Source organism: Nonomuraea sp. NPDC050310 (assembly GCF_040655795.1).
In the GTDB taxonomy this organism is placed as follows: Bacteria; Actinomycetota; Actinomycetes; order Streptosporangiales; family Streptosporangiaceae; genus Nonomuraea.
The window spans coordinates 1-115,343 of the sequence record NZ_JBFAKP010000003.1 but is presented as its reverse complement, the minus strand read 5'-3'; the positions used below and the strand labels follow the sequence as shown (position 1 = coordinate 115,343).

Below are 115,343 nucleotides of genomic sequence, written 5' to 3'. Positions count from 1 at the left end.
ACGTCACCCAGCCGCCCAAGAACGCCCAGATCGTCGACCCCGTCGTCGGCGCCGCCGCCGGCGTCGTCGCCGTCCCCCTCACCCAGCCGGGCCTCGGCCACGACATCGACGAGGCCCGCGTACGGAAACTGGCGGAACGCGCCTTCCGGGTGTGATCGCCTGCCGTACCCCCGGTCAGAGGCCTCCGCAGCCGTCGGTCAGGGGCTTGGGGGCGCTGGTCGGGCTGCTGCTCGGGCTGGCGGTGGGGGTGGCGGTGCGGGAGGGCTTGGGGGTGGAGGTCTGGCCGCCCATGGCGACGATGGGCTTGGGCGAGGTGGAGTCGCGCAGGGCCTTCGCGGTGACGGCGCGGATCTTGTCCCAGTCCGGCGCGTAGGTCTTGATCAACGGCGGGACGAACTGCACGCTGGTCACCTTGGCGTTCTTGACCTTGAGCGCGAGCGGCACCAAATGCTCCAGCCAGACCCGGGGGATGTCGGTGCGGATGAGCTGCTTGGTGGCCTTGGCGACCTCGCCGAAGCGGGTGAGCACGGTCTGCGGGTCGGCCTGGTCGAGCAGGGCGCCGATGACGCAGCGCTGGCGGCGCATCCGGGTGTAGTCGTCGCTGTTGGTGCGCGAACGGGCGTACCACATGGCGTCGGCGCCGCGCAGCTTGCGGGTGCCGGCCTTGACCAGGCCCTCGTTGTACTTGCCGAAGACGACGTCGGTCTCGACGGTGAGGGTGATGCCGCCGATGGCGTCGATGAGCCGGGCGAAGCCCCACATGTTGGCCAGGACGTACCAGTCGACCTCGAGGCCGAGGGTGTGGCCGATGGTCTCCATCAGCACCTGCGGGCCCATGTTGCGGCGCCCGCCGAAGATCTCCGGGTGCGCGTCGGAGTACTCCCACACGCTGTTGAGCAGGTCGCTGCGCCCACCGCCGGGGTCGGGCGGCAGCCGGAAGCCGTCGGGGAACTTCTGCGCCATCGGCGTGCCGGGCTTGAAGCGCACGTACTCCAGGTTGCGCGGCAGGCTGAGCAGCACGGTGTTGCCGGTCTTCACGTCGATGCTGGCCAGGTGCATGCTGTCGGTGCGCACGCCGGTGCGGTTGTCGTCGGCGTCACCGCCGAGGACCAGCAGGTTGACGCGCTCGCGTCCGGCCCACGGGTCCTCGCGGTGGGCGGGGCGCATCTTGTCGTCGGTCGGGGCGTCGAAGACGGCGTCGAGCGTGTCGTTGCCGATCCAGAGCGACTGCGCGGCGAGCCCGAAGGGGGCGATCACCGCGACGGCCAGCAGGCCGGCGAGCGAGCCGGCGACGATCTGCGGCACCTGCGGCAGCGAGCCCGGTTTGAGCACGATGAAGGAGTGCACGACCAGCGCGAACCAGCACAGCCCGAGTACGGCCGCGCCGCTGGTGATCGCGATGAGCAGGCCGGAGTCGGCGGCCACCGAGCCGGCGAGGTCGCCGCCCTGGATCAGCGCGACCGCCAGGAGGGCCAGCAGTCCGGCGAGGTAGAGACCGAGCAGGGTGAGCCCGGTCTTGCGCCAGCCGGCCCTCAGATGGGCCGCGCCGGGCACGACGACAGAGAGCAGGGTCCACCCCAGGACCGCTCCAGCGCTCAGTGCTCTCCGAACCACGCCATCCCTGCTTCCCCCAGCGCTCCACGTTAAGCCGACGGTATGCCGCCCAACCCCTTCCGACCAGGGAGCGTACGGACATACTGCCAAAAATGACCTAAGGGGAGAATTAACATCTGGCGAACGCCCGACGCCGCCCTATATTGAAGCGCCTCCCCCTCGAAGTTGCCCCGGGGTTCACCGAATACTGTTGGTCCATGTACGAGATCACGGTGCTGCCCATGCCTCCGGACTTCGAAGGTGATGTGGTCGCGACGCTGCTGGCCAGGCGCACGGGCTCGCGCAGAGCCGTGCTTTACGTGCACGGGTTCACCGACTACTTCTTCCAGGACCACCTGGCCGAGCACTACCTCGCCCAGGGCATCGACTTCTACGCCCTCGACCTGCGCAAGTACGGCCGCTCGCTGCTCCCGCACCAGACCCGCGGGCTGATCAGGAGCATCACCGACTACTTCCCGGAGCTCGACGAGGCGGTGCGGATCATCCGCGAGGACCACGACGAGGTGACGATCAACGCCCACTCCACCGGCGGCCTGACCGCCGCGCTGTGGGCCGACCGGGTGCGCGGGCGCGGGCTGGTGCAGGGGCTCGTGCTCAACAGCCCGTTCTTCGACCTCAACGTCCCCGCGCCGGTACGGCTGGCCGCCGACGTGCTGAAGGGCCCGCTGTCACGTTCGGCCCGCGCGCTCCCGGTGGGGGTCAGCATGGCCTACGGCCACAGCCTGCACCGCGACCACGGCGGCGAGTGGGACTACGACCTGCAGCTCAAGCCGCACGGCGGGTTCTCCGTGCACGCGATGTGGCTGGCCGCCATCCGCCGGGCCCAGCGGCGGCTGCACGGCGGGCTCGACGTGGACGTGCCCGTGCTGGTGCTGGCCTCCTCCAAGGGGCTGCGGGTGCGGGACTTCGTGCCCGAGGCGCGCAACGCCGACGTGGTGCTCGACCCGCGGCAGATCGCCCGCTGGTCCACCGCGGTCGGGCCGCACGTCACCTGCGTGCGCATCCCGGACGGCATGCACGACCTGATCCTGTCGGCCGAGCCGGTGCGCAAGCAGGTCTTCGCCGAGCTCGACCGCTGGATGGCCGCCTACCTCACCTGAGGGCCGGCCCCCAGGGGACGGCGAGCGGCTACCAGGGGAAGGCGAACAGGCCGTAGTAGGCGGCGGCGACCAGCAGCAGGCCGGTCCCGCCGAGCACACCCGCCACGGCCACGTGCTGCCAGCGCGTCGGCAGCAGCCCCTCGCGCAACGCGGTGATCACCGTCGCCACCGCGGTCACCTCCTGGAGCAGCATCAGGACGGCCAGCACCCGCACCACCAGCCAGCCGCCCAGCACCGCCGGCCACGCCCCGGCCTGGTTGACCGAGAACATCACCAGCAGCGTGATGAAGGCGACCACCGAGACCAGCAGGCCGAGGCCGGTCCAGGCCATCCGGCGCAGCCGCTTGCGGATCGGCGCCCACAGCGCGGCATGGGACTGCGCCGGGGGAGGGGGGCCGCCGCGGAGCCGTACCACCAGCTCGGCGACCGGGCCGGCCACGTAGCCGACGGCGGCCAGGCAGATCGTCAGGCCCAGCATGGTGCCCCCGGCGTACCAGGGGGCGGCGGGCACGTCCGCGGCCTGGAAACGCTGGACCGGCGTCGCGCCGGCCAGATGCAGCTCGGGCTTGCCGGTGCCGGGCAGGCCCTTGATCCAGTTGGCCAGCGTCTCCAGGTAGCCCGGCGCGAACGGCCCGCCGCCGACCCGCATCGCGTGGTCGGCCTGGTCGAGGAAGCGGATCGTGTACCGCTCGTTGCCGGCCTGCTCCAGCGCGGTGGTCAGCGCGCGGGTGCTCTCCACGAACGGGATCGACGGGTCCGTCGTGCCGTACAGCGCCAGCACCGGCTGGTGCACGCCGCGCAGCGCGGGCATGGCGTCGTGCCGCAGGAAGTCGAAGCCGAACACGCCCATCGCCCGGGTGAGCAGGTCACGCACGCCGGTCGGCGCCCGCAGCCGCAGGAGCTGCTCGTTCAGCGCCCAGGCGACCTGCCGCAGCGGTGAGACGTTCGGCGAGGAGACCAGCACCACGAAACCCACCGCCGAGCTGCGGGCGGCGGCGATCGGCACCACCCAGCCGCCCTCGCTGACGCCCCAGATGCCCACCGTCGCCGGATCCACGTCGGGCCGGGTGCGCAGGTAGTCGACCATCCGCAGCGCGTCGTCGGCCAGCAGCCCGAAGTCGCGGTCGCGGAAGTTGTAGCCCACGGTCCGCTTGTCGAAGGCCAGCGTCACCACACCCGCCGCGGCCAGGAACTCCGCCTGCGGCGTGAACTCCTCCTGCGAGCCGTTGCCCGAGCCGGAGATGAACACCATGGCCGGATGCCGCCCCGGCGTCGCCGGCGCCCGCACCGTCGCCTGGAGCTGCTGGCCCTGCGCCGGCATCGTGATCTTCTCCGTGCGGTACGGCGTAGCCGCCACGACCGGCTTCAGCTCCGCGGCCGGCTGCACGGGCAGAGCGCGGAAAGCCGCGTCCACCTGGAGCGGCGGCGGATCGAAAGCCGGGGGAAGGACGTATCCGAGGGCTGCCAGCGCCACCAGCACCAGGCCTGCGGCGACGCTCAAGGTGCCACGACCGGTGCGCATCGGCCTCCCCATGTGCGTTGGTTTGCCCGCTGATCTTCAAGGCTACTCCCGGCGCGTCGCCCACTGGGACGTCATTTGTCGGTGAGACCTGTTAGCTTCCTGGGACATGCGCGTCCTGCACACCTCCGACTGGCACCTCGGTCGCTCCTTCCACCGGGAAAGCCTGATCGAGGCGCAGGCGGCCTTCGTCGACCACCTGGTCGAGGTGGTCCGGGCGGAGCGGGTGGACGTGGTGGCAGTCTCCGGCGACGTCTACGACCGCGCGCTGCCCCCGGTCGACGCGGTCGCGTTGTGCAACGAGGCCCTCGCGCGGCTGGTCGCGGCCCGGGTGCGGGTCGTCATGATCAGCGGCAACCACGACTCCGCGCGGCGGCTCGGCTTCGGCGCCTCGCTCATCGACGCCGCCGGCGTGCACCTGCGCACCGACCCCGAGCTGGCCTGGGAGCCGGTGGTGATCGACGGGGTCGCCTTCTACGGCATCCCCTACCTGGAGCCCGAGCTGGTGCGCGGACCCTGGGAGCTCGACTCCCGCACCCACGGCGCGGCTCTGGGTCACGCCATGGACCGGATCCGGGCCGATCTCGCCCGGCGGGGCGGCCCGTCGGTCGTGCTGGCGCACGCCTTCGTCACCGGGGGAGAGGCCAGCGACAGCGAACGCGACATCAGCGTGGGCGGGGTGGCGCACGTGCCCGTGTCGGCCTTCGACGGGGTCACGTACGTGGCGCTGGGGCACCTGCACGGGCGGCAGCAGATGTCGGACACCGTGCGTTATTCCGGGTCACCTCTGGCGTATTCCTTCTCCGAGGCCGGGCACGTGAAAGGCTCCTGGCTCGTGGAGCTCTCCGACTCGGTGCAGCGGGCCGACTTCGTGCCCGCCCCCGTGCCCCGGCCCGTCGGCCGGTTGCGCGGGCTGCTCGACGACCTGCTCGACCGGCCCGACCTGGCGCGTTACGAGGATCACTGGCTGCAGATCGTGCTCACCGACCCCGTCCGGCCCAAGGCGGCGATGGACCGGCTGCGCGTCCGCTTCCCGCACACGCTCGCCCTCTCCTTCGACCCCGAGGGCGGCGCCGCCGCCGTGCCCGCCCCGCGGCTGGCCGGCCGGCCCGAGGCCGAGGTCGCCCTCGACTTCGTCCGCGAGGTGCGCGGCGAGGCCGCTTCGGGCGACGAGGAGGAGCTGCTGCGCGCGGCCATCGAGGCTTCCCGGCTCAAGGAGGCGCTGGCCTAGATGCGGCCCCACCTGCTCACCCTGACCGCCTTCGGCTCCTTCCCCGGCAGCGAGAGCGTCGACTTCGACGCGCTCACCGAAGCCGGCCTCTTCCTCGTCCACGGTCCCACCGGCGCGGGCAAGACGACCGTCCTCGACGGGCTCTGCTACGCCCTCTACGGCCAGGTCCCCGGCCAGCGCAACAGCGCCCGCTCCCTGCGCTGCGACCACGCCCCGCCCGGCGCCGGCCCCTCCGTCCGCCTGGAGGTCACCATCCGCGGGCGCCGCCTGCGTGTCGAACGTTCCCCCGCCTGGCAACGCCCCAAGCTCCGCGGCACCGGCTTCACCGAGGAGAAGGCCAAGGTCATCCTCTCCGAGCACACGGGGGGCGCCTGGACCGGCCTCACCACCCGCGCCGACGAGGCCGGCGACCTCATCGGCGGGCTGCTCGGGATGAACGCCGACCAGTTCTGCCAGGTCGCCATGCTCCCGCAGGGCGACTTCGCCCGCTTCCTGCGCGCTGACGGGGAGGACCGGCGCCGGCTGCTGGAGCGGCTGTTCACCGTCAAGGTCTTCACCCAGGCGGAGGCCTGGCTGGCCGAGGAACGCCGCACCCTGGGCCGGGCCCAGCAGGAGCTGCGCCAGCAGGTGGACTTCGCCGTCCAGCGCATCGACGAGGCCGCCGGCGAAGCCCTCCTCCGCTCCCTCACCACCGCCGCTTCCGACTCCCTCAGCCCCGTCCCGCCTCCCACCCTCCCCCCTGCCCCGCCCCACACCTCCGCCCCGTTCCACCCCACCGCCGCCCCTCCTTCCGGCCCGGTCCCCGCGGAAGGCCCGGCCCCTGCAGACGGCGCGGCTGGTTCGGATGGCTTGCCGGGTCCAGGTCCGGTGGGTGTAGCAGGTCCGGCGGGTGAAGCGGGGCTGGTCGGTGCAGCCGGAACCGGTCCCGGTGCCGAGGAACTGGCCCGTTCCGGAGCACTGCGGGTGGCGGCGGCTGCGGTCGCCGCTCAACTCGCCGACCGCTCCGCCGCTGCCACCCGAACCCTGCGTACGGCACGCGCCGCCCTCGACCAGGCCACCGCCCTGGCCGACCGGCAGCGCCGCCACGCCGACGCCCTGACCCTCCGCCGCACCCTGGACGAACGGGCCGACGAGCGGGCCGACCTGGCCGCCATCCTCGACGAGGCCGCACGGGCCGACCGCGTCATGCCCCTGCTCACCGCCGCCCGCCACCGCGCCGAGGCTCTGGCCAAGACCCGAACCCTCGCCACCGACGCCCTCACCCGCGCCCACCCCCTCCTCACCTCCGCCAGAGACGCTGTCGCCCCTGCCCACCCCCAGCTCACCTCCGAGCCCCCTCGCACTCCGCTGACCTCCCCCGCCGAGGGCGGCCGCTCCCCACTCACTTCCACCTCCGAGCCTGCCCGCTCCCCGCTCACCTCCGGCTCCGAGCCCACCCGCCCTCAAAGCGACGGAGCAAGCGAGATCGCCCGGCTGGCCGAGCTGGAGCGGGGCCGGAGGAGCGAGATCGCGCGGCTGTCGGAGTTGCTCACCGAGGAGGCCCGGCTGTCGGTGGTGCGGCGGGATCTGGCTAACGTCGAGGCCGAGCTGATCGCCCTGGCCCAGGCCGACGAGGCCACCGCCGCCCGCCTGGCCGCCCTCCCCGCCCAGCTCGCCACCGCCGAACAGGCGCTGGCCGCCGCCAGGCTCGACGCCGCCCGCATCCCGGCCGCAGAAGCGGCGGTGGCGGCGGCGCGCGACCTGATCGGTGTCGAACGCGAGCTGGCCACCCTGGACGACGAGCTCGAAACCCTGACCCAGCGCGAGGCCGAGGTCGCCGCACTGGAGGCCGACCTGCCGGCCCGGCACGGGGAGCTGAGCGCCCGCCTGGCCGAGATCCGGGCCGAGGCGGCAGCCGTACCCGCCGCCCGTGCCACGGCCGCCGCCGCAAGCGCGGCCCTCGACGCGGCCCACCGCCGGGACCAGTTGGCGGCGGACCTGCAGGCGGCCACCGCCACGCTGCAGGCACTCGTCGACCACGCCCAGGCCTCCCGCGAACGCTGGCTGGACATCCGGCAGGCCCGGCTGGAGGGCATGGCCGCCGAACTGGCCCGCGACCTGGCCGAGGGCGCCCCGTGCGCGGTCTGCGGGTCGGCCGACCACCCCAGTCCGGCGGCCCCCGCGCCCAGTGCTCCGTCCGCCGAGGACGAGCGCGCGGCGGAGGCGGCCCACGAGTCCGCCCTTGCTGAGCGGGAGGCGGCCGAGTTGCTGGTCGCCACCCTGGAATCCCGCCTCACCGACGCCACTGAGGCGGCCGGCGGTCTCGACCTGCCCGCTGCGGCCGCTGCCTTGGACGCGGCGCAGGAGGAGCTGGCCCGGCTCGAATCGGTGGCCGAACTGGAGCCGGGGCTGCAGTCGGAGCTCGACCGGGTCGAGGCTGCCCGGGAACGGGTGCGGGAGCAGGCGCGCGAGGTGGGCGAAGCCCTCGCCGCCCACCGCACCCACCGCACCCAGCTCCACGCCGAACGCACCCGCCTCCTCGCCCGCACCGCGTCCTCGGCGGTGAGCGAGCACTCCGAGGATTCCCAGGTGGCCCATGCGATGGGCGTGCGCCCCGGGGATCCCCACGCGGCCTCGATGGATGCGGGGGACTCGGCCGCCCAGCGGGTTGACGGGCTGGCCGCGGGCGACTTTCCCTCCCTGCCCCTGGGCGAGGGGCACGCCGGTCCGGACGCGCCGCACGCGGGTGGTTCCGCCGACGACGGGGCTGCCGAGTGGGCGGGGCGCGCTGGGCCCACGTCCCAGAGCGGATCCCATGGCGGGCCCGCGCCCCAAGACGGGCCCGCACCCCTCAACCGGCCCGTGTCCCAGGGAGAACCGTCCGACACCGGCCGCCCAGGAGACCCGCGGGCAGGGCTGCGGATGCTGGCGGCGGCGCAGGCCGAGGTGGCTGGGTTGCGGCGGTCGGCGGCGCGGGAGCAGGGGCTGGCCGCGGAGGTGGAGCGGTTGCGGGCGGAACGGGCGCAGGGCGAGGAGGAGTCCAAGCGCATCGCCGCCCGCCTGGCGGCCGGCCGTACGAGACGGGAAGAACTGGGCACGGACGCCGCCCGGCTGACCTCCCGGCTCGACGAGGCGAGAGGGGCGGACCCGACGCTGACCGCCCGGCTGTCCAGGCTGGCGGACGAGGCCGAGCTGCTCCACGAGGCCCTGGAAGCGACGACGGTGGCCGCGACCGCGGCGGAGGAGTACGGCAAAGCCGTACAAGCCGCCGAAGCCGCAGCCAGGAACGCCGGCTTCCCGAGCACGGAGGACGCCGAGGAAGCGGCCCGCACCCCGGCCGAGCGGGAGGCCAAGGCCGAACGGCTCCGCGAACTGGACGCACAGCACGCCGCGGTGACGCAGGCCCTGGCCGACCCGGAGCTGGTCGCCGCGGCGGCCCGACCGGCGCCGGACCTGGACGCGCTGGCCGAGTCCCTGGCCGAGGCGGAGGCCGAGCACACGGCCCTGGTCTCGGCCCACGACCAGGCGGTGGCCCGCGAACGCCGGCTGGCCCAGTTGCACGAGGAGCTGGCCGCCTGCCTGGCGAGGTGGCGTCCGGCGGCGGAGCGGCACCGGCTGGCCGAGCGGATGGCGGCCCTGGCCAGCGGCACCTCCAGCGACAACCAGTGGAGCATGAGCCTGTCGTCGTTCGTGCTCGGCGAGCGGCTGCGCCAGGTGGTCGACGCCGCCAACGAGCGGCTCGACCACATGTCCGGCGGGCGCTACCAGCTCCAGCACGACCTGCGGAAGACCGCCGGTGCGCGAAGCCGGGCGGGGGGCGGCCTGGGGCTGCGGGTGGCCGACGGCTGGACCGGCGTCGACCGCGACCCGGCGACGTTGTCCGGCGGCGAGAGCTTCATCACCTCGCTGGCGCTCGCGCTCGGCCTGGCCGACGTGGTCGCGGCGGAGTCGGGCGGGGCGGAGATCGGCACGCTGTTCGTGGACGAGGGTTTCGGCACGCTCGACGAGGACACCCTCGACGGCGTGCTCGACATCCTCGACGGCCTGCGCGACGGCGGCCGGGCGGTGGGCATCGTCAGCCACGTGGGCGAGCTGCGCAGCCGGATCCCGGCCCAGCTCAAGGTGGCGAAGACGCGCGCCGGTTCGACGCTTTCGGTGGCGGTGCCGTAGCCGCTCGCGCGATGCTCTGGGTGATGAGATCATCGCCGAGAGTGAGTGAGGGGTCGGTTGAAGCACGGCAGCAAGGTGGCGTTCGCGAGCCTGGCCGGGACCGCGATCGAGTTCTACGACTTCTTCCTGTACGGCACGGCCGCGGCGCTGGTGTTCGACGCCGTCTTCTTCCCCGGTCTCGATCCGCTGGCGGGAACCCTGGCGGCCTTCTCGACCTTCGCGGTGGCCTTCGTCGCGCGGCCGCTCGGCGCGGTGCTGTTCGGGCACTGGGGTGATCGGGTCGGGCGGAAGGCGACCTTGGTCGGGTCGTTGCTGCTGATGGGGTTGTCCACGGTGGCGATCGGCCTGCTGCCGGGGTATGCGTCGATCGGGGTGCTGGCGCCGCTGCTGCTGGTGGTGTTGCGGTTCGCGCAGGGGGTCGGCCTCGGCGGTGAGTGGGGCGGGGCGGCGTTGCTGGCGGTCGAGCACGCGCCAGCGCACCTTCGGGGGCGGTATGCGGTGTTTCCGCAGCTCGGGCCGTCCGTCGGGTTCGTGCTGGCGAACGGCGCGTTCCTGGTCGCGGGGGTGGAGAACTGGCGGTGGTTGTTCCTGGCGAGCATCGTGCTCGTGGTGGTAGGGCTGCACGTGCGGGTCGGGCTGGCCGAGACCCCGGCCTTCCGGGAGGTGCGGCAGGTGCACCGGGTCCCGGCCCGGGCGCTGCTGCGGGAGCAGGGGCGGACGGTGGCGCTCGGCGCCGGGGCGATGGTGATCGCCTACACGTTGTTCTATCTCGCGACGACGTACTGCCTGGCTTACGGGACCAAGGTGCTGGGCGTGCCGCGGCCGGTCATGCTCGGGTGGTCGATCGCGGGCGTGGTCGTCATGGGGGTCACCACGGTGCTCGGCGCGCTGGCGTCCGATCGGATCGGGCGGCGGCGGACCCTGGTGATCGGCACCGTCGCGGCGGCCGGGTGGGGGCCGGCGATGTTCTCCGGGCTCGACCTCGGGGTGGCGATGGTCGGGGCGTTGGCGATCATGGGGGTGGTTTACGGGCCGATGGGGGCGTATCTGCCGGAGTTGTTCCGGCCCGAGCACCGGTACAGCGGGGCGGCGCTGGCGTACAGCCTGGGCGGGGTGCTCGGCGGGGCCGTGCCGCCGATCGTGGCGACGCTCTTGCAGGGGGCTGGGCTCGGAGTAGGTGCGGTGGGCGGGTATGTCGGGGTGTCGGCGCTGCTCAGTCTCGGGTGCCTCCTCGCCCTCCCCGCCCGTCCCCAGCAGCGGGCCCTCCTCTCCCAGGGCGCCTGACCGGACAAGGGCGGGCCTAAGCGGTCTGGCCGGGGAAGAGCAGCGCCAGCTCGCGCGGATACGTCGCGATAAGTCGTAGCTCGTCGTCCGTCAGCGGCTTCCCGGTCATCGCATTGCAGAGCTGGACGAGCTGGAAAGCCAGCTCCTCCTCCACGACCTCCACCTCGAGCCCGTCCATGACATGCCGGAACCCCGCCTTCCCCCCGTACTCCCCGGTCAGCACCACCCGCCCCCGCTGCGCATGCCAATCGGAGGGGAACGGCCCGAGCGTGGCCTCGTCGAACAGCTCGTAGTTGCCGTGGTCCTTCAACGCCCCGTCCGCGTGAATGCCCGATTCGTGAGCGAACGCGTTCGCCCCCACGCCCACCTGGTGGTACGGCAGAGCCTGCCCGAAGGCGTAACTCGCCCAGAGCGCGAACCGCCTGGCCCAGGACAGGTCGAGCGCGTCCCCGATCTCCGCGCCGCCCTCCAGCCCGAACCCGTGCCGGAAGGCCAGGATCGTGGAGAGCAGGTCGGCGTTGCCCGCCCGTTCGCCGATGCCGTTGACGCAGGTGTTGATCCACGCGTCCTGCCCCGCGTCGAGGTCGCCGAGCGCGCCGGAGACCGAGTTCGCCACCGCCATGCCCAGGTCGTTGTGGCAGTGCGTCTCGATCGGCATCGCCGTCGCGGCGGCCAGCTTGGCGAAGCGCTCGCGGATGTGGTCGGGCGTCTCCCCGCCGATGGTGTCGCAGTAGCGCACCCGGTCCGCGCCCGCCTCCTTCGCGGCCAGGGCGAACTCCAGCAGGAAGCCGTCGTCGGTGCGGGAGCCGTCCTCGGCGTTGACCCCGACCGTCTCGGCCCCGCCCGAACGCGCGGCGCGGACGGCGGCGGTCATCTCCCTGATGATCGCCGCCCGGTCGAGGCGGCCCTTGAACTTGTTCTGGATCATGTAGTCGGAGGTCGAGATGGACAGGTTGTAGTGCTTCAACCCCAGAGGCAGCGCCTTCTCCACGTCCTGGGCCACCCCCCGGCACCAGCCGGACAGCCGCAGCTCGCCCAGCGCGCCCGCCTCGGCCAACGCCACCTGGGCGCGCACGTAGGGCGCCTCGTGGAAGAGGAAGGGGAAGCCGATCTCCGACTGCGCGACGCCCAGTCTGGCCAGGTAGAAGTTCACCATCGTCTTGCCGAACTTGGACAGGCCGGTGCGGGCGGTCTGGACGCCGTCGCGGTTGGTGACGTCGAGGAAATGGATTCGCGGCATGGATCCACCGTGGCACGGCTTCTCAACGTGGATCAATGTTGATTATAGTCAACTATCATGGAGTTGATCGACGCGGCGGCGGCCGCTGAGCGGCTGGGGATCAAGCAGGCGACGCTGTACGCGTACGTCAGCCGCGGGGTGCTGCGGCGGCGGCACGGGGAGGACGGGCGGCGGAGCCTGTTTGACGCCGCAGAGGTGGAGGAACTGGCCCGGAAGGGGCGTCCGCGGCGTCCGCCGGGCGCGTCCGAGCTGGTGATCGAGTCCAGGATCACTCGGCTCGGGGCGGACCGGCCGTACTACCGGGGCCGGGACGCGATCGAGCTCGCCCGGGAGGAGAGCTTCGAGACCGTCGCCGAATGGCTCTGGGGCGGCCTGCCCCCGCTTCCCGGCGAACCCGGGCAACCGGACGCGTGGGCCAGCGACCCCGACGGGGTCGCCGCAGCTCGCCGCGCCCTGCCCGGCGGCCTGTCGCCGCTGGAGAACCTCCAGGTGATCACCACCGTCCTCGGCGCGACCGACACCCTGCGCTTCCACCTCGACCCCGCCTCGGTCGCCGCCACCGGCGCCCGCCTCATCTCCGGCCTCGTCGACGCCCTCCCGCAAGCAGCCCCCGCCACGCCAGCCGGGGGCACGGTGGCCGAACGCCTGTGGTCCCGGCTCTGCCCGGCCGAACCCGAGCCCGCCCTGCTCAAAGCCCTGGAAACCGCCCTGGTCCTGCTGGCCGACCACGAACTGGCCGCCTCGACGCTGGCCGCCCGGGTGGCCGCATCCGCCAAGGCCGATCCGTACGCGGTGGTGCTCACCGGCCTCGGGGTGCTCAGCGGCCCGTTGCACGGCGGCGCCTCCTACGGCGCTGAACGCCTGCTCAACGAGATCCAGGATCCCGCCCAGGCATCCCGCCTGATCGCCGACCGGTTGCGGCGCGGCGAGCGGATCCCCGGCTACGGCCACACCGTCTACAAGCACGGCGACGCCCGCGGTGAGGCCCTGCTCGCCCTGGTCGAGGCGGCGGCCCCCGGCCATCCGCGCGTCGAGGCGGCGCTTGCCGTACGCAAGGAAACCGTCAGGAGACGCCTGCCCGCGGCGAACATCGACTTCGCGCTCGCCGCCCTCACCACCGTCGCCGGCATGATCCCCGCCGCCGGTGAGGCGATCTTCGCGGTCGCCCGGACCGCCGGCTGGCTCGCCCACGCCATGGAGGAGTACGGCAGGCGCACCCTGCTGCGCCCGCGCGCCGTCTACACCGGGCCCTGACCGGCGGCTCAGTAGCCGCGCGTCCGCCGCGAGGCCGGGCGGATGCGCCGGGCCAGGTCACGGCCGCGGAAGGCACGCAGCACCTCGCCGCCGAGGATGACCCCGGCGCCCAGGCTCAACGCGATGGACATGGCCTCGATCAGGTGCAACGTCCCGTTGGACAGCTCGCCCAGGCTCAGTTCCAGCATGCCGCGGTAGAGCACCGTCCCCGGCAGCAGCGGCCCGATCGCCGGGATGACGAACACCATCGCGGGCACGTTGACCAGCCGCGCGTACGCCGTGCCGATCAACCCGACCACTGCGGAGGCGATCGAGGTGGCCAGCAGCGCCGGGATCTCGGTCGAGCGGAGCAGCACGAAGACCGTCCAGATCAGCAGCCCGCCGAGCGCCCCGGCCAGCAGGTGCCGGGGCGGCACGAGCAACGCCACCGCGAAGGTGAGGCTGACCCCCAGCGCCCCGATGAGCTGCGGCGCGTTCAGGCTGAGCGGCGCGGTCGGCACGTTCTCCACGCTGATCTGCACGCCGAGCTTCACCGCGACGACCAGCGTGGTGCCGATCCCGGACACGACCGCGGTGACGATGAAGACGATCTCGGTCAGCCGCGCCGTCGCCGTGACGTACTCCCCGGCGATGCCGTCCTGCACGCACGCCACCAGGGGCCGGCCGGGCAGCAGGGCGATGACCGCGCCGACCACCACGGCCGAGGTGGTGACCCGGACGTCCTGCCAGATCAGCAGCACCGCCAGGATCGCGCCGAAGGAGGCGGCCAGGGCCAGGCCGAAGAACTCGGCCACCCCGCGCCGGGACAGCCACGCGCTGGCCAGGTCGCCGAGCACGGTCGCGACGAAGGCCGCCGCCGCGACCGTGACGCCGCCGCCGATGAGCACCGCCGCCGACGCCGCGATGAGCGCGAGCGCGCAGGTCACCACCCAGCCCGGATAGACCGGCACCCGCCGGGTGATCTCCCGCAGCCGCTCGGCGGTCTCGGCCAGGGTGAGCTCCTTGGCGGTGATGTCGCCCACCAGATCGTGCACCGCGATCAGCCGGTCGTAGTCGGGCTGCCGCCGCCGCACCCGCCGCTCGGCCGTGGTCGCCGGGCGGCCGTCCTCCGGCACCTGCGACAGGGTGAGCGCCGACAGGTTGACGTCCACCTCGACGTTGCGCAGGCCGTAGGCGTGCGTGATGAGGCGCATCGCGCCGCCCACCCGCTCGGTCGCCTCGCCGCTGCCCAGCAGCAGCTCGCCGACGCGCAGCGCGAGGGCGATGGCGCGGTGGCCCTCCGCCTCGGATACCTGCACCACCAAGATCTCCCCGGGCGGCGGCGCGGCTAATGTCAGCCTTGGTTAAGACCTCTCCACATACGCGGCCAAAGTCCGCACCCGCTCGGCGTGCTCGTCGTGACCGACGATCACCGGCGGCTCGTTGTACGGCATGGCGTCGCTGGAGCGGCGCAGCTTGATGTACTGGCCGCAGGCGTCGATCGCGTACGGCTCCATGTCGTCCTGGAGCGCGCCGATCACAGTGATCCCGTACGTCTCGCCGATCCGGCGGAACAGCGCGACCGCCTCCCGCCGGTGCTCCTTGCCGAGGTTGCGGCCCAGCTCGTCAAGCACCAGGCACAGGTGGCCGCCGCCGGAGGAGGCGATCGCCGCCGCGCAGACCAGCTTGACCGCCTTCTCGTCCATCAACGCGGTATTCGCGCGCCGGTTGTACGGCACGTAGCCCTGACCCTCGCCCCGCTTCCACTTCGGCGTCACCCGCCACTGCCAGCGCTGCTCCGGATCGGCCGGGGCGGGCGGCACCGGGAACTCCAGCGTCGCGCCGTAACCGCCGTAAGAGGTGTCGAGCTTCTCGAACTCCTCCGCCACGCGCACCAGCCTCGCCTTGATCGCCGCGGTGAGCGCCGCGCGGTGCACCGCGGTGGACTGCGCCGCCTCCTCGGCCCCCTTGGTCGCCGCCGCCAGGTCACGCTGCCGGCCGCTGACCTGGGACTCGATCTGGCGGCGCTGGTGCTTCTCGTACTCCTCCTGGCCGCGCAGGTAGGAGGCGAGCGAGCCGCAGACCGCCGCGAAGGTGGCCTGCTCGCGGCTGGAGCGGCCGGCCCGCTCGGCCATCAGGAAGCGCAGCTCCTCCGGGACGTCCTCCTCCTCCACGAAGGTGTCGCGGAAGGCCTGGTCGAAGTGGCGTTCGGCGATCCGCCACCACTCGTCGGAGCTGCGCGGGCGCTCCTCCTCGGGCAACGCGGCGATCCACTCGCGGGCGCCCTCGACCGAACCGCCCCAGTCCTGCACCAGCTCGGCCAGCTTGAGCGCCTCGCGTTCCCGGCTCACCTGGGCGGCCTGGTCGTGCGCCTGGCGCTTGTCGGCCTCGTGCCGCTGGCGGCGGCCGTCGAGGCGTTCGATCTCCATGTCGCGGGTCCGGGCGCGGAAGTCGAGCGTGCTCGCCTCCTGCTCGGCCGTCGCCACCTGGGGGGCCAGCTCGGTCAGGGCCTCGGTCAGCTCCGTCAGCCTGGCCCGGCGCTCGGCCAGCCGTCGCTCGATGTCGGCGAGCTGGACCCCGGCGTTGGCGCCCTCCAGACGGCGCTGGGCTTCGGCGACCGCCTCCTCCGCCTGCCGTACGGCCAGCGCCGCCTGTTCCTGGGCGTCCTTGGCGCGGTTGAGCCGGAGCTCGGCGGCCTTGATGCGGGCCTCTCGGCCGGTCGCCACCCCGCCGAACGCGCCGACCACGCTCACCCCGGCCGCACTCACCAGCACCGAACCCGGCAGATCGGCCAGGGCCTTGGCGGCCTGCTCCAGATCGGCGGCGTCCACGATCACCGCATGCTCGGTCGGCCAGCCCCGCAGCCCCTTGAGATCCAGCCCCCCACCGAGCGACGAGCCCCCACCCAGGGCCGCGCTCCCACCCGGGGCCGCACCTCCAGCCGGGGCCGCGCCGCCACTCAGGGCCGCACCTGCACCCGGGGCAGCCCCTCCACCCTGCCCCCCGCTTCCACCCACGTTCACGCCTCCACCCAGGGTCGCGGCGTTGGGGGCGGTGCCGGTGGACTCGTCGCGGGCGTGTTCGGCGACGTCGAGGGCGTCGAGCAGGCCGGTGGCCGGGAGACCGGCGGCGGTCAGGGCGCTGAGCTGGGCCGCGGCCGGACCGCCTTCGGCGTCGTCGAGAGCGGCCTGCGCCGAGGCGACCTCACGGTCGGCGACCCCCAGCCCCTTGAGCGACTCGTTCAGCCGCCGCCGCGCCTCACCCAGCTCCCGCTCGGCAGCCGGGACGTCACGGCCGTCCGACAGCCGCCGGGTCTCCTCCAGCCCCGGGATCCAGCCCCGCAACTCGTCCGCGGAGTTCTCCGCCACCGCCCGATCGGACTCCAGCTTGGCCGCCCGAGCCTGCAACGCCGCCAGCTCCCGCCGGGCGTCGACCAGCCGCCGGTCGAAGCTGTCGTCCTTGAGCGTGGCGATCTCCGCCTTGACCAGCGCGATCGCCTCGGCCGCCGACTCCTGGGCGGCCTCGTGCCGGGCCAGGTCGGCGGCGAGCTGCTCGTCCCGGTCGGCCGCGTCCGCCAGCCGCCGCGTCTGCCGTCCACGCCAGCAGCGCAACGCCTCGGCCAGCCGTACCCGAGCCTGGTCACGCCGGTCGAAGGTGGCCACCAGCGCCCGCGACTCGGCCTCGAACTCCGCCAGCCGGTCGGCCGCCTCGGCGGCCCGCACCCGCTTGGCGTGCTCGTCGCGCCGGGCCTCGCGCTCCAGCTCCAGCTCCGCGTCGAGGCCGGTGAGCGCCGCGATGGCCTCGAAGACCCGCTCGGGGGAGATCTCGTTGAGCGGCTGCGACAGCAGGTTCGTCGCCACCTTGCTCCGCACCGAGGTGGACAGGAACGACACGCAGCGCACGCGGTCGCCGTACAGCACCTTGGTCAGGTCGCGCGCGACCACGTCGCGGCGGCCCGCCGACTTCGGCAGCGACGCCCACAGCTCGTCGGCGCGCAGCACCCGCTCGGCCTCCGAGGCCGCCGACGCCAGGTGCACGCCGTCCTTCCAGCGGATCTCCAGGTGGGGCGCCTCCTGGTTGACCTTGAGCCAGACCGTCACCGTGTCGGACTGCGGCTGCTCGAACAGCGCGTCCTCGTCCTCGGCCGCCTGCTCCTCCCGCGTCCGCTCGGGCAGCGGCTGGGCGTGGCCGAAGACGCCGACGATGTAGCCGTGGTCGGCGCTCGCCCACTGCCGCGCCCCCGCGCCGCTGGCCAGCTCGGCGTTGAACAGCAGCTCGGAGACGGCCTTCGCGCCCGAGGCGAAGCGCCACTGCTCGTCGCCCAGCAACGCGGTGATCGCGGCGATGAAGGAGGACTTGCCCGCGCCGTTGGAGTCCTTCGGGCCCGCTCCCGCCACGACGATCAGCGTGCCGGGCACCGTCGGCACCGGATGGGTGGACAACCGGGAGATGTTGACCGCCTGCACCGCGATCAGCACCCGGTCACCGACGACGTTCTCCCCCTGCGACACGCTGCTCCCTCTGGTCGTGATGATCTTTGTGGCGGTTCCGGTGCCGGGCGTGGTGGTCACTCGGCCGTCCTTCGTGCTCGTACGGCTGCCGCCAGCGGCGTCTGCGGGCCGGCAGCCAGGATGAGCTCCTCCTGCAGCCGGCGGCGGGCGGCCGGGGTCAGCCGGTGGAACTGCGGACCCGGCACGTAGCCGCCCGCCTCCTCGCCCGCCTTCACCTGGGCTACCAGGCCCGCGTGGCGGAGCGTGCGCAGGGCGGACTCCAGCTCGCCGATCGGGACCTGGGTGTGGCGGCGCAGCTCCTCCACCGGGGTGGGGTGCGGGGACAACCACGTGTCCTCCGGCAGCACGCCCTCCGCGCGGGGGATGGCCACCGAGTGGATCAGCACCAGGGTCAGTACGGCCCGCTCGGCCTCGCCCAGCGTGGTGCCCGCCCGGCCGGCGGCCTCGTCGTCGTAGCCGGTGATCCAGCGTTCGCGGTGCTGGATCAGGACCCGGCCGCGGCGGGCCAGCATCTCGGTCAGGGCCCGGCGCAGGGCCGGGTCCCGCAGGGCGGCGAACCTGGCCTCGGGGACGGGTTCGGCGGCGTGCTCGACGGCCATGAACGCGGCCACCAGCTCGGCCCGGTGCCGCTCGTCGTAACTCTCCAGGAGGTCGTCGAACCCCGCCGACTCCCCACCCTCCACCCGCCCGGCGAGGACCTCCAGCCCGCCGTCCCCGGTGATGGGGGCGGGGATGGCCGAGGTGGGGCCGTCAGAGGGGGCGGGCTCGGCGGGAACCGGGTCGGCGGGGACGGGGTCGGCGGGAACCGAGCCGCTGCTGGGAGTGGGCCCACCGGCCGCGCTCGGGTCCCCAGGGAGGACGGGTTCGGCCGCCGAGGCGGAGCTACGGGCTGAGCCGGGCTCGGCGGGTGGCGCGGAGCTGTCGGAGAGGGCTGGCTGGGTGGCCGAGCTGGAGTCGGCGGGGACCGAGTCAACGGGGACCGCGCCGGTCCTGGGAATGGGCTCACCGGCCGCGCCGGGCTCCCCGGGGAGGACGGGGTCGGCCGCCGAGGTGGAGCTACGGGCTGAGCCGGGCTCGGTGGGTGGGCCGGGATCGCCGACGGGGACCGGGTCGCCGACGGGGTCCGGGTCTCCGAGGGGGTCCGGGTCTCCGACGGGGACCGGGTCGCCGGGAGGGGCCGGCTCGGTGGCCGAGGCGCGGGCGGAAGGAGCGGGCTGGGTGGCGGGGAGGGGCGAAGGCGGCGTCGGGGAGGAGGACGGGGAGGTGGGTGAAGTGGTGAGAGTGGAAGTGGGGGTGGGGTCTGGGGTCGGGGTGATGGGGAGGGTGGTGCGGGGTGGGTCGGGGAGACGACGGACGAGGTCCTTGAGCTGGGCGAAGGACTCGACGGGCCAGGTGGCGCAGCGCGGGCCCAACCGGACGAGGCCGTCGGTGAAGACGATCCACGCCGAGTCGTGCAGCCGCCGCAAGGCCCCCACGGCCCAGTTGCGCATGAGGTCGTCGGTACGCCCGATGAGGGCCCGGTAAGTGTCTAGGACGAGCTCGGCCGGGGCGGCGACACCGGGCCAGGGGTCGCCGGACAGGTCGGCCCAGCAACACTTCAGGCAGGCCGCCAGCACCCGCCGAGTCTCCCCGGCCCGCTCGACCGGCAGCGGCGGGATCTGGAACTCCTCCAGCATCGACGGCGTGGCCCCGTCGGGCCACACACTCAACGCCACCCCCGTCGTGTCGGCATACGACAGCCGCAGCGTCCCGGCCGGAGCGGGAGCCCCGGCGGCGAGCCGCAACGGGCCGGCGGAACGGATGGCGACATGTGCGGCACGGGCGGCATGGGCGGCATCCGCGGTATGAGCAAGGCGCGCGGCATCCGCGGCGTGAGCAAGGCGCGCGGCATCCGCGGTATGAGCAAGGCGCGCGTCGTCCGCGGCGTGAGCAAGGCGCGCGTCGTGCGCGCGGGCGGAGGTCATGAGGCCCGCTCCAGGAAGGCGTGGGTCAGCCAGGCGGGCTCCCGCCCGGCGTCGATGGTGAGGGTGTCGGTCCAGACCAGGCGGTAAGGCAGCTCGGGACGCAGGTCGATGGAGACCAGGTCCGCCAGCAGCCGCCGCACCGAAGCCCAGTCGCCCCCGGCCACATCGGCCAGGTCAACCCGCGAGGCGTCACCCAGCAGCGACTCGGCGACGGCGGCCAGCCGCTCGGCGCCCGGCGGCTCGGCCAGCTCGGAGGAGGGCCCGGGGTCGGGCAGCGTGGAGCGCGGGGGAGTGGGGTGGGCGGGCGCGGGCCGGGGCGACTCGTCGACCGCGCGGGCGATCGCCGCTGGATCGTGCCACGGCGCGGGCGCGTCGAAGACGAAGCCGTCGAGCACCCCGGCCAGGTCGGCGCGGGAGGCGGTCTGCGCGAAGGTCCGCCAGGTCTCGGTCGGCAGCAGGGTGAGGTTGCGCGTGGTGCCCGCCGAGTCGGCCAGCCGCCCGGCCGCGCGCCGGGAGGCGTCGCTGTAGGCGTAGATGGCCGCCCGCAGGTCGGTGCAGGTGCGGTCGAGCGCGGGCCAGCGGGTCAGGATGGTGCCGTGCAGGCGCTGGGCGCGCTGCGCGATCTCCTCGGTGCCCCACAGCTTGGGCGCCTGCTCGCGCAGTTCCTCGATGGTGCCGCCGGTCAGCGTGATCAGCTCCAGCGCCCACAGCCGGAAGGCGCGGGTGAGGTTGACGGCCGACTGGCGCGCCTCCTCCATGGTGGTGCGCGGGTCGGCGACGTTGAGGTCTTCCAGCGCCAGCAGCCGGTGCATCTCGGACTGGCCGCCGTCGTCCATCATGCGGCGGATGAACATCAGGCCGACGACGCTGGTGAAGGAGGCGCGGTAGCGGAGCTGGTTGGGCTTGGGGAAGACCTCGCGGACCGCGCCCAGGCCCCGGAGCACGCGCAGCCGGTTCTCGAACTGCTCGGCCGGATAGGCACGGCACACGTGCCGCATCTGCTCGTGGGTCAGCCACTCCTCGCCCGCCTCGGCGAAGGCGGCGAAGAGCGTCTCGGCGATGTCGACGAGCGCGGGGTCGTCGACCACCGCGCCGCTGTCTCGCGCGAGCGCGGCGAACATCCGGCGATAGGTCGACAGCACCGCCTCGTCGGACAGGGCGGAGTCGAGTGTCAGCAGCTCCTCGGGCACGCGCACTAAGGTACGGCTTCGCTCCGACAATCTTGGACGCGCTTGACCCGATCGGGAAGCCCGGCCGCGAGACTCGCACCCGGCGGACGCGCCTCCAGGCGATAGGGAAACCATAGCGGTCTGCCGTACAACTGCCGGACGGGATGAGAGCGCGCTAGGGTGTCCCCCGATAATCGGGGGATTTATCAGCATTAATGACGGGGTGAGGGACACATGGGGCTCGCCAGGCTCCAGAGTTTTTGGACAGGTGACAGAGCCACCGCCACGATCGCCACGGTCGTGGTCGCGGCGCTGGTCGGGGTGGCGGCGGTCGTCGGGGTGGGCGTCTCCAGCGCCAGCCCCAAGCTGGCCGACGTCGGCGCGTGGTTGTGGACCCAGGTCAGAGGCAAGGTCGTGCACGTCAACGGCCTGTCCGGCGAGGTGGACGGCTACCTCGACGTCAAGGGCGGCAAGGCCATGCGGGTGGTCCAGGAGGGCGGCAACGTGCTCCTGGTCGACGAGGCCACCGGCTTCGTCAGCCGCATCGAGCCGAGCCAGCTCGACGTCGCGCAGACGCGCAACTTCGGTGCGGCCGGGCTGCAGCTCGTGCTCGCCGGGCCGAACGCCTACGCCGTCGACCCGGCCGGACGGGTCCAGCAGATCGACCCGCTGACCCTCAACTCCGTCGGCGAGCCGCTGAGCCTGCCCGGCCCGCTCGGCGCCGCCCGCCTCGACGGCGGCGGCCGGCTGTGGGTCCCGGTCACCGCCAAGGGCGAGGTCCAGCCCGTCTCGGCCGGTACGGCGGAGCGTCCCGTCAAGGTCGGCGAGCCCGGCGACGAGATCTCCGTCACCATCGCCGGCGGCCTGCCGGTGATCGTCAACACCCGGGCGAGCAGCGCCGTCGTCATCGGTTCCGACGGCGGCGCGGGCGAGATCACCCTGCCGAAGGAGGTCGCCCGCACCGGCAAGGGCGGCGTGCTGACCCCGGCCGCCACCGAGGGCGGCCTGGTCCCCATCCTCGCGCCCGGCCCGGACGGCCTGCTGGTCGTCCTCGACACCCAGTCCAACGCGGTGCTCAGCACCAAGCTGGAGTCGGCCGACCCGGCCCGCCTCGGCGTCCCGCAGGTGCTCGGCAGCAAGGTCTACGTGCCGGACGCGAGCACCGGCGGCCTGATCGTCTGGGACAGCTCGGCGCAGGGCGCGCCCAGCCGGCTGCAGGTCGCCGAGCGGCCCGGCCCGCTGGAGGTCTTCGTCAAGGACGGCCTGCTCTGGGCCAACGACCAGCGCGGCGACCGCGCGATGGTGATCGACCCGGAGGGCCGCAAGCACCAGGTGGACAAGGACGACACCGACGTCCCCGGCCCGACGAACACCCCGAAGCCGACGCCCACCCCCAAGCCGGACCCCACGCGCGACAACCCGGACCCGGACCCGACCGGCCGGCCGGACCCGACGCGCGAGGACGACGACGGCGAGGAGGCGAAGCCGACCAAGAAGCCGAAGCGGCCGTCGCAGACGCCGACCTCCACGCCGACCGGCACGCCCACGCCGACCCCGACGCCGACTCCCACGCCGTCGCAGTCGCCCTCGCCGTCCCCGACGCCCACGCCCACCCCGCCCGGCAAGCCCGGCGCGGTGAGCGCCCGCTCGGGGCCGGGCCGGATCGACATCAGCTTCAGCCCCTCGACCGGCGGCAAGGTCACCAGGTACACCCTCAAGGGCGGCGACGGCCAGGCCACTCCGTCCGAGGTGGGCGCCGACGGGCCGTTCCAGTTCGAGGTCAAGGGCGGCGACTGCGCCAAGGAGTACAGCTTCACCGTCGTCGCGCACTGGGAGGGCGGCGAGATCGAGTCGGAGCCGAGCGCCGGGGCGCGGCCCTGCGTGGCGCCCGGGGCCCCGGCCGGTTTCCAGGCCAAGGCCAAGAACCGCGGCGCCGACCTGAGCTGGTCGGCCCCGGCCAACGCCGGGGAGAACGTCACCTACGTGCTGTCGGGCGCGGCGTCCAAGGAGCTGAAGGAGACCTCCTTCAGCGTCGGCGACCTGGCCAACAACAAGCAGTACGAGTTCAAGCTGAAGGCGAAGAACGAGGCGGGCGAGAGCCCCGACGCCGCCACCGCCACCGCCGACCTGGCCTACCCGCGCCAGTCCTACCGCAACGAGTACAACGACCAGACCGACACGCTGATCAACTCCTGCACCACCGGCAGCTGCAAGATCGGTGAGATCCCGAAGGGGCAGTACATCAACCTCACCGTCATCTGCCAGTCCAAGGGCCGGCGGGTCGACGAGACGCAGTCCGGGCGCAGCAGCGACATCTGGAACCGGATCGAGTGGAACGGCGGCATCGGCTACATCAGCGACACCCTCATCGGCACGCCCAAGGGCGGCTTCCCCGCGGCCCCGCTGTTCGAGTGCACGGATTAGGAGAGCTCAGGTGACCACCCAGTACGGCGAGCAGACCGCCCAGGTCTACCAGCAGCCCGACCCCGCCACCCTCGCCGGCCAGTTCGCCCAGCGCTTCCAGCTCCTGGCCCAGAACATCGAGCGCATCATCCGCGGCAAGCACGAGGCCGTCGAGCTGGCCCTGATCTGCCTGTTCGCCGAAGGCCACCTGCTGGTCGAGGACGTGCCGGGCACCGGCAAGACCACCCTGGCCAGGAGCCTCGCGGCCAGCGTGGACGCGCTCTACCGCCGCGTGCAGTTCACCCCCGACCTGCTGCCCAGCGACATCACCGGGGTGAGCATCTTCAACCAGGCGCACCAGAAGTTCGAGTTCCACCAGGGCCCGATCTTCGCCAACATCGTGCTCGGCGACGAGATCAACCGGGCCTCGCCCAAGACCCAGTCGGCGTTGCTGGAGGTCATGGAGGAGCGCCGGGTGACCGTCGACTCCGAGCCGCATCCGGTGCCGCGCCCGTTCCTGGTCGTGGCGACCCAGAACCCGGTCGACATGGACGGCACCTACCCGCTGCCCGAGGCGCAGCTCGACCGCTTCCTGATGAAGATCTCGGTCGGCTATCCCGACCACGTCAGCGAGGTCGAGGTGCTCAAGGGCATGCCGTCGGGCCCGCTGGTGGACCAGCTCCCGGTGGTCGCCCGGGCGAGCGACGTGGCCATGATGATCGACTTCGCCACGCGCATCTACGTCGCCGACCCGGTCTTCGACTACATCGTCGCCGTCGTCGCCTCGACCCGCGGCAACCCGAACCTGCGCCTGGGCGCCAGCCCGCGCGCCAGCCTCGCGTTGCTCCGCGCCTCGCGGGTGAAGGCCGCGGCGGCCGGACGGCACTACGTCATCCCGGAGGACGTCAAGGCGCTGGCCGTCCCGGTGCTCGCGCACCGGCTGATCCTCACCCCGGAGGCCGAGCTGCGCGACCGCACCGCCGCCGACGTGCTGGGCGAGATCCTCGCCGGGGTGCCGGTCCCGCAGGCGGCCTGATGCTCACCCCGCTCGGCTGGGGCACGCTCGCCGGGTCCGTGCTCCTCTACGGGCTCGGCGCGGCCCTCGGCCATCCCGAACCGATCGTGCTGGCCACCGGCGGCCTGCTGGCGCTGCTGTTCGCGCTCATCTGGACCGCGCCCGGCGCCAAGCTGGAGGTGCACCGCGAGGTCACCCCGCTCAAGGTGCCGCGCGGCGAGGCCGCGGTCGCCGTGCTGCAGATCCGCAACCTGGGCCGGTTCGGCCTGACCGGCCTGCGCGCCCGTGACCGGTTCGGCGACACCGAGCACACCGTCGACCTGCCGCGCCTGCCGCGCAACACGCTCAAGGCCGTCTCCTACCCGCTGCCCACCGACCGGCGCGGCGAGATCGTGGTCGGCCCGCTCCGGCTGGTCCGCGCCGACCCGCTCGGGCTGACCCGCCGGGTCCGCGAGTACGGCGAGGCGATCACCCTGCTCGTCCGGCCGCGCACCATCGCGCTGCCGGTGGCCCCGTCCGGCCGCGCTCACCACCTGGAGGGCCCGACCAGCGACAACGCGCCCGCCGGCACGGTGACCTTCCACACGCTTCGCGAGTACGTGGTCGGCGACGACCTGCGGCACGTCCACTGGCGCTCCAGCGCCCGCACCGGCACCCTCATGGTCCGCCAGCTCATCGACGCCAGCCTGCCGACCACCACGGTCGTGCTCGACACCCGCGAGCTCAGCGAGGAGGCCGTCGACGCCGCCGCCTCCGTGGCCCTCGCCGCCGCGCGCTCGGGCTTCCCGGTGCGGCTGCTCACCGCCGCCGGGCCGCTGGCCGAGACCAAGAACGACGCCGACCTCGTGCTCGACCGCCTCGCCGTGGTCGCCGCCACCCCGGGGGCCGACCTGCGGGTACGGCAGGCGCGCGGGGGCGGCTCGCTCGTGCTGGTCACCGGGGACGCCGCCGAGGCCGGGCGGCTGGCCGGGCTGCGGCGCAGCTTCGACCGGGTGATCTGCGTCTACACCGGACCGGGGCAGGTCAGCGCGCCCGGCGTCACGGTCATGCCGCTGCGCACGCTCGACGACCTGCCCGCCCAGTGGGGACGCCGATGAGCCGCCGAGCTGCTCCCACGCCCCCTGAGCGAGCGACGTGGCGCGTGGCCGCCGGCCTCGTGCTGGTCGCCGCGCTGGCCGGCACCGCCGGCTGGGCCTTCCACCGCGTCTTCCCGGCCGGGGGCCTCCTGCCGGTCGTGCTCCCGGCCGCGCTGGTCCCGCCCCTGCTGGCCGGGCTGACCGCGCGCCGCCCGCTGTGGCTGGCGCTGCTGGTGAGCGTCCTCGGCTGGTTCGGCGCCGCCGCGGCCGTCTACCGCGGGCTGCCCCTGGCCCTGCCGCGCGACCTGGCCGACTCCTGGCAGGCCCTGCTGACCACGCTCCTGCCCGCCCAGCCCGAGCCCCGGCTGCTCATCCTGGTGCACACGCTGGTCTGGCTGGCCGCCACCGCCGCCGCCGAACTCCAGCTCAGGACCCGCGCCCGGCTGGCTCCGGCGCTGCCGCCGCTGGCCGCCTTCTGCGCGGCCCTGCTGCTGGGCGTGGACGGCGACGGCTCGAACCTGCCCCTGGCCGCCGCGCTGGTGACGCTCGCCGCGACGCTGGCGCTGTCCAGGGACGAGCGGCCGGTGGGGTGGCTGCTCGCCGGGATGCCGGTGGCGGCCGTGCTCGCGCTGGTGGCCTACGCGGCGGGGCCGTTGCTGCCGCGGGCGGCTGAGCCGTACAACCCGAGGACGCACGCCGAGCTGCCGCCGCCGACGCGGGTGGACAGCGTCAGCCCGCTCGACCGGATCTCCGCCTGGCTGCAGATCCCCGACCGGCCGCTGTTCACCGTCCGATCCGGCAAGCCGCTCAACTGGCGGCTGGCCGTACTCGACCGCTACGACGGGGTGCGCTGGACCACGGGCGCGCGCTTCCAGCCGACCGGCGGCCGGATCCCGGCGGGGGAGTGGACCGGGGCGGGCGAGGAGGTCCGGCAGACGATCACCATGGACGGCCTGCCCGGCACCTGGCTCCCGGCGGCCGAACGGCCCGGCGAGGTGGACGGGGTGCCCGGCCTGGCCGCCGACCCGGAGAGCGGGTCGCTGCTGGCCGCCGCCCCGCCCGCCAAGGGGTTCCGCTACGAGGTGATCTCGCGGGTGGCCAAGCCCGGCCGCCAGGAGCTGCTCGACGCGGTCCCGGCCGCCGACCCGGCGCTGCTGGCCTTCCCGAAGGGGCCGCAGGAGCAGCTCTTCCGCAAGCTGGCCCAGCAGGCGACCAAGGGCGCCGACCTGCCGATCCGGCAGGCCTACCGGCTGCAGAAGTACCTGCGGGAGAACGCCCGCTACGACCTGACCGCGCCGCCCGGGCACTCGCTGAAGAGCCTGGAGTTCTTCCTGGAGACCACGCACCGGGGCACCTCCGAGCAGTTCGCCTCGGCCTTCGCGCTGATGGCGCGGACGCTCGGGCTGCCCGCGCGGGTCGTGGTCGGCTTCCGTCCCGGCCAGCCGGAGAACGGGGTCTACCGGGTCAAGTCCGGCGACGTCCTCGCCTGGGCGGAGATCAAGTTCGAGGGCCTCGGCTGGCGGCCGTTCTACCCCACGCCCGGCAAGAGCGGCGCGAAGGACGACCACGACGTGGTCTCCCAGGCGATCGAGGAGAGCCAGCGACTGGAGGGCGAGTTCACGCAGGGCACGGTCGACCGGCCGAAGGACGGCAGGCGCGGCGCGTCGCAGGCGGAGCCGGGCGGCTCGGGCGGGCCGCCGCTGTGGGTGCTCCTGCCCGCACTCGGCGCGGCGATCGTGCTGGTCTACCTGCTGGTCGCGATGCTCGTGCCGTGGTGGCGGCGCCGCCGGCGACGCGCGCCCGCGCCCGCCGCGCAACGGGTGCTCGGGGCGTGGCTGCAGACCTGCGACGACCTCGGTGTGCGCGCGGACCGGGCGCTGACCGCCGAGGAGGTGGTCGCGCGGCAGCCGGCCGACCTCTCGCAGCATCTCCGGCCGCTGGCCGACCTGTCCAACTTCGTGCGCTTCGCTCCGGACGAGGCCGCCGCAGGCGCCGCCGACCAGGCGTGGCGGCACAGCGACGCGGTCCACCGCGCGGTACGGCGGAGCACCCCGCTCAAGCACCGCCTGCGCCGCCGGCTCCTGCTGAGATGAGGCCCGGCTAGGTCGCCACGTCCGGATAGCCGTGCGCCGCCGACTCCCGCCGGAACCGCTCGACCAGCTCGGCCCGGCTGATCTCCGGCACCCACACCGCCTCGGTGAAGCTCCACAGCAGGTAGGGATGCGCCCCGAAGCCGTAGAGCGCGCCGAAGTCACGCCGCTGCAGTGCCGCCCGCTCCTCCGGCGTGAGCGGCGCCCCTGCCCATTCCGCCGCATACCCCCCGGGATCGGCGACGTAGGCCCGGTGCGCCGCGGCCGCCATGTTGATCTCCCGAAGGAAGGCGTTGATCCCGTACCTGCTCATGGCTCCCACTCGAAGAAGGGCGAGGTGGCGAAGCGGGACCGGGCGCCCTCGGCGTGCACGGCCGGCCTGCCGTCCGCCACCCCCATGGCGACCAGGAAGTTGAGGAACTGGTGGCTGACGTTCCCGGCCTCGCGCAGCCGGTCGTAGGTGAGCGCGGCGAGCGCCTCGTCCACCCGGCCCTCGGCCAGCCACGTCACCGCCCGCTCGTCGAAGCCGGGATCGGGCGAGCCGGCGAAGTGCCGCGGCCCGCCCACCTCGGTCGCCAGGTGCCCGCTGGCGATCACCGCCACCCGCCGCTCCAGCGGCGAGTCCTCGATCGCCTGCCGCAGCACCTGCCCGACCTGGAAGAAGCGCGCCGCGCCCGGCAGCGGCGGCGCCATGCAGTTGGTGAAGACCGGCACGACCGGGACGTCCAGCTCCGGCGTCAGGTACAGCAGCGGCAGCAGGACGCTGTGGTCGGCGCGGAAGGCGTCGGAGGCGGCGAAGTCCACCCCGCGCTCGATCCCGCCGCCCAGCAGGTCACGCGCCAGCGCCGCGTCCCCGGCCAGCTCCCGGTACGGCAGGCCGAACTCGCGTTCCTCGTTCCAGAACGTGGCCGGGATGTGCTCGGCCTTGCCGACCAGGAAGGCGGGCATGTTGTCGTAGAACCACTGCGTCAGATGGTCGGTCGCCACCACCACCAGCACGTCGGGCCGGGCCCGCGCCAGCCGGTCCCGGAGCCGGTCGAACCCGGCCCGGGTGCTGTCCAGGTCCTGCCCGCGCGCCCGCCACAGCAGGGGGTTGTGCGTGCTCCCGTAGACGCCGACGAGCTCAGCCAAGACCGAACAGCTCCCTGGCGTTGTCGAGCATGATCCGCTGCCGCGACTCGGCCTTGAAGCCGAGCTCCTCGAACTCCGCGATCCACCGGTCGGGGCCGAGCACGGGCCAGTCGGTGCCGAACAGCACCCGCCCGGTGATGATCGAGTTGGCGTAGTGCGTCACCTCGGCGGGCCAGTAGCGCGGCGCCCAGCCCGACAGGTCGATGTAGTAGTTGGCCTTGTGCCAGCAGGCGGCCAGGTTGTCCAGGTGCCAGGGCCAGGCCGGGTGCGCGGCGATCACCGTCAGCTCCGGGAAGTCGGCGGCGACGTCGTCGAGGTAGGGGATCGGCCGGGCGTGCTCCAGCTTGTAGCCCATGCCGCCGGGGGTGCCCGCGCCCGCGCCGAGGAAGCCGCCGTGGAACATGACCGGCATCCCGAGCTCGGCGCAGACCTCCCACAGCGGGTAGAGCCGCTCGTCGTTGGGGCGGAAGGCCTGGCGGCCGGGGTTCAGCTCGCCCACGCCGCGCGCGCCGTACTCGGCGTGGCAGCGGCGCACCTCGGCGATCGCGCCGGGCACGTCGTGCGGATCCACTCCGCAGAAGGCCAGGAAGACGTCGGGGTGGGCGGACTGGGCCCGGCCGAGCGCGTCGTTGAGCTCCGGAAGGCCCGCCGAGTTGACGATCACCGCCATCATGTCGCGCTCGCGGTAGAGGTCGGCCTGGGCGGCGAAGGAGACCGGCCGGCGCTCCTTGCCGAAGTGGCTGCCCATCTGGGCCCGCCGTTGCCCCATCGCGGCGAGGAACTCCTCGGTCTGCGGGTGGGTGTGCACGTCGACGGCCTTCACAGCCGCTCCTCCCTGGGCCGGGGCAGCCGCCCGTGGTGATCGCTGAAGCGGGTGCCGGGCCGCGTCGCCTGCTCGCCGATCAGGCCCAGGTGGTTGGCCTGCGGGTCCTGGACCAGGTCGGCGACGGTGTTGAGCGGTCCGTGCGGGATGTCGGCGGCGGCCAGGCGCTCGAACCACTCGTCGCGCGGGCGCTTGGCGAACTCGGCGCGCAGCGCCTCCTCCAGTTCGGCGTAGTGCCGGTGACGCAGCTCCCGGCTGGCGAAGCGCGGCTCCTCGGCCAGTTCCAGCACGCCGAGCAGCGCGGTCCAGAACTTCTCCGGCACCGACAGGTGCACCACGAACGGCAGCCCGTCGGAGCCGACCACGCCGAAGGCCTGCGCGCGGGCGGCCCGCGTGCCGGGCGCGGGCACCGAGCCGGTCGCCAGGTAGGTGCCGATCGCCTCGGTCAGGAAGTCGGTGACCGCGCCGAGCATCGACACCTCCACCCGCTGGCCCCGGCCGCTCGCGGTGCGCGCGTGCAGGGCGGCCAGGATGCCCTGGGTGGCGGACATGCCGGACAGCAGGTCGGAGAAGGCCGGGCCGATCGGCCGCGGGTCGGCCAGGTCGACCAGGTGGCCGTAGAGGCCGCCGACCGCCGAGATGATCGTGTCGTAGGCGGGGCGCCGGGCGTACGGGCCGCTCGGGCCGAAGCCGGTGATCGAGCAGTAGACGAGCTGCGGCTCGCGCTCCTTCAGCAACGCCCAGCCGAAGCCCAGCCGGTCGGCGACGCCGGGACGGAAGTTCTCGATCAGCACGTCCGCGCCCGCGACCAGCTCCAGGAGCTCCGCCAGCCCGGCCGGGTCCTTCAGGTCGAGCGTCACCAGGCGCTTGCGCCGGTTGTAGGCGGCGAACTGCGGGCTCATCGAGCCGGAGCCCTGCCAGCGGCGCATCGGGTCGCCGCCCGGCGGCTCGACCTTCACCACCTCCGCGCCCAGGTCGGCCAGGAGCTTGCCGGCGTACGGCGCGGAGATGTACTGGCCGGCCTCGACCACCCGCAGCCCGCCGAGCGGCGTGGCCTCCTTCATCGAACCTCCAGGATGATCTTGCCGAGGTGGTCGCGGCGACCGGCCATGGCGAAGGCCTCGCCGACCTCGGCCAGCGGCAGCCGCGCCGCCACCGGCGGGCGGACCAGGCCGCGGGCGACCAGGTCGAGGCCGTCGCGCACGTCGGCGTAGTCGGCCGCGGCGCAGCCGTACAGGGTGATGCGGCGGGTGTAGAACGCGCGGGTGTCCACGGTGAAGCGCGAGCCCGGCAGGGCGGCGGCGACGACCACGCTGCCCGCCCAGGCGACCGCCTCCAGCTCGGCGGCGATCAGGTCGCCGGAGCCGGTGGCGTCGACGATCAGGTCCGGTGGCTCACGTAACGCCTTGGCCAGCGCGGGCCCCTGCTCGGGGCCGAGGGGGTAGCTGAGCACCTCCGTCGCGCCGAGGGCGGGCAGGCCCGCCGCCGGCTCGCCCTCCAGCACCCCGGCCAGCACCGTCGCGCCCATCGCCGCCGCCACCTGCACCGCCGCGCAGCCCAGCGCGCCGGTCGCCCCGGTCACCAGGACGGTACGTCCGGCCAGCGCGTCCGGCGTCCCGGCCGCCGGGCCGAGCGCACGCCGGATCATGTGCAGCGCGATCGGCACGCTGTGCACCGCCGCCGCGGCCTCGGCGAACGGGATCTCCCCGACGTCGAACGCCACGGCCTCCGGCACCGCCACGTAGCCCGCCGCGCCGCCGTCGCGATGGATGCCGACGACCTGCTGGCGCGGGCAGTCGGCCTCGTGCCCCGCCGTACAGAACGCGCAGTCCCCGCACGGCACGTTCGGCTTGACCGCGACCCGCTGCCCGGCCCGCTCCCCGGAGACGATCACGCCCGCCGGGTCGAGCCCGACCGTGCGGGGCAGCTTGACCGCGCCGCCCAGCGGCGAGCCGGCCATGATCTGCCGTTCGAGCTGGTTGACGCCGACCGCGTGCACCTCGACCAGCACCTCGCCGGGTCCGGGCTCGGGCCGCGCGCACTCCTCCACGCGCAGCACCCCGCCGCCGTGGAACCGGGCCGCCCTCATGGGCGCTTGCTCAGGCCGAGGGCGTCCTGCGCCCGGTGGAGCTGGCCGAGCGAGGTGAAGGAGTCGAACGGCGCGGGCGGCAGCTTCAGGACGGCCAGCAGCTCCTCGAAGCCCTTGGGGTTGAGTCCCATGTCCTCGTCGTAGAGCGCCGGGCCGTTGGCGTAGACCTCGGGCCGCTCGTCGACCGGGGTGACCGTGAAGCCCTTGGCCTTCATCATCCGCTGGACGTAGGCCTGCTGCGAAGGATCTTTGAAGATCTTCATCGCCTTCAGTGTGGCCCGGATGAAGCGGGCGGTGGTGTTCGGGTTCCGCTCCACGAAATCGCGGGTCGCGCTCAGGCTGTCGTTGGGCCATTCCTTCATCACGTCGAGCACGAGCCGGCCCTGCACGAGGCTCTTGTGCCGGGGGAAGATCACCGTGGCGGCCAGCTTCCTCTGCTTGAACTGCTCGACCCAGGCGTTCGAGCCGCCCGGCAGGTTGACCGGCTTGATCGCCACCCCGGTCAGGTCGAAGCCGGCCTCCTTGAGCAAGCTCATCCGCACGTCGTACTCGATCGTTCCGGGGTTGGCGCCGAGCAGCACCGGCTTGCCGGCCAGGTCCTGTGGCGAGGCGATCTCCGGCTGCACCGCCACCACGAACGGCTCGCGGTTGCGGTACCCGGCCACGATGGTCAGCCCGGTGCCCGCCTGCGCGGCGGCCACCACGTCGGGCGCGGCCTCCGCCCCGAAGTCGAGGCTGCCGCCGACCAGGCCCTCCCGGATCGACTGCACCTCGACCCGCTCGACGGTCAGCCCCTCCTCCCGGTAGAAGCCCTTGTCGAGGGCGATCTCGATCGGGGCGTTGGTGTCGAGGTTGGGCAGCCGCATGCCGATCTTGACCGTGGTCTTCTCGGGGGCGCCGATCGCGCCGGTCGCCACGGGCTTCGGCGTCTCGGCCGGGGCGCCGGAGCACCCGGCCACCAGGAACAGCGCCAGCACTACACGTTTCATCGCACTCCTTCGGCGTACCAGGGGGCGGCGATCCGGCGAGCCAGGCTCACCAGCGCCATCAGCAGATTGGCGATGACGACCAGCGACAGGGTGAGCGCCAGCGCCGAGGCCAGGTCGAAGTCGGCCGACCTGCGGAAGATCAGGTAGCCGAGGCCCTGGCTGCCCCCGATGAACTCGCCGACCACGATCCCGACCATGGCCCGGGCCACGCCCATCCGGATCCCGGTGAGGATCAGCGGGAGCGCCGCCCAGAGCTGGACCTTGACGAAGACCTGGAGGCGGCCGGCGCCGTACACCCGGGCCGCCCTGACCAGCGAGGGCTCGACGGCGCGGATGCCGTCCATGGTGTTGATCGCGATCGGGAAGACCGCCATGAGGAAGATGATCAGGATCTTCGGCGCGGCCCCGAAGCCGAGCCAGAGCACCAGCAGCGGCTGGAAGGCGATCCTGGGCATCGCGTACGCGGTCCAGAACGGCGGCCCGGCCACCTCGCTGACCAGCCGCGAGCTGCCCAGCGCCAGGCCGCAGCCGACCCCGGCCACCACCGCCAGCACGAACCCGATGACCGCGTTCTGCGTGCTGAACCAGGCGTGCGGGGCGAGCGTGCCGTCGGCGGCCATGGCGACGAAGGACTGCCAGATCGCGCTCGGCGGCGGCACGAACTTCTCGCTGGCCAGGTGGAAGACGCTGATCGCCAGCTCCCAGGCGGCGAACAGGGCCACGACCTCCAGGGCCACGGCCCAGCGCTTGAGCTCACGCACCGCTCCTCCAGGCGCCGGTCCGCCGCTCGGCCAGGTCGAGGACCCGCACCAGCACGACGGAGAGCAGGACGTAGACGGCGATCGCGGCGAAGGCCTCGCCGGTGCGGAAGCGGGAGGTGGCGTTGACGATCACCGAGCCGATGCCGCTGGGCGAGCCGACCATCTCACCGACCAGCAGGCCGATCATGCTGGTCGGCACCGCCAATCGCAGGCCCCCGATGATGTACGGCACCGCCCACGGCAGGCGGATCTTCAGGTAGAGCCGCAGCCGGCTCGCCCCGAAGACGCGGCCGGCCCGCAGCAGGGACTCGCCGGTCTGGGTGGCGCCGGTGGCGGTGTTGAGCGCCACCGGGATCATCGTGCTCAGGAAGACCAGCACGATGATCGGGCCGTCGCCGTAGTCGAGCCAGGCGGTCAGGGTCGGCTGCAGCGCGATCAGCGGGGTGGCCCAGAGCGACCACAGCAGCGGCATCACCAGCCGGTTGGCCCAGCGGGAGGTGCCGGTGACCAGGCCGGTGACGATGCCGGCGACCGAGCCCAGCCCGTAGCCGACGGCCCAGTTGGCGGCGCTGGTGGACAGGTGGGTGGCCAGCTCGCCGCTGGCGGCCAGGCCGGCCAGGGCCTGGACGACGTCGCCGGGGCTGGGGAAGAAGACCCGGTTGACCAGTCCCAGCACCTCGGTGGCCAGATGCCACAGCAGGAGGAAGACGACGAGGTCGACCAGGGCGATCAAGGGCGCCCGGTGCCGTCTCCACCGGCTCTCGCCCTTTCGCCGCGGGGGTCCGGCGGCCGGGGGAGGCCGGAGGGCCGGAGCGGGCGCGGCCTCCGGGGAACCGGCAGGGCGGGGGGTCATTCGGTGGCCCCGCGGGCGGCGAGCCGGGCGTCGGACTCCAGCAGCTCCCACAGGTGGCGGCGCAGCTCGTCGTGGGAGCGGCCGGCCTCGACCGGGACGAGCTCGCGGATCCGGCCCGGGTGGGAGCTGAAGACGGCGATCCGGTCACCGAGCTGGATGGCCTCGTCGATGCTGTGCGTGATGAACACGACCGTCTTGCCGGTGGCCTCGATGATGCGCTCCAGCTCGTTGCGCATGACCTCGCGGGTCAGCGCGTCCACCGCGCCGAGCGGCTCGTCCATCAGCAGGATGCGCGGATCGGCGACCAGGGCCCTGGCCAGGCCGGCGCGCTGCTGCATGCCGCCGGACAGCTCGCGCGGGTAGGCGTGCTCGAAGCCGGTCAGACCGACCAGCTCGATCGCCTCCCGCACCCGCTCGGCGGCCGACTCCTTGAGCCGCGGCTGCATCTCCAGCCCGAACCGCACGTTGTCGGCGACGCTGCGCCAGGGCAGCAGCGCGTAGTCCTGGAAGACCACCGCGCGGTCGGGTCCGGGGCCGGTGACCGGGCGGCCGTCGGCGACGATCGTCCCGGTGGTCGGGGTGACCAGCCCGGCGACGCAGTTGAGCACCGTGGTCTTGCCGCAGCCGCTGGGCCCCAGGACGGTCAGGAACTCGCCCTCCATGACGTCCAGGTCTATGTCCCGGACCGCGGTGAGCCGGTTGCCCGTTCTGGCGACGTGATAGCTGACCGAAAGGTCGCGGATCCGGATGATCGGCTCGTTCGCCATACACGCTCCCGTTCGCAGAGATGGCTACATTATTCATCGATCAAAATCAGGGTCAAGAGCCGAAATTTCCTGGCATAACGGCGGTTCCGTCAGCCGGAACGATCACTCTTTCGCCGGGCATTGACAAGATTGGATACAAAGTTCACGCTGGGGTCCGCAGGCCCGCCGGGGGCCTGCACGACGGGTCCAGGGAAGGTGTATGCGTACCGAAGAGGTGGGCTGGTACAGCGACGGCGACCGGATCAGCGCCCTGTGGCGCACCCCCGACGAGGGCGCCGGGCCGTACCGGGCGATCGTGCAGGGGCCGGGCTGGCTGGGACTGAAGGACGCCAAGCTCTACGTCCGATATCACGAGGCACTGACCGCGGCCGGTTTCGCCGTCCTGGTCTTCGACTACCGCGGCTTCGGCGGCTCCGAGGGCGACCGGTCGGTCCTGTCGCCGGCCCGCCAGCTCCAGGACCTGCGGTCCGCGGTCACCTATCTGACCAGCCGCGACGACGTGCTGCCGGACGGCATCGGCGTCTTCGGCAGCGGCGGCACCGGCGGCGGCAACGCCGTCCTGCTGGCCGCCGCCGACCGGCGGGTGCGCGCCGCGGTCAGCCAGCTCCCGGTCGCCGACGGCGCCGACTGGCTGCACCGGATGCGCAGCGAGTACGAGTGGCTCGACTTCCTCGCCGCCGTCGAGGCCGACCGGCGCGAGCGCGTGCTGACCGGCAAGGGCCGCCTCGTCCACCCGCGCGAGGAGATCATGGTGCCGACCAAGGAGCGCCGCGCCACCACGGTCAAGGCCGACGTGGACGACCGCATCCCGACCGCGGTCGCCTTCGCCCCCGCGGTGGAGGAGATCCTGGCCTACCGGCCGGCCGCCGCCGACCTGCGCACGCCGCTGCTGGTCATCGGCATCGAGAACGACGCCACCACGCCCACCGACCACGCCGAGCAGATCTACGCCGCGGCCAGGGGCCCGCGCGAGCTGATCATGCAGCGGCACACCACGCACTACGCCGCCTACGACCGCTACTGGACCCAGGTCACCCCGCGGATCGTCGACTGGTTCGACCGCCACCTCGGCCCGGCCGGGCTGATCGTCACCACCCCCTCCGGAGAGAGCAGGATCGATGCCGGTTGACCTGAGGATCGCCGGCGGCACCGTCGTCACCCCCGCCGGCGAGCTCGACGCCGACCTGCTCGTCGCCGGCGGCAAGATCGCCGGGCTGGTCGGCCGCGAGGTGCCGAGCGAGGGCCGGGTCGTCGACGCCACCGGCCGGCTGGTGCTGCCCGGCATGGTCGACGTGCACGTGCACACCCGCGAGCCCGGCTTCACCCACAAGGAGGACATCCTCACCACCACGCGGCAGGCGGCGGCCGGCGGCGTGACGACGATCTTCGGCATGCCCAACCTCGATCCGCCGACGACCACCGTCGAGACCCTCGAGGACGTCTTCGCCCGCTACGCGGCCAGTTCGATCGTCGACTACAACCACAACCCCGCCGCCACCCTCGCCGACCAGGCGCCGAAGCTGGCCGCGATGGGCATCAGGGCCTTCAAGGTCTACATGGTCGTCGACACCGGCCGCACCTACCCGCACCCGGCCGGCACCGGCATGCACGACCACGGCGACCTGCTGCGGATGATGGACACCATCGCCGCCACCGGCAAACGCTTCATCATCCACCCGCACGACCAGGCGCTCATGGACTACATCGAGGGCGCCTACCTGCGGCGGGGCGAGAACACCCCGCAGGCCTACGCCACCGCCTACGCCGAGCGCGAGGGCGTCATCTGGGACACCGCCATCGACGTGGTGCTCCGCCTGGCCGAGGCCTCCGGCTGCCCGGTGCACCTGGCCCACATGCAGACCCGCCGCTCGGTCGAGGCGGTACGGCGGGCCAAGGCGCGCGGCGTGGACGTGACCTGCGAGGTCAACCACTGGATGCCGTTCCTGTCCCGGTGGGAGCACGTCGAGCGGCTCGGGCCGTACGCGCTGTCGTACTGGGTGCCGGACGACGCCCGCGCGGCGGTCTGGGAAGGCATGCGCGACGGCACCATCGATGTGGCCGCCTCCGACCACGCGCCGCACACGCGCGAGGAGAAGGAGATCGGCTGGACCAGGATGTGGAGCTCGCACACCGGCACGCCGGGCATCCAGTACTTCTACCCGCTGCTCCTGGACGCCGCCGGCCGGGGCGAGATCAGCTTGCGCCGGGTGGTCGAGATGGCCGCCGAGGCGCCCGCCCGGCACTTCGGGCTGGCCGCGACCAAGGGCGCGCTGCTGCCCGGCCGCGACGCCGACGTGGTGATCGCCGATCCCGCCGCGCCGTGGACGATCACCGAGGCCGGCGTGCTGTCCAAGGTCGGCTGGACACCGTACGACGGGGTGGAGTGCGGCGTGCGGATCGAGCGGACCTTCGTGCGCGGCGTGGAGGTCTTCGGCGACGGCCGGGTGACCGGCACGCCCGGCCACGGCCGGCTCGCGTGACAACCGGCCCGCTCGAGAACCGGCCGCTCGAGAACCGGCTCGCGTGACAACTGGCTCGCGTGACAACCGGCTCGCTTGGGAACTGAGAGGAAACCTGTCATGGAATTCGGCCTGTTGCTGCCGCACTTCGGGGAGTTCGCCGACCGGGACCGCCTGCTGCGCGGCTCGCAACGCGCGGAGGAACTGGGCTTCGACTCGGTGTGGGTGCGCGACCACCTGGTCTTCGAGCCGCACGGCGAGATGGAGTCACCCAACCGCGAGTTCTACGACGCGCTGACCACGTTGACCGCGATCGGCGCGGTGACCAGCCGGATCAAGCTGGGCACCGGCTCGCTGATCCCGTTCCGGCACCCCCTGACCACCGCCCTGCAGATCGGCACCATGACGCAACTCGTCGGCGACCGACTGATCCTGGGCTTCGGCGCGGGCACCTTCCAGCACGAGTTCGACGCCATCGGCTGGGGCGACCGCGACCGGGTCTCGCTGGTGCGCAGCAACGCGCACATCCTGCGCAAGGTCGCCCTGGAGAACGAGGTCTCCTACACCGACGAGAACTTCACCTTCACCGACGTGAGCATCGAGCCCAAGCCGCTCGGCGGCCCGGTGCCCTTCTGGTACTGCGGAGCCACCCCGCGCAGTGCCCGCCTGGCGGTCGAGTTCGCCGACGGCTGGATGCCCGGCCGCATCTCGCTGGGCGGCATCGCCAAGCGGGTGGCGACCATGCGCGAGCTGTCGGAGGAGCGGGGCCGCAAGGTCCCCACCGTCGCGGTCATCCCGCCCACCTCCATCGCCGAGACGCGCGCCGAGGCGCTCAAGGACGTCAACATCCCCGGCCTGCTGGCCTGGGCGAACAAGGCCAAGTTCGCCGTCAAGCCGCCCTCCGGCCGCTTCGAGACCGTCGAGGACCTGGAGGGCCAGCTCATCGTGGGCGACCCGGACCAGGTGGTCGAGGAGGTCAAGAAGTTCGAGGCGGTCGGCGTCGAGCACCTCGTCTTCGACTTCCGCTTCTCCTTCCCGCGCTGGTTCGAGGTGATCGATCTGCTCGGGACCCAGGTGCTGCCCCGACTGCGCTGAGAGCTGTGCCAGGATTGGATCCACACGAGGGATCCAAGGGGGAGGAACAGGGAGTGGACACCGCGACCACGCCCTCGCTCGACGGAGTTGTCGCCCGCATGTCCGCTGGATACAAAACCGTCGGGCAGATGGCCTACGACGTCATTCGCGAGTGCATCATCACCGGGGTCATGGCTCCCGGCGAGCACCTTCGCCAGGAGGAGCTCGCCGAGCGGCTGGGCGTCTCGCGCATCCCGGTGCGCACCGCGCTGATGCAACTGGAGGCGGAAGGGCTGGTCTCCTTCCACCCGCATCGTGGCGCCGTCGTCCGCACCCTCACCGTCGAGCAGGTCCGGGAGATCTACGAGCTGCGCGTGCTGCTGGAGTCGCACGCGCTGCGCAAGTCGATCGCCCGGATGACCTCGGCCCGCGCGGCCCGGCTGCGCGAGCTCGGCACCGCGCTCGACGAGCCGCACGACAGCTCCTCGCTGGCCGAGGAGCGGGCCGACTTCTACCGCGAGCTCTACGACGCCGCCGAGAACCCGGTGGCCGTCGGCATCATCGAGGACCTGCGCAACTCGGTCGGCAGCTACCTGCTGGGCCTGCGCGTCGGCCACGACCAGGGCGGCCACCGCGAGCTGGCCAAGCTCGCCGCCCGCGGCGACACCGACGCCGCGGTCAGCCACCTGGAGGAACACCTCGCCATCGTGGCGCGCCGGATCATCGCGGTGCTGTCGGAGGAGGCCGAGACCGCGCCGGTCACCCGCCCGCGCCGCCGCAAGTCCTCGTGAGCGGCAGGCGCGGACCGGTCGCCGCCGGGCTGATGATGTCGATGGCGCTGGCCGCCATCGACGGCACCATCGTCGCCACCGCGGTGCCCGCCATCGTCCGCGACCTCGGCCAGTTCTCGCTGTTCGCCTGGGTCATCGCCGGCTACATGCTGGCCCAGGCGGTCTGCACGCCCATCTACGGCAAGCTGGCCGACCAGTTCGGCCGCCGGCCCATGCTGGCGCTCGGCATGGCCATCTTCCTGGCCGGCTCGCTCCTGGCCGGGGTGGCGTGGAGCATGCCGGTCCTCATCGCCGCCCGCGTCGTGCAGGGGGTGGGCGCGGGGGCGATCCAGTCGATCGTGCAGGTGATCGCCGCCGACCTCTACCCGCTGGAGGAACGCGGCAAGATCGCCGGACTGCTCTCCTCGGTGTGGGGCGTCTCGGCCCTGGTCGGCCCGGCCGTCGGCGGCGTGCTGTCGGAGCTGGCGAGCTGGCGGTGGATCTTCCTGCTCAACCTGCCCGTGGGCGTCGCGGCGATCGTGATGATCTCCGTGTACTTCCGCGAACAGGTCGAGCGCAAGCCCGGCCGGGTGGACGTGCTGGGCGCGGTGCTGCTGGCCGGTGGCGTGGTCGCCGTCATGCTCGGCCTGCAGCAGGCGGCCTGGTGGCTGATCGCGGTCGGCGTCGTCGTGCTGGGCGGCTTCGCCTGGTGGGAGCGGAAGGCGGCCGAGCCGCTGATCCCGCCATGGGTCTGGCGTGACCGCGTGCTGCTCGGCTCCTTCCTCGGCAGCGCCGTCGTCGGCATGGTGCTGGTCGGGCCCTCGGTCTACCTGCCCACCTATGCCCAGGGCGTGCTCGGCGCGAGCGCCGTCGCCGCCGGCTTCGCCCTGGCCGTCCAGTCCATCGGCTGGCCCATCTCGGTGAGCCTGTCGGCCCGGCTCTACCTCAAGTACGGCTTCCGCGACACCGCCCTGGTCGGCCTCACCCTCATCGGCGTCTCCGCGATCGGCTTCTCCGTCATGGTGCCCAGCGTCCTCTACATGGGCGTCTGTGCCTTCGTCAACGGGGCCGGGCTGGGGCTGGTCTCGGTCAGCATGCTGGTCGGCGCCCAGAACACCGTCGGCTGGGACCGCCGCGGGGTGGTCACCGGGGGTGTCATCTTCTTCCGTATCGGTGGCGGTGCGCTCGGTGCGGCCATCCTGGCCACCGTCGCCAACTCCACCCTCGCCGCCCGCCTCGACGGCCACGGCTCCGTGGACGAGGCCGCCCGAGCCCTTGAGCGGGGCGGCGAGGGCCTCGATTCGGTACGGCAGGCCCTCGCGGACGCGGTGCACCACGTGTTCCTGGGCATGCTCGTGATCACCGCGCTCGGTGTGGCCGCGGTTTTGATCATCCCGAGAAACCGGCCGCAGTAGCCCCGCCCTCCCAGTTCGGACCGCTCAGGGGTGCGCGGCCCGCTCCCGGCTGGGCGAGCGCGGGTCGGTTGCTCGGACCTTTCACCGGACGGGACCACTCTCTGGCTGTAACGGGGGACGGGCGCTCGGGACCGTCCGCTGGATCCACCGGTGGGCGGGTCAGTTGCTCGGGACGGCTCCTCGGATGCACACCGGCTCCGACCAGGCCACCGTGCTCGCCTCCGAGATCTGCAACGGCACCCCGATCAGGAAGCAGTAGCCGGTGCCCCGCGCCAGCCCCACCACCCTGGCCGTCGTCGTGCCCGGCTCCAGCGGGGTCAGCGGCTGCTGGCCGTCCGCCGGGGCGCGCTGGATGACCAGCGGGTACCGCCTGGCCTCGGCGGGCAGCTTCCACCGCAGGGTCACCGTCACGCCCTGGTCGGCCGTCACCTTCACCTGCCGTGGACGCAGGGCGGCCAGGGCCTTCTCGTCCACCGGGGGCGGAGTGGCCCGCTGCTCCTCCTTGGCCGGCGCCTGGGTTCCTGTGGCCTGCGTCCCCGTGCCCGCCGGGTCGGCCTGGCGCAGGACGAACACCGCCACAGCCACCCCGACCACCGCCACCACGAGTGCGGCCACTCCGGCGATCACCTTGCCCTTGCCACCGCCTTGCTTCGCCGTACCGGCCGCGGCCCGGCTCAACGTGGGCACCCCCGGCGGCACAGGCGCCCCCGCCGGCAGCCCAGTGGAGCCCACCGGCCCCCCATCCGGCCCTCCGCGCGCCCACCCGCCCGGCCCCGCGGACGCAGCGACCGGCCCCCCGGCAGCCCACTCGCCCTGCCCCCCTCCACCGGCCGCGTGGCTCGGCTGGGCAGCGGTCGGCCGACCCGAAGCCGAGGGTCGCGAGTGTGGTGGCTGTGTGGTGGGGGTGGATGGGGGAGTGCCGGGCTGGTCGAGGGAGCGCCAGCGGTCGGCTGCCTCGGGGGAGCGGGCGTGGGCCGACTCCCGGACCCCGCCGCCCGGCCCACCGCCGTCCACCGGAGAGCCGGCCGCCTGCCCGAACGCCCCCGGCGCCCCGCCGAACGGCTCGGGCGGCGTGAAGGGCGAGCTCGTGCTCGGCCCGGTCGCCCCCGACGGACCCACGGGCCTGGGCGCGGGGGACCCGGTAACCGGAAACCCAGCCGCCGCCCCCGAAAACGGATCCGACCCCCCGAAGCCTGAGCCGCCAACCCCCGGTCCACCTGGCCCACCGAGGCCAGGCCCGCCGACCTCCGGACCTCCCGATCCGGGTCCACCGACCCCTTGGCCACCCGGTCCACCGAAGCCAGGCCCGCCAACCCCCTGACCCCCCGAGCCGGCGCGGGGGATGGTGGGGGTGGCCGGGCCCGGGTCGGGGGCGATGAGGTCGGTGACCGGGAGGCCGAGCTCGGCCTGGACCTCCTGCAGCCGCTGCGCCAGGGCCCGTGCCGTGCCGTACCGTTCGTGCGGCTTCTTGGCCATGGCCCGCAGCACGACCTCGACCACCACCCCCGGCACGTCCGCCCGGTTGATGGGCGGCGGCTCGTTGGACAGCACCCGGAACATCAGCGGCGCGATCGACGGATCGGTAGGGCTGTGGAAGGCGGGCTTGCCGGCCAGCAGGTGGTAGAGCGTGGACCCGAGGGAGTAGATGTCGGTGGAGGCGGTGTGCGGCTGCCCGCTGAGGACCTCGGGCGCGGCGTGCAGCGGGGTGAAGGCGTGCGCGGTGGCCGAGATCTCGGAGGAGTCGACGACCCGGGCCACGCCGAAGTCGGCGATGGCCGGCTCGCCGTACCGCGAGATGAGGATGTTCTGCGGCTTGATGTCCCCGTGCAGGACGCCCGCCTCGTGCACGGCGGCCAGCGCGCCGGCCAGCTTGACGCCGGCGCGCAGGACGTCGGCCAGGGGGAAGGGCCCGTCGCGGGTGATCCGGTCGCGCAGGGAGCCGTTCTCGAAGTAGTCCATCGCGATGTACGGCTTGCCGGACCGGGTGGAGCCGGTGTCGAAGACGGTGACCACGTTCGGGTGCCCGGTGAGCCGCCCGGTGAGCTGGAGTTCGCGCTGGAAGCGCCGCATGGTGCGCTGGTCGACCCGGTCGACCGAGAGCACCTTGAGCGCGACGAGGCGGTCGAGGCGTTCCTGGTAGGCGCGGTACACGACGGCGAACCCGCCACGCCCGGCCTCGTCGAGCACCCGGTAGCCGGGTGCGTCGTCCACTGGCTGCACTGCCCCACACTCCCCCGTGCTCCCCGTGTCGCGGCGAGTTTAGTGTGATTTCCGAAATCGCAGGGTGTGTCGGGGTATTTGTGACCTCAGCCCACGAGCGCGGCGAGCGCCGGGCGGATCATGAGCCAGCCGCCGCCCGCGACCGCCACGCCGGAGACGAGCAGGAAGAACAGCACGTAGAAGCCACCCGGCAGGAAGGTGAGCCGCGCGAGCTGGTCGGCGTCGGAGTCGGGCGCCTGGTGGCGGCGGCGCTTGCGTTGCAGCTCCAGGATCGGCCGGACGCCGCCGAAGAGCAGGAACCAGACGCCGAGGTGGGCGGCGAACTGCTGGCCCTGCTCGGGCAGGTACATCGACAGCGCGAAGACCGCCCCGCCGGTGACCAGCAGGATCAGCCCGCCGTACAGGTTGCGGATGAGCAGGAGCATGCAGGTCAGGAAGAGCAGGACCGCCCAGAACAGCAGGGTGATCCGCCCCTGGGCGGTCAGCCAGGCGGCGGCCAGGCCGAGCAGCGAGGGGGCGATGTACCCGGCGAGGGCGGTCAGGACCATGCCGGGCCCGTTGGGCCGGCCGCGGGTCAGCGTGACGCCGGAGGTGTCGGAGTGCAGCCGGATGCCCTGCAGCTTGCGCCTGGTCAGCAGGGCGGCGAGCGCGTGGCCGCCTTCGTGGGCGATGGTGATCAGCCCCCGGGACAGCGGCCAGGTGGCGCGGGTGCCGACCAGGATGAGTGCGGCCAGCGCCGCGACGAGCGCGACCCACGCGGGAGGGGCGTCTTGCGCCGCGGTGAGATAGGCCCAGAGCTTGTCCATCGAGAAATGACCTTATCCCGCTAGAGTCTTTGCCGTGGCTCTAGAACATGATTCTGACGTCCCCGCGTGGTGGGCCGCGCTGGGCCTTCCGGGCCTCATCGACCTGCACACCCATTTCCTGCCGGAGCGAATGGAACGCCGCGTCTGGCATCACTTCCGGCACGGCGGCCCGCTCATGGGCGACGGCTGGAAGATCACCTACGAGTGGCCGGTCGCCGACCGGGTGGCGCGGCTGCGCGAGCTGGGCGTGCGGACCTTCACCGCCCTGCCGTACGCGCACCGGCCGGGCATGGCCGCCGACCTCAACGCCTGGACCCTGGACTTCGCCCGCCGCACGCCCGGCTGCCTGCCGTCCGCCACCTTCTATCCCGAACCCGGCGTCCTGGACTACGTCCGGGAGGCGCTCGACGCGGGCGCGCGCATCTTCAAGCTGCACCTCCAGGTCGGCGGCTTCGACCCGCGCGTGCCCGAGCTCGATCCCGTCTGGGCGGAGCTGGCCGAGCGCGGCCTGCCGATCGTGGTGCACGCCAGCTCGGTGCCGGTGCCCGGCGGCTACGTGGGCGTCGAGCCGATCGAGCGGGTGCTGCGCCGCCATCCGGCGTCGCGCGTGGTCATCGCCCATCTCGGCATGCCGGAGTACGGGGACTTCCTGGCCCTCGCCGAGCGCTATCCGCGGGTCGTGCTCGACACCACGATGACCTTCACCGACTTCGCCGAGCTCGGCATGCCCTTCCCGGCCGCGCTGCGCCCGGCCCTGCTTGAGCTGGGTCTGGCGGGGAAGGTGGTGCTCGGCAGTGACTTCCCGACCATCCCGCATCCGTATGCGCACCAATTGCAGGCTCTTGACCGGCTCGATCTGGGTGACGCCTGGTTGAGGGCCGTATGCTGGCACAACGGTGCGGCCATGATCTGATAGGAACCGTGAACGACCAGCATGCGGCGCTCGTGAGCGCCTTCTTCGACGCGTTGGGCCGGGGCGACCTCGACGCCATGGCGCGCTGCTACCACCCCGAGGTGAGCTTCGCCGACCCCGTCTTCCAGGACGTCGAGGGCCGCGACCGCGTCATGGCGATGTGGGCCCTGCAACTGGGCGGGCGCGGCGGGCTGCGCGCCGATTTCCACGACGTGACCACGAACGACCACACCGCCACCGCGCACTGGAGCGCGCACTACACCTTCACCGGCACCGGCCGCGAGGTGGACAACCACATCGAGTCCTTCTTCCGCTTCGACGACTCGCTGATCGTCCGCCACCGCGACGAGTTCGACTTCCGCCACTGGTCGCGCAGCGCGCTCGGCCGGCCGGTCGGCCTGATCCTCGGCTGGACGCCGGGCTTCCGCAAGTCCATCCGCGACCGGGCCCGGCAGGCGCTGGAAGAGGCCGCATGGCGAGGGTGAAGGGCTTCCTGCGCGGCGGCGTCCGGTCCGAGCCGCCCGAGCAGTCGATGGACCCGCGCGCCGACGAGGAGGAGGACAGCCCTCCGGCGATGCCGACCGTCCTCGACAACGCCCTCTACGTCGACGGTTACCGGGTGGAGACGCCCAGCTCGCTGGCCAACGCCTTCGAGAAGCTCAAGTCCACCCCCGACAGCATGGCCTGGATCGGGCTCTACCGGCCGAAGGACTGGGAGCTGGCCAAGCTCGCCGAGGAGTTCGACCTGCACGAGCTGGCGCTGGAGGACGCCATCGTCGGCCACCAGCGCCCGAAGGCCGACCGCTACGGCGACACCCTCTTCGTCGTGCTGCGCGCCGCGCGCTACCTCGACGCCGAGGAGGAGGTCGCCTTCGGCGAGGTCCACGTCTTCGTCGGCCCCAACTACGTGATCACCGTACGGCACGCCGAGTCCCCCGACCTGGCGGTGGTACGGCGGCGCATGGAGTCCGACCCCGAGCTGCTGCGCGAGGGCCCGCAGGCCGTGCTCTACGCCATCCTCGACGCCGTCGTCGACGGCTACGCCCCGGTCGTCGCCGGGCTGCAGAAGGACATCGACGAGATCGAGGTCCAGGTCTTCGGCGGCGACCCCGCGGTCTCCCGCCGCGTCTACGAGCTGTCGGTCGAGGTGCTGGAGTTCCAGCGCGCCACCCGCCCGCTCGTGCCCATGATCGACGGCCTGATCCGCAACGCCGGCCGCTTCGGCGCCGGCGAGGATCTGCGCTCCTATCTGCGCGACGTGAGCGACCACGCGATCACCGTCTCCGAGCGGGTGGCCGACTTCCGGCAGAACCTCAACGACATCCTCGTGGTCAACTCCACCCTGGTCACCCAGGCGCAGAACGACGAGATGGCCAAGATGACCCAGGCCAGCATCCAGCAGGGCGAGGAGGTCAAGAAGATCTCCGCCTGGGCGGCCATCCTGTTCGCGCCCACCCTGGTCGGCACCATCTACGGGATGAACTTCGACTTCATGCCCGAGACGCACTGGACGCTGGGCTACCCGTTCGCGGTCTTCCTCATGGGCACCGTCTGCGTGATCCTCTACCTGGTCTTCAAGCGCCGCGACTGGCTATGACAGGCTCCAGGAGCCCTTCTGCCCGCCGGACGGGCTCGCCGCGAACTGGAAACTCGCCGGTTGCGCCGCCGCGGGCAGCTCGAACACGATCAGCCCCGTGCTCCTGCCGCCCGGCGCGACGGTGAGCGGGCCGACGAAGGTGGTCCCCTCCTGCACGGTGCCCGCCACCGGCCGGTACTGCCGGCCGTCCTGGTCGGTCAGGCCGGCGCTGGAGATCGGGAAGCCGGTGTAGGCGCTCGTCCCGGCGTTCGACACCGACAGCTCGACCGCGACGTGGCGGTTGCCCGCGGCGGGCCGCAGGAGCGGGTCGGTGGGGGTCACGCTGGACAGCAGCCGGCCGGCGGTGACCGACACCCGCACGCTCGCGCTGTCGCCCTCCAGGGTGAGGCTCTCGCCGAGCGCCACGGCGTCCACCGGCTGCCCGGGCGCGGGCGAGCCGGCGTAGGGCGTCCGGGCGTACAGGCCGGAGACCGACGGGGACGAGGACGGGGAGCCGTTGGCGACGGCCTGGCCGACCCGTGGCTCGTCCAGCACGATCGACAGCGTGTAGGCCGCGCCGCCGAGCAGCAGCGGCAGGCCGAGCACGAGCAGGAGGATCAGCGTCAGGTTGGCGCCCGGCTCGTGCGGCGGCGGGCCGGGATGGGACACGAGGGGCTCCTAGCGGGGGGACGGCCCGGAACGAAAGATCATATACACCCCCAGATCCCCGGGGCCAGCACTCAAAGCCATGGTCAAGAAAGCGAACCGCCCCCGCCGGTCACGTACCGTTACCGAGCGTGACGACAAGGGGGAGCGCCATGCGCGCAGGCAAGCAGACCACCGCGGTGACGACGGCTCTCGCCGTGCTGGCCGTGGGAGCCGCCGCCATCCTCGCGGTGATGCTGGGCTGAGCCCCGCTCAGCTCAGCATCAGCCCGGCTCAGGTGAGCAGCTTGCGGGCCGCCTCCTCGATCTGCTCCTCCGACAGCAGCACGTGGTCGGCCGCCCCGCCGAGCGGGATGAAGCTGTCGGCGGAGGTCACCCGGGCCAGCGAGCCGGTGAACCCGGCGTCGAGCAGTTCGGCGACGATGCCCTCCGAGACGCCGGCCGAGCGGCGGGTCTCGTCGGCGATGAGCACCTTGCCGGTCAGCTCGGCCGAGCGCATCAGGTCGTCGATCGGCAGCGGCGCCAGCCAGCGCAGGTCGAGCACCCGGCAGCTGTAGCCCTCCTGCGTCAGCCGTACCGCGGCCCGCAGGCTCATCCGCAGCCCGTTGCCGAAGGTGACGATGGTCAGGTCGCGGCCGTCGCCGTAGGAGCGGGCGCGGCCGATCGGCACGTGCGTCTCGCTCCACCGCGCGGGCGGGGCGTAGGGCGCGAGCCAGCCGCCGTCGCCCTCGTCGAACAGGTCGCGCGTGTGGTAGAGCGCGATCGGCTCCAGGTAGACGCTGACCGTGCCGCTGGTGCGGGCGGCGGCCAGGCAGGTGCGCATCATCGCCGAGGCGTCGTCGGGCCGGGCGGGCGCGGCGATGACCAGGCCGGGGATGTCGCGCAGCGCGCCGATGGCGTTGTCGTTGTGGAAGTGCCCGCCGAAGCCCTTCTGGTAGGCGAGCCCAGCCACCCGCACGACCATCGGGTTGACGTAGGCGCCCTGGGAGAAGAAGGAGAGCGTCGCCGCCTCGCCGCGGATCTGGTCGAGCGCGTTGTGCAGGTAGGCGAGGTACTGGATCTCCGGCACCGGGATCATGCCGGTGACGCCCGCGCCCAGCGCCAGGCCCAGGATGGCCTGCTCGTCGAGGTGGGTGTCGAAGACGCGGCCGGCGCCGAAGCGCTTCTGCAGGCCGCGGGTGATGCCGTAGACGCCGCCCTTCCTGGCCACGTCCTCGCCGAAGACCATCAGGTCGGGGTAGACGGCCAGCGCGTCGGCGAGCGTCCGGTTGATCGCCTGGGCCAGCGTGGCGGGCTTGTCGTGCTCGGGCAGCGTGCCGCCGAAGGCCTTCTCCCGGGCGGCCGGGGCGGCGGCGACCGGGCTGATCTTGGCGATGAGGTCGGCGTCGCGCGGCGCGATCGGGGCCATCACCTCGGCGGCGCTGCCCAGCCGCGGGCCGCGGGCGGCCTCGGCGGCCATGCGCAGCACCAGCTCGCGCTCGGCCTCGTACATCTTGATCAGTTCGTCGGGGGTGGCCAGGCCGGCCTCGACCAGCAGGCGAGCCGTGCCGAGCAGGGGGTCGCGGGCCAGGTCGGCGCGGATGTCGCGGGCGGGACGGTAGGCCGACTCGACGTCGGAGCCGGCGTGCCCCATCAGCCGGACCGTGGACAGCCGCAGGAAGGCGGGGGAGCGGCTGGTGCGCACGTGCTCGGCGGCGCGCATCGCGGCGTCGTAGGCGTCGGCCAGGTCGCAGCCGTCGGCCTCGAAGTAGGTGATGCCCGGCCGCCGGCTGGCGTTGCGCACCCAGTCCTTGGGCGTCTTGACGCTGATGCCGATGCCGTTGTCCTCGCAGACGAACAGGATCGGCATCGCCTGGCCCTGGTAGGTCGCGTAGGAGGCGGTGTTGAGCCCCGACTGGGCGCTGGCGTGGTTGAGCGAGGCGTCGCCGAAGCTGCACACCGCGATCGCGTCCTCGCCCCAGCGGGGCGGCGTCTCGAGCTGGAGCGCGCGTTCGCGCTCGATGGCGAAGGCCACGCCCACCGCGCGGGGCAGGTGGCTGGCGATGGTCGAGGTCTGCGGGATGACCGACAGCTCGGGGTGGCCGAAGACCTTGTGCCGGCCGCCGGCGATCGGCTCGCCGGTCGAGGCGACCAGGCCCAGCAGCACGTCGCGCAGGCCCTGCTCGGGCAGGCGGTCGGCCAGGGCCGAGCGGGTCAGGTAGAAGGCGCCGGAGCGGTAGTGCAGGAGGGCCGGGTCGTCCACGCGCACGGCCGCGGCGACCGCCGCGTTGCCCTCGTGGCCCGAGGAGCCGATCGTGTAGTAGCCCTCGTCCTGCTCGCGCAGCCATCTGGCGGCGATGTCGAGCAGCCGGCTGCCGAGCTGGTGCCGATACAGCTCACGGCACCGTTGCCCGGTGAGCGTCGTGCCCTCGCGGATCGGACGCCCCGGGTCCCGGGGGGTGCCCGGGCTCAGCGCCTCAACCGCCTGGATGAACTGTGTCTCAACAGTGTCGCGCGCCACATGCCCGATTATGCCCCCCAGGACGCTACTCGCGAGGTGACATGTTGCGGGCCGCTGGATTTGACCGTGATCCATAACAGGTTGTCAGGATTTTCAACCTTTTCCGGCTCCCGCGCGTCTACTAGAAGGAGCGTGGCACCCTCAATGCCGCGTTCAACCCAACGGGAGTTTCCCTAGGGAAGGACGGAACCTCGATGTTTCATCGCATCCGGGCCGCCGTCGTAGCGCTCGCCGTGGGCGCCGGAGCCTTAGCTCTGGCCCCTGCCGCGGGCGCCGCTGCAGCGGCCGCCCCCGATCCCGAGCTGTCGAAGCTGTCGGTGAGCCCCGACACCCTCGACGTCACCGCCGCCCCCGGCCGGGTGACGGTCACCTTCGACTCGGTGGGCTACGACACGGCCTCGATCCGCTGGTCCGGCCCGGGATCCCCGGCCGACGCCAGTGGGCCGACGAAGACCGGCACGAGCGGGGACAAGACCTCGTGGAAGGCCAGCGCGGTCTTCGACGCCGACAACGCCGGCGACTGGACCGTGGCGGTCACCGCCAGGAAGTCCGGCATCGCCGACAACACCAACACCGCGACCTTCAAGGTCACGGTGAAGAGCAAGCTCGACACGAAGATCGTCGACTTCGACGCCGACCCCGACGCCGTCCGCAGGGGTGGCACCATCACCGCCTCGGGCCAGCTCAAGCTGGAGCGGAGCGGCTGGAAGGGCTACGAGGGTCAGCCGGTCAAGATCACCTTCCGGGCCAAGGGCACCGACGCCTACGCGCACATCACCACCACGACGACCGGCCGTGACGGCTGGTTCCGCGCGCGGGTGAAGGCCGAGACCACCGGCTGGTGGCGGGCCGAGTTCCTGGGCAACGACAAGGCCAACGGCTCCGTCAGCGACAGCGACGGCGTCTCGGTCGGCCAGGCCGACAGCCCGAGCCGGCTCAGCTTCGACGCCTACCCCGAGCCCGTCGACAAGGGTGACGAGCTCAACTTCAAGGGCACCCTGCAGGTCCTCGGCGGCCACGGCTGGGACGGGCGCAGCGGCTACCGCGTGTCCATCCAGTTCCGCGCCGACGGCTCGCGGCACTGGGAGCACGTGACCAGCGCGGTCACCGGACGGCACGGCCGCTACGGCGCCGACGCCACCGCGGTGACCTCCGGCTGGTGGCGCGCGGTCTTCGCCGGCGCCCACGGCGTCGACGGCTCGACCAGCTCCGGCGACTGGGTCCGCGTCGAGCGGCCCACCCCGCCCCCGCCCCCGGACAAGCTGAGCAGCTCGCTGGTCAGCTTCAACGCCTACCCCGAGCCGGTCAAGCGCGGCAAGTGGCTGCACTTCAAGGGCCGCCTGCTGGTCAACGACGGCGGCTGGGAGGGCTACGAGGCCCAGGTCGGCCTCTACAAGTGGTCCAAGGGCAAGTGGCGCTTCGTGAAGACCACCTGGTCCAACGACAACGGCTACCTGCACACCAAGGTGAAGGCCTCGACCTCGGGTTACTGGAAGTTCTACTTCCGCGGTGACTCCGACGCCAAGGCCGACAGCAGCCGCAAGGACTACGTGAAGGTCAAGAAGTAACCGCATGACCGAAGGGAGCCTCCCCGCCCGGGGAGGCTCCCTTTCGTATGTCCCCTAGTCGGCGCGGCGGAACTGCGCGACCGCGATGCCGAGCAGGGCGGCGCCGATGAGCGCCACCAGGCCGAGCTCAAGCCCGACCGGCACCTGCCAGCCGAACCACTGCACGCCCGGGTTGAGCACCGCCTCGGCCTGCGCCGGCACGTCGATGCTGCCGAAGACGGCCTGCCGCATCGGGTCCACGGCGTAGGTGAGCGGGTTGACCGTGGTCAGCACGTGCAGCCACGAGGGCAGGTTGGCCAGCGGGAACATCGCCCCGGACAGGAACATCATCGGCATGATGGCCATCTGCATCAGGCCGAAGAAGGTCTGCATGTTCTTCATCCGCGCCGCCACCGTCACGCCGAAGGCGGTGATGGTGAAGGCCGCCAGGAACATCTCGCCCAGCAGCGTCAGCATCAACCCCGGCGAGTACGGCACGCCGACCAGCCCCGCCATCGCCAGGATGACGATGCCCTGCCCGACGGCGACGATCGCCCCGCCCAGGCATTTGCCGACGACGATGGCCCCGCGCGAGACCGGCGCGACGAGCATCTCGCGCAGGAAGCCGAACTCCCGGTCCCACACGATCGAGCCGGCCGAGAACATCGCGGTCATGATGACCGTCATCGAGATCATGCCGGGGTACATGAAGGTGCGGTAGTCCACGCCGGGGATGGATCCCTGCACCAGCGTGCCGAGCCCGGTGCCCATGACGAACAGCCACAGCACCGGCTGCAGCAGCATCGACGCCATCCGGGTGCGGTCGTTGACGAAGCGGAGCATCTCCCGGTGCAGCACGACCTTGATCGCCCGCAGGTCGTGCGCCATGCTGCGATCCTGGACCCGGATCGCGACCGTTTCCGCGCTCATCGGCGCACCATCGCTTTCACCCACTCGTTGCCGGTGCCCGACTCCGCGTCGCGGATGGTCGAGCCGGTGTAGTTCATGAAGACGTCGTCGAGCGAGGGCCGCGACACGCTCACCGACTTGATCGGCAGGCCCAGCTCGGCGAAGAGGCGGGGCACGAACTCCTCGCCGGAGGCGACGGCGAAGGTGACCGCGCCCTCGTGCATCGCGGCGTCCAGGCCGAAGCGCTCGCGCAGGGCCCGGATCGCCGACTCGTCGTCGCCGGTGTGGATCTGCACGCGGTCCTTGCCCACGCTGGCCTTGAGCGCCTCGGGGGAGTCGATCACCACGATCTCGCCGTGGTCGATGATGGCGATCCGGTCGCAGTGCTCGGCCTCGTCCATGTAGTGCGTGGTCATGAAGATGGTGATGTCCTCGCGGTGGCGCAGCTTGTTGATGTAGCCCCAGATCGCCGAGCGGGTCTGCGGGTCGAGGCCGACCGTGGGCTCGTCGAGGAAGAGCACGCGGGGGGAGTGCAGCAGGCCGCGGGCGATCTCCAGGCGGCGTTTCATGCCGCCGGAGAAGGTCATCACCTTGGTGTCCTTGCGGTCCCAGAGCGCGACCATCTCCATGACCTGGCGGATACGGTCGGCGACCAGGGTCTTCGGCACGCCGTACAGCTCGGCGTGGAAGCGGAGGTTCTGCTCGGCGGTGAGGTAGGTGTCGAGGGTCGGGTCCTGGAAGACCAGGCCGATGTTGGCCCTGACCTGGTCGCGCCGGCGGACCACGTCGTAGCCGGCCACCTCGGCGCGGCCGCCGGTGGGGTGGACCAGGGTGCAGAGCATGCTGATGGTGGTGGTCTTGCCGGCGCCGTTGGGGCCGAGGAAGCCGAAGACCTCGCCGGGGCGGACCTCGAAGCTGACCCCTTTGACGGCTTCGACCTTCCCGTAGGACTTCTTCAGGTCGTGGACGGCGACCGCCGCGTCCGTGTTCATGCGTCCTCCGCGAGGATCTTGAAGACCGCCTTGCGGGTCTCCTTCAACAGGGTCTTGGCCTGGGCCAGCCGGGGGGCGCCCGCGGTGCGGGCCAGGTGCAGGACGGCCTCGTTGAGCTGGCCCAGGAGCAGGTGCAGCTCGTGCCGGTCGGCCGGGACGCTGCGGGCGACCTCGTCCCACGGCGGGTCCTGCTCGTCGCGGGCGGCCGACTCCGCGCGGCCTCGCTCGGTGAGCCGGTACAGCCGGCTGCCGCCGGACTCGCCGGAGGTGACGAGCTCCTCGTCCTCCAGTTGCTGCAGGGCCGGGTAGACCGAGCCGGGGCTGGGCCGCCAGACGCCGCGGCTGCGCTCCTGGATCTCCTGGATCATCTGGTAGCCGTTCTTGTCCCCTTCGGCCAGCAGGCTCAGGAGGGCGGCGCGCACGTCGCCCCGGCGCACGGTGGGCGGATAGGGGGGATGGGACATCTCTCCTCCAACTATCGAGATACGTTAACGATATATCTAGATAGTTGGCACAACAAGGCCTTTCGGGGCCTCCGCCGGGATGTTAGTGGGCGTTAACTACGGCTTCGAGCGCGGCACGGGCCATCGTGTGCAGCAGCCGGCGCATCGCGGCCGGCGCGAGCTCGCCCGCGCTGTGCGGGGTGGAGTTGAGCAGCCCGAAAACCGCGTGCGTGGCCGCGCGCAGCCTCGGCGGCGGGCAGTCCGGCCGCAGCTCGGCCAGGACCGTCACCCACTCCTCGACGTACAGCCGCTGCAGCCGGCGGATCTGCCGCCGCGGCCGCTCGGGCAGGTTGCCCAGCTCGCGGTCGTGCAGCACGATCAGCGCGGGCTGTTCGAGGGCGAAGGTGATGTGCGCGTCCAGCAGCGCGTCCAGCGCCTCCTCGGGCGAGCGCGCGGCGGTCACCACGGCCGCGCCGCCCTCGCGCAGGCTGGAGCTGATGCCCAGCAGCATCTCGGTGAGCAGCGCCTCCTTGCCGGCGAAGTGCCGGTAGATGGCCGGGCCCGACACGCCTGCCGCGCCGCCGATCTCCTCGATCGAGGCGCCGTGGTAGCCGCGCGCGGCGAACAGGGTGGCCGCGGCGCGCAGGATCTCATCACGCCGATTGCGGGTAGGGGTGCTCACATCTCACATAGTAGACGGCTACGTTAATGGTGACTAACATTCCGCCCATGAGTGACTGGCCCGTGCTGAAGTCGGTGACCGGCGATCCCGACGTCTTCCAGCGCAACGCCGAGGCCAACACGGCCCTCGCCGCCGAGCTGCGCGCCAAGCTGGCCGCCGCCGCGCGCGGCGGCCCCGACCGGTCGCGCGAGCGCCACGTCGCCCGGGGCAAACTGCTGCCCCGCGACCGGGTCGACGGCCTGCTCGACCCCGGCTCCCGCTTCCTGGAGCTGTCGCCCCTGGCCGCCGAGGGCCTCTACGACGGCCAGGCGCCCGCCGCCGGCATCATCACCGGCGTCGGCCGCGTCTCCGGCCGCGAGTGCGTGATCGTCGCCAACGACGCCACGGTCAAGGGCGGCACGTACTACCCGATGACCGTCAAGAAGCACCTGCGCGCGCAGGAGGTGGCCCTGCACAACCACCTGCCCTGCGTCTACCTGGTCGACTCCGGCGGCGCCTTCCTGCCCAAGCAGGACGAGGTCTTCCCCGACCGCGAGCACTTCGGGCGCATCTTCTACAACCAGGCGACCATGTCCGCGCGCGGCATCCCGCAGATCGCGGCGGTCCTCGGCTCGTGCACGGCGGGCGGCGCGTACGTCCCCGCGATGAGCGACGAGGCGGTGATCGTGCGCAACCAGGGCACGATCTTCCTCGGCGGCCCGCCGCTGGTGAAGGCGGCCACCGGCGAGGAGGTCACCGCCGAGGAACTGGGCGGCGGCGACCTGCACGCGCGGGTCAGCGGCGTCACCGACCACCTCGCCGAGGACGACGCCCACGCGCTGGCCATCGTGCGCGACATCGTCTCCACGCTCGCCCCGCGCACCGCCACGCCGTGGACGCGGGCCGTACCGGAAGAGCCGCTGCACGACGCGCGCGACCTGTACGGGATCGTGCCCTCCGACACGCGCACGCCGTACGACGTGCGCGAGGTGATCGCGCGGATCGTGGACGGCTCGCGCTTCCTGGAGTTCAAGCAGGAGTACGGCACGACGCTGGTCACCGGCTTCGCGCACATCCACGGCCACCCGGTCGGGATCGTGGCCAACAACGGCATCCTGTTCGCCGAGTCGGCGCTGAAGGGCGCACACTTCATCGAGCTGTGCGACCGGCGGCAGATCCCGCTGGTGTTCCTGCAGAACATCTCCGGCTTCATGGTCGGGCGCGCCTACGAGGCGGGCGGCATCGCCAAGCACGGCGCGAAGATGGTCACCGCGGTCTCCTGCGCGCGGGTGCCCAAGCTGACCGTGATCATCGGCGGCTCGTTCGGCGCGGGCAACTACGCGATGGCCGGGCGGGCCTACTCGCCGCGCTTCCTGTGGATGTGGCCGAACGCCCGCATCTCGGTCATGGGCGGGGAGCAGGCGGCCAACGTGCTCACCACGGTGGGCGACGCCGACCCCGAGGCGATCCGCGCGCAGTACGAGCACCAGGGCAACCCCTACTACTCCACCGCCCGGCTGTGGGACGACGGGGTGATCGACCCGGTCGACACCCGTACCGTCCTGGGCCTGGCGCTCTCCGCGACGGCCAACGCGCCGCTGGAGCCGCTCGGCTACGGCGTCTTCCGGATGTGAGGCACCATGTTCGACACCGTACTGATCGCCAACCGGGGCGAGATCGCCGTCCGGATCCTGCGCACGTTGCGGCGGCTGGGCATCGCCTCGGTCGCCGTGCACGTCGCGGGCGACACCGACCACTGCGCTGAGGCCGACACCGCCCACCAGATCCCGAAATATCTCGACATCGAGGCGATCCTCGCGGTCGCCCGCGCCTCCGGCGCCCAGGCCGTCCACCCCGGCTACGGCTTCCTGGCGGAGAACGCCGAGTTCGCCCGCCGCTGCGCCGAGGAGGGCCTGGTCTTCATCGGCCCGCCGGCCGGCGCGATCGAGGCCATGGGCGACAAGATCCGCGCCAAGCAGACCGTCGCCGCGGCCGGCGTCCCGGTCGTGCCCGGCGCCGCCGAGCCCGGCGACGACCTGGCGGCCTGGACCGAGTTCCCGGCGCTGATCAAGCCGTCGGCGGGCGGCGGCGGCAAGGGCATGGTGCTGGTCCGCTCCGCCGCCGAGCTGCCCGCCGCCCTGGAGTCGGCTCGCCGTACGGCTGCCGCCGCCTTCGGGGACGGCACGCTGCTCATCGAGCGCTTCGTCGAGCGGCCCCGGCACATCGAGATCCAGGTCATGGCCGACACCCACGGCGACGTCGTGCACCTGGGCGAACGCGAGTGCAGCCTGCAACGCCGGCACCAGAAGATCATCGAAGAGGCGCCGTCGCCGTTCGTCACCCCCGAGATGCGCGCCGAGATGGGCGCCGCCGCCGTCGAGGCGGCCCGGTCGGTCGGCTACGTCGGCGCGGGCACGGTCGAGTTCATCGTGGACGGCACCACCGGGTCCTACCACTTCATGGAGATGAACACCCGGCTCCAGGTCGAGCACCCGGTCACCGAGCTGGTCACCGGGCTCGACCTCGTCGAACTGCAGCTCCGCGCGGCGGCCGGCGAGCGGCTCGGCCTCGACCAGGACCGGATCGCGCTGCGCGGGCACGCGGTCGAGGCCCGGGTCTACGCCGAGGACCCCGCGCGCGGCTTCCTGCCCACCGGCGGGCGCGTGCTGCTGCTGCGCGAGCCCGGCGGCGACGTGCGGGTCGACTCCGGCCTGCGCGAAGGCGGGCACGTCGGCAGCTCCTTCGACCCGATGCTCTCCAAGGTCATCGTCTGGGCCGAGGACCGCGAAGCGGCCCTGCGCGCGCTCGACCGGGCCCTCGGCGAGACGGTGATCCTCGGGCTGACCACCAACATCCCCTTCCTGCGGGCGCTCACCCGCCACCCCGACGTGCGGGCCGGGCGGCTGGACACCGGCCTGGTCGAGCGGGCCCTGCCCGAGCTCACCGGGCCCGGCGAGCACGACCCGGCCGTACTGGCCGCCGCCGGGCTCGCCTTCCAGGCCGCGCTGCCGCGAGGCGGCGACCCATGGGAGATCAACGACGGCTGGCGGATGGGCGAGCGCGCCTGGACCGCCTGGAAGCTGGAGTCGCGCGACGGCGTGCACACCGTGCGGGTGCGCGAGGGCGAGGTCTGGGCCGACGGGGCCGACGCGGTGGAGGGTACGGCCGGCCGTACCGGATCGGTGTTGTCGGTCACCCTGGACGGCCGGACGCGCACCTACGCCCTCGCCCAGGACGGCGAGACGCTGTGGCTCGGCCGCGACGGGGCGGCCTGGCCGTACACGCGGCACCGCATCGGCGACCCGGGCGACCGGCCCGGCGCCGGAGGCGGCGGCGACGGCGTGGTCAGGAGCCCCATGCCCGGCACGGTCCTGCTGGTCAAGGCCCAGCCCGGCGACCAGGTGGAACAGGGCCAGGCGCTGGTCGTGGTGGAGGCCATGAAGATGGAGCACACCGTCACCGCGCCCGCCGCCGGCGTGGTGCGCGAACTGCCGGTCAAACCCGGCCAGGCGGTCGACATGGACGCGGTGCTCGCCGTGGTGGAGGCGTCATGACCGGCGACGTGACCATCTACGAGGTCGGGCCGCGCGACGGGCTGCAGAACGAGAAGGCCGTCGTCCCGGTCGAGGTCAAGGCCGAGTTCCTGGCCCGGCTGGCCGACGCGGGACACCAGGTGATCGAGGCGACCAGCTTCGTGCACCCCAAGTGGGTGCCCCAGCTCGCCGACGCCGAGGACCTGCTCACCCGGATGGAGCGACGCCCCGGCGTCCGCTATCCCGTGCTCGTCCCGAACGAGCGCGGCCTCGACCGCGCCCTGGCGCACGGCGTCACCGAGATCGCCGTCTTCGCCAGCGCGACCGAGACCTTCGCCCAGCGCAACCTCAACCGCAGCCTGGACAGCCAGTTCGAGATGTTCGAGCCGGTCGTCGCCCGCGCCCTGGCCAACGGCCTGCGCGTCCGCGCCTACGTCTCGATGATCTTCGCCGACCCGTGGGAGGGCGCCACCCCGGTCAGCCAGGTCGTCCGCGTCGGCGAACGCCTGCTCGACCTGGGCTGCTACCAGCTCTCCCTCGGCGACACCATCGGCGTCGGCACCCCCGGCCAGGTCACCGAGCTCATCACCGCCTTCGGCGACCCCGGCCGGCTCGCCGTGCACTTCCACGACACCTACGGGCAGGCCCTCGCCAACACCCTGGCCGCCCTGCAGGCCGGCGTCACCACCGTGGACGCCTCCACCGGCGGCATCGGCGGCTGCCCCTACGCCGAGTCGGCCACCGGCAACCTCGCCACCGAGGACCTGGTGTGGATGCTCCACGGCATGGGCGTCTCCACCGGCCTCGACCTCGACACGCTCATCGCCACCAGCACCTGGCTCGCGGGACTCCTCGGCCGACCCAGCCCCTCCCGCGTCGTCCAAGCTCTCTCCGGAAGGTGACACCCATGCTCAACGACGAGTACGAAGAGCTTCGCAAGACCGTCGAGGCCTTCTCCCGCGAGGTGGTCGCCCCCGTCATCGGCGACTACTACGAGCGCGAGGAGTTCCCCTACGACATCGTCCGCCAGATGGGCGCCATGGGGCTGTTCGGCCTGCCCATCCCCGAGGAGCACGGCGGCATGGGCGGCGATTACTTCGCCCTCTGCCTGGCCCTGGAGGAACTCGCCCGGGTCGACTCCAGCGTCTCCATCACCCTGGAGGCCGCCGTCTCGCTGGGCGCGATGCCCATCTACCGTTTCGGTACGGCGGAGCAGCGCGCCGAATGGCTGCCGCGCCTGGCCTCCGGCGAGATGCTCGGCGCCTTCGGCCTCACCGAGCCCGGCGGCGGCACCGACGTGCCCGGCGGCATGCGCACCACCGCCGTGCTCGACGGCGGCGAATGGGTGATCAACGGGACCAAGGCCTTCATCACCAACTCCGGCACCGACATCACCGGCGTCGTCGGCGTGGCCGCCCTCACCGGCGAGCGCGAGATCTCCACCATCCTCGTGCCCAGCGGGACGCCCGGGTTCACGGTGTCGAAGAAGTACTCCAAGGTCGGCTGGAACGCCTCCGACACCCGGGAGCTGTCCTTCTCCGACGTCCGCGTGCCCGCCGCCAACCTGCTGGGCGAGCGTGGCCGTGGCTACGCGCAGTTCCTCCAGACCCTCGACGAGGGCCGGGTCGCCATCGCCGCCCTCAGCGTGGGGCTGGCGCAGGGGTGCGTGGACGAGTGCGTCAAGTACGTCCGCGAGCGGCATGCCTTCGGGCACCCGATCGGGCACTACCAGGCCATGCAGTTCAAGATCGCCGACATGGAGGCGCGGGCGCACACCGCCCGCCTGGGTTACTACCACGCCGCCGAGCTCCTCCTGGCCGGGCGGCCTTTCAAGAAGGAAGCGGCCATCGCCAAGCTGGTCGCGTCCAACGCGGCGATGGACAACGCGCGGGACGCTACGCAGATCTTCGGCGGGTACGGGTTCATGAACGAGTTCCCGGTGGGGCGGTTCTACCGGGACGCCAAGATCTTGGAGATCGGTGAGGGGACGAGCGAGGTGCAGCGCATGCTCATCGCCCGCCAACTCGGCCTCGGCGACCTCTGACCCCTTGACCCTCGCCCCTTCGCCCTTCCTTCGGGCTCGGGCAGCGCCTGGCGGGGGGCCGCCTCCGGCGTCCCCCCACACCCCCTTTACGAGGGGCCTCCCGGCCCCCACACCCCCTTTACGAGGGGCCTCCCGGCCCCTCACGCTCCCGGGTGTTGGGCGGAGCTCCTGGGCGGGTGTTGAGCGGGCCGTTGGCGGCCTGGACCCGGATGTGAGATCGCCGTCCGCCCAGATTGCCGGCACGCTGTCGGCTTCCCGTTCGACCGGAGGACTGAGCCGTGCCTGATCGGCCGGAGATTGTCTGCATCTGCGGCTCCACCCGGTTCGTGGACGAGATGCGGGCGGCGAATCGTGAGCTGACCCTCGCCGGGGTCATCGTCCTGGCGCCCGGCGAGGCGGGCGAGGTGGTCACCGGCGAGCAGAAGGCCGTGCTGGACGCCCTCCACCTGCGCAAGATCGACCTGGCTGACCGGGTTCTGGTCGTCAACCCCGGTGGGTACATCGGCGAGTCCACCAGCAAAGAGATCGCCTATGCCCGCGCCACCGGCAAGCCGGTCTCGTTCACCGATCCCGTCTGAAGGGGTCTAGGCGTCGTCGCCGGCGCGCAGGGAGTGGATCATGCTCTGCAGGAGGCGGAAGGCGCTCGAGCGTTCGGCTTCGGTCAGGCCGGCCAGCATTCTGTCCTCGACCGAGCGGACTGCCACCGAGGCCTGCTCCAGGCTTTGCCGGCCCAGAGAGGTGAGCTGGGTGGGGAGGGCCTTTCCGACGGGGGGCTCTGCGGCGCGGGTGACGTAGCCCTCGCGTTCCAGGGCTTGGAGCAGCACGTTCATGGACTGGCGGGTGACGAAGGCGCCTCGGGCGAGCTCGGAGTTGGACAGGCCCGGTCGCTGAGCCAGCAGTTCGAGGCAGGAGTAGCGCGTCACGCTCAGGCCGAGGGGGCGCAGGACGTCCTCCATGGCGGTGCGCAGGGCGCTCGAGGCCTCTTTGAGCAGGTAGCCGAGGGACGTCTCAAGGTCGATGCCGCCGTCGCGTTGACTCATGTCAACATTCTGACATAGGTTGGGTTGTGTCAGGAAGCTGACACGAACCCAAGGAGTAGCCATGCCTGTCACCGGTCCCGACTTCATCTCGCTGCAAGTGCGTGATCTCGACGCTTCGCAGGCGTTCTACGAGGAGTACCTGGGTCTTGTGCGGTCGCCGGCCGGGCCGCCGCATGCTGTCGTCTTCGAGACGAAGCCGATCGCGTTCGCGCTGCGGGACGTCGTTCCCGGCACCGATCTCGCGGCCGTCGACCAGCCGGGGATCGGGGCCGCGATCTGGCTGCATGCCACGGACGTGCAGGCCATTCACGACGCGCTGGTCGACGGTGGGCACACCGTCGTCTCGGCGCCTGTCGACGGGCCGTTCGGGCGGACCTTCACGTTCGCCGACCCGGACGGCTACCGGATCACCCTGCACGACCGCGGCTGATCGGGCCTCGGGCGGAGCGGGCGGGGGACCGTACGCTGGGGGCTGAGGACAGGAGGGTGCGGTGGCTGAGACCGCGGTGGGTGAGGTGCTGGCCGAGCTGGCGGCGCTGGAGGACCCCAGGGCACGCGAGGTGAACGAGCGGCACGGGGACGACCACGGGGTGAACCTGGGCAAGCTGCGGGCGCTCGCCAAGCGGCTGAAGACGCAGCAGGAGCTGGCGGTGGAGCTCTGGAGGACGGGCGACACCGCGGCTCGGCTGCTGGCGTTGCTGATCTGCCGGCCGAAGGCGTTCGGTCGCGAGGAACTGGACGCGATGCTGCGTGAGGCGCGGACGCCGAAGGTCCACGACTGGCTCGTCAACTATGTGGTGAAGAAGGGGCCGCACGCCGAGGAGCTGCGGGTGGCGTGGCTGGGGGACCCGGATCCGGTGGTGGCCAGTGCCGGGTGGGCGCTGACGAGCGAGCGGGTGGCGAAGCGGCCCGAAGGGCTCGACCTGGCCGAGCTGCTGGACGTCATCGAGGCGGAGATGAAGGGGGCGCCGGATCGGCTGCAGTGGGCGATGAACGCCTGCCTGGCGCAGATCGGGATCGACCACGCCGGGCATCGGGCCCGGGCCTTGGAGATCGGGGAGCGGTTGGAGGTGCTCAAGGATTATCCGACCCCGCCGGGATGCACCTCGCCGTACGCGCCGGTGTGGATCGGGGAGATGGTGCGCAGGCAGGAGGCGTAAGCGGCCGGGCGCTCGGGGACGCGGCGGCGGGGGTGGTGATCTAGGGTGGACGGTTATGGCCTCCGAGGATCTGACCGTCAGAAGGGCCGCCGCCGGGGACGCGGCGGAGATCTTCGCGCTGGCGCGGGAGTTCGGGCTGACCTTCCGGCCTGAGCAGGAGGCGTTCGACGCGGCGTTGCCGCAGATCCTGGCCAACCCGGACGCGCTGCTGCTGGCGGCGGTGGCCGAGGGGCGGGTGCAGGGGTACCTGCTGGGGTTCGTGCACCTCACGCTGTTCGCCAACGGGCCGGTGGCCTGGGTGGAGGAGGCGATGGTGCAGACGGGGGCGCGGCGGCAGGGGATCGGGCGGGCGCTGCTGGTGGAGTTCGAGGCCTGGGCGCGCTCGCGGGAGGCCGGATACGTGGCGATGGCGACGCGGCGGGCACCAGAGTTCTACAAAGCACTCGGATACGAACAAGCCGCAACTTTCTACCGCAAAGTACTCAGGTGACGTTCTGTCGGCGGGGCCTGGCATCCTGGGGGGCGTGAAGGAGCAAGTCAACGCCGTCGTGGGGTCAGCGTGAGCGTCCACACCGTCAGCCCGCTGTTCGTCGGGCGCGTCAAGGAGCTGTCCGCGCTGGAGCGGGCGCTCGACGGGGCGCGTGCCGGGTCGTCGTCGATCGTGCTGGTCGGGGGCGAGGCCGGGGTGGGCAAGACCCGGCTGATCAAGGAGTTCACCGCGCGGGCCGACGGGTTTCGGGTGCTCGTCGGCGGCTGCCTGGAGCTGGGCACGGAAGGCCTGCCGTACGCACCCTTCACCGCGGTACTGCGCGCGCTCGTGCGCGAGCTGGGGCGTGAGGCGGTGACCGCGCTGGTCACCGGCGGTACGCAGGGGCTGGCCCGGCTGCTGCCGGAGTTCGGGGAGCCGGGCAGCGACGGGGCCGAGGCGCGGGCGCGGCTGTTCGAGCAGGTGCTCGGGCTGCTCGAACGGCTGGCCGAGGAGGCGCCGCTGGCCCTGGTGGTGGAGGACGCGCACTGGGCCGACCGCTCGACCCGCGACCTGCTCTCGTTCCTGGTGCGGTACCTGCGGCCCGACACGCGGCTGGTCATCGTGGTGACCTACCGCTCCGACGAACTGCACCGCACCCACCCGCTGCGGCCGTTGCTGGCCGAGCTCGGGCGGGTGGCGTGGGTGTCGCGGCTGGAGCTGCGCCGGCTGACCCGGCGCGAGGTGGTGGAGCAGGCGGTCGGCATCCTGGAGCGCAAGCCGTCCAAGGCCGCGATCGACCTGATCTACTCGCGCAGCGAGGGCAACCCGCTGTTCGTGGAGGCCCTGCTCAACGAGGCGAGCGGCGGCGAGGCTCTGCCGGAGTCGCTGCGCGACCTGCTGCTGGCCAGCGTGCAACGGCTGCCGGACGAGACGCAGGAGCTGCTGCGGGTGGCCAGCGCGGGCGGCGCGCGGATCGAGCACGACCTGCTCGCCGTCGTCGCCGGGCTCGACGACGCGGCCTTCTCGGCCGCGCTGCGCCCGGCCGTCGCGGGCAACGTGCTGGTCGTCGACGGGGAGGGGTACGCCTTCCGGCACGCGCTCATCCGTGAGGCGCTGCACGAGGACCTGCTGCCCGGCGAGCGGACCCGCCTGCACACTCGGTTCGCCGAGGCGCTCGACCGCGACCTGTCGATCCTGCCCGCCCCGCGCGGCGCGATCGAGCTCGCCCACCACTGGCACGCCGCGCACGACACGACCTGGGCGCTGATCAGCGCCTGGCACGCCGCCGCGGCGGCCCGCGCGTCCGCCGCCTACGACGAGCAGCTCGGCATGCTCTCGCGCGTGCTGGAACTGTGGGACCAGGTGCCGGACGCCGCAGAACGCATCGGCGCCGACCACATCGACGTGCTGCGCGACGCCGTGGTCGTGTCGCGGCTGACAGGGGAGTCCGAGCGCGGCATCGCGCTGGCCACCGCCGCGCTGGCCGAGAACCCCGAGCCCGAGCGGGCCTCGCGGTTGCTGACCTACCGCGGGCTGATGCGCGACGAGCTGGGCCGGGCCGGCGCGCGCGACGACCTGCGGGCGGGCGCCGCGCTGGTCCCCGCCGGGCGGCCGAGCCGGCTGCGGGCCCGGGCCCTGCACAGCCTGGCCGCCACGCTCAACACCCCCGACGTGCGGCAGGAGAAGCTCGCCGTCACGCGGGAGGCGATCGAGATCGCCCACCAGGTGGGCGACCGGGTCACCGAGGCGAACGCGCTGGTCACGCTCACCTGGACCGAGACCCGCTACGCCGACGTCGACGCGCACCTCGACGGGTTCCACCGGGCCAGCCGGCTGGCCCGGGAGGCGGGGGCGGAGTATGCGGTGATGCGCAGTTTCATCTCCGAGTCCGACGTGCTCGAAGGCGCCGGGCGGCACGACGACGCCGCGCGGGTCGCCCGCCAGGGCGTCGCCGACGCCGAGGCGCACGGGCTCGCCCGGGCGTCGGGCACCTTCCTGGCGATCAACCTGGCCGAGCCGCTCGTCTCGCTCGGGCGCTGGGACGAGGCGCTGGAGGTGATCGAGCACGCGCTCGACCTCGCCCCGCCCGCGCCCACCCAGGCCAGCCTGCAAGGGTGGATCACCGACATCGCGCTCGCGCGAGGCGACCTGGCTCGGGCGGAGTCGCACTTCCTGGCCGCTCGGAGGGTGTTCTCGCGGGGGAGCTTCCGGGATCAGACGGTGTTGCCGCACGCGCGGCGGGAGTTCGCGCTGGCGGCGGCTCGGGGGGAGCTGGACGTGGCGCTGGCGGTGGCGTCCCGGGCGGTGCGGGAGCTCGATCCGGAGGACAGCCCCCGGTATGCGTGGCCGATGCTGGTGGAGTTCGGGTGGCTGCCTGAGGCTTTGCCGGAGGAGGTACTGGCGCTGGGGCGGCGGTTGTCGGTGGACGGGGCCTCGCAGGAGGCGCAACGGCTCACCTTCTTCGCCCAGACGGGGCTGACCGCGGTGGACGGCGCCGCGTTTCCGGAGGGGCGGGTGGCGGTCTGGGGGGCGGCTGCGGCTGCTTGGCGGGGGCTCGGCGTGCCGTACGGCGAGGCGCGGGCGTTGCTCGGTGGGGTGAAGGCCGCCCTGGCCGCTCGTTCTGGTGGGTCCGGGGCCGGGCGGGTGGAGTCGGCGGAGGCGGCCAAGGAGCTGGGGGAGCAGCTTGAGGCGGCCCGGGGGCTGGCCGTTCGGCTGGGAGCCAAGCCGTTGGTGAGCGAGATCGACGCGGTGGCTCGGAAGGCTCGCCTGGCCGTGGGTGGCGGGGCTTCGGCCGGCCAGGAGCTTCGAGGGGAGCAGGATCAGCGGGCTGGGCTGACGGCTCGGGAGCTGGAGGTGCTGCAGCTTCTCACCGAGGGGAGCAGTAACCGGGAGATCGGGGCGCGGCTGTTCATCTCGGTCAAGACGGTGAGCGTGCATGTCTCGAACATCCTGGCCAAGCTGGGGGTGGCGTCCCGCGGGGAGGCGGCGGCGACCGCGCACAAGCTCGGGTTGTTCGAGGAGACCGCTGGGTGAGGGGCCGCCCGGTGCAGCCCCGGCGAGCTCGCCGGGGCGTGGGCAGGCGGGCCTACGGGGAGACGCGATCCGTAGGTGGTCAGCCGGTTGGTGGGGAGGTCAGCCGGTTGGTAGGGAGGTCAGCCGGTTAGCTGGGCCTCCAGGCGGTAGCCGTCGACCGTGACGTAGACCTGGTCGCCGGGGCGGGCGTTGAGTTTCATGAGCACCGGCTGGAGGGAGTCGAAGACCGGCTGGCGGTCGCCCGGCCAGACGAGGACGACGGCGTTGTTGCCCGGGCCGGTGACCGACAGCAGGGTCCCGGGACGCATGCCGAGCTGGGCCGCGTACCCCTCGGGGACGGTGACGGGGCCGCCGCGCAGGTGCTCGGGGGTGACGTCGATGCGCTGCCAGCGGCGCGGGTCGGAGGTCGGGCTGGAGGGCGGCGCCATGGAGGGCCCTCCGGGTCCCGCCATACCGGCCAGGCCCGCGGCGACCCGGTCGGAGACGCCGGACAGGCCGCCGAAGCCGCCGTTGAGGCCGGGCATGGGGGAACGGTCGGGCACGCCACCGGGGTGACCGAGCGGCAGGCCGCCCGGGTTGCGCTCGGGCAGGCCGCCGGGGTGGGCGCCGGAGGTGCGCTGCGGGAGACCGTTCGCGCCGCTCGGGACGTGCTCGGGCGAACCGCCCGGGACCCGCTCGGGCAGGCCACCCGGGTTGCGCTCGGGCAGGCCGCCGGGGCCGCCGAAGGCACCGGCGGGACGGCCGCCGGACAGGGCCGAGAGGGTGGCCAGCGCGGCGCTGGGGTCGATGCCGGGCGCCTGCGGGATGGGCTGGCCGCCGCGGTGGTGGTGGCCGTTGGCCCCGGGCGTACGGCGGGGCAGGCTCTGGGGCGCCTCGGGCCCGGCGGCGAACTCGGCGTCGCTGTCCTGCGGCAACGCCTCCAGCCAGGCCGTGGCGGAGTGCAGCCGGATCCCGAGCTCGCCCAGGAGCTCGGCGGGGTCGGCGTCACGCGGGGCGGCGGCCAGCAGGCGGCGGGTGCGCTGCTGGAGCCCGCGCAGGTCGCCGACGACGAGCCAGCCGTCCTGGAAGCGGCGGTCGGGCATGAGGGTGACCAGCACCCGCCACAGCGGGGTACGCAGGGAAGGCACGATCACCGGGTGCTCGGGGTCGGCGCCGATGAGCTGCTCCTCGGTGGCGGCGGCGCCGAGCCATTCGGTGAGGCGGAACATGTGCCCGGTGACCGGGGCGGACTCCGAGGAGCGCAGCCACAGCAGGACGCGTTCCTCGGCGGTGCGCTGGGCCAGGGAGAGGGAGTCGCGGTCGACGAGGGTGCGGTGGGCCAGCTCGCGCAGGCTGACCGGGTCCTCGGCGAAGAGGCGGTGGACGGCGACGGCCAGTTCGAGGCGGTCGAAGGACTGGAAGAGGCCGTCGACGACGCGGGTCATGACGTGTTCGGGCTTGAGGGCGGGCGGGGCCGACGGGTCGGCGGGCTCGCCGGCCTCATCCTGCGAACCAGCGGAAGCGGCGGGGTCGGCCGAGCCGGCGGCGACCGGACCGCCGGGAGCGCCTGCCGGGGCGGGCGCTCCGAACGGCGTGGGCGGCGCCTCGGCGGGAGCGGCGGTTCCGAAGGCGGCGGGCGTGAAGGCCGAGGACGCCGCGGAGGCGGGGCGGGAGGCAGCGGAACCGGGATCGGCCAGGCGGGGGCCGGCGGAGGCCGCGTCGGCGAGGCGGCCGGCGGAGTCGCCGAGGCGAGAGCCGGCGGCGGCCGGTTGCCGGGAGGTGGTGTCGAGACGGTTGAGCACCTCGCGGAAGAGCGCCCCGATGACCGGCTCGGCCGTGCCCGCCAGGTCACCCGCGCTGAGCCGTTTGAGCCGGTTCCAGCCCCCCATGCCGGTGATCGCCGACCGGACGGGCTCGGCCCACCCGGTCAGCCCGGGGTCGACGTGATGCACCTGCAGCGCCGGGAAGACGTCGGCGAGCGGCAGGTGGTCCCAGCGCTGGGCGGCGAGCCGCGCCAGGCGCTCGCCCATCCAGTCCACGCCGGTGGCGGCCAGCGCGCGCGTCAGGGACAGGGTGCTCCACCAGCCGGCCGGAAGCCGCGGGTCGGTGAGAGCCTCGGCCACCTGCTGAGGTCGGCTCCAGCGCAAGGCCGGAACCAGGTCGCTCAGGTAGATCGATGACTCAACGTCCATTGGTGGACCGTACCCTCCCCAATGTTGCGCATGTGGCTACTGGTGCAACTTATGACGCAAGCTATCAATCGGCGTGAATAGGGTAAAGGTGCTTGGTGGCCAAACCGTACCGTGGCCGGCCGCCCACAAGGGCGACGCACTCGGCTCCGGCCTTGATCCCCTGCTCCAGAGCCTGGGGCTCGTCGGCCCCCTGCAACTTCGCTGTGAGATATCCGGCCGCGAAGGCGTCGCCCGCCCCGGTGGAGTCCACGACCGCGCCTGCCGTACCCGAAGCCGCGGCCACGGCGCGCAGTTCGCCGTCGACGGCCACGAGCGCGCCGTCGCCGCCGAGCTTGACCACCGCCGTGCCGTAGCGGCGGCTGAGCGCGAGCGCGGCACGTTCGGGGTCGGACTCGCCGGTGAGCAGGAGCGCCTCGTCCCGGTTCGGGATGATCAGCCGCGCGGCGGCGGTCTCGGCCAGGAAGCGGTCGAGGCCGAAGGCCCGCAGCGGCCCGGTCGAGGCCGGGTCGACGCTGATCGTCACGTCGCGCGAGACCGCCTCCGCCACGGCCAGCCGTACCAGATCGAGGCCGCTCGGGGTGAAGAACGTGTACGCGGACAGGTGCAGCCGCGCGACGCCGTCGAGGGCGTCGGCCCGCCAGTCGGCGGGGGAGATGCGCCCGCCCGCGCCCCGGTTGGTGAGCATGGAGCGCTCGCCGCTCGGGTCGACCATGGCGATGACGACGGCGGTGGGGTAGTCGGGGTCGGTCAGGACCAGCGGCGTGACGCCGACCTTGGTCAGCTCGCTGAGGTGCCAGTCGGCGCTGTCGTACCCGGCCCGGCCCAGCAGGCGCGCGTCGGCGCCCAGGTACGCGGCCCAGGCGGCGGTGTTGGCGCCCGAGCCGCCCGGCCGGAGCGCGATGTCGGCGTCGGTGTCGGTGCCGGAGGCGACCGGGGTGCCGTGAATGGCGACGACGTCGGTGACGATGTCGCCGATCACCAGCAGTCCCGCGGCGCCGCCCGGGCCGGTCCGGCCCGGGAGAGCGGTCGGCTGGCTCACGGCCGGGCCCAGGCCGTCGCGATCTGCGCGGCGAGCGCGGTGTTGCCGCGGACGGCGGCCAGGTTGGCCTCCAGGGAGGCGCCGGCGGTGCCGTTGACCAGGTAGCCGAGCAGGAACGGGGTGATGGCCTGGCCGGTCACGCCGTCGCGCTCGGCGGCGGACAGCGCCTCGGACAGCACGCGGTCGTGCAGTTCGGGGTCGAGCTGCTGGTCGACCGGGACCGGGTTGGCGACCACGAGCGCGGTCTCCGGGCCGCCGAGGGCGTCCTGGCCGCGCATGATGTCGGCCGCCTCCGCGGCGGTCTCGATGCGCCAGTCCACCGGGTAGCCGGAGGAGTGCAGGTAGAAGCCGGGGAAGTCGCCGGTGCGGTAACCGACGACGCTCACGCCGCGGGTCTCCAGACGCTGCAGGGTGGCCGGGACGTCCAGGATCGACTTGACGCCGGCGCAGACCACGGTGAGCCGGGTGCGGGCGAGGGTGTCGAGGTCGGCGGACTCGTCCTGGTCGTCGGTCCAGCCGCGGTGCACGCCGCCCAGGCCGCCGGTGGCGAAGATCCGGATGCCGGCCCGCGCGGCCAGGAACGAGGTGGCCGAGACGGTGGTCGCGCCGCTGGCCTTGAGCGCGGCGGCGACCGGCAGGTCACGCTGGCCGAGCTTGCGCAGGCCGTCCTCCATGGCGATGCGCTCCAGCTCGACCTCGTTCAGGCCGATGCGGGGCACGCCGTCCAGGACGGCGATCGTCGCGGGTACGGCTCCCGCCGCCCGCACGACCTCCTCCAGCTCCCGGGCCACTTCGAGGTTGCGGGGCCTCGGCAGGCCGTGCGAGATGATCGTGGACTCCAGGGCCACGATCGGCCGGCCGGCCTCCAGGGCGGCGGCGACCTCGTCGGAAGGGCGAAGGATGGGGCTCTGCGTCACGTTTGTCTCGTTTCTCACTCTGCTGGAACGGCCATTTTGCTGCGGTTTGTTCCGCGTGGATCCTATGGCCGGTTCAGCCGAGGAGAAGCACACCGAGCAGGCTGACGCCGCTGATCAGCACGGTGGCGACGGCCCCCAGCAGCATCGGCTTGCGCCCGCCGCGCAGCAACGCCTTGACGTCGATGCCCGCGCCGAGGCCGAAGAGGGCGGCGGCGAGGAGCGCGTTGGTGACCAGCGGGGTGGCCTCGATCACCGCCGGCGGGACCCAGCCGAGGCTCCGGACGACCATCAGGGCCAGGAAGCCGCCGACGAACAGCGGGACGATCGGCGGCTTGGCCGTCCCGGCGGCCGGCTCAGGGTCGGCGGCGGCCCGCAGCCGGAAGGCGGTCATCGCGACCATCGGGGCCAGCAGGACCACCCGGGCCAGCTTCACGATCACCGCCACCGCGAGCACCGAGGCGCCCGCCGCCGCGCCGATCGCGGCCACCTGGGCCACCTCGTGCACCGACGCCCCGGTCCAGAGGCCGAGCTGCCGGTCGGACAGGCCCAGCCAGGAGGCGGCCAGCGGCAGGGCGACGATGGCCAGGCTGCCGTACAGGACCACCGCGCTGAGCGCACTCGCGGCGTCGGCCTGCTCCTCGCCCGCCTCGGCGGAGCGCTCGTCGGCGGAACGCTCGCCGAGGGTGGCGTGCATCGCGGCGATGGCCGCAGCGCCGCAGATGGAGACGCCGGTGGCCAGCAGCAGGGCGGTGCCCGGGTGCACGCCGAGCCGGCGGCCGATGATCGGGGTCAGCACGAAGGTGACCCCGGTCGCGACGACCACGACGGCGAGCGTCTGCGGGCCGAGCGCGAGCACCTCGGGCAGCGCGATCTGCAGGCCGAGCAGGACGATCGCGGTCCGCAGCACCCGCTTGGACACGAACCGCAGCCCCGGCCGCAACCGCTCGCCGAGCAGCCCGAGGTTGCCCAGGACGGCTCCGCCGATCACCGCGAAGACCGCGGGGCTGACCGCGGGCACCGCCCGGTTGGCCAGGACCGCCAGGACGACGGCGACTCCGGCCACCGCGATGCCGGGCAGGTTGACCCGCGGCCAGGACGACCCGACCGGAATTGACACCATAAGAAGAGCTTTGTCGCAGCTCAGGCCCCCCGGTACCCCGATCTTGCCTGGGAGGTCATAGCCTGAGGCTATGACTGGATGGCCCGACCTCGACTCGCTGAAGCTCCTGGTCGACGTCGGGGAACTCGGCAGCGTCGGCCAAGCGGCCCGCGCCGCCGGCGTCGCCCAGCCCTCGGCGAGCAAGCGCCTGGCCCAGCTCGAACGCCGCCTCGGCCTGCCCCTGCTGGAGCGCACCCCGCGCGGCTCCACCCTCACCGCAGAGGGCCGCATGGTCGCCGGCTGGGCGGTCGCCGTCCTGGACGCCGCCCGCGAGCTCATGCGCAGCGCCGACGCGGTACGGCGGGGCGAGGCGGCCCACCTGCGGGTGGCCGCCAGCATGACGGTCGCCGAGTACCTCGTCCCCCGCTGGCTCGGCGAGTTCCAGGAACGCGAGCCCGAAGCCCAGGCCGGGCTGGACGTGCTCAACTCCGCCGAGGTCATCGCCCGGGTGGTGGCCGGGGAGGTCGAACTGGGCTTCGTGGAGGGGCCGAGCGTGCCCGAGGCGCTGGACAGCCGGGTGGTGGGGACCGACCGGCTGGTCGTCGTGGTCGCCCCGGGCCATCCGTGGACGCGCCGCCGTACCGCGCTGCGCGGGGTGGAACTCGCGGCCACGCCGCTGGTCGTGCGGGAGCAGGGCTCGGGCACGCGGGAGACGCTCGACCGGGCCATCGGCGACCTGCACCAGGCCGCGCCCCGGCTGGAGCTGGGCTCGAACTCGGCGGTCAAGGGCGCGGCCCAGGCCGGGGCGGCGCCCGCGGTGCTGAGCGCCTACGCGGTGGAGGCCGAGCTGGCCACCGGGCGGCTGGTGGAGGTGCCGCTGGCCGGGGTGAACCTCGTGCGCAGCCTGCGCGCGGTCTGGCGGCGGGGACGCGTGCTCGCCGGTCCGGCCGCGGTGCTGCTGGCGATCGCCAGCCGACCTTGACCGGGCTCGCCGAGCCCGGCGACGGAGGTATATCGTCCCGGAATGGCCTATGACGTGGTGGTAGTCGGTGCCGGGCACAACGGGCTGGTGGCGGCGGCGTATCTCGCCAGGGCCGGGCGCCGGGTGCTGGTCCTGGAACGCCTCGACCACGTGGGCGGTCTGGCCATCTCGGCCCAGGCCTTCGACGGCGTGGACGCCCGCCTGTCCAGGTACTCCTACCTGGTCAGCCTGCTGCCGACCAAGGTCGTCACCGACCTCGGCCTGGACATCACGCTGCGCCGCCGCCGCTACGCCTCCTACACGCCGGTCGGGACCGGCGGCCTGCTCGTGGACAACGAGGACGCCGGCCGTACCCGCGACTCCTTCCGCGAGGTCACCGGCGGCGACGCCGACCACGCGGCCTGGACCGCCTTCTACGGCCAGGCCGCCCGCCTGGCCGAGCGGATCGCCCCCACGCTGCTCGAACCGCTGCGCGGCGAGAAGGACTTCAGGGCCCTCGCCGGCTGGGACGAGCTGTTCGAGCGCCCCATCGGTCGCATCGTCCGCGAGCGCTTCACCGACGACACCGTGCGCGGCGTCGTGCTGACCGACGCGCTGATCGGCACCTTCGCCGACCCCGACGAGGACCTGCTGGCCAACCGCTGCTTCCTCTACCACGTGATCGGCGACGGCACCGGCGAGTGGAACGTGCCGGTCGGCGGCATGGGCGCGGTCTCCGGGGCGCTGGAACGAGCCGCCCGCCAGGCCGGGGCGGAGATCAGGACCGGCGCCGAAGTGATCGGCGTGGACCCGAACGGCGAGGTGACCTTCCGCGACGCCTCCGGCGCCGAGCACACCGTGACCGGCGGCCGGGTGCTGCTGAACCTGCCCCCGGACGTCCTGGAGCCGGGCGCGGAAGCGCCCGAGGGCGCCCAGCTCAAGGTCAACATGGTGCTGTCGCGGCTGCCCAGGCTCAAGGACGCCTCGGTCGACCCGCGGGCCGCCTTCAGCGGCACCTTCCACATCAACGAGAGCCAGGCCCAGCTCGCCCGCGCGTACGGCGAGGCCGCCGCGGGCACGATCCCCGCCCTGCCCCCGGCCGAGGTGTACTGCCACTCGCTCACCGACCGGTCGATCCTGGGCGTCGAGGGGGAGACCCTGACCCTGTTCGGCCTGCACATGCCCGCCCGCCTGTTCCGCCGGGACCCCGAGCGCGCCCGGGCCGAGGCGCTCGCCGCCACCCTGCGCTCGATCAACTCCGTCCTGGCCGAGCCGATCGAGGACTGCCTGCTGCACACCCCGGACGGCCGCCCCTGCATCGAGGCCAAGTCGCCGGTCGACCTGGAGACCCAGGCCGGGCTGCCGGGCGGCCACATCTTCCACCGCGACCTCGCCTGGCCGTACGCCGAGGACGCCGCCGACGAGGGCCGGTGGGGCGTGGAGACCGAGCACGACCGCATCCTGCGCTGCGGCGCGGCCGCCCGGCGCGGCGGCGGCGTCAGCGGCATCCCGGGACACAACGCCGCGATGAAGGTGCTGCACGGGTAGGTTCATTGCCTTCTCATCTTCACCGCCTACCGTGGGACCATGAGCGCACGTCTGCTGGTGGTCGACGACGAGCCGGCCCTCCGCGAAGCCCTCCAGTCGAGCCTGGAGTTCGAGGGCTACCGGGTCGAGACGGTCAACGACGGCCTGGCGGCGCTCGAAGCCCTGGAGCGCGAGCCGTACGACGCGGTGCTCCTGGACGTGATGATGCCGCGCCTCGACGGGCTCACCGCGTGCCGCCGGCTGCGCTCGGGCGGCAACCACGTGCCGGTCCTCATGCTGACCGCCCGCGACGCGGTCGGCGACCGGGTGTCGGGGCTCGACGCCGGGGCCGACGACTACCTGGTCAAACCGTTCGAGCTGGACGAACTGCTGGCCCGGGTGCGGGCGCTGCTGCGCCGGGGCGCGATCGGCAGCAACGGCGGGCAGGCCCCGCTGCTGGCCTTCGAGGACCTGCGCATGGACCCCGGCACCCGCGAGGTCACCCGCGCCGGGCACCCGCTCGACCTCACCCGCACCGAGTACCTGCTGCTGGAGCTGTTCCTCATGCACCCGCGCCAGGTGCTGACCCGCGAGCAGATCCTGGCGCACGTGTGGGGCTTCGACTTCGAGCCCACCTCCAACTCCCTCGACGTCTACGTCATGTACCTGCGGCGCAAGACCGAGGTCGAGGGGCTGCCCCGGCTCATCCACACCGTCCGGGGCGTCGGCTACGCCCTCAAGGCGCCTCGGTGAGACACGGCAGCCTGCGCTCCCGGCTGACGCTGCTGGTGACGGCAGCGGTCGCCATCGCCATCGCCGCGGTCGCCGCGGTGTCGGGCTGGCTGGTCTACCGGGAGCTCGACGAGGGTCTGGACCGCTCGCTCGGCAACGTGCGGCCCAATCCCGCCGAGGTCAGGACGGTCGGCCGCAACTGCCAGCAGAACCCGAAGCCGCAGCCGGTGGGCGGCCACTGGTTCGGGCCGGTCTGGCAGGTCGTGACCGACACCGGCGAGCGCTGCCTGCCGCACGAGCAGTCGCTGGCGATCAAGGTCGAGCCCGCGGACATCGCGGTGACGAAGCTGCCCGCGGAGGAGGCCCTCGTCCGGGAGGGACAGCTCACCAACGGGAAACGGGTGCGGGTGATGACCACCAGCCTCGGCAACGACGGGGCCCTCATGGCGGCGCTGCCCGAGCACGACATCTACGGGGCCATGGGCACCCTGGTGAAGTCGCTCGTCCTGGTCGCCCTGGTCGGCGTGCTCGGGGCCGCGACCATCGGCCTGCTGATCGCCAACACCGCCCTGCGCCCCGTCCGCCGCCTCACCAAGGCCGTCGAGCACATCGCCCAGACCGAGGACCTCGACACCACCATCCCGGTCAAGGGCGACGACGAGATCGCCCGGCTGAGCCGCTCGTTCAACGCGATGACCGCCGCCCTGGCCGGCTCGCGCGACCGCCAGCGCCAGCTCGTCGCCGACGCCGGACACGAGCTGCGCACCCCGCTGACCTCGCTGCGCACCAACATCGACCTGCTGCTGCGCAGTGAGCAGACCGGCCGCGCGCTGGACCCGGCGGCCAAGGAGCGGCTGCTGGTCAACGTCAAGGCGCAGTTCGCCGAGCTGTCCACGCTGGTGGGCGACCTGCTGATGCTCTCGCGCGGCGAGACCGACCGCGAGCCGCACACCCGCTTCGCCTTCCACGAGGTGGTCGCCGCCGCGATCGAGCGCGCGGAGCTGCGCGGCGCCGAGGTCAGGTCGGACCTGGAGCCGTGGTACGTGCTCGGCAACCCGGCCTCCCTGGAGCGGGCCGTGCTCAACCTGCTGGACAACGCCGCCAAGTTCAGCCCGGGGGAGATCGACGTCCAGCTCGAGGCGGGCGTGCTCACCGTGCGCGACCACGGGCCGGGCATCCCCGACCAGGACATGCCGCACGTCTTCGAGCGGTTCTGGCGCTCGTCCTCCGCGCGCAGCCTGCCCGGGTCCGGGCTGGGACTGGCCATCGTCATGCAGGCGGTCAAGGAGGCGGGCGGCTCCGTCGAACTGGAGAACGCGCCGGACGGCGGCGTTCTCGCGACCATCAGCCTGCCCGGTCTAAGCTCGTCTCAGCCGCCCCATGCCTGATCCGGTTGAGGTAACCCCTTGGATCCCACGCAGACAGCCATCCCGACCCGCCTGGTCGAGGTGGTCGTGCCGGTGTACAACGAGCAGGTCGCCCTTCCCGGCAGCATCCGGCGGCTGCACGACTACCTGACCACCACCTTCCCGTACGGCTTCCGCATCACCATCGCCGACAACGCCAGCACCGACGACACGTGGAGGCTGGCGCGGGAACTGGCCCACGAACTGCCGCACGTGCGGGCCGTACACCTGGAGGAGAAGGGCCGCGGCCGGGCGCTGCGCCGGGTGTGGGCGGTCAGCGACGCCGACGTGGTCAGCTACATGGACGTGGACCTGTCCACCGACCTGGGCGCCTTCCTCCCGCTGGTCGCGCCGCTGCTGTCGGGGCACAGCGACCTGGCGATCGGCACCCGGCTGTCGCGCTCGTCGCGGGTGGTGCGCGGGCCGAAACGCGAGTTCATCTCGCGCTCCTACAACCTGCTGCTGCACCTGCTCGGCGCCGGCTTCTCCGACGCGCAGTGCGGCTTCAAGGCGGTCCGCACCGAGGTGGCCCAGGCGCTGCTGCCGCACGTGGAGGACGAGGAGTGGTTCTTCGACACCGAGCTGCTCCTGCTGGCCGAGCGGCAGGGGCTGCGTATCCACGAGGTGCCGGTCGACTGGGTGGACGACCCCGACAGCCGGGTCGACATCGTCCGCACCGCCTACGACGACCTGCGCGGGCTGGCCCGGGTGATGCGCCGGGCCCTGTCGGACGTGGCGGGCATCCCGATGCCCCCGTCGGTACGGCAGGCGCGCATGCCCGAGGGCATGGCCCGGCAACTGCCGCGCTTCGCGCTCGTCGGCATCGTCAGCGCGTTGTCGTACATGGTGTTGTTCTGGGTGCTGCGCGGCACCTTCTCGCCGTTCGCGGCCAACGCCATCGCCCTGGTGATCACCGCGATCGGCAACACCGCCGCCAACCGGCGCTTCACCTTCGGCGTGACCGGCTCGGCCCGGGCCCTGCGCCACCAGCTCGAAGGGGCGGTCGCGTTCCTGGTCGGGCTGGCCCTGAGCACGGCCGGTCTGGCCCTCATCCCCGAGGAGGCCTCGCGGGGTGTCGAGCTGGTGGTGGGCGTCGCCGCGAACGCCGCGGCGACCACGGTCCGCTTCCTGTTGCTCCGGGTCTGGGTGTTCCACCCGAAGAGGAGATAGCGGGATACTCTTGGCCGGTGCGCAACAGCCGGGCCGATCAGGCCGATCACCGCAGGGCCGAGCTTCTGGAGGCCACCCGCCGGGTAGTGCTCGAAAAAGGGCTGGCCAATACCCGCGTGGCTGACGTCGCCAAAGCGGTGAACGTCAGCGGCGGACTGATCCACTACCACTTCGCCACGAAGGACGAGCTGCTCACGGCGATGCTCCGGGCGACCCTCGACATCGAGAAGGCCGGCCTGGACGAGCTGGCCGGAGCGCCGGCCCCGGCGGTCGTGCGGCTGGATCGGGTGTTGCGCTACTACATCCCCGAGTCCCGTTCCGACCAGAGCTGGTTGTTGTGGCTGGACGCCTGGAACGTGGCATTGCGCGAGCCGGCGGTGCGGGAGATCGCCCAGCAGGTCGAGCAGGTGTGGCTGAACGCGCTGGAGCGGGTGATCAGGGACGGCGTGGCCGCGGAGGAGTTCGTCTGCGAGGACCCGGCCGGTGCGGCCGAGCGCATCGACGCGATGCTGGACGGGCTGGTGATCCGCTACACCCTGCACCCGAACGTGCTGTCCAGGGAGCGGCTGCTCAAGCACGCCCGGATGGCGGCGGCCAAGGAAGTGGCGATCGATCCGGCGGAGTTCGGCGACGACTAGCCACCGGCGGCCTGCCCGGCCGCCTTCGCCCGGTTCAGGCGGGCAGGGCGGCCAGCAGGTAGGCCAGGCGGGCGGCGGCCGACTCGACGTCGTCGGCGCTGCCCAGCCGGTATCCCCACGAGGTGATGAAGGCGCCTTCGTCCGAGCAGGTGACCGTCTCGGCCAGGGTGCTGGAGAAGCGATTGCGCACGGCCACGTAGGCCGGTTCGCAGGACAGGGCGAGATTGTGGACCCGCAGGTCGGCGTGCCGACTCGCGTGCCACGCGAACTGCTCCAAGCAGACCGTCGTGTCCAACATCGTGAGTCACCTCCGCAACATCTTGCCTCAGGATTGCATGATCTTGTCCGGCGAGGCAAGCAATTGCGAACGTTAAAGTGGACTTTGTTTCGCCAAATCGTTAATCACGCGCATGATGATGGATCGTGCGGATTGCCCGAACTCGGCGACCTTGCTGTACGCCTCGAAGATCTCGGCGTAGAACTCCACGTCGCTCCGCTCGCGCAGGTGCAGCTCGTGATGGCGCATCGGCACCATGACCTGCTCCTCGTCGAAGATCCAGAAGCCCGTGGTGATCGCCGAGGGCAACTCGTGCTCGAACGGGATGAGGCCCAGCTTGAGGTTGGGCAGCGTGCTGACCGCGAGCAGCCGGTCCATCTGGCCGAGCATCACGTCGGTGGTGGCGAGCTTGAAGCGCAGGGTGGCCTCGGGCATGATCACCACGAACGAGCGGGAGCGGTCGTAGAGGATCTCCTGCCGCTTCATCCGCGCCTGGATCGCGCTGTCGATCTCGTCGGGCGCCTTCCACCAGCGCTTGAGCCGGGTGAACACCTGCCGCGAGTACTCCGGCGTCTGCAGCAGGCCCATGATCAGGCCGGCCTCGAAGACCCGCAGGTTCGTGGTGCGCAGCTCGAGTTCGCGGATGTCGTTCTGGAGCACCGCCAGGCTGTCGGAGCCGCGCTGGCGCCAGTCGGCCTGCCGGGCGCTGAGCCCGATCGCCTTGGCGATCAGGTCGTCGGCCTCCGGCGCCGCCGCGCCGGTCGCCTCGGCCCAGGCGACCGCGTCCTCCTCGCTGGCCGTCTGCCGGGCGTTCTCCAGCCGGGAGACCTTGGACGGCTGCCAGTGCAGCCGCTCGGCCAGGTCCTTGCCGGTGAGCCCGGATGCCTCGCGCAATCTCCGCAACTGGGCGCCGAGTTCCACGCGGGCCTGCTGGAAGGTGCTCATTGACCGAGGCTAGCCGCGCCCGGACGGCGCCTTCCAGTGGCTGTACGCAATCGTGATCAAGACAGTACGCGTCTTGCGATCTCCACGAGCAACTCGCGTGGGACCTCCACCGCGGCCTCACCCTCCAGCACGTCGCGAAGGTCGCCGAGCGCCTCCGGATCGGTCACGTGCAACCCCTGGACCACGATCGTGCCGCGGTCGGTCTCGTAGAGAGTGGGGCAGGCGCCCGCCTCCGACGTCGAGCCGAGAAACCGTAGGCGCATGGGAACGTCCTCCCCGACGAAATGTCCGCAATTGCTCGCAATTGTAGGGGAGGGGAGATCGTTAGTCTCCTGGTTTACGCATCCACTCCTGCGCCCGGGCGAAAAGGTCCAGCGTGGTGGCGTGCAACAGGTCGCCGATGTCCTTGGGCGCCTTGCCCGCGCAGGCCCGCGCGTGGCTGCCCTCCAGCACGATGCCGAGCTTGAAGCAGGCCAGCACCACGTACCAGTCGATCGCCGACAGGTCGCGCTCCGAGAGCTCCGCGTAGCAGGCGACCATCTCCTCGGCCGAGGCCAGGCCGGGCACCTGCGCCTCCATCGACGGCCAGGTCGCCACCAGCCAGCCCAGGTCGAGCAGCGGATCGCCGATGGTGCACATCTCCCAGTCGACGATCGCCGCCACCCGGGGGCCGTCGTGGGCGAACATCAGGTTGGCCAGGTGGTAGTCGCCGTGCATGATCCCGGGGGTGAAGCCGGCCGGGCGGTTGAGCTCCAGCCAGGCGGCGGTCTCGTGCAGGTGGGGGATCTCCGGGCCTGGGTAGCCGTCCAGCCTGCCGTACGACTCCAGCTCGCCCATCCAGCGCGGCACCTGCCGTTCCAGGAAGCCCTCCGGGCGGCCGAAGCCGGGCAGCCGCTCGGCGGGCACGCGGCCGAGCGCGGCCAGCGCGATCGCCGCCTCCAGCCCCATCCGGTGCCGGATCGCCGGGTCGCCGGCGTGCCTGGGCGGCAGCCCGGTCGAGGCGTTGAAGCCGTCGACCGGCTCCATCAGGTAGAAGACCGGCTCGCTCTCGGTCTGCGCGGCGACCAGCCGTGGCGCGGGCACGCCGGTGCCCTCCAGCGCGGCCAGCAGCCGCGCCTCGCGGCGCAGCACCTCGTTGCTCTTGGCGCGCACGTGCGCCGGCGGCCTGCGCAGGACGTACGGCACGCCGCCGCGCTCGAAGCGCACCATGATGTTCTGCGTGCCGCCGAGCACCGGTTCGGCGCCGGTGATCGCGCCTTCCGGAAGCCCGTGCGTGTCCATCCAGGCGCCGAGCGCCTCGAAGTCGACCGCGCTGACGTCGATGTGGGTCATGGCCGCCCTTGGAACCGAACGATGTTCTGGCCGCGAATGTACGGCTGCCGCGCCGGACGGGTCAACCCAGGGCCACGTTGTACGAGGTGACCAGCGAGGGCCGCACGCCCGGCAGTGCCCCGCCCCGGACCATCAGTTTCGTCGAGAAGCCCGGCTGGACGCCGTGCGCCTCGGCCCAGGCGCACACCTCGGTCTGCCGGGTGTCCAGGTCCAGCCGGACCGGCTTGGCGGTGCCCGCCAGCAGGTCGGCCAGCAGTGCCGTGGCCGCCTCCGGGTCGCGGGTCACCACGGGGCCGCCCACGAGCTGGTCGCCGGTGTCCCAGACGCCGCCGAAGGCCGCCACGCGCCCGTCGCGCTCGATCACCCGCAGCGGGTCGTGCAGGTCCGGCAGCCGGCGCAGCAGGACGCCGCGGTCCGCCTCGAACAGCTCGCGATCCAAGGCCAGGATCGGCTCCAGATCCGCGGCGGTCGCGGCCCGGGAGACCCCCGACGGCTCGCCGGCGAAGACGCCCACGTGCGAGGTCACCTCGCCGACCGTCTCGAACCCGAGCCGCTCGTACAGCGGCCGGCCGTTCGGCGTCGCGGTCAGCGACAGCACCAGCCCGTCCGCCTGCTCCAGCACGCGCTCCATCAGCCGCCGTGCCAGGCCCTGCCGGGCGTGCGCGGGATCGGTCAGCACCATGCTGATCACCCCGTAGCCGGCGCCGTACCGGGTCAGCACCGTCGTCGAGACCAGCGTCCCGTCCAGCAGGAGGCCGTAGACCTCGCCCGCCTCGAACAGCAGCGCCCACTTGCGGCGCTCGGGCAGCCACTCGCGGCTCTTGGCCAGCCGGACGCAGTCGTCCAGCTCATCGGGGGTCAGGCGGCGCATCTCCATAGCCGGCCATCCTGTCTGAGGTGCTTTGTCGGGTTCAACTCGATAACCTGCCCCGCGTGGACTGTGTGATCGCGATCGACGTCGGCGGCACCGACCTGAAGGGCGGCCTGGTCGCCCGGGACGGGACCCTCCTGCACCTGGAGACCAGCCCCACCCCGAGCGGCGTGAGCCCGGACGAGGCCATCGCGGCCATCTCCGCCTTCGCCGACACCCTGCACACCCGCGCCGCCTCCGTCTCCCCCTCTTCCCCCACCCCGGCTTCCCCGCACCCTTCCGCCCCTTCCTCCACCCCGGCCGCGGGCGGGCTCCGTCCAGTGGCCGTCGGGCTGGCCGTGCCGGGGCTGCACGCCCCCGGCGTCGCCGTCTACTCGGCCGCCTTCGGCTGGCGTGACGTGCCCGCCGCCGCCTTCACCGCCCTCGACCTGCCCGTAGCCCTCGGCCACGACGTCGGAGCCGCCGGCCTGGCCGAGGCGGCGCTCGGCGCCTGCCGGGGCGCACAGCACGCCCTCTTCATCCCCCTGGGCACCGGCCCCGGCGCCACCCTCATCGTCAACGGCTCGCCGTACGAGGGGGACAACGGCTGGGCCGGGCAGCTCGCGCACATCCCGGTCTACCCCGACGGCGAGGACTGCCGCTGCGGCCAGCGCGGCTGCCTGGCCCTGTACTGCGGCGCCCGCTCCATCCCGGCCCGCGCCGGCACCGCCACCGCCCAGGAGGCCGCCGACCTCGCCCGCGCCTGCGGCGACCTGTCCTGCGGCGCCCCGGCCTGTGCCGCCTGGTCGCTGGCCGTCGACGCCCTCGCCATCGGCCTGGCCACCTCCACCCTCCTGCTCGACCCCGACCTCATCGTCCTCGGCGGCGGCCTGTCCCTCGCCGGCGACATCCTGTTCGACCCGCTCCGCACCCGCCTGTCGGCCCGCCTCGCCTTCCGCCCGGCCCCCCGCCTCCTCCCGTCCGCCCTGGGCGCCCTCGCCGGCCTCCACGGCGCCGCCCTCCTCGGCTGGCAAGCCGCCGCATGACCCACTGGACGCAGGCGGCCGTACTCCGCCGCGCCCAGCGGTACGCCGAGGCCGAACAGGCGGCGCGGCAGGCCGTGGCCCGGTTTCCCGATGCGGCCGAAGCGCTGGTCGAGCTCGGCCGGATCCAGACCGTGACCGACCGGGATGAAGCGCTGCAGACCTTCACCGCCGCCGCCCGGCTGGCCCCGGCCGACGATCTGCCCGTCGCCTGGCAGGTCGCCGCCCTGCACCTGCGGCGCAAGCCCGCCGAGGCCGTCGACCTGGGCGTCGAGGCGCTCACTCGCTTCCCGGAGAGCTGGGTCATCCGCGTCGCCATCGGCCGCACCTACCTGGCCGGCGGGGACTACCGCGAGGCTCTGCCGTACTTCGAGCAGGCGGTACGGCTGGCGCCCGGCGAGCCGCGGGCGGAGAGCTGGCTCATGATCACGCTGGCGGCGCTGTGGCGCCTGGACGAGGCCGCGGAGATCGCCGCCCGCTTCCCGGACGACCCGCGAATGCTCTGCGCCTGGGCGATGATCCTGCACTCGGTGAACCGGCCGGCGGACGCCGTCGAGCACTTCGACCGAGCGCTCGCCCTGAACCCCGGCGACCCGAGCGCCGGCGTGGAGCGGGCGATCGCCCTGCTCTCCCTGGACCGCGTGGAGGACACCGAGCGGGCCGCGCACGAGCTCGCCGAGCGTCACCCGCACGCCGCCGCGCCGCTCGTCGTCCAGGCCGCCATCGCCCGGCGACGGGGGGAGGACGACCTTTCGGTCGCCCTGGTGGAGCAGGCCCTGGCCATCGAGCCGCCCCTGCCCTGGGCGCTGGCCTTGCGCATCGAGGCCGCCGGCCCCGGCGACGAGGCGCTCGTCGCCCGGGCCCTGGCCCGCCGCCCCGACCACCCGAGCGTCCTGTGCGCGGCCGCCTGGTACGCCGTCTTCCTGGACCGCCACGACGAGGCCCTCGCGCACGTCGACCGGATCCTGGCGGTCACCCCCTCAGACGACGAGGCGCTCGCCTTCCGCGTGCGGTTGCTCTACTGGTCCGGTCGGGAGGAGGAGGCCGAGCGTCTCGCGGCCCGATCCCTGGAGCGCCTGGCCCCGCGGCCCGTGCTGCACCTGGCCAGAGCCAAGGTGCTCGAGGGGCTCGACCGGCCCGAGGGCGCGCTGGCGGAGCTCGACCTGGCCCTGGCCGCCAGCCCACGCTACGAAGATGCGCTGACGGCGCGCAGTTCCCTGCTCGTGCGCCTGGGCCGCCATGAGGAGGCGCTAGGCGTCCTGGACGAGCTGCTGGAGCTGAACCCGCGTGACCGCTTCGCGATGCGCCTCAGGCTCGACAGCCTGCACGAGGCCGGGCGGGTGGCGGAGGTTCGGGATTTCGGGCGGCTGGCGGTGGCGAGGCACCCGTGGGCACCCGAGCTGCACACCGCGCTGGCCTGGGCGCATGCGCAGCTCGGCGAGCTGGACGAGGCGGTGGCCGCGATCAGGCGAGCTCTGGAGCTGGCTCCGGATGACTGCGAGGCGCTCGCCCGGGAGCGGCAGATCACCCGGATGGCCGCCGGTGAGGAGCCCGGCGAGCTGTCCTGCTTCTGCTAGGGGGACGGGACGTCGGTGAGCTGGGCGCGCAGGTGTTCGCCCAGGGATTTGGCCTGGGGGTCGAGGCGGGTGCTGGCGGCGACGCCGCGGCCGAGGAGGCCGTGGATGACGAAGTTGACCGCCAGGAGGTTGGGGAACTCGAAGCGTTCGACGCGCAGGGCGGCGAGTTCGGGCAGGAGGGTGCGGAGGCGGTCCACGGTGAGGTGGGCGGCCAGCCACGGGTAGTGCTCGGGGGCGCGGACCCAGACGCCGAGGTTGGCGTTGCCGCCCTTGTCGCCGGAACGGGCCCCCGCGACCGTGCCGAGCGGGGCTCGGACGGTGGGGAGGTCTGCGGCGGGGGACTCCTCGGATGGGAGGGGTGGCAAAGGGGAGGTGGGGGAGGCGGGCGGGTGAGGGACGGGGAAAGTGTCGCCGTCCAGGTGGACGGCGGGGGTGACCTCGGTGGCGGGGACGAGCACCGGCCAGTAGACCCCGTACGGCGAGGCGTCCCCCGGCGGGGTGAGCCCGTAGAAGCCCGGGTAGGAGGCGAGCCCCGTCTCGACGACGGCAGAGGAGAAGCGTCGTCCGGCGACGGCCCGGTCGGGGTCCAGGACGGTGATCCGCAGCAGCGGCGGGTCGAAGCCGACCTCGACCCGCTCGAAGGTGTCACGCGGGACCCGCGCCCAGATCGCCGCCTCGGCCACCCGGGCCTTGGCCTCCAGGTCGAGCCCGGTGAGGACGAGGGTCATGGTGTTGCGGTAGCCGCCCAGGTAGTTGACGGCCACCTTGAACGTCTCGGGCGGCGGCTCGCCCCGCACGCCGGTGATGCGGACCCGGTCGGGGCCGTCCTGGGTGAGGATGATGGTGTCGAAGCGGGCGACGGCGTCCGGGCCGAGGTAGCGGGGGCCGCCGATCTCGTAGAGGAGCTGCGCGGTGACCGTGCCGACCGAGACCAGGCCGCCGGTGCCGGGGTGCTTGGTGATCACGCTGGAGCCGTCGGCGTACAGCTCGGCGAGCGGGAAGCCGCAGTGGGCCAGGTCGGGCACCTCGTCGAAGAAGGAGTAGTTGCCGCCGGTGGCCTGGCAGCCGCATTCGATGACGTGCCCGGCGACGACGGATCCGGCCAGGGCGTCGAGGTCGCCGGGCTGCCAGCCGTACCGCCAGATGCCCGGGCCGGTGACCAGGGCGGCGTCGGTGACGCGGCCGGTGACGACGACGTCGGCGCCGGCGCTCAGCGCGGCGGCGATGGGCCGGCCGCCGAGGTAGGCGTTGGCGGTGAGCGGCGCGGCGTCGAGGAGTTCGCCGGTGTCGGCGTTGACCAGGTCGAGCGGCCGGCCGGACAGGTCGTCGCCGAGCACGTGCGCGACGCGCGGGCGCAGGCCCAGCTTGGCGGCCAGGTCGGTGACGGCGGCGGCGCAGCCGGCCGGGTCGAGGCCGCCGGCGTTCGAGACGATCTTGATGCCGCGGTCGAGGCAGGTGCCGAGGACCTGTTCGAGCTGCTTGAGGAAGGTGGGCGCGTACCCGGGGCGGCCCTTGAGGCGGTTCCCGGCCAGGATGAGCATGGTCAGCTCGGCCAGCCAGTCGCCGGTCAGCACGTCGATCGGGCCGCCCTCGACCATCTCGCGGGCGGCCGACAGGCGGTCGCCGTAGAAGCCGCTGCAGTTGGCGATCCGCAGCGGCGCGGTCAGCGGGTCCACTTCGGCGGCCTCTTCTCCATGAAGGCGGCGATGCCCTCCTGCCCCTCCTCCGAGGTGAAGCGCTGGGCCGACAGCGCGGCCATCTGCCGCAGCGCCTCGTCGAAGGAGAGCGCGGGCAGCTCGCGCAGCAGCCGCTTGGTGATCGCCAGCGCCTCGGGGCCGCCCTTGATCAGCATCTCGGCGTAGTGGCCCACGGTCGCGTCGAGCTCGGACTCGGGGACGGCCCGGGTGATCAGCCCGGTCTCCTGGGCGCGCGCGGCGTCGAAGACCTCGCCGGTCATCAGGTACTCGCCCGCCGCCCTGGACTCCATCCGGCGCAGCACCGGCACCGAGATCATCGCCGGGACGACGCCCAGCCGTACCTCGGAGAAGGCGAAGGAGGCGGTCAGCGGCGCGATGGCGAAGTCGCAGGAGGCGACCAGACCGAGGCCGCCGGCGCGGGCGGTGCCGTTCATGCGGCAGATGACCGGCTTCGGGCTCTCCCAGATGAGCGACATGATCTCCGGGAAGGAGGCGGTGACCGGCGCGTCGGCGGCGCCGCGGTCGGGCTCGACCCGCTGCTCCTTGAGGTCGGCCCCGGAGCAGAACACGGTGCCGGTGGCGGTCAGCACGATGATCCGGACCTCCGGCTCGGCCAGCGCCCAGTTGAGCCGGTCCTCGAGGTCGGTCAGCAGCCGCACCGACAGCGCGTTGCGGTTGGGCGGCGAGTCCAGCGTGATCGTGGCGACGCCGCCGTCGAGCTGCTTGTGCACCAGTCGCGTCATGCCGCGTCCCCTTCGGTAATGATCGCCAGCACCGTCCCGGCCTGGACGTGCCGGCCCTTCTCGACGGCCACCTCGGCGACCAGTCCGGCGGCCGGGGCGGTGATCCGATGTTCCATCTTCATCGCCTCCAGGACGACGACCGCCTGCCCGGCGCCGACCCGGTCGCCCGGATGCACCTCGACTCGAAGCACCGTACCGGGCATCGGCGCGAGCAAGGAGCCCGGGGCCAGGTGCACGACCGGCTCGGGCAGCCGCGGCAGCTCGGTCAGCCGCAGCGCGCCGAGCGGGGAGTCGACGTGCACGAGGTCGCCGTAGCGGGCGACGTCGAAGCCCAGCCGGAGCCGGTCGCGCTCCAGGACCACGCGCTCGGGCGTGGCGCTGATCACGGTGACCTCCGGCGGCAGCGGGTGGTGCACGACCTCCAGCTCCCCGCCCTCGGCGGTGACGAAGCGGGTCGTCGCGGGCTGGGAGCGGACGTTCCGCCAGTGCGCGGGCAGGGCTGGCTGGACCGTCGCGGCGGCCCGGTGTGCCGCGGTGATCGCCAGCGCGGCGGCCAGGGCGGCGAGCTCGGGCGACCGGGCGGGGGTGGCCGGGGTCTCGTCGATGAGCGAGGTGTGCAGCCGCGCCGCCACGAAGTCCGGATTTCTCAGGACATCGAGGAGAAGGTCGCGGTTGGTGGGCACGCCGTGCAGCCGCGCCCCGGTCAGCGCCGCGGTGAGCTTCCGCAGCGCTTCGGTACGGCTGGCGCCGTGCGCGACCACCTTGGCCAGCATCGGGTCGTAGTGCGGCGAGACGACGCTCCCCGGCTCCACGCCCGAATCGACCCGCACGTCCCCGGGCAGGTCGAACCGGTGGATCGTCCCGGTCTGCGGCACGTAGGCGCGGTCCTCGGCGTACAGCCGGGCCTCGATCGCGTGCCCGGCCGCCGGGGGAGGCCCGGCGGGCAGCCGCGCGCCCTCGGCGATCTCGATCTGCAGCCGCACCAGGTCCACCCCGTGGACCAGCTCGGTGACCGGGTGCTCGACCTGGAGCCGGGTGTTCATCTCCAGGAAGGCGACGTCCTCGCCCCGGACCAGGAACTCCAGGGTTCCGGCCCCGACGTAGCCGATCGCGCGGGCCGCCTCGCGCGCCGCCGTGGCCAGCCGCTCGCGCACCCCTCCGGCGAGCGCCGGAGCGGGCGACTCCTCGATCACCTTCTGGTGCCGCCGCTGCACCGAGCAGTCGCGCTCGCCCAGCGCCCACACCGTCCCATGCCGGTCGGCCAGCACCTGCACCTCGACGTGCCGGGCCCGCTCCAGCAGCGGCTCGGCGAAGACGGCGCCGTCGCCGAACGCGGCCAGCGCCTCCCGCGCCGCCGAGGCGAACTCGCGCTCCAGGTCGGCCGGCTCGCGCACCACCCGCATGCCGCGCCCGCCGCCACCCGCCGCCGCCTTCACCAGCAGCGGGAAGGCCTCGGGCGGCGGCTGCTGCCCCGGCAGGTAGGTGGCCGAGACCGGAGCGCCCGCCTCGGCCATCAGCCGCTTGGCCTCGGTCTTGGAGCCCATCGCCGCGATGGCCTCCGGGCCGGGGCCGATCCAGGTCAGCCCCTCCGCCAGCACCGCCTCGGCGAAGGCGGCGCTCTCGGCCAGGAAACCGTAGCCGGGGTGCACCGCGTCCGCCCCGGAGGTACGGCAGGCGTCGAGCAGGGCGGGGATGGCGAGATAGGTCTCGGCGGGGGCCGTGCCGCTGAGCCGTACCGCCTGGTCGGCCTCGGCCACGTGCGGCGAGCCGGCGTCGGCGTCGGAGAAGACCGCGACGGTCGAGATGCCGAGCTCGCGGCAGGTGCGGAAGACGCGGCGGGCGATCTCGCCCCGGTTGGCGACCAGCAAACGGGTGATCATGGACGGAACACTCCAAACCCGGAGGGCGCGGGGACCGGCGCGCTGTTGATCGCCGACAGGCACAACCCCAGCACGGTGCGCGTGTCACGCGGATCGATCACGCCGTCGTCGTAGAGCCGGCCGGACAGGAAGAACGGCAGCGACTCGGCCTCGATCTGCGCCTCCACCATGGCCCGCATCGCCGCGTCGCCCTCCTCGTCGTACACCTGCCCGCGCGCCTGCGCGGCGGCCCGGCCGACGATCGACAGCACCCCGGCGAGCTGGGCCGGGCCCATCACCGCCGACTTCGCGCTCGGCCAGGTGAACAGGAAGCGCGGGTCGTAGGCCCGGCCGCACATGCCGTAGTTGCCCGCGCCGTAGGAGGCGCCCATGACGACGGTGAGATGCGGCACGGTCGAGTTCGCCACCGCGTTGATCATCATCGCGCCGTGCTTGATGATCCCGCCCTGCTCGTACTCCTGGCCGACCATGTAACCGGTGGTGTTCTGGAGGAAGATCAACGGCGTGCGCGACTGGTTGGCGAGCTGGATGAACTGCGTCGCCTTCTGCGACTCCTCGCTGAACAGCACCCCCCGCGCGTTGGCCAGGAAGCCGACCGCGTAGCCGTGCACCCGCGCCCACCCGGTCACCAGCGACTCGCCGTACAGCGGCTTGAACTCCTCGAACTCGCTGCCGTCGGTGATCCGCACGATCACCTCACGCGGGTCGAACGGCACCCGCAGATCCTCCGGCACCAGGTCGAGCAGGCCCTCGGCGTCGTTCAGCGGCTCACGCACCGGCCCCGGCGCGACGCCGAGCTTGCGCCAGTTGAGCGAGCGCACGATGCTCCGCCCGATGCGCAGCGCGTCGTGCTCGTCGGCGGCCAGGTAGTCGGCCAGCCCGCTGGTGCGCGCGTGCATCTCCGCCCCGCCCAGCGACTCGTCGTCGGACTCCTCGCCGGTGGCCATCTTGACCAGCGGCGGCCCGCCCAGGAACACCTTGGCGCGCTCCTTGACCATGACCACGTAGTCGCTCATGCCCGGCACGTACGCGCCGCCCGCGGTGGAGTTGCCGAAGACCAGCGCGATCGTCGGGATGCCCGCCGCCGACAACCGCGTCAGGTCGCGGAAGATCCGCCCGCCCGGGATGAAGATCTCCTTCTGGGTGGGCAGATCGGCGCCGCCCGACTCGACCAGATTGACGTACGGCAGGCGGTTGGCCAGGGCGATGTCGGCGGCGCGCAACGACTTGCGCAGCGTCCACGGATTGGAGGCCCCGCCGCGCACGGTCGGGTCGTTCGCGGTGATCAGGCACTCGACGCCCTCGATCACCCCGATGCCGGTCACCACGCTGGCCCCGACCGGGAACTCGCTGCCCCAGCCGGCCAGCGGCGACAGTTCCAGGAACGCGGTGCCGGGATCCAGCAGCAGCTCGATGCGCTCCCGGGCCAGCAGCTTGCCGCGGGCGCGGTGGCGCTGGACGTACTTCTCGCCGCCCCCGCCGACCGCCTTGGCCAGTTCGGCGTCGAGCTCGGCCAGCTTGGCCAGCATCGCCGCCCGGTTGCCGCTCATTTTCCGCCCTCCTGAGCTGACATGGGCGTCAAGCCTATGGCCCGCGCCCACAACGTGGTCAGCAACGCCACGGCGGTCTCCTCGTCGGCCCGTTCCCCCAGATCCAGCCAGACGTGGGCGAAGTGCTCCACCATGCCGCCCAGCATGATCGCGGTCAGCCGGGGGTCGAGCGCCGGGTCGGCCAGGCCCTGCTCCTGCAGCCGGCGCAGCCCCTCGGCGCCGCGCCGTACGAACACCTCCCGGACCTCCAGCAGCAGCTCGCGGAAGCGGTCGTCGGCCGCGGCGGCCTGCTCCAGCACCCGCACCAGCCGGGAGTTGCTCGCCCAGGCGCGCAGGTAGAGCCGGTTGGCCGCCTCGATCCGCGCCCGCGGATCGCCCGGCGCCGCCGAGCCCACCACGCTGGCGGCGAACATCTCGCCCACCACCGCGCCGGCCACCTCGGTGAACAGCTCTTCCTTGGAGTCGAAGTAGGTGTAGAAGGTGCCATGCGAGACACCCGCCCGCGCGCACACGTCGTCCACCCGGACGGCGTCGAGCCCCTGCTCCTCGAAGGCCGCCCGGCCCGCCTGCAGCAGCGCCGACCGCGTGCGCTTGCCGCGGGCGGTGGCGGGGTCAGACTTGACGATCACGTCAAGAATCTAACCCGAGGCGGGCTCGGTGAGAAGACCCTGCCGATCAGCGGGGGAGCTTGACCGTGGGCTTCGGCGTGGACTTGCCGGTCGAGGACGGCTGCGGGGAACCGAAGTTCCAGTCGTAGGTCGGCTGCGGCTCCGGGTCCACCAGCGTGGGGTCCTTGGTCTTCTTCTTGGTCGGGGTGGGCTTGGGGGTGGTCTTCGTCGGGGTCGGGCGGGGGCGGTACGTGGGGACGACGACCACGGGCTTCTTTTTCTTCTTCTTCGTCCTGGTGGGGGACGGGGTGATCGTCATCGACGGGGTCGGCGTGGGGGTGGGCTCCGGGGTGACCTCGGACTCCTCCTGGGGCTCCGTGGTGTTCTGGACCGCCACCAGCCTGGCCGTGGTGCTGGGGGAGCGGAACACGTACAACGCCCCGCCGCCCGCCACCAGCGCGGTCACCACCACACCGGCGATGATCAGGAGCAGGGGCTTCCTGGGCTTCTGCGCCCTGCGCTTGGCGGCGTTGGCCCTGGTCAGGCCCCGGTTGGGGACGGGGGGCGGGACGGGCGCGGGCGCGCTGAACGGGTCCCCGCCGCCGGGCGACCGGGAGGCCCCTTCCGGCGAGAACGGACTCGGCAACCCCGCCGAGCCCTGAGCCCCTTGCCCGGCCCCGGCCGGCCCACCCGGCCCGCCGGGCTGTCCCATTGGGCCGCTGTGCGTCGGCCCGGGTTGTCCACTCGGCCAGCCCTCTGCCTGCCCCGGCCCTCCCGGCCCTTGGCCGGGCGCACCGGGACCTTGGGCGGGCGCGCCCGGGCCCTGGAACGGGCCGGGCTGGGCGGGGCCGCCTGTGGGGTGTGCGCCGGACAGGTGTGCCGGGCCCGCGGCGTACGGGCCTGAGTGGTGCGGGGCGGCCGGGTGCGCGCCCGAAGGCAGGGCCGGCTGGTACGGCGAGCCCGGCTGGTACGGCAGGCCGGCGGGACCCTGGGGTGCGCCCGGCTCCTGGGACGTTCCACCGGGTCCCTGGGGTGCCTGAGGTCCCCCGGTGGGTCCCTGGAAGCCGCCGCCGGGTCCCTGCGGCCCACCCTGGAAGCCGCCGCCCGGCCCCTGGGGCCCACTGGCCGATCCCTGAAGGCCGCCGCCAGGTCCCTGAGGCCCGCTGAGGTGCTGGGGGCCGGGGAAGGGGAGGGGGGCGTTGGGGCCGGGAAGCGGTGCGGGAGCCATCCCGGCGCCGGGGGAGGAAGAGGCGCCGGGGAAGGGAGCGGGGGCGGAGCCGGGGGCGAGGAAGGGGGAGGGGTCCGGGGAAGGCGGTGGGGTGGGGGCGGGTTCGATGGCGGAGACCGGGACCGGCTGCCCGGTCAGGCGGACGACGAGGTCCTGGGCGGTGGGCCGGAGCGAGGGGTCCTTGGACAGACACGCCGACACCACATCACGCAGGGGCCCGTCGAGCCCGTCGAGCTGAGGTTCCTGGTGCAGGATGCGGTTCATGACCGCCGGGATGGTGTCCGAGCCGAAGGCGGGCCGCCCGGTGGCGGCGAAGGCGATGGTGACACCCCAGGCGAACACGTCCGCCGCCTCGGTGAGCGGAGCCCCCGTGAGCTGCTCGGGCGCGAGATAGGCGGGCGTCCCCATGGCCAGCCCGGTGGCGGTGCCGCCGGGCGTGTCCAACGTCCGGGCCACGCCGAAGTCGATGACGACCGGCCCCTCGGGCCCCATGAGCACGTTGGCCGGCTTGAGGTCGCGGTGCAGGATCCCGGCCCGGTGGATGGCGGCCAGCGCGGTCGCCGTGCTGATCGCGATCCGCTCCAGCGAGGCGCCCCGGCGCGGCCCCTCGTTCTGCACGAGCTCGCGCAGCGACGGGCCTGGCACGTACTCGCTGACGATGTACGGCCGGCTCCCGTCCAGGTCGGCGTGCAACACCGGCGCGGTGGAGAAACGGGCGACCCGCTGGGCGACGGCGACCTCGCGCAGGAAGCGGTTACGGGCGTCCGGGTCGGCGATCAGCGCCTGGTGCAGGAGCTTGACCGCGACCTGCTCCCCCGAGACGCCACGCGCGAGGTAGACCACCCCCTGGCCACCCTCGCCCAGCCGGGCGACCACGTCGTAGCGGCCCAGCCGCCGAGGGTCGTCGGCCGTCAACGGTTGGAACTGTGTCACCCCGCACCCCCTGCGCAACCCCATACCAATGGGACAAAACGCTACCAGTGTGCCGCCAGGGATGGCGCAGCATCCGGTGCATCAGGCGCCGCAGTGACTCCAGCCGCTCTTCCACGAGCTGGTTCCCCAGGTTCCGCCCCAGATCACGCACTTGCGCTTGGCGGCCAGCCGTACCGGTCCGGCATGGACGGTGTAGGAGCCCGGGTTGGACCGCCCGGCCCCGTCCTGGATCTGCAGGAAGGCGTTGGCCGGGACCTTCTCCGGGTGGACGTGGTTGGCGATGGTCACCACGCAGTTGACGCCGGTGCCGGAGTTGTAGGTCAGGTAGACGACGGCGACCGTACCCAGGGCGTGCTGGTCGATGACCCGGTGGCCGGTGCCGCACAGGGCCAGCGGGCGGTGCGGGTTCGGCTTCAGGGTGGGCGTCGGGGTGGGGGTGGGGGTCGGCGTCTTGGACGGCTTCGGCGTGGGGGTGGGCGTGGGCGTCTTGGACGGCTTCGGGGTCGGCTTCGTGGAGGGCTTGGTGGTCGGGCGGGGCGGGATGATCTTGATGGTCTTGGTGGGGGTGGGCGTGGGGGAGGGCTTGGGCTTACGGGTCTTCGACTTCGACGGGGAGGGGATGGGCTCGGCCGACGCGGTGGCCTGGACGGTGGGCTCCGGGTCGAGGGTGGGTTCCGTGGTGCTGCCCGCCGCGCTGAGCTGGGTGCGGGAGGGGCGGCCGGTGGTCAGGTAGACGGTGAGCCCGGCGCCCAGCAGGACCAGGACGGCCAGGGCCGACACCCACACCGCCATCGGCGTGCGGCGCTTACGGGCCCGGGTGGCGGTCCGTGCCCGGGTCAGGCCCTGGGGCACCGGCGGGGGCACCGGGGGGGCGTTCATCCCCTCGCGGGCGCCTGCTGGCGGCTGCCCGGGGAAAACCGGCCCCGGCATCCCCCCGGAACCCGGCATCCCTCGGCCGCCGGAGACCGGACCTGAGGGCGGCATCCCCGGCGCGCTGGAAACCAGCCCCGCGAGAGCCGAGCCCTGGCCGCCGGAGACCGGCATCCCCGGTCCCGGGGAGAGCGGGGAGCCCGGGGTGGCGGGGGAGCCAGCGGTGGGGGTAGCGGGGGTGCCGGGGGAGTCGGAAGGCGGGAGGCCGGTGCCGGTGCCGGTGCCGGTGGCGGTGGGAAAGTCCGGGCCTGGGGCTCCAGGACCGCCGCCGATCGGACCGCTGAACGAGCCGCCACCAACGGGACCGCCGCCAACCGGACCGCCGCCAATCGGAGAGGTGCCGACCGGGGAGGTGCCGAAGGGGGTGTCGCGGCCGGTGAGGCGGGCGACGAGCTCCTCGGCCGACGGCCGCTGGGAGGCGTCCTTGGCCAGGCACAACGACACCAGGTCGAGCATCGCCCCCTCAAGCCCGTCGAGCTGCGGCTCCTGGTGCAGGATCCGGTTCATGACCGCCGGAATGGTGTCCGACCCGAAGGCCGCCCGCCCGGTGGCGGCGAAGGCGATGGTCGCCCCCCAGGCGAAGACGTCGGTAGCGGCGGTGGCCGGCTCCCCGGCGAGCTGCTCGGGCGCGAGGTAGGCGGGCGTCCCCATGGCCAGCCCCGTGGCGGTCGTCCCCGGCGCGTCGAGCGCGCGCGCGACGCCGAAGTCGATCACGACCGGCCCCTCGGGCCCCATGAGCACGTTGGCCGGCTTGAGGTCACGGTGCAGGATCCCGGCCCGGTGGATGGCGGCCAGCGCGGTGGCGGTGCTGATCGCGATCCGCTCCAGCGCCGCCCCCCGCCGCGGCCCCTCGCTGAGGACGAGCTCACGCAGCGACGGCCCCGGCACGTACTCGCTGACGATGTACGGCCGGCTCCCGTCCAGGTCGGCGTGCAACACCGGCGCGGTGGAGAAGCGGGCGACCCGCTGCGCCACCGCGACCTCGCGGAAGAAGCGCTGCCGGGCCTGGTCGTCGGCGACCAGCCCAGGGTGCAGCACCTTGATCGCGACCTGTTCCCCGGACGCCCCGCGCCCCAGGTAGACGACCCCCTGGCCGCCCTGCCCGAGTCGCGCCACCACGTCGAAGGCGCCCAGCCGCCGCGGATCGTCGCCGGCGAGCGGCTGGTACTCGTTCACCCCGAACTCCCCACAACCATCCAATAATGGGGCAGAACGCTACCAGTCAGATCGCCTTCCCAGGATTGAGAATCCCCAGCGGATCGAAGACCGCCTTGATCCCCTGCTGCACCTCGCTCACCACCGGCCCCGCCTCAAGGTCCAGCCAGCGCCGCTTGAGCACGCCCACGCCGTGCTCGCCGGTGAGGGTCCCGCCCAGCTCCAGGGCCCTGGTGAACACCTCGTCGGCCGCCGCCCACACCGGCGCGGGCGGCTCCGCCGTACCGTGGTCGAAGATGAAGACCGGGTGCAGGTTGCCGTCACCGGCGTGCGCCACGGTGCAGATCAGCACATCGTGCCGCGCGGCGGCGGCCTCGATCGCGGAGATCATCTCGGGCAGGGCCGAGCGCGGCACGCAGACGTCCTCGACCAGGCAGGCGCCCAGGCGCTCCTTGGCCTGGTAGGCCATCCGGCGCACGGCGATGAGCTCGTCGGCCTCGGCCGGCGTGGTCGAGACGGCGACGAAGGACGCGCCGTTGGCCTCGCAGATCTCCTGCATGCGCACCGCGACCGCCTGCCCGTCGGCCGCGTCGGACTGGCCGATCAGCATGGCCTGGGTGGTGTCCTCCAGGCCGATGTTGCGCCAGTCGTCGATCGCCTTGAGCGTGGCGCGGTCGAGCAGTTCCATGAGGGACGGCTGGCAGCCCGCCGCGATGATCGCCGACACCGCCGCGGCGGCGTCGCGGGCCGAGCCGAACTCGGCGGCGAAGGTCGCGGGCGGGACGAGGGGCGCGCGGCGCAGCCGTACCGTCGCCGAGGTGATCACCCCGAGCGTGCCTTCCGAGCCGACGAACAGGCCGGTCAGGTCGTAGCCGGTGACGCCCTTGACGGTGCGGCGGCCGGTGTTCATGACGCGCCCGTCGGCCAGCACGACCTCCAGGCCGAGCGCCGAGTCGCGGGTCACGCCGTACTTCACGCAGCGCAGCCCGCCGGCGTTGGTCGCCAGGTTGCCGCCGATCGTGGAGATCTCGTACGACGACGGGTCGGGCGCGTACATCAGCCCGTGCCCGCGCGCCGCCCGGTCCAGGTCGGCGGTGATCACGCCGGGCTCGACCACGGCGATCTCGTCCGCGGGCGACAACTCGGTGATCGCGGTCATCCGCGCCAGCGACAACACGATCGAACCGTCCATGGCGGTCGCCCCGCCGGCCAGCCCGGTGCCCGCGCCGCGCGGCACCACCGGCACCCGGTGCTCGCTCGCCCATCGCATCGTGGCGACCACGTCCTCGCGGCTCCGGGCCAGGACGACGCCCAATGCTTTGCCCGGCTCCAGATAGGTCCGGTCGCGAGCGTAGGAGTCGATCACATCCGGGTCCGTCAGAACCCGTCCCTCTGGAAGATTCGCGGCAAGGGCGTCGATAGCGGTCACGGTGGCCACTTTACGGTTTGCGCCGACCGACTGATCCAGCCAGACTTGCCGGGATATGGATGCGACTTGTCCGGTCTGTAAGAGTGACGATCGGGTGGCCACCGTGCCCGGGGTCGTCGCCGAGGGGACCACTTACCGGATCGGGCGTGTTCGCATGCCGCGCGATCGCGAGGTGGCAGACCTCCCCGCCGTCCCCGTCACCCGGAAGCACCACATGAGCCGCACCCAGCTGGCCATCTGGCTCTCCTTCCCCAACCGCCACTACACGCCGTGGGCCCGCAACCAGGGCTGGATCATGCTCGGCGTCGCCGCGCTGGTGCACCTGGTGGTCTCGCTGGTCATCGCGATGGCCCGCGAGTCGAGCTGGCTGGAGGTGCTGCTCGCCCCGTTCTGCCTCACCGGCGTCTTCTGGGGCTTCGGCCTGCTCTACGTCATCGGCTCGTACGGCGCGCGCAAGCGGGACGTCGCCGAGGCGCCCGCCCGCGAGCGGGCGATGGAGGTGTGGGAGAACCTCCGCTACTGCTCGCGCGACAACCTCGTCTTCGAGCCCGGCGTCGGCGTCACCTTCCACCCCAGCGAGACCCGGCAGTACCTGTTCGGTTTCCGCCGCTGATCGCCTGATTTGGGTACGGGGGTGCTCAGGCGCTCCCGCCCTTTCCGCCCCACTCTCGAAGGAACGAGGAACCTTTCGAGGGAGGGAACATGGGGGGTTTGACAAGACGCCGCTGGCTGGCCCTGGCGGCCGGGGCGGGGATCCTGCTTATGGCGGCGCCCGGCGCGAACGCGAGCGCCGGAGCCGTCGCCGGTGCCGCCGCGGCCAAACCGGGCGCGGCGGTCAGCACCTTCAACGACCCGAGCTGCTGGAAGAACGTCGTCAACGACGTGAAGAGCGCCGCCTCCAAGGTGGGGCTCCAGGAGTGGTGGCGTTCCAAGTACACCTTCGCCGCCGGCAACGGCCAGGCCGAGGTGTTCGTCACCTTCCACCCCTACGGGGAGACCAGCCAGCTCGGCTTCCGCCCGACCGCCTACGGCATCTTCGCCGCCGCCGGCGACTCGGCCACCGCCCGCCACTACCGCGACCAGGTGAAGGCCAAGATCCTGGCCATCACGTACTTCGACTACTGCTGACCCGCGACCACCGGTCTCCGGTACGGCCCGCCGTACCGGAGATCCGGCGTACCGATCAGGCGTTGGCGACGCGGACGCAGGTGACCAGGGCGCGCATGGCCAGTTCGAGCTCGTCCAGTTCGGGGAAGCTCGGGGCGATGCGGATGAAGCGGTCGTCCGGGTCGTTCAGGTAGGGGTGGGTGGAGCCGGCCGGGGTGAGGGCGACGCCGGCGGCCTTGGCGCGCGCGATGACCTCGCGGGCGTTGGGCACCTGGAGGGTGACGAAGTAGCCGCCCCTGGGCGCGGTCCAGGTGGCCAGGTCGCCGAGTTCCTCGGTGAGGATGCGGTCGACGAGCTCGAACTTGGGCCGCAGGAGCTCGGCGTGCTTGCGCATGTGCGCGGCCAGGCCCTCGGGGTCGCGCAGGAACTCGACGTGCCGGAGCTGGTTGAGCTTGTCCGGGCCGATCGACTGCTTGACGGTGTGCGACAGGAACCACTCGACGTTGGCCGGGGAGCCGCCGAAGAAGGAGATGCCGCTGCCGGCCAGGGTGATCTTCGAGGTGGAGCCGAAGACGAAGGCCCGGTCGGGGTTGCCGTGCTCGGCGCAGAGGGCGAGCAGGTCGGCGAGCTGGTCGTGCTCGTCGCCGAGGTGGTGGACGGCGTAGGCGTTGTCCCACATGATGCGGAAGTCGGGCGCGGCGGGCATGCTGGCCAGGCGGCGGACGACCTCGTCGCTGTAGGTGAGGCCCGACGGGTTGCTGTACTTGGGCACGCACCAGATGCCCTTGACGCTCGCGTCCTCGGCGACCAGGCGCTCGACGACGTCCATGTCGGGGCCGTCGGCGGTCATCGGGACCGGGATCATCTTGATGCCGTAGCGCTCGCAGATGCCGAAGTGCCGGTCGTAGCCGGGCACCGGGGCCAGGAAGGTGATCTCCTGGTCGGCCCAGCGGCGCTCGGCCCCGGGGACCCGGCCGAGCAGGGCGAAGACGATGGTGTCGTGCATGACCGCGAGGCTGGAGTTGCCGCCCACGACGAGCTGGCCGGCCGGGACCTGCAGCGCGCCGGCGAACAGCTCGCGCGTCTCGGTCAGGCCCTGCAGGTTGCCGTAGTTCCGCGCGTCGGTGCCGTCGGCGGCCTTGACGGCGGCCGGCAGGCCGATCATGGCGTTGGACAGGTCGAGCTGGCGGGCGGAGGGCTTGCCGCGGGTCAGGTCGAGCTTCAGCCGACGCTGGACCAGGGCCTCGTAGTCGCTTTGGGCGGTCATGGCAGCCAGGATAGGAGATGCGCGGCGGCGGCCCCGCCCGTTTCCGCAGTGTGGACACCCTCCGGCGATGCGCCGGGCCGGGCGGTTCTGGCTAGGCTGCCCGGCATGGCGGCCTTCGATCTTCCCTCCGACCTGGCGGTGCGGACCCATCGCGAGGTGGCGGCCCATCTCGTGCTGCGCGGCTGGATCCCCGGCGGCGTCGGCGACTGGGCGCTCGCGTTGCGCTCGCCCGACGGGACGAGCGTGGCCCGGGTCTGCCCGTTCGACCCGGCCTACGCGGCTTTCGTAGAATTGTGCCGCCGCTGCCCGGACAGCCCGTACCTGCCGCGGGTCCTGCTCCACGCCGACCTCGACGGCGGCGCCACCCTCACCGTCCTGGAGTTCCTGGCCCCGCTCGACCCCGCGCAGGCCGCCGACGTGGCCCGCCGCTGGGCCGACGGCGACCCCGCCTTCCAGGACGTACGGCAGGCGGCCCTCGCGGTGGACGCCGAGTGGCGGGCGAGCATGCCGTGGTGGGACGGCATCGACCTGAACGCCGGGAACGTCCGCCGGGGCCTGGACGGCCGGACCGTCCTCATCGACGTGTTCTGCATGGACGGCGAGTCCCTGTACGGCCAGGTCATGAAGGACGCCTCGGTGGTGCGCGAGCGGCTGCCGCGCTCCCGGCACCTGCTGGAGATCCCCTACATCGCCCGCGAGAGCGCCCCCGAGGAGATCCGGGCCCTGCGCGAGGCCTGGGAGGCGGGCCGCCCCTGACGAGAGGTTAGTTCCATGAAGCGTTTCATCCTCACCGGCACGCCCGGCTCCGGCAAGACCACGCTGCTGCGGCGGCTGGCGGGGCTCGGCTACGCCACCACCGAGGAGGCCGCCACCGCGGTGATCGCGGAGGCCCAGGCCGCGGGCGTGGCCGAGCCGTGGACGGATCCGTCCTTCCTCGACCGGATCGTCGCCGTCCAGGCCCGGCCGCAGCCGCCCGCGCCGGTGCGCTTCTTCGACCGCTCGCCGGTGTGCACGCACGCCCTGGCCGTCTACCTCGGCCACCCGCTCACCCCGGCCCTGCTCGCCGAGCTCGACCGGATCACCCGGGAGGAGGTCTACGACCGCCGCGTCCTGTTCGTCCGCAACCTCGGCTTCTGCGAGCCCACCGAGGCCCGCCGCATCACCTTCGAGGAGTCGCTGCGCTTCGAGGAACTGCACGAGCGGTCCTACCGCGCCTTCGGCTTCCAGCTCGTCGACGTCCCAGCCGCCCCGGTCGAGGAGCGGCTGGCCCTGATCCGCGCCGCGGTGCTCTGAAGATCGGCGATCTCCAGCGGCGGCCGGCTCGGTAGGCTCGCCGCATGGAGTTCCGAGCCGGGCAGACCGTCCTCCGCCGTTGCCTCTACCGGAGCGGGCGCTTCGCCGCCGTGGACACCGCGCGGGTGGTGGCCGACGGCCCCGCCGGGGTGCTGACCTGGACGGGCCCCGGCTCCCAGGTGGTACGGCGAAGCACCCTGGACGGCGAGCCGGTGCGCAAGATGCCCCTCGCCGAGCGCGAGGCGATCCCGACGATGCTCACCCCCACGGTGTGGCGCGAAACGTCCGTGCTGATCCTCACCCCGCCGAAGGCCGCGCACTCGGTGTGGTGGTTCTTCGACGCCGAAGGCCGCTTCCAGGGCTGGTACGTCAACCTCGAACAGCCGTCGCGCCGGTGGCCGGGCGGCCTGGACACCGCCGACCACGCGCTGGACATCTGGGTGGAGCCGGACCGCACCTGGGAGTGGAAGGACGAGGACGAGTTCGCCGAACGCACCGGCCACCCCGAGTACTGGACCGCCGAGCAGGCCGCCGAGATCAAGGCCGAGGCGCTCCGGATCGTCCCGCTGATCGAGGCGGGCGCCTTCCCCTTCGACGGCACCCACACCGGCTTCGAGCCCGGCCCGGCGTGGGAACCCACGAGGCTGCCCCCGCATTGGGACCTGCCGGGCCGGCCCTGACAGCGTGGCGCTAGCGGCAGCGGTCGCGGACCTCGGGCAGCGCCTCGAACCCGGCCGCCCGGTAGGTGGCGACCGCCGCGACGTTGGCGCTGGGCGTGCAGACGAGCGCGCTCGACGAGCCCAGCTCGCGCAACGCGGCCGCCGCGGCGACGCTGATCGCCGTGCCGTACCCGTGGCCGCGGTGGTCCGGGTGCACGCCCAGCGGCTCCAGCAGGCCGGGCCGGCCGGGACCGGCCGACCACACGGTGGCCGCGGCCACGGCCTCGCCCCGCCCGTCGTGCGCGACCAGGCAGCGGGCCTCGCCGTACAGCGGACCGGCGGCCATCACGTGCCAGAGCTCGTCGGTGAAGATCGCGCTGCCGAAGGCGGCCCGGTGCACGGCGGTGCGGACGGAGACCCGCCCTGGGCCGGTCACCTCGATCCGCACGCCCGGGTCCTTGACCGGTTCGGCGAGGTCGCGGCGCAGCGGCGTCCAGGGCTCGCCGGTGCTCCAGCCGGCCTCGGCCAGCCGGTCCTGGAGCAGCGCGGTGGCCGGGGCATCGACGGCGGCCTCGCCGGCCGGCAACACGCCGCGCCCGGGATCGGTCAGGTCGGCGACCAGGCGGCGGGCCAGCTCCTCGTCCTGGAAGGCGTCGGGGGCGAGCGTCATGCGCAGCAGGCGGGGAGTGTCCAGCAGGCCCAGGGCGACGATCCGGCCGTCGCGCCGCCAGGTGCGGAGCGCCGCGGCCGTCGCCTCGGCGCCGAACCGCCAGAACCAGCCGAGGTCGCCCGGGTGGAGCTGCATCGGACCCCGGGTGGCCTGCCAGTCCCGCAGGGCGCCGGTGACCTCGTCCAGCCGCTCGGCGCCCGGCTGGTCCAACACGATCGTCATGACCTGATCGCACACCACCGGACCGGCGCGGCGCACCTGGTTTTCCGGTGGCGTCCGGGTCAGACCAGGCCCAGGGCGAGCATCGCGTCGGCGACCCGGCGGAAGCCGTCGATGTTCGCGCCCGCCACGTAGTTGCCCGGCATGCCGTACTCGTCGGCGGTGTGCAGGCACCTGGCGTGGATGTCGGTCATGATCTCCCGCAGCCGCTGCTCGGAGAACTCGAAGGTCCACGAGTCGCGGCTGGCGTTCTGCTGCATCTCCAGGGCGCTGGTCGCCACGCCGCCGGCGTTGGCCGCCTTGCCGGGGCCGAAGGCGACGCCGGCCTCCAGGAACACCTCGATGCCCTCCGGCGTGGTCGGCATGTTGGCGCCCTCGCCGACCGCGAGGCAGCCGTTGTCCACCAGGAAGCGCGCGTCGCGCCCGGTGATCTCGTTCTGGGTGGCCGACGGCATCGCCACCTCGCACGGCACCTCCCACACGCTGCGGCCGGGCACGAAGGCGACGTGCTCGCCGCGGCGCTCGGCGTAGGTCTGGAGCCGGCCGCGCTCGACCTGCTTGATCTGCTTGAGCAGGTCGAGGTCGAGGCCCTTGTCGTCCACGACGTAGCCGGAGGAGTCGGAGCAGGCCACGACCACGCCGCCGAGCTGCTGGACCTTCTCGACGGTGTAGATCGCGACGTTGCCCGAGCCGGACACCACGACGCGCTTGCCGTCGAAGGAGGTGCCGCGGGCCTTCAGCATCTCCTCCACGAAGAACGTGCACCCGTAGCCGGTCGCCTCGGTGCGGACCTGGGCGCCGCCGTACGCGAGCCCCTTGCCGGTGATGACGCCAGACTCGTAGCGGTTGGTGATGCGCTTGTACTGGCCGAACAGGTAGCCGATCTCCCGCCCGCCCACGCCGATGTCACCGGCGGGCACGTCGGTGTACTCGCCGATGTGCCGGTAGAGCTCGGTCATGAAGCTCTGGCAGAAGGCCATCACCTCGCGGTCGGAGCGGCCCTTCGGGTCGAAGTCGGAGCCGCCCTTGCCGCCGCCGATGGGCAGCCCGGTCAGGCCGTTCTTGAAGATCTGCTCGAACCCCAGGAACTTGACGATCCCGAGGTAGACCGAGGGGTGGAAGCGCAGCCCGCCCTTGTAGGGGCCGAGCGCGCTGTTGAACTCGACCCGGAAGCCGCGGTTGATCTGCACCTCGCCGCGGTCGTCCAGCCACGGCACCCGGAAGATGATCTGGCGCTCGGGCTCGCAGATCCGCTCGATGATCTTCGATTCGGCGTACTCGGGGTGCTTGGCCAGAACCGGGCCGATGCTCACCAGCACCTCGCGCACGGCCTGGTGGAACTCGTCCTCCCCGGGATTGCGGCGAAGGACGTTGTCGTAGATCGACGACAGCTTCTCGTGCAGCACATGAGCTCCAAGGTCACGGGTTCCGGGCACGCTCACTTTAGGGGCCGCCCGCCGGTGAGCTCGCTACGGCTCCCCGGTTCGCCGCCCGGCCGGAGCGTTCCGGTGGCGCCGTTGTCCAGAAATCACCTGCGCACGGGTTTTCACAAGCCCGCAACTGACGTGAAATGGGTAGATCGAGGCCGTACCCCACCGACGGAGGGAACAGCCGTGACAACCGTTCGCCAGACCTCGTTCGACCAGGTGAGAAGGCGACGCACGGGCACGGTGATCGTCTCGTGGCTGTCCACGACGGACCACAAGGTGATCGGCTACCTCTACTTGATCACGAGCTTCGCCTTCTTCCTGGTGGCCGGGCTGATGGCGATGGTGATCCGGTTCGAGCTGGCCCAGCCGGGGCTGCAGGCGGTCAGCAACCAGCAGTACAACGCGCTGTTCACCATGCACGGCACGATCATGCTGCTGCTGTTCGCGACGCCGCTGTTCGCCGGGTTCGCCAACGTGGTGATGCCGTTGCAGATCGGCGCCCCGGACGTGGCCTTCCCGCGGCTGAACGCGGTGGCGTACTGGCTGTTCCTGTTCGGCGGGCTGATGGTGCTGGCCGGGTTCGCCACCCCCGGCGGCGCGGCGGACTTCGGATGGTTCGCCTACACGCCGCTGTCGACCGCGATCTACAGCCCGGGCCTGGGTGGAGACCTGTGGATCATGGGCCTGGCGCTGTCCGGGCTGGGCACGATCCTGGGCGCGGTGAACTTCATCACCACGATCATCGGGATGCGCGCGCCGGGCATGACGATGTTCCGGCTGCCGCTGTTCACCTGGAACGTCCTGCTCACCAGCATGCTCGTGCTGATGGCCTTCCCGGTGCTGGCGGCGGCGCTGCTGGCGCTGGAGGCCGACCGCAAGCTCGGCACGCAGGTCTACGACGCCGCCAACGGGGGCGCGCTGCTGTGGCAGCACCTGTTCTGGTTCTTCGGCCATCCCGAGGTCTACATCATCGCGTTGCCGTTCTTCGGGATCATCACCGAGGTCATCCCGGTCTTCAGCCGCAAGCCGATCTTCGGCTACATGGGCCTGGTGGGCGCGACGATCGCGATCGCCGGCCTGTCAATGACGGTGTGGGCGCACCACATGTTCGCCACCGGCCAGGTACTGCTGCCGTTCTTCGCCTTCATGACCTTCCTGATCGCCGTGCCGACCGGGGTGAAGTTCTTCAACTGGATCGGCACGATGTGGCGCGGCCATCTGAGCTTCGAGACGCCGATGCTGTTCTGCCTGGGCTTCCTGGTGACCTTCCTGCTGGGCGGCCTGACCGGCATCATCCTGGCCAGCCCGCCGCTGGACTTCCACCTCAGCGACACCTACTTCGTGGTCGCGCACTTCCACTACGTGGTGTTCGGGACCGTGGTGTTCGCGATGTTCGCCGGGTTCTACTTCTGGTGGCCGAAGATGACCGGCAAGATGCTCGACGACCGGCTCGGCAAGGTGCACTTCTGGACGCTCTTCCTCGGCTTCCACACCACCTTCCTGGTCCAGCACTGGCTCGGCTCGGCCGGCTTCCCGCGCCGCTACGCCGACTACAGCCCGATCGACAACTTCACCACGCTCAACCTGATCTCCTCCATCGGCGCCTTCCTGCTCGGCGCCTCGACGCTGCCCTTCCTCTACAACGTCTGGAGGACCGCCCGGCGCGCCCCCAAGGTCACCGTCGACGACCCGTGGGGGTTCGCGAACTCGCTGGAGTGGGCCACCTCGTGCCCGCCGCCCCGGCACAACTTCGTGAGCATCCCGCCGATCCGTTCCGAGCGGCCCGCCTTCGACCTGCACTACCCGCACGCGGCGACGCAGACCCGGCAGGTGGACGCGCCCGGCGACGAGACGGAAGGCCCGATCCCAGGCAAGGACTCGTGACCATGACCGGCACCCGCACCCCCTTCAGCGCGGAGACCGCCCCCTGCGGCAAGAAGTCCGGTGGTGAGCGCTTACTGGACGACGACGGGTACGGCCTGCTGATCCGCGACCAGTTCTACGAATGCGGCTGCCGCCGGATCCGGCACGAGTACCACGACGGCAGCATCCACATCGCCGCCATCCGGCACGACGGCAAGCGGGTGAAGGACCCCTCAGAAGCCGACCACGGGAGCTGACCAGATGATCGACGTGCTCATCGTCGGCGGCGGCGGGGCCGGGCTGCGTGCCGCCATCGCCGTCGCGGAGGCGGATCCGACGCTGGAGGTCGCCGTCGTCTCGAAGGTCTACCCGATGCGCAGCCACACGGTCTCGGCCGAGGGCGGCGCGGCCGGGGTGATCGGCCTGGACGACAGCCTCGACGAGCACTGCTACGACACGATCTCGGGCGGCGACTGGCTGTGCGACCAGGACGCGGTGGAGATGTTCATCGCCGAGGCGCCGCGGGAGCTCATCCAGCTCGAACACTGGGGCTGCCCGTGGAGCAGGGAGGCCGACGGCCGTGTCGCGGTGCGCCCGTTCGGCGGCATGCGGAAGCAACGCACCTGGTACGCCGCCGACAAGACCGGGTTCCACCTGTTACACACCTTGTTCCAGACAACCCTGAAATATCCGGAAATACGGCGCTATGACGAGTGGTACGTCACCCAACTGATCGTCGACGACGGCCGGGTCCACGGCGTCGTCGCCCTCGACATCCGCACCGGCCGGGTCGAGGCCATCGCCGCCCGCACCGTCATCCTCGCCACCGGCGGCTGCGGCAAGGTCTTCCCCTTCACCACCAACGCCGCGATCAAGACCGGCGACGGCATGGCCCTGGCCTATCGCGCCGGGGCGCCGCTCAAGGACATGGAGTTCGTCCAGTACCACCCCACCGGCCTGCCGTTCACCGGCATCCTGATCACCGAGGCGGCCCGCGCCGAGGGCGGCTGGCTGATCAACAAGGACGGCTACCGCTACCTCCAGGACTACGACCTGGGCACGCCCACCCCCACCCCGAACCTGCGCAGCATGGAACTCGGCCCCCGCGACCGGCTGTCCCAGGCCTTCGTGCACGAGCAGCACAAGGGACGCACCGTCGACACCCCCTACGGCCCGGTCGTCTACCTCGACCTGCGGCACCTGGGCGAAGCCAAGATCGACGCCCGCATCCCGTTCGTCCGCGAGCTGTGCCGCAGCTACCAGAACCTCGACCCCGCCACCGACCTCATCCCGGTGCGGCCCGTCGTGCACTACATGATGGGCGGCATCCACACCGACCTCGACGGGGCCACCCCGATCGCCGGGCTCTACGCCGCGGGGGAGACCGCCTGCGTCAGCATCAACGGCGCCAACCGGCTGGGCTCCAACTCCCTGCCCGAGATCCTCGTCTTCGGCCGCCGGGCCGGCACGGCCGCCGCCGCCTTCGCCAGGGAGCACCGGGGCGGCGAGGATCGGGCCGTCCGCGCCCAGGGCGCCGACGAGGAACGCCGCCTGAGCCACCTGCGCGAGACCCGCCGCTCCGGCGAGCGCATCGCTGACCTGCGCGAACGCATGCAGCACACCCTGGAGGGCGCGGCCGGCATCTACCGCACCGGCGACGTGCTCGCCAAGGCCGTCGACACCCTGGCCGACCTGCGCCAGCGCGCGGCCGAGGCCCGGCTGGACGACTCCAGCACCGCCTTCAACACCGAGCTGCTCACCTGGCTGGAGCTCGGCTGCCTGCTCGACCTCGCCGAGACCATCGTCGCCTGCGCGCTCAACCGGCGCGAGTCGCGCGGCGCCCACCAGCGCACCGACTTCCGCCACCGCGACGACGAGAACTTCCTGGCGCACTCCCTGGTGCACCGCGCCCCCGACGGCACCCCGTCGGTCGGCCTGCTCCCCGTGACGATCACCCGCTGGCCACCGGGCGAAAGGGTATACGGACGATGACCGACACCGCGGAAACGGTCGAGAAGGCGGCCCCCGGCCGGACCATCCGGCTGGAGGTCGCCCGGTACCGGCCCGGCCAGGACGCCGAGCCCGTCTTCCAGGGCTACGACGTGCCCCTGATGGACGACTGGGCGGTGCTCGACGGCCTGGCCTACGTCAAGGACCGGCTCGACGGCTCGCTCAGCTTCCGCTGGTCGTGCCGGATGGGCATCTGCGGCTCGTGCGGCATGACCGTCAACGGCGAACCGCGGCTGACCTGCGGCACCTTCTTCACCGAGTTCGGGGACGGCCCGGTCCGCATCGAGCCGCTCCAGGGCTTCCCGGTCCTTCGCGACCTGGTCGTGGACATCGACGGCTTCCTCGCCAAGCTGCAACACGTGCGGCCGTGGCTGATCCGCGAGGGCGAGGAGCTGCCGCTGACCGCGGAGTACGCCCAGACGCCCGAGCAACTGGAGTCCTACAAGCAGTACTCGATGTGCATCAACTGCCTGCTGTGCTACTCCGCCTGCCCGGTCTACGTCCTCGACCCCGACTTCCTCGGCCCGGCCGCCATCGCCCTGGCCCAGCGCTACAACCTCGACCCGCGCGACCAGGGCGACCGCTTCGACCTGCTCAACCTGGACGAGGCGGTCTGGGGCTGCACCTTCGTCGGCGAGTGCACCCGGGTCTGCCCCAAGCACGTCGACCCCGCCGAGGCGATCCAGCGTTACAAGGTCACCGCGGCGATCCGCTCGATCCTGCCCTGGAGCCGGCGATGAGCTACGTGGCCAAGCGGGACGCCCTGTGGTTCCTGCGCAAGCGCGCCTACACCGTCTTCGTCGCCCGCGAGCTGACCAGCGTCTTCGTCGCCTGGGCGATCGTCTTCCTGATCCTGCTGCTGGACGCGGCGGTCAACGGCGGCGACTTCCGCGCCTTCGCCGCCTTCGCCGCGCAGCCTTGGGTGATCGGGCTCAACCTGCTGACGCTCGCCGCCACGGTCTTCCACACGATCACCTTCCTCAACCTCGCGCCCAAGGCCACCGTGGTGCGGCTGGACGGCTGGCGGGTGCCGGCCTTCCTGATCCAGGGCGGCAACCACTCGTTGTGGGTGCTGGTCTCGGCGATCGTCGCCTTCTTCGTGCTGCGGGGGGCGTGATGGCGCGCAGGCGGACCGCTGAGCCGTACCTCTGGTTGTTGTTCAGCGCGGGCGGGGTGGTCGCGGCGCTGCTGCTGCCGGTGCTCGTGCTGCTGTTCGGGGTGCTGATGCCGCTCGGCGTGCTGGAGTGGCCGTCCCCGGCTCGGCTGGCCGAGCTGACCGGCCCGCTTGTGGTACGGCTCGCGCTGCTGGCGGTGGTGACGCTGTGCCTGTTCCACGCCGCGCACCGGATCCGCTTCACCAGCGAGGAGATGCTCGGCGCGGGCCGGCTCGATCCGCTGATCGCGCTGGTCTGTTACGGCGGAGCCGTCGCGGGCGGGGTGGCCGCCGGGCTGATCCTGTTCTGAATTCAAAATGTCATATTGCACTGTGACATAGGAAGCTTTAGGTTCCCTCTCAGACTCCAGTGATCGAGAGGGAAACTGTGTCCAGACGCCTGCTCGCGATCCCCCCGGCGATTGGGCTGGTCGCGGCGTTAACCGTCGCCGCCCCCGCCGACGCCTCGGTGGCGCGGTACGTGCCGCAGCCCGGCGACTTCTACGCCAACTACGCCGAACCGGCGGTCGCCCCCGAGACCGATGAGAGCTCCCCGGACGCCCGGGCCCGGAGCAAGGCCGGCAAGCCGGACAAGGCCGAGACCGGCGGCAACCCGGTCGCCGCCCGCGTGCTGGCCGAACGCCAGGCCGAGGCGCTGCGCACCGGGCTCAACCCGGCCGACTTCCTGTTCAAGAAGGCCAAGGTCGCCAAGCAGGGCAAGCTGCTGACCCTGCTGGTGGAGTTCGACGAGAACGCCCGCGACGACTTCTCCGGCTTCAGCCGCCCCAAGTCCACCGCCGACTCCGAGGACTGCGTCACCGAGCCGCCGGGCACCTTCTACAGCGGGCCGCTGCACAACCAGATACCCGACCCGGCCGCCAGCGGAAAGGACAACTTCAGCTTCTGGGTGCCCGACTTCAGCCCGAAGCACTACAACGACCTGCTCTACTCCGACAAGGGGATCACCACCCGGGTCCGCCCCGACCTGACCGACCCGCGCGACGGCAAGAAGGGCATCGACGTCTCCGGCAGCCTCAAGGGCATGTACGAGGAGATGTCGAAGGGCGCCTACAGCGTCACCGGCCAGGCGATCGGCTGGCTGAAGGTGCCGCACTCCGAGGCGTGGTACGGCGCGACCGCCTGCGGCTCCGACATGTCCGACAACGGCGGCCACCCGGCCAACCCCAACGGCGGCGCGCAACTGCCCGTGGACGCGGTCAACGTGCTGGCCGCCCAGCAGCCCGACTTCCCGTGGGCCGACTACGACGTCGAGGACGTCAGCGACGCCGACCGCGACGGCAACTTCGCCGAGCCCGACGGCGTCATCGACCACCTGGTCATCGTGCACGCCGGCATCGACAAGCTGATGGGCGGCGGCGCGCAGGGCCCGCTGGCGCTGTGGGCCTACTCCAGCGCGGTGGCCGGCGGCCACACCATCCCCGGCACCGACAAGAAGATCTCGAACTTCATCATGCAGGGCGAGGACGCCGGCGTCGGCATCTTCGCCCACGAGTTCGGCCACGACCTGGGCCTGCCCGACCTCTACGACTCGCAAGGCCCCAGCTCCGACTCCAGCGTCGGCTTCTGGGACCTGATGTCGTCCGGCTCGCACTCCGGCGTGCTGTTCCAGACCGGCCCCACGCACATGGGCCTGTGGGGCAAGTGGATCATGGGCTGGGCCGACCCCGAGGCGGTCGGCCCGGGCGACCGCAAGCGCCTGCTCACCCTCGGCCAGTCCTCGCGCACGCCCAAGCTCACCGAGGACGGCGTCATCGTCAACCTGCCCGACCGGCGCTTCCCCCTGGCCACCCCGCACAGCGGCAGCAAGGCCTGGTGGTCGGACAACACCCAGAACTGGGCGGACGTACGGCTGAGCCGTACCCTCCAGGTCCCGGCCGGCGACCCCAAGTTCCGCCTCTGGAACCACTACGACATCGAGGCCGACTGGGACTACGGCTTCATCGAGGTCTCCACCGACGGCGGCGCCACCTGGGCCGAGCAGAAGGTCTACGACGAGGCCGGCACGCTGGTCTCCACCGACGACGGCTACGCCGACCCCAACGGCCGGCTCGGCATCGACTTCAAGGGCAAGAAGTACGGCCTGACCGGCTCCACCGGCGGCTGGCGGCACGACTACGTGGACCTGGCCCCGTTCGCGGGCAGGACGATCCAACTGCGGCTGCGCTACGCCACCGACCCCAACACCAACGAGAAGGGCTGGCTGAGCGACGACTTCAGCCTGACCGCCGGCGGCCGGACGGTGTGGAGCGACGACGCCGAGCAGGGCGCCAACGGCTGGACCGCCACCGTGGACAGCTGGGAGAACAGCAAGGGCCCCGGCTGGACGCTCGGCGACGGCGTCGCGCGCACCAAGCAGTTCTACCTCGCCGAGTGGCGCAACACCGACGGCTTCGACAAGGGCCTGGCCTGGGGCTACGACCACACCAGCTCGGCCGGCGGGGTGCAGCAGGTGGAGCGGGTCCGCTACAACGCGCCCGGCCTGCTGGTCACCCTGGCCGACGCGCACTACGAGCGCAACGACGTGGACGGCTTCCGCTACGACGCCCCGTCGATCGGCTCCAAGGGCCAGCTCCTGGTCGTGGACTCGCACTTCGACCCGCTCAAGCGCACCGGCGCCGGGGCCCAGGCCGACCCGACCTGGCACAAGAACCTCCCGGCGCGCAGCCAGAGCTCGAACGCGGCCTTCACCTTCGCCAAGACCTACCCGATGCGCGAGTGCTTCGCCGAGGGCGCGTGCTCGGACTTCCCGGCGCAGCGCGGGGTGCCGGTCTTCACCGACGCCAAGACCTGGTACCCGGGCCTGGAGATCCTCAACGGCGCGCCGGTGATCCGCAACGGGGCCGCCTCGGCGGTCGTGCCCTCGCTGGGCGACCAGCCGTACAGCACCCGGGTGGTGAACGCCGACGGCAGCCCGGCCACGGCGTTCTACGGACAGGACTTCTACGGCCACAAACTCGGCTCCGGCAACCCCGGGGACGAGGGCAAGGCCATGGGCGTGCAGATCAGGCTGGTCAGCCCGCTGCCGGGCAACCTGGCCGCGCTCGTGGAGGTGATCCCTCCCAAGAAGTAGAAGACGCGTGACCGGCCGCCGCGGGGGACACCGCGGCGGCCTTTATGCCGAATTGGGTGTTATGCCGACCATGCATCGATCGCCCGCCTAGTGTCCCGTCGCGTGCTCAGCAGACACCTTCTCGCGGCGCTCACGCTCCTCGCCGCGGTCCTCCCTCCCCTGCCCGCCCCGGCCCCCGGCGACCGGCCGCCGCCCCGGCTGCCCGCCGCCGCCTCGCCACCGCGCGACGAGCGCGCGCACCCGGAGCCGCGCATCGACGCCCGGGCGCGCAAGCAGGCCGAAGGCGGCCTCGCGGTCAGCGGCAACCCGGCCGCGGCGCGGGTGCTGGCCGCCCGCGAGGCCGAGGCCCTGCGCACCGGCAAGAACCCCGCGGAGTTCCTGCACAAGGGCGCCAAGCAGGTCAAGAAGGCCAAGGTGCTGACGCTGCTGGTCGAGTTCAACGACCAGGCGAACGATGATTTCTCGGGATTCGAGCGGCCCAGGTCGCTCACCGGCGAACCCTGGGACTGCGTCACAGAACCGGCCGGCACCCGCAAGAACGGCCCCCTGCACAACCGCATCCCCGCCCCGGCGAAGGCCAAGGACAACAACGGCTTCTGGGTCAAGGACTTCAGCCCCAAGCACTACACCGACCTGCTCTACAGCGACCGCGGCCTGACCACCCGGGTGCGGCCCGACCTGATCGACCCGCGCGACGGCCGCAAGGGCGTCAACCTGTCCGGCCTGACCCTCAAGCGTTACTACCAGGAGCTGTCCGAAGGCGCCTACACGATCACCGGCACCGTCTCCGGCTGGGTGCGGGTCCCGCACTCCGAGGCGTGGTACGGCGCGACCGCCTGCGGGCGGCCCGCCTCCGACAACACCGGCCACCCGGCCAACCCGCTCGGCCCCGCCCAGCTCGCCGTGGACGCGGTCGACGCGCTCGGCGCGGGCTTCCCCTGGAAGGACTACGACCTGGAGGACGTGGCCGACGCCGACGGCGACCGGAACCACGCCGAGCCCGACGGCGTCATCGACCACCTCCAGCTCGTGCACGCCGGGCGCGACAAGTCCACCGACGGGGGAGCGGAGGGCACCTACGCGCTCTGGGCGCACTCCGGCTCGGTGCCGGGCGGCCACGCCGTACCCGGGGGGAGCAGGCGCGTCTCCAGCTACATGCTCCTGCCCGAGGACGCCGGGGTCGGGCTGTTCGCCCACGAGTACGGCCACGACCTGGGCCTGCCCGACCTCTACGACACCACCAACACCGCCACCCCGGACGTGGAGTTCTGGGACCTGATGTCCAGCGGCGCGCACGCCGGGCCGCTCTACCAGTCGATGCCGACCCATCTCGGGCTGTGGGGCAAGTGGCTGCTGGGCTGGGCCAACCCCCGGCGCTTCGCGCCCGGCGACGCGGCCCGCACGCTCACCCTCGGCCAGTCCTCACGCACCCCGTCCCGCGCGGTCGACGGGATCCGCGTGGACCTGCCCGTGCAGGCCACCCGCATGCTCACCCCGCACAGCGGCGGGCACGCCTGGTGGTCGGGCACCGGCCAGGACACCGCCGACGTCCGGCTGACCCGCCGGCTCCAGGTGCCCGCGGGCGGCGGCCGGTTCTGGATGTGGAACAACTACGAGCTGGAGTTCGGCCGCGACTTCGGCTACGTCGAGGTCTCGGCCGACGGCGGCGCGAGCTGGGAGCGCCAGCGCGTCTTCGACGCCGGCGGCGAGGAGGTCACCTTCGAGCTGGCCCTGACCGGACGCACCTTCGACTGGCGGCACGACTACGTCGACCTGGCCCGCTACGCCGGCCGCCAGATCCACCTGCGCCTGCGGTACGTCACCGACGAGGCGGCCACCGAGCGCGGCTGGCACGCCGACGACTTCAGCCTCACCGAGGGCGGCGTCACGCTCTGGAGCGACGACGCCGAGCAGGGCGCGAACGGCTGGAGCGGCGGCTGGGAGGCCAACGACGGCCTGCGGCGCTCCTTCCGCGCCTACTTCGCCGAATGGCGCACCCTCGACGGCTTCGACCAGGGACTGCGGCACGGCTACGACACCAAGACCATGGGGCCTGGCACCTGGCTGGTCAGCAAGCTGCGCTACAACGCGCCGGGCCTGCTGGTCTGGCTCCGGGACGCCTCCTACCCCGCCAACGTGCTCATCCCCACCCTGGAGCAGCCGCCGAGCATCGGGGTGAAGGGCAGCCTGCTGCTGGTCGACTCGCACTACGAGCCCATGCGCCGGGCGAACGGCGAGAACCTGCCGGGCCGGGTGCAGGCGGCCAACGCCGCCTTCGCCACCAAGCCCGCGGGGCTGGCCGCCACCGGCGTGCCGCTCTTCACCGACGCCAAGACCTGGTATCCCGGCTTCGAGCAGCGCGACGGCTGGTTCTGGTACCGCGACTTCGACGCCTCGGTGGTCGTCCCGGCGCGCGGGCCGTACAGCACGAGGGTGGTCCTGCCGGACGGCAGGCCCGCCACCGGCGCCTACGGGACCGAGCTCGGCAACGGTCACAAGCTCGGCACGGGCGACCCCGGCAAGCTCGCCTACGGCGTGCGGTTCGAGGTCCTGCTGCCGCTCGCGGGCAACGTGACCGTGGTGGTCAAAGCGACGCCTTCGGGCCGATGATCACGGTTTCGCATCGTTCTTAACATTGAACCTGTCTGCACCTAACGTCTCCTCTGACTCACGCTTTTCAGAAAGGGAGACCTGTGACAGGCAGACCCCTGCTCGCCGCCTTCCTGGCGGCGGGCTTAACCGCCGCCGGGCTGACCTCCGGCGGCGTGGCGGCGCAGGCCGACACCACGCCCGCCCGCTACGTGCCCTCGGCCGCCGACCACTACATCAACTACGTCGAGCCGAGGTTCCCCACCGAGGAGGACACCTCGGAACTGGTCAACCCGGCCGCCCTGCGCCGCGCCGTCGAGATCGACAAGAAGCACCGCGACGGCAACCCCGCCGCGGCCCGAGTGCTGGCCGCCCGCGAGGCCGAGGCGCTCAGGACCGGCAAGAACCCCTTCGAGTTCATCTACAAGAAGGCGCCCAAGAAGCAGACGGCCAAGCTGCTGACGCTGCTGGTGGAGTTCAGCGAGACCGCCAACGACGACTTCTCCGGCGTGCAGCGCCAGGACTTCGACGACCCCGCGGTCTGCGTCACCGAGCCGGCCGGCACGAAGCTCAACGGTCCGCTGCACAACCAGTTGCCCAACCCCGCCGCCAGCGGCAAGGACAACTTCAGCATGTGGGTGCCCGACTTCAACACCAAGCACTACAACGACATGCTGTACTCGGACAAGGGCATCACCACCCGCGTCCGGCCCGACCTGAAGGACCCGCGCGACGGCAAGCCCGGCGTCGACATCTCCGGCTACTCGATGAAGAAGATGTACGAGGAGATGTCCAAGGGCGCCTACACCGTCACCGGTGAGGCGGTCGGCTGGATCAAGGTCCCGCACTCCGAGGGCTACTACGGCGCCGCCCGCTGCGGCGAGCGCGTGCAGGACATGTCCGGCCACCCGAGCAACCCGCGCTTCCCCGCCGGCAACGAGCAGCTCCCCATCGACGCGGTGACCGCCCTCGCGCAGCAGAACCCGGCCTTCCCCTGGGCCGACTACGACATCGAGGACGTGACCGACGCCGACGGCGACGGCAACTACAACGAGCCCGACGGCGTCATCGACCACCTCGTGCTGGTCCACGCCGGCGTCGACAAGTCCGGCGGCGGCGGCGCGCAGGGCAGCTACGCCCTGTGGGCGCACTCCTCCGACGTGGCCGGCGGCGCGACCATCCCCGGCACCAACCTGAAGATCTCCAACTACATCCTCCAGGGCGAGGACGCGGGCGTGGGCGTCTTCGCCCACGAGTACGGCCACGACCTGGGCCTCCCCGACCTGTACGACAACTCCGGCGCCGGCGGCGACTCCGACATCGCCTTCTGGGACCTGATGGCCAACGGCTCGCACTCCGGCCCGATCTTCCAGTCGATGCCGACGCACATGGGCCTGTGGGACAAGTGGATCCTGGGCTGGGCCAACCCCAAGGTGATCAACCCCGGTGACCGCAAGCAGGCCGTCACCGTCGGCCAGACCTCGCGCACGCCCAAGTTCACCGCGGACGGCGTCCGGGTCAACCTGCCCGGCCTGACCCGGGTCCAGACCACCCCGCACAGCGGCGCCAAGGTCTGGCAGTCCGGCAACGACCAGTCCAACTCCGACGTCCGCATCACCCGCGAGATCCAGGTGCCCGCGGACGCGAAGTTCTGGATGTGGAACAGCTACGCCATCGAGGGCGACTGGGACTACGGCTTCGTCGAGGTCTCCACTGACGGCGGCGCCACCTGGGCCGAGCAGAAGATCTTCACCGAGGGCGGGCAGCTCGTCTCCACCGGCGACGACTACACCGACCCCAACGGCGCGCTGGCCCGCCTGGACGGCAAGAAGTACGGCCTGACCGGCTACCAGCAGGCCTGGCGGCACGACTACGTGGACCTGGCCGCCTTCGCCGGCAAGACGGTCCAGCTCCGCCTGCGCTACATGACCGACGACCTGTTCATGGAGAACGGCTGGTTCGTCGATGACTTCTCGCTCACCTCCGGCGCGAACACCGTCTGGAGCGACGACGTCGAGCAGGGGCTCAACGGCTGGACGCCGCTGGTCACCAGCTTCAAGAAGCGCACCGTCGGCAAGGGCTGGCACCAGGGCGACGGCACCACCGCCGTCCAGCAGTACTACCTGGCCGAGTGGCGCAACACCGACGGCTTCGACGAGGGCCTGAAGTGGGCCTACGACACCAACTGGTTCGTGGACAACGCCTGGAACGTCGAGCGCGTCAAGTACAACGCGCCCGGCCTGCTGATCACGCTGCGCAACCACGTCTACGACGTCAACGACGTGGACGCCGCGCAGTTCGACCAGCCCTCGCTCGGGTCCAAGGGCTCGCTGCTGGCCGTCGACTCGCACTTCGAGCCGCTGCGCTACACCGGCGAGGCCGCCGAGCACCACCCGACGGTGCAGAAGAACGTCAACGCCTGGCTCCAGCCGGCCAACGCGGCCTTCGGCTTCGGACGCACGCCGTCGTTCAAGTCGTGCACCAACGGCGCCGACGTGTTCACGCTCTACTGCAACACCTTCGGCGGCGAGCGCGGCGTCAAGGCCTTCACCGACGCCAAGACCTGGTACCCGGGCATCGAGGTGCGTGACGGCCGGCTGATGTTCCGCGACCGTGACGCCTCCGTCGTGGTGCCCTCGGTGGAGGGCCGGCCGTACACCACCAGAGCGGTCAACGCCGACGGCACCCCGGCCACCGAGCTGTACGGCACGACGATCACCGGCGGGCACGTCCTGGGCACCGGCAACCCCGCCGACGCGGGCGTGCAGAACGGTGTCGAGATCAAGCTGCTGCTCCCGCTACCCGGGAACATCGGCGCGGTCCTCGAAGTGACCCCGGCCAAGAAGTAAGGATTTCCGCCAGGCCACCCGCCCGGCCGGGGTCACCCAGCGCAACCTGATGGGCCAGCTCGACGG

The 115,343-nt window shown here is 72.6% G+C and carries 95 protein-coding genes (1 of these 95 running past the window's edge); 50 read left to right on the top strand and 45 right to left on the bottom strand.

The window, feature by feature from the left end; all coding sequences use genetic code 11:
- Positions 1-155, top strand: partial view of an enolase C-terminal domain-like protein gene (locus AB0I67_RS10195; protein ID WP_357920678.1) — the 3' end only. The gene continues 820 nt to the left of window position 1, outside the view; the window shows 155 of its 975 coding nt (coding positions 821-975); its start codon lies beyond the left edge, outside the window; it ends in the stop codon at positions 153-155.
- Positions 156-174: 19 nt separating this feature from the next.
- Here AB0I67_RS10195 and AB0I67_RS10190 read toward each other — a convergent pair whose 3' ends face one another.
- Positions 175-1,614: an LCP family protein gene (locus AB0I67_RS10190; RefSeq protein WP_357920675.1), complete on the bottom strand. Its 1,440-nt coding sequence runs from the start codon at positions 1,612-1,614 to the stop codon at positions 175-177.
- Between the two features lie 197 nt (positions 1,615-1,811).
- Here AB0I67_RS10190 and AB0I67_RS10185 point away from each other — a divergent pair, with 197 nt between their 5' ends.
- Entirely contained in the window at positions 1,812-2,714 is a 903-nt protein-coding gene (locus AB0I67_RS10185) for an alpha/beta hydrolase (RefSeq protein WP_357920672.1), read from the top strand.
- 28 nt (positions 2,715-2,742) lie between these two features.
- On the opposite strand, the gene AB0I67_RS10180 is transcribed toward AB0I67_RS10185, so the two are convergent.
- Positions 2,743-4,236: a prolyl oligopeptidase family serine peptidase gene (locus tag AB0I67_RS10180; protein ID WP_357920669.1), complete on the bottom strand. Its 1,494-nt coding sequence runs from the start codon at positions 4,234-4,236 to the stop codon at positions 2,743-2,745.
- A gap of 106 nt (positions 4,237-4,342) precedes the next feature.
- On the opposite strand from AB0I67_RS10180, the gene AB0I67_RS10175 reads away from it, so the two are divergent.
- Genes AB0I67_RS10175 through AB0I67_RS10165 form a run of 3 tightly spaced genes read left to right on the top strand, consistent with a single transcriptional unit; the run spans position 4,343 to position 10,897 of the window.
- On the top strand, positions 4,343-5,464 hold the full coding sequence (locus tag AB0I67_RS10175) for an exonuclease SbcCD subunit D C-terminal domain-containing protein (protein ID WP_357920666.1): 1,122 nt from the start codon (positions 4,343-4,345) through the stop codon (positions 5,462-5,464).
- On the top strand, positions 5,465-9,613 hold the full coding sequence (locus tag AB0I67_RS10170; protein WP_357920663.1) for an AAA family ATPase: 4,149 nt from the start codon (positions 5,465-5,467) through the stop codon (positions 9,611-9,613). It begins immediately after the preceding gene.
- 57 nt (positions 9,614-9,670) lie between these two features.
- Positions 9,671-10,897, top strand: coding sequence for an MFS transporter (locus tag AB0I67_RS10165; RefSeq protein ID WP_357920660.1), 1,227 nt, complete (start codon positions 9,671-9,673; stop codon positions 10,895-10,897).
- Between the two features lie 16 nt (positions 10,898-10,913).
- Here the strand turns inward: AB0I67_RS10165 and AB0I67_RS10160 are convergent, their stop codons facing one another.
- Complete coding sequence (locus AB0I67_RS10160; protein WP_357920658.1) at positions 10,914-12,137, bottom strand: hypothetical protein; 1,224 nt, start codon at positions 12,135-12,137, stop codon at positions 10,914-10,916.
- A gap of 57 nt (positions 12,138-12,194) precedes the next feature.
- Between AB0I67_RS10160 and AB0I67_RS10155 the strand changes: the two genes are divergently transcribed.
- The gene (locus tag AB0I67_RS10155; protein WP_357920656.1) at positions 12,195-13,391 is read left to right on the top strand and encodes a citrate/2-methylcitrate synthase; all 1,197 of its coding nucleotides are present in this window, start codon (positions 12,195-12,197) and stop codon (positions 13,389-13,391) included.
- An 8-nt stretch (positions 13,392-13,399) separates the two neighbouring features.
- Here the strand turns inward: AB0I67_RS10155 and AB0I67_RS10150 are convergent, their stop codons facing one another.
- The 4 genes from AB0I67_RS10150 to AB0I67_RS10135 form a co-directional block, all read right to left on the bottom strand.
- Positions 13,400-14,692: a threonine/serine exporter family protein gene (locus AB0I67_RS10150; protein ID WP_357920653.1), complete on the bottom strand. Its 1,293-nt coding sequence runs from the start codon at positions 14,690-14,692 to the stop codon at positions 13,400-13,402.
- Between the two features lie 42 nt (positions 14,693-14,734).
- Positions 14,735-17,941, bottom strand: a complete 3,207-nt coding sequence (locus AB0I67_RS10145) for a chromosome partitioning protein ParA (protein ID WP_357920650.1) — start codon at positions 17,939-17,941, stop codon at positions 14,735-14,737.
- Entirely contained in the window at positions 17,938-19,665 is a 1,728-nt protein-coding gene (locus AB0I67_RS10140) for a hypothetical protein (protein ID WP_357920648.1), read from the bottom strand. Before AB0I67_RS10140 ends, AB0I67_RS10145 begins: the two co-directional genes overlap by 4 nt.
- Positions 19,666-19,841: 176 nt before the next feature.
- Complete coding sequence (locus AB0I67_RS10135; protein ID WP_357920646.1) at positions 19,842-21,035, bottom strand: hypothetical protein; 1,194 nt, start codon at positions 21,033-21,035, stop codon at positions 19,842-19,844.
- 213 nt (positions 21,036-21,248) lie between these two features.
- On the opposite strand from AB0I67_RS10135, the gene AB0I67_RS10130 reads away from it, so the two are divergent.
- The 4 genes from AB0I67_RS10130 to AB0I67_RS10115 are packed head-to-tail and all read left to right on the top strand — an operon-like array spanning position 21,249 to position 27,601.
- Positions 21,249-23,438, top strand: coding sequence for a fibronectin type III domain-containing protein (locus AB0I67_RS10130; RefSeq protein WP_357920644.1), 2,190 nt, complete (start codon positions 21,249-21,251; stop codon positions 23,436-23,438).
- A 10-nt stretch (positions 23,439-23,448) separates the two neighbouring features.
- Positions 23,449-24,453 (top strand): MoxR family ATPase, encoded by a 1,005-nt coding sequence (locus AB0I67_RS10125; RefSeq protein ID WP_357920641.1) that lies wholly within the window; start codon positions 23,449-23,451, stop codon positions 24,451-24,453.
- Positions 24,453-25,529 (top strand): DUF58 domain-containing protein, encoded by a 1,077-nt coding sequence (locus AB0I67_RS10120; protein WP_357920638.1) that lies wholly within the window; start codon positions 24,453-24,455, stop codon positions 25,527-25,529. The genes AB0I67_RS10125 and AB0I67_RS10120 overlap by 1 nt, the downstream gene beginning before the upstream one ends.
- A gap of 44 nt (positions 25,530-25,573) precedes the next feature.
- Positions 25,574-27,601 carry a DUF3488 and transglutaminase-like domain-containing protein gene (locus tag AB0I67_RS10115; protein WP_357920635.1) on the top strand — a complete coding sequence of 676 codons (2,028 nt, stop codon included), beginning with the start codon at positions 25,574-25,576 and terminating at the stop codon, positions 27,599-27,601.
- Positions 27,602-27,608: 7 nt separating this feature from the next.
- Here the strand turns inward: AB0I67_RS10115 and AB0I67_RS10110 are convergent, their stop codons facing one another.
- The 9 genes from AB0I67_RS10110 to AB0I67_RS10070 all read right to left on the bottom strand — a co-directional run bounded on the left by AB0I67_RS10110 (position 27,609) and on the right by AB0I67_RS10070 (position 35,011).
- On the bottom strand, positions 27,609-27,911 hold the full coding sequence (locus AB0I67_RS10110; RefSeq protein WP_357920632.1) for a hypothetical protein: 303 nt from the start codon (positions 27,909-27,911) through the stop codon (positions 27,609-27,611).
- Positions 27,908-28,729, bottom strand: a complete 822-nt coding sequence (locus AB0I67_RS10105) for an extradiol ring-cleavage dioxygenase (RefSeq protein ID WP_357920629.1) — start codon at positions 28,727-28,729, stop codon at positions 27,908-27,910. Before AB0I67_RS10105 ends, AB0I67_RS10110 begins: the two co-directional genes overlap by 4 nt.
- The gene (locus AB0I67_RS10100) at positions 28,722-29,552 is read right to left on the bottom strand and encodes an amidohydrolase family protein (protein ID WP_357920626.1); all 831 of its coding nucleotides are present in this window, start codon (positions 29,550-29,552) and stop codon (positions 28,722-28,724) included. Before AB0I67_RS10100 ends, AB0I67_RS10105 begins: the two co-directional genes overlap by 8 nt.
- Entirely contained in the window at positions 29,549-30,616 is a 1,068-nt protein-coding gene (locus AB0I67_RS10095) for a CoA transferase (protein ID WP_357920623.1), read from the bottom strand. The genes AB0I67_RS10100 and AB0I67_RS10095 overlap by 4 nt, the downstream gene beginning before the upstream one ends.
- A complete protein-coding gene (locus tag AB0I67_RS10090; RefSeq protein WP_357920620.1) occupies positions 30,613-31,641 on the bottom strand; it encodes an alcohol dehydrogenase catalytic domain-containing protein in 1,029 nt (342 codons plus the stop codon). Before AB0I67_RS10090 ends, AB0I67_RS10095 begins: the two co-directional genes overlap by 4 nt.
- Positions 31,638-32,630, bottom strand: a complete 993-nt coding sequence (locus tag AB0I67_RS10085) for an ABC transporter substrate-binding protein (RefSeq protein ID WP_357920617.1) — start codon at positions 32,628-32,630, stop codon at positions 31,638-31,640. Before AB0I67_RS10085 ends, AB0I67_RS10090 begins: the two co-directional genes overlap by 4 nt.
- The gene (locus AB0I67_RS10080; protein WP_357920614.1) at positions 32,627-33,391 is read right to left on the bottom strand and encodes an ABC transporter permease; all 765 of its coding nucleotides are present in this window, start codon (positions 33,389-33,391) and stop codon (positions 32,627-32,629) included. The genes AB0I67_RS10085 and AB0I67_RS10080 overlap by 4 nt, the downstream gene beginning before the upstream one ends.
- Positions 33,384-34,124, bottom strand: coding sequence for an ABC transporter permease (locus AB0I67_RS10075; protein WP_357920611.1), 741 nt, complete (start codon positions 34,122-34,124; stop codon positions 33,384-33,386). Before AB0I67_RS10075 ends, AB0I67_RS10080 begins: the two co-directional genes overlap by 8 nt.
- Before the next feature lie 116 nt (positions 34,125-34,240).
- Entirely contained in the window at positions 34,241-35,011 is a 771-nt protein-coding gene (locus AB0I67_RS10070; protein WP_357920608.1) for an ABC transporter ATP-binding protein, read from the bottom strand.
- 199 nt (positions 35,012-35,210) lie between these two features.
- Between AB0I67_RS10070 and AB0I67_RS10065 the strand changes: the two genes are divergently transcribed.
- The 5 genes from AB0I67_RS10065 to AB0I67_RS10045 all read left to right on the top strand — a co-directional run bounded on the left by AB0I67_RS10065 (position 35,211) and on the right by AB0I67_RS10045 (position 40,729).
- Positions 35,211-36,140 carry an alpha/beta fold hydrolase gene (locus AB0I67_RS10065; protein ID WP_357920605.1) on the top strand — a complete coding sequence of 310 codons (930 nt, stop codon included), beginning with the start codon at positions 35,211-35,213 and terminating at the stop codon, positions 36,138-36,140.
- Positions 36,130-37,491, top strand: coding sequence for a dihydroorotase family protein (locus tag AB0I67_RS10060; protein ID WP_357920602.1), 1,362 nt, complete (start codon positions 36,130-36,132; stop codon positions 37,489-37,491). Before AB0I67_RS10065 ends, AB0I67_RS10060 begins: the two co-directional genes overlap by 11 nt.
- Positions 37,492-37,590: 99 nt before the next feature.
- Positions 37,591-38,565, top strand: coding sequence for an LLM class flavin-dependent oxidoreductase (locus tag AB0I67_RS10055; protein WP_357920599.1), 975 nt, complete (start codon positions 37,591-37,593; stop codon positions 38,563-38,565).
- A 98-nt stretch (positions 38,566-38,663) separates the two neighbouring features.
- Positions 38,664-39,335, top strand: coding sequence for a GntR family transcriptional regulator (locus tag AB0I67_RS10050; RefSeq protein WP_357920597.1), 672 nt, complete (start codon positions 38,664-38,666; stop codon positions 39,333-39,335).
- Positions 39,332-40,729 (top strand): MFS transporter, encoded by a 1,398-nt coding sequence (locus tag AB0I67_RS10045; protein ID WP_357920594.1) that lies wholly within the window; start codon positions 39,332-39,334, stop codon positions 40,727-40,729. Before AB0I67_RS10050 ends, AB0I67_RS10045 begins: the two co-directional genes overlap by 4 nt.
- 159 nt (positions 40,730-40,888) lie before the next feature.
- Here AB0I67_RS10045 and AB0I67_RS10040 read toward each other — a convergent pair whose 3' ends face one another.
- Both AB0I67_RS10040 and AB0I67_RS10035 read right to left on the bottom strand, forming a co-directional pair.
- Positions 40,889-42,940 (bottom strand): protein kinase, encoded by a 2,052-nt coding sequence (locus AB0I67_RS10040; protein ID WP_357920591.1) that lies wholly within the window; start codon positions 42,938-42,940, stop codon positions 40,889-40,891.
- Positions 42,941-43,035: 95 nt separating this feature from the next.
- Positions 43,036-43,755, bottom strand: coding sequence for a M50 family metallopeptidase (locus tag AB0I67_RS10035; RefSeq protein ID WP_357920588.1), 720 nt, complete (start codon positions 43,753-43,755; stop codon positions 43,036-43,038).
- Positions 43,756-43,789: 34 nt separating this feature from the next.
- On the opposite strand from AB0I67_RS10035, the gene AB0I67_RS10030 reads away from it, so the two are divergent.
- The 3 genes from AB0I67_RS10030 to AB0I67_RS10020 are packed head-to-tail and all read left to right on the top strand — an operon-like array spanning position 43,790 to position 46,265.
- Positions 43,790-44,668 carry an amidohydrolase family protein gene (locus AB0I67_RS10030; protein WP_357920586.1) on the top strand — a complete coding sequence of 293 codons (879 nt, stop codon included), beginning with the start codon at positions 43,790-43,792 and terminating at the stop codon, positions 44,666-44,668.
- 8 nt (positions 44,669-44,676) lie between these two features.
- Positions 44,677-45,153: a nuclear transport factor 2 family protein gene (locus tag AB0I67_RS10025; protein WP_357920584.1), complete on the top strand. Its 477-nt coding sequence runs from the start codon at positions 44,677-44,679 to the stop codon at positions 45,151-45,153.
- A complete protein-coding gene (locus tag AB0I67_RS10020) occupies positions 45,141-46,265 on the top strand; it encodes a magnesium and cobalt transport protein CorA (RefSeq protein ID WP_357920581.1) in 1,125 nt (374 codons plus the stop codon). The genes AB0I67_RS10025 and AB0I67_RS10020 overlap by 13 nt, the downstream gene beginning before the upstream one ends.
- Here the strand turns inward: AB0I67_RS10020 and AB0I67_RS10015 are convergent.
- Together AB0I67_RS10015 and AB0I67_RS10010 are read right to left on the bottom strand one after the other, a co-directional pair.
- Positions 46,260-46,913 carry a DUF4352 domain-containing protein gene (locus AB0I67_RS10015; RefSeq protein WP_357920578.1) on the bottom strand — a complete coding sequence of 218 codons (654 nt, stop codon included), beginning with the start codon at positions 46,911-46,913 and terminating at the stop codon, positions 46,260-46,262. The two genes, AB0I67_RS10020 and AB0I67_RS10015, sit on opposite strands and share 6 nt — an antisense overlap.
- Before the next feature lie 270 nt (positions 46,914-47,183).
- Entirely contained in the window at positions 47,184-49,409 is a 2,226-nt protein-coding gene (locus tag AB0I67_RS10010) for a thiamine pyrophosphate-dependent enzyme (RefSeq protein ID WP_357920575.1), read from the bottom strand.
- A gap of 194 nt (positions 49,410-49,603) precedes the next feature.
- Between AB0I67_RS10010 and AB0I67_RS10005 the strand changes: the two genes are divergently transcribed.
- Positions 49,604-50,977 (top strand): hypothetical protein, encoded by a 1,374-nt coding sequence (locus AB0I67_RS10005; protein WP_357920572.1) that lies wholly within the window; start codon positions 49,604-49,606, stop codon positions 50,975-50,977.
- Between the two features lie 54 nt (positions 50,978-51,031).
- On the opposite strand, the gene AB0I67_RS10000 is transcribed toward AB0I67_RS10005, so the two are convergent.
- The 4 genes from AB0I67_RS10000 to AB0I67_RS09985 form a co-directional block, all read right to left on the bottom strand.
- Positions 51,032-51,886 carry an ABC transporter permease gene (locus AB0I67_RS10000; protein ID WP_357920569.1) on the bottom strand — a complete coding sequence of 285 codons (855 nt, stop codon included), beginning with the start codon at positions 51,884-51,886 and terminating at the stop codon, positions 51,032-51,034.
- Entirely contained in the window at positions 51,883-52,857 is a 975-nt protein-coding gene (locus AB0I67_RS09995) for an ATP-binding cassette domain-containing protein (protein WP_357920566.1), read from the bottom strand. Before AB0I67_RS09995 ends, AB0I67_RS10000 begins: the two co-directional genes overlap by 4 nt.
- Complete coding sequence (locus AB0I67_RS09990) at positions 52,854-53,321, bottom strand: PadR family transcriptional regulator (RefSeq protein ID WP_357920563.1); 468 nt, start codon at positions 53,319-53,321, stop codon at positions 52,854-52,856. Before AB0I67_RS09990 ends, AB0I67_RS09995 begins: the two co-directional genes overlap by 4 nt.
- An 82-nt stretch (positions 53,322-53,403) precedes the next feature.
- On the bottom strand, positions 53,404-53,982 hold the full coding sequence (locus tag AB0I67_RS09985) for a TetR/AcrR family transcriptional regulator (protein WP_357920560.1): 579 nt from the start codon (positions 53,980-53,982) through the stop codon (positions 53,404-53,406).
- Positions 53,983-54,029: 47 nt separating this feature from the next.
- On the opposite strand from AB0I67_RS09985, the gene AB0I67_RS09980 reads away from it, so the two are divergent.
- From AB0I67_RS09980 to AB0I67_RS09960, 5 genes are all read left to right on the top strand, one after another.
- Positions 54,030-55,595 carry a carboxyl transferase domain-containing protein gene (locus tag AB0I67_RS09980; RefSeq protein ID WP_357920557.1) on the top strand — a complete coding sequence of 522 codons (1,566 nt, stop codon included), beginning with the start codon at positions 54,030-54,032 and terminating at the stop codon, positions 55,593-55,595.
- 6 nt (positions 55,596-55,601) lie between these two features.
- Positions 55,602-57,515 (top strand): biotin carboxylase N-terminal domain-containing protein, encoded by a 1,914-nt coding sequence (locus AB0I67_RS09975; protein WP_357920554.1) that lies wholly within the window; start codon positions 55,602-55,604, stop codon positions 57,513-57,515.
- The gene (locus AB0I67_RS09970; protein WP_357920551.1) at positions 57,512-58,396 is read left to right on the top strand and encodes a hydroxymethylglutaryl-CoA lyase; all 885 of its coding nucleotides are present in this window, start codon (positions 57,512-57,514) and stop codon (positions 58,394-58,396) included. The genes AB0I67_RS09975 and AB0I67_RS09970 overlap by 4 nt, the downstream gene beginning before the upstream one ends.
- 5 nt (positions 58,397-58,401) lie before the next feature.
- On the top strand, positions 58,402-59,538 hold the full coding sequence (locus AB0I67_RS09965; RefSeq protein ID WP_357920548.1) for an acyl-CoA dehydrogenase family protein: 1,137 nt from the start codon (positions 58,402-58,404) through the stop codon (positions 59,536-59,538).
- Positions 59,539-59,816: 278 nt separating this feature from the next.
- On the top strand, positions 59,817-60,116 hold the full coding sequence (locus AB0I67_RS09960) for a hypothetical protein (RefSeq protein ID WP_357920545.1): 300 nt from the start codon (positions 59,817-59,819) through the stop codon (positions 60,114-60,116).
- 6 nt (positions 60,117-60,122) lie between these two features.
- Here the strand turns inward: AB0I67_RS09960 and AB0I67_RS09955 are convergent, their stop codons facing one another.
- A complete protein-coding gene (locus AB0I67_RS09955) occupies positions 60,123-60,578 on the bottom strand; it encodes a MarR family transcriptional regulator (protein ID WP_357920542.1) in 456 nt (151 codons plus the stop codon).
- Between the two features lie 61 nt (positions 60,579-60,639).
- Between AB0I67_RS09955 and AB0I67_RS09950 the strand changes: the two genes are divergently transcribed.
- The 4 genes from AB0I67_RS09950 to AB0I67_RS09935 all read left to right on the top strand — a co-directional run bounded on the left by AB0I67_RS09950 (position 60,640) and on the right by AB0I67_RS09935 (position 65,240).
- Positions 60,640-61,008: a VOC family protein gene (locus tag AB0I67_RS09950; RefSeq protein ID WP_357920539.1), complete on the top strand. Its 369-nt coding sequence runs from the start codon at positions 60,640-60,642 to the stop codon at positions 61,006-61,008.
- 61 nt (positions 61,009-61,069) lie between these two features.
- On the top strand, positions 61,070-61,738 hold the full coding sequence (locus AB0I67_RS09945; RefSeq protein ID WP_357920536.1) for a DNA alkylation repair protein: 669 nt from the start codon (positions 61,070-61,072) through the stop codon (positions 61,736-61,738).
- A gap of 55 nt (positions 61,739-61,793) precedes the next feature.
- Entirely contained in the window at positions 61,794-62,228 is a 435-nt protein-coding gene (locus tag AB0I67_RS09940; protein ID WP_357920533.1) for a GNAT family N-acetyltransferase, read from the top strand.
- A gap of 69 nt (positions 62,229-62,297) precedes the next feature.
- Complete coding sequence (locus AB0I67_RS09935) at positions 62,298-65,240, top strand: AAA family ATPase (protein ID WP_357920530.1); 2,943 nt, start codon at positions 62,298-62,300, stop codon at positions 65,238-65,240.
- Between the two features lie 119 nt (positions 65,241-65,359).
- Here the strand turns inward: AB0I67_RS09935 and AB0I67_RS09930 are convergent, their stop codons facing one another.
- From AB0I67_RS09930 to AB0I67_RS09915, 4 genes are all read right to left on the bottom strand, one after another.
- Positions 65,360-67,411 (bottom strand): hypothetical protein, encoded by a 2,052-nt coding sequence (locus AB0I67_RS09930; RefSeq protein WP_357920527.1) that lies wholly within the window; start codon positions 67,409-67,411, stop codon positions 65,360-65,362.
- A 64-nt stretch (positions 67,412-67,475) separates the two neighbouring features.
- Positions 67,476-68,450: a sugar kinase gene (locus tag AB0I67_RS09925; RefSeq protein ID WP_357920524.1), complete on the bottom strand. Its 975-nt coding sequence runs from the start codon at positions 68,448-68,450 to the stop codon at positions 67,476-67,478.
- Positions 68,447-69,367, bottom strand: coding sequence for a pseudouridine-5'-phosphate glycosidase (locus AB0I67_RS09920; RefSeq protein ID WP_357920522.1), 921 nt, complete (start codon positions 69,365-69,367; stop codon positions 68,447-68,449). Before AB0I67_RS09920 ends, AB0I67_RS09925 begins: the two co-directional genes overlap by 4 nt.
- A gap of 73 nt (positions 69,368-69,440) precedes the next feature.
- Positions 69,441-70,487 carry a putative sulfate exporter family transporter gene (locus AB0I67_RS09915; RefSeq protein WP_357920519.1) on the bottom strand — a complete coding sequence of 349 codons (1,047 nt, stop codon included), beginning with the start codon at positions 70,485-70,487 and terminating at the stop codon, positions 69,441-69,443.
- Between the two features lie 70 nt (positions 70,488-70,557).
- Here AB0I67_RS09915 and AB0I67_RS09910 point away from each other — a divergent pair, with 70 nt between their 5' ends.
- From AB0I67_RS09910 to AB0I67_RS09885, 6 genes are read left to right on the top strand one after another with little or no spacing between them, the layout of a single operon-like run.
- The gene (locus AB0I67_RS09910) at positions 70,558-71,448 is read left to right on the top strand and encodes a LysR family transcriptional regulator (RefSeq protein WP_357920516.1); all 891 of its coding nucleotides are present in this window, start codon (positions 70,558-70,560) and stop codon (positions 71,446-71,448) included.
- 42 nt (positions 71,449-71,490) lie between these two features.
- Positions 71,491-72,975 (top strand): NAD(P)/FAD-dependent oxidoreductase, encoded by a 1,485-nt coding sequence (locus AB0I67_RS09905; protein ID WP_357920514.1) that lies wholly within the window; start codon positions 71,491-71,493, stop codon positions 72,973-72,975.
- A 39-nt stretch (positions 72,976-73,014) separates the two neighbouring features.
- A complete protein-coding gene (locus AB0I67_RS09900; protein WP_357920511.1) occupies positions 73,015-73,707 on the top strand; it encodes a response regulator transcription factor in 693 nt (230 codons plus the stop codon).
- Positions 73,704-75,074, top strand: coding sequence for a HAMP domain-containing sensor histidine kinase (locus AB0I67_RS09895; protein ID WP_357920508.1), 1,371 nt, complete (start codon positions 73,704-73,706; stop codon positions 75,072-75,074). The genes AB0I67_RS09900 and AB0I67_RS09895 overlap by 4 nt, the downstream gene beginning before the upstream one ends.
- An 18-nt stretch (positions 75,075-75,092) precedes the next feature.
- Complete coding sequence (locus AB0I67_RS09890) at positions 75,093-76,262, top strand: bifunctional glycosyltransferase family 2/GtrA family protein (protein WP_357920505.1); 1,170 nt, start codon at positions 75,093-75,095, stop codon at positions 76,260-76,262.
- 17 nt (positions 76,263-76,279) lie between these two features.
- Complete coding sequence (locus AB0I67_RS09885; RefSeq protein ID WP_357920502.1) at positions 76,280-76,900, top strand: TetR/AcrR family transcriptional regulator; 621 nt, start codon at positions 76,280-76,282, stop codon at positions 76,898-76,900.
- A 34-nt stretch (positions 76,901-76,934) separates the two neighbouring features.
- Here the strand turns inward: AB0I67_RS09885 and AB0I67_RS09880 are convergent, their stop codons facing one another.
- From AB0I67_RS09880 to AB0I67_RS09860, 5 genes are all read right to left on the bottom strand, one after another.
- Positions 76,935-77,198 (bottom strand): hypothetical protein, encoded by a 264-nt coding sequence (locus tag AB0I67_RS09880; RefSeq protein ID WP_357920499.1) that lies wholly within the window; start codon positions 77,196-77,198, stop codon positions 76,935-76,937.
- Positions 77,199-77,270: 72 nt separating this feature from the next.
- Positions 77,271-78,122: a helix-turn-helix transcriptional regulator gene (locus AB0I67_RS09875; RefSeq protein WP_357920496.1), complete on the bottom strand. Its 852-nt coding sequence runs from the start codon at positions 78,120-78,122 to the stop codon at positions 77,271-77,273.
- 56 nt (positions 78,123-78,178) lie between these two features.
- Complete coding sequence (locus tag AB0I67_RS09870; protein ID WP_357920493.1) at positions 78,179-78,385, bottom strand: hypothetical protein; 207 nt, start codon at positions 78,383-78,385, stop codon at positions 78,179-78,181.
- 61 nt (positions 78,386-78,446) lie between these two features.
- Positions 78,447-79,454: a phosphotransferase family protein gene (locus AB0I67_RS09865; protein WP_357920490.1), complete on the bottom strand. Its 1,008-nt coding sequence runs from the start codon at positions 79,452-79,454 to the stop codon at positions 78,447-78,449.
- 61 nt (positions 79,455-79,515) lie between these two features.
- On the bottom strand, positions 79,516-80,331 hold the full coding sequence (locus AB0I67_RS09860) for a GNAT family N-acetyltransferase (protein ID WP_357920487.1): 816 nt from the start codon (positions 80,329-80,331) through the stop codon (positions 79,516-79,518).
- A 56-nt stretch (positions 80,332-80,387) separates the two neighbouring features.
- On the opposite strand from AB0I67_RS09860, the gene AB0I67_RS09855 reads away from it, so the two are divergent.
- Together AB0I67_RS09855 and AB0I67_RS09850 are read left to right on the top strand one after the other, a co-directional pair.
- Positions 80,388-81,350, top strand: a complete 963-nt coding sequence (locus AB0I67_RS09855; RefSeq protein ID WP_357920484.1) for an ROK family protein — start codon at positions 80,388-80,390, stop codon at positions 81,348-81,350.
- A complete protein-coding gene (locus AB0I67_RS09850; RefSeq protein WP_357920481.1) occupies positions 81,347-82,924 on the top strand; it encodes a tetratricopeptide repeat protein in 1,578 nt (525 codons plus the stop codon). The genes AB0I67_RS09855 and AB0I67_RS09850 overlap by 4 nt, the downstream gene beginning before the upstream one ends.
- On the opposite strand, the gene AB0I67_RS09845 is transcribed toward AB0I67_RS09850, so the two are convergent.
- The 8 genes from AB0I67_RS09845 to AB0I67_RS09810 all read right to left on the bottom strand — a co-directional run bounded on the left by AB0I67_RS09845 (position 82,921) and on the right by AB0I67_RS09810 (position 95,014).
- Positions 82,921-84,600 carry an acyclic terpene utilization AtuA family protein gene (locus AB0I67_RS09845; RefSeq protein ID WP_357920478.1) on the bottom strand — a complete coding sequence of 560 codons (1,680 nt, stop codon included), beginning with the start codon at positions 84,598-84,600 and terminating at the stop codon, positions 82,921-82,923. The two genes, AB0I67_RS09850 and AB0I67_RS09845, sit on opposite strands and share 4 nt — an antisense overlap.
- Positions 84,588-85,364, bottom strand: coding sequence for an enoyl-CoA hydratase-related protein (locus tag AB0I67_RS09840; protein WP_357920476.1), 777 nt, complete (start codon positions 85,362-85,364; stop codon positions 84,588-84,590). Before AB0I67_RS09840 ends, AB0I67_RS09845 begins: the two co-directional genes overlap by 13 nt.
- On the bottom strand, positions 85,361-87,244 hold the full coding sequence (locus AB0I67_RS09835) for a biotin carboxylase N-terminal domain-containing protein (RefSeq protein WP_357920474.1): 1,884 nt from the start codon (positions 87,242-87,244) through the stop codon (positions 85,361-85,363). The genes AB0I67_RS09840 and AB0I67_RS09835 overlap by 4 nt, the downstream gene beginning before the upstream one ends.
- Positions 87,241-88,794, bottom strand: coding sequence for a carboxyl transferase domain-containing protein (locus AB0I67_RS09830; RefSeq protein WP_357920471.1), 1,554 nt, complete (start codon positions 88,792-88,794; stop codon positions 87,241-87,243). Before AB0I67_RS09830 ends, AB0I67_RS09835 begins: the two co-directional genes overlap by 4 nt.
- A complete protein-coding gene (locus AB0I67_RS09825) occupies positions 88,791-89,423 on the bottom strand; it encodes a TetR/AcrR family transcriptional regulator (protein WP_357920468.1) in 633 nt (210 codons plus the stop codon). The genes AB0I67_RS09830 and AB0I67_RS09825 overlap by 4 nt, the downstream gene beginning before the upstream one ends.
- Before the next feature lie 46 nt (positions 89,424-89,469).
- Positions 89,470-91,545 carry a protein kinase gene (locus AB0I67_RS09820; protein WP_357920465.1) on the bottom strand — a complete coding sequence of 692 codons (2,076 nt, stop codon included), beginning with the start codon at positions 91,543-91,545 and terminating at the stop codon, positions 89,470-89,472.
- A 99-nt stretch (positions 91,546-91,644) separates the two neighbouring features.
- A complete protein-coding gene (locus AB0I67_RS09815; protein ID WP_357920463.1) occupies positions 91,645-93,669 on the bottom strand; it encodes a serine/threonine-protein kinase in 2,025 nt (674 codons plus the stop codon).
- 46 nt (positions 93,670-93,715) lie between these two features.
- Positions 93,716-95,014: an FAD-linked oxidase C-terminal domain-containing protein gene (locus AB0I67_RS09810; RefSeq protein WP_357920460.1), complete on the bottom strand. Its 1,299-nt coding sequence runs from the start codon at positions 95,012-95,014 to the stop codon at positions 93,716-93,718.
- A gap of 277 nt (positions 95,015-95,291) precedes the next feature.
- On the opposite strand from AB0I67_RS09810, the gene AB0I67_RS09805 reads away from it, so the two are divergent.
- Together AB0I67_RS09805 and AB0I67_RS09800 are read left to right on the top strand one after the other, a co-directional pair.
- The gene (locus AB0I67_RS09805) at positions 95,292-95,690 is read left to right on the top strand and encodes a hypothetical protein (protein WP_357920457.1); all 399 of its coding nucleotides are present in this window, start codon (positions 95,292-95,294) and stop codon (positions 95,688-95,690) included.
- An 89-nt stretch (positions 95,691-95,779) separates the two neighbouring features.
- Positions 95,780-96,205 (top strand): hypothetical protein, encoded by a 426-nt coding sequence (locus AB0I67_RS09800; RefSeq protein ID WP_357920454.1) that lies wholly within the window; start codon positions 95,780-95,782, stop codon positions 96,203-96,205.
- A 55-nt stretch (positions 96,206-96,260) separates the two neighbouring features.
- Here the strand turns inward: AB0I67_RS09800 and AB0I67_RS09795 are convergent, their stop codons facing one another.
- Positions 96,261-97,451 (bottom strand): aminotransferase class I/II-fold pyridoxal phosphate-dependent enzyme, encoded by a 1,191-nt coding sequence (locus AB0I67_RS09795; RefSeq protein WP_357920451.1) that lies wholly within the window; start codon positions 97,449-97,451, stop codon positions 96,261-96,263.
- A gap of 105 nt (positions 97,452-97,556) precedes the next feature.
- Between AB0I67_RS09795 and AB0I67_RS09790 the strand changes: the two genes are divergently transcribed.
- The 3 genes from AB0I67_RS09790 to AB0I67_RS09780 are packed head-to-tail and all read left to right on the top strand — an operon-like array spanning position 97,557 to position 99,424.
- A complete protein-coding gene (locus AB0I67_RS09790; protein WP_357920448.1) occupies positions 97,557-98,207 on the top strand; it encodes a hypothetical protein in 651 nt (216 codons plus the stop codon).
- A gap of 15 nt (positions 98,208-98,222) precedes the next feature.
- Complete coding sequence (locus tag AB0I67_RS09785) at positions 98,223-98,744, top strand: AAA family ATPase (protein ID WP_357920445.1); 522 nt, start codon at positions 98,223-98,225, stop codon at positions 98,742-98,744.
- A 44-nt stretch (positions 98,745-98,788) separates the two neighbouring features.
- On the top strand, positions 98,789-99,424 hold the full coding sequence (locus AB0I67_RS09780) for a DUF402 domain-containing protein (RefSeq protein WP_357920442.1): 636 nt from the start codon (positions 98,789-98,791) through the stop codon (positions 99,422-99,424).
- Positions 99,425-99,434: 10 nt separating this feature from the next.
- Here AB0I67_RS09780 and AB0I67_RS09775 read toward each other — a convergent pair whose 3' ends face one another.
- Positions 99,435-100,295, bottom strand: coding sequence for a GNAT family N-acetyltransferase (locus tag AB0I67_RS09775; RefSeq protein ID WP_357920439.1), 861 nt, complete (start codon positions 100,293-100,295; stop codon positions 99,435-99,437).
- 59 nt (positions 100,296-100,354) lie between these two features.
- The gene (gene gdhA, locus AB0I67_RS09770) at positions 100,355-101,698 is read right to left on the bottom strand and encodes an NADP-specific glutamate dehydrogenase (RefSeq protein WP_357920436.1); all 1,344 of its coding nucleotides are present in this window, start codon (positions 101,696-101,698) and stop codon (positions 100,355-100,357) included.
- A 207-nt stretch (positions 101,699-101,905) separates the two neighbouring features.
- Here gdhA and ctaD point away from each other — a divergent pair, with 207 nt between their 5' ends.
- The 9 genes from ctaD to AB0I67_RS09725 all read left to right on the top strand — a co-directional run bounded on the left by ctaD (position 101,906) and on the right by AB0I67_RS09725 (position 115,277).
- The gene (gene ctaD / locus AB0I67_RS09765) at positions 101,906-103,606 is read left to right on the top strand and encodes a cytochrome c oxidase subunit I (RefSeq protein WP_357920434.1); all 1,701 of its coding nucleotides are present in this window, start codon (positions 101,906-101,908) and stop codon (positions 103,604-103,606) included.
- A gap of 2 nt (positions 103,607-103,608) precedes the next feature.
- Positions 103,609-103,842 carry a hypothetical protein gene (locus AB0I67_RS09760; RefSeq protein ID WP_357920431.1) on the top strand — a complete coding sequence of 78 codons (234 nt, stop codon included), beginning with the start codon at positions 103,609-103,611 and terminating at the stop codon, positions 103,840-103,842.
- Between the two features lie 4 nt (positions 103,843-103,846).
- Complete coding sequence (gene frdA / locus AB0I67_RS09755) at positions 103,847-105,577, top strand: fumarate reductase (quinol) flavoprotein subunit (protein WP_357920429.1); 1,731 nt, start codon at positions 103,847-103,849, stop codon at positions 105,575-105,577.
- On the top strand, positions 105,574-106,335 hold the full coding sequence (sdhB, locus tag AB0I67_RS09750) for a succinate dehydrogenase iron-sulfur subunit (protein ID WP_357920426.1): 762 nt from the start codon (positions 105,574-105,576) through the stop codon (positions 106,333-106,335). The genes frdA and sdhB overlap by 4 nt, the downstream gene beginning before the upstream one ends.
- Entirely contained in the window at positions 106,332-106,712 is a 381-nt protein-coding gene (locus tag AB0I67_RS09745; protein WP_357920424.1) for a hypothetical protein, read from the top strand. Before sdhB ends, AB0I67_RS09745 begins: the two co-directional genes overlap by 4 nt.
- On the top strand, positions 106,712-107,059 hold the full coding sequence (gene frdD, locus AB0I67_RS09740) for a fumarate reductase subunit FrdD (protein WP_357920421.1): 348 nt from the start codon (positions 106,712-106,714) through the stop codon (positions 107,057-107,059). The genes AB0I67_RS09745 and frdD overlap by 1 nt, the downstream gene beginning before the upstream one ends.
- Positions 107,060-107,136: 77 nt before the next feature.
- Positions 107,137-109,839 (top strand): immune inhibitor A domain-containing protein, encoded by a 2,703-nt coding sequence (locus AB0I67_RS09735; RefSeq protein ID WP_357920418.1) that lies wholly within the window; start codon positions 107,137-107,139, stop codon positions 109,837-109,839.
- Positions 109,840-109,941: 102 nt separating this feature from the next.
- Positions 109,942-112,449 carry an immune inhibitor A domain-containing protein gene (locus AB0I67_RS09730; protein ID WP_357920416.1) on the top strand — a complete coding sequence of 836 codons (2,508 nt, stop codon included), beginning with the start codon at positions 109,942-109,944 and terminating at the stop codon, positions 112,447-112,449.
- An 83-nt stretch (positions 112,450-112,532) separates the two neighbouring features.
- Positions 112,533-115,277: an immune inhibitor A domain-containing protein gene (locus AB0I67_RS09725; RefSeq protein WP_357920413.1), complete on the top strand. Its 2,745-nt coding sequence runs from the start codon at positions 112,533-112,535 to the stop codon at positions 115,275-115,277.
- The last annotated feature ends 66 nt before the right edge of the window (positions 115,278-115,343 follow it).

Coding starts and splice junctions, on each gene's coding strand:
- AB0I67_RS09830 (WP_357920471.1), bottom strand. CDS start 88,794: ATGAGCGGCAACCGGGCGGCGATGCTGGCCAAGCTGGCCGAGCTCGAC.
- AB0I67_RS10060 (WP_357920602.1), top strand. CDS start 36,130: ATGCCGGTTGACCTGAGGATCGCCGGCGGCACCGTCGTCACCCCCGCC.
- AB0I67_RS09790 (WP_357920448.1), top strand. CDS start 97,557: ATGGCGGCCTTCGATCTTCCCTCCGACCTGGCGGTGCGGACCCATCGC.
- sdhB (WP_357920426.1), top strand. CDS start 105,574: ATGACCGACACCGCGGAAACGGTCGAGAAGGCGGCCCCCGGCCGGACC.
- AB0I67_RS10090 (WP_357920620.1), bottom strand. CDS start 31,641: ATGAGGGCGGCCCGGTTCCACGGCGGCGGGGTGCTGCGCGTGGAGGAG.
- AB0I67_RS09900 (WP_357920511.1), top strand. CDS start 73,015: ATGAGCGCACGTCTGCTGGTGGTCGACGACGAGCCGGCCCTCCGCGAA.
- AB0I67_RS09965 (WP_357920548.1), top strand. CDS start 58,402: ATGCTCAACGACGAGTACGAAGAGCTTCGCAAGACCGTCGAGGCCTTC.
- AB0I67_RS10020 (WP_357920581.1), top strand. CDS start 45,141: ATGGCGAGGGTGAAGGGCTTCCTGCGCGGCGGCGTCCGGTCCGAGCCG.
- AB0I67_RS10120 (WP_357920638.1), top strand. CDS start 24,453: ATGCTCACCCCGCTCGGCTGGGGCACGCTCGCCGGGTCCGTGCTCCTC.
- AB0I67_RS09995 (WP_357920566.1), bottom strand. CDS start 52,857: ATGAACACGGACGCGGCGGTCGCCGTCCACGACCTGAAGAAGTCCTAC.
- AB0I67_RS09875 (WP_357920496.1), bottom strand. CDS start 78,122: ATGAGCACCTTCCAGCAGGCCCGCGTGGAACTCGGCGCCCAGTTGCGG.
- AB0I67_RS10110 (WP_357920632.1), bottom strand. CDS start 27,911: ATGAGCAGGTACGGGATCAACGCCTTCCTTCGGGAGATCAACATGGCG.
- AB0I67_RS09950 (WP_357920539.1), top strand. CDS start 60,640: ATGCCTGTCACCGGTCCCGACTTCATCTCGCTGCAAGTGCGTGATCTC.
- AB0I67_RS09865 (WP_357920490.1), bottom strand. CDS start 79,454: ATGACCCACATCGACGTCAGCGCGGTCGACTTCGAGGCGCTCGGCGCC.
- AB0I67_RS10130 (WP_357920644.1), top strand. CDS start 21,249: ATGGGGCTCGCCAGGCTCCAGAGTTTTTGGACAGGTGACAGAGCCACC.
- AB0I67_RS09990 (WP_357920563.1), bottom strand. CDS start 53,321: ATGTCCCATCCCCCCTATCCGCCCACCGTGCGCCGGGGCGACGTGCGC.
- AB0I67_RS10070 (WP_357920608.1), bottom strand. CDS start 35,011: ATGGCGAACGAGCCGATCATCCGGATCCGCGACCTTTCGGTCAGCTAT.
- AB0I67_RS10180 (WP_357920669.1), bottom strand. CDS start 4,236: ATGCGCACCGGTCGTGGCACCTTGAGCGTCGCCGCAGGCCTGGTGCTG.
- AB0I67_RS09840 (WP_357920476.1), bottom strand. CDS start 85,364: ATGACGCGACTGGTGCACAAGCAGCTCGACGGCGGCGTCGCCACGATC.
- AB0I67_RS09805 (WP_357920457.1), top strand. CDS start 95,292: ATGAGCCGCACCCAGCTGGCCATCTGGCTCTCCTTCCCCAACCGCCAC.
- AB0I67_RS10095 (WP_357920623.1), bottom strand. CDS start 30,616: ATGAAGGAGGCCACGCCGCTCGGCGGGCTGCGGGTGGTCGAGGCCGGC.
- AB0I67_RS10000 (WP_357920569.1), bottom strand. CDS start 51,886: ATGAGCGCGGAAACGGTCGCGATCCGGGTCCAGGATCGCAGCATGGCG.
- AB0I67_RS09975 (WP_357920554.1), top strand. CDS start 55,602: ATGTTCGACACCGTACTGATCGCCAACCGGGGCGAGATCGCCGTCCGG.
- AB0I67_RS09860 (WP_357920487.1), bottom strand. CDS start 80,331: ATGGAGATGCGCCGCCTGACCCCCGATGAGCTGGACGACTGCGTCCGG.
- AB0I67_RS10155 (WP_357920656.1), top strand. CDS start 12,195: ATGGAGTTGATCGACGCGGCGGCGGCCGCTGAGCGGCTGGGGATCAAG.
- AB0I67_RS09775 (WP_357920439.1), bottom strand. CDS start 100,295: ATGACGATCGTGTTGGACCAGCCGGGCGCCGAGCGGCTGGACGAGGTC.
- AB0I67_RS09930 (WP_357920527.1), bottom strand. CDS start 67,411: ATGGACGTTGAGTCATCGATCTACCTGAGCGACCTGGTTCCGGCCTTG.
- AB0I67_RS09850 (WP_357920481.1), top strand. CDS start 81,347: ATGACCCACTGGACGCAGGCGGCCGTACTCCGCCGCGCCCAGCGGTAC.
- AB0I67_RS09955 (WP_357920542.1), bottom strand. CDS start 60,578: ATGAGTCAACGCGACGGCGGCATCGACCTTGAGACGTCCCTCGGCTAC.
- AB0I67_RS10035 (WP_357920588.1), bottom strand. CDS start 43,755: ATGGACAAGCTCTGGGCCTATCTCACCGCGGCGCAAGACGCCCCTCCC.
- AB0I67_RS09910 (WP_357920516.1), top strand. CDS start 70,558: ATGACTGGATGGCCCGACCTCGACTCGCTGAAGCTCCTGGTCGACGTC.
- AB0I67_RS10175 (WP_357920666.1), top strand. CDS start 4,343: ATGCGCGTCCTGCACACCTCCGACTGGCACCTCGGTCGCTCCTTCCAC.
- AB0I67_RS10005 (WP_357920572.1), top strand. CDS start 49,604: ATGTTTCATCGCATCCGGGCCGCCGTCGTAGCGCTCGCCGTGGGCGCC.
- AB0I67_RS09940 (WP_357920533.1), top strand. CDS start 61,794: ATGGCCTCCGAGGATCTGACCGTCAGAAGGGCCGCCGCCGGGGACGCG.
- AB0I67_RS10085 (WP_357920617.1), bottom strand. CDS start 32,630: ATGAAACGTGTAGTGCTGGCGCTGTTCCTGGTGGCCGGGTGCTCCGGC.
- AB0I67_RS09780 (WP_357920442.1), top strand. CDS start 98,789: ATGGAGTTCCGAGCCGGGCAGACCGTCCTCCGCCGTTGCCTCTACCGG.
- AB0I67_RS09745 (WP_357920424.1), top strand. CDS start 106,332: ATGAGCTACGTGGCCAAGCGGGACGCCCTGTGGTTCCTGCGCAAGCGC.
- AB0I67_RS09760 (WP_357920431.1), top strand. CDS start 103,609: ATGACCGGCACCCGCACCCCCTTCAGCGCGGAGACCGCCCCCTGCGGC.
- AB0I67_RS09835 (WP_357920474.1), bottom strand. CDS start 87,244: ATGATCACCCGTTTGCTGGTCGCCAACCGGGGCGAGATCGCCCGCCGC.
- frdD (WP_357920421.1), top strand. CDS start 106,712: ATGGCGCGCAGGCGGACCGCTGAGCCGTACCTCTGGTTGTTGTTCAGC.
- AB0I67_RS09915 (WP_357920519.1), bottom strand. CDS start 70,487: ATGGTGTCAATTCCGGTCGGGTCGTCCTGGCCGCGGGTCAACCTGCCC.
- AB0I67_RS10055 (WP_357920599.1), top strand. CDS start 37,591: ATGGAATTCGGCCTGTTGCTGCCGCACTTCGGGGAGTTCGCCGACCGG.
- AB0I67_RS10170 (WP_357920663.1), top strand. CDS start 5,465: ATGCGGCCCCACCTGCTCACCCTGACCGCCTTCGGCTCCTTCCCCGGC.
- AB0I67_RS09785 (WP_357920445.1), top strand. CDS start 98,223: ATGAAGCGTTTCATCCTCACCGGCACGCCCGGCTCCGGCAAGACCACG.
- AB0I67_RS09795 (WP_357920451.1), bottom strand. CDS start 97,451: ATGACCGCCCAAAGCGACTACGAGGCCCTGGTCCAGCGTCGGCTGAAG.
- AB0I67_RS10065 (WP_357920605.1), top strand. CDS start 35,211: ATGCGTACCGAAGAGGTGGGCTGGTACAGCGACGGCGACCGGATCAGC.
- AB0I67_RS09880 (WP_357920499.1), bottom strand. CDS start 77,198: ATGTTGGACACGACGGTCTGCTTGGAGCAGTTCGCGTGGCACGCGAGT.
- AB0I67_RS09905 (WP_357920514.1), top strand. CDS start 71,491: ATGGCCTATGACGTGGTGGTAGTCGGTGCCGGGCACAACGGGCTGGTG.
- frdA (WP_357920429.1), top strand. CDS start 103,847: ATGATCGACGTGCTCATCGTCGGCGGCGGCGGGGCCGGGCTGCGTGCC.
- AB0I67_RS09970 (WP_357920551.1), top strand. CDS start 57,512: ATGACCGGCGACGTGACCATCTACGAGGTCGGGCCGCGCGACGGGCTG.
- AB0I67_RS10160 (WP_357920658.1), bottom strand. CDS start 12,137: ATGCCGCGAATCCATTTCCTCGACGTCACCAACCGCGACGGCGTCCAG.
- AB0I67_RS09800 (WP_357920454.1), top strand. CDS start 95,780: ATGGGGGGTTTGACAAGACGCCGCTGGCTGGCCCTGGCGGCCGGGGCG.
- AB0I67_RS09980 (WP_357920557.1), top strand. CDS start 54,030: ATGAGTGACTGGCCCGTGCTGAAGTCGGTGACCGGCGATCCCGACGTC.
- AB0I67_RS10050 (WP_357920597.1), top strand. CDS start 38,664: ATGTCCGCTGGATACAAAACCGTCGGGCAGATGGCCTACGACGTCATT.
- AB0I67_RS09870 (WP_357920493.1), bottom strand. CDS start 78,385: ATGCGCCTACGGTTTCTCGGCTCGACGTCGGAGGCGGGCGCCTGCCCC.
- AB0I67_RS10185 (WP_357920672.1), top strand. CDS start 1,812: ATGTACGAGATCACGGTGCTGCCCATGCCTCCGGACTTCGAAGGTGAT.